This is a genomic window from Kutzneria sp. NPDC052558 (assembly GCF_044547355.1).
Taxonomy (GTDB): domain Bacteria; phylum Actinomycetota; class Actinomycetes; order Mycobacteriales; family Pseudonocardiaceae; genus Kutzneria.
The window spans coordinates 170,345-283,181 of record NZ_JBIUAG010000004.1; the positions used below are offsets into that span (position 1 = coordinate 170,345).

At 70.3% G+C, this 112,837-nt stretch carries 101 protein-coding genes and 1 pseudogene (2 of these 102 cut by a window edge); 43 read left to right on the forward strand and 59 right to left on the reverse strand.

The genetic code is table 11. The annotated features are described in order from the left end of the window. The 4 genes from ACIG5F_RS09645 to ACIG5F_RS09660 all read left to right on the forward strand — a co-directional run. Nucleotides 1-1,562, forward strand: the 3' portion of a protein-coding gene (locus tag ACIG5F_RS09645) for a polymorphic toxin-type HINT domain-containing protein (protein ID WP_396517045.1). The gene continues 199 nt to the left of window position 1, outside the view; 1,562 of the gene's 1,761 nt are visible here — the last part of the coding sequence; its start codon lies off the left edge, out of view; the stop codon is at nucleotides 1,560-1,562. A 72-nt stretch (nucleotides 1,563-1,634) separates the two neighbouring features. Beyond that, nucleotides 1,635-2,165: a hypothetical protein gene (locus ACIG5F_RS09650; RefSeq protein ID WP_396517046.1), complete on the forward strand. Its 531-nt coding sequence runs from the start codon at nucleotides 1,635-1,637 to the stop codon at nucleotides 2,163-2,165. 187 nt (nucleotides 2,166-2,352) lie between these two features. Then, complete coding sequence (locus tag ACIG5F_RS09655; RefSeq protein WP_396517047.1) at nucleotides 2,353-3,747, forward strand: tetratricopeptide repeat protein; 1,395 nt, start codon at nucleotides 2,353-2,355, stop codon at nucleotides 3,745-3,747. Further along, the gene (locus ACIG5F_RS09660; protein ID WP_396517048.1) at nucleotides 3,748-4,755 is read left to right on the forward strand and encodes a tetratricopeptide repeat protein; all 1,008 of its coding nucleotides are present in this window, start codon (nucleotides 3,748-3,750) and stop codon (nucleotides 4,753-4,755) included. It begins immediately after the preceding gene. Here the strand turns inward: ACIG5F_RS09660 and ACIG5F_RS09665 are convergent. From ACIG5F_RS09665 to hpnC, 8 genes are read right to left on the reverse strand one after another with little or no spacing between them, the layout of a single operon-like run. After that, nucleotides 4,721-5,386, reverse strand: coding sequence for an NAD(P)-dependent oxidoreductase (locus ACIG5F_RS09665; protein ID WP_396517049.1), 666 nt, complete (start codon nucleotides 5,384-5,386; stop codon nucleotides 4,721-4,723). The genes ACIG5F_RS09660 and ACIG5F_RS09665 overlap by 35 nt on opposite strands. 2 nt (nucleotides 5,387-5,388) lie before the next feature. Beyond that, nucleotides 5,389-6,399, reverse strand: a complete 1,011-nt coding sequence (hpnH, locus tag ACIG5F_RS09670) for an adenosyl-hopene transferase HpnH (protein WP_396517050.1) — start codon at nucleotides 6,397-6,399, stop codon at nucleotides 5,389-5,391. Beyond that, nucleotides 6,396-6,932, reverse strand: a complete 537-nt coding sequence (locus ACIG5F_RS09675) for a hypothetical protein (protein ID WP_396517051.1) — start codon at nucleotides 6,930-6,932, stop codon at nucleotides 6,396-6,398. The genes hpnH and ACIG5F_RS09675 overlap by 4 nt, the downstream gene beginning before the upstream one ends. Further along, nucleotides 6,925-8,763: a squalene--hopene cyclase gene (gene shc, locus ACIG5F_RS09680; RefSeq protein WP_396517052.1), complete on the reverse strand. Its 1,839-nt coding sequence runs from the start codon at nucleotides 8,761-8,763 to the stop codon at nucleotides 6,925-6,927. Before shc ends, ACIG5F_RS09675 begins: the two co-directional genes overlap by 8 nt. Next, nucleotides 8,760-9,767: a polyprenyl synthetase family protein gene (locus ACIG5F_RS09685; RefSeq protein ID WP_396517053.1), complete on the reverse strand. Its 1,008-nt coding sequence runs from the start codon at nucleotides 9,765-9,767 to the stop codon at nucleotides 8,760-8,762. The genes shc and ACIG5F_RS09685 overlap by 4 nt, the downstream gene beginning before the upstream one ends. Further along, nucleotides 9,764-11,089, reverse strand: a complete 1,326-nt coding sequence (hpnE, locus tag ACIG5F_RS09690) for a hydroxysqualene dehydroxylase HpnE (protein ID WP_396517054.1) — start codon at nucleotides 11,087-11,089, stop codon at nucleotides 9,764-9,766. The genes ACIG5F_RS09685 and hpnE overlap by 4 nt, the downstream gene beginning before the upstream one ends. Further along, nucleotides 11,086-11,943, reverse strand: a complete 858-nt coding sequence (hpnD, locus tag ACIG5F_RS09695) for a presqualene diphosphate synthase HpnD (RefSeq protein WP_396517352.1) — start codon at nucleotides 11,941-11,943, stop codon at nucleotides 11,086-11,088. The genes hpnE and hpnD overlap by 4 nt, the downstream gene beginning before the upstream one ends. A gap of 11 nt (nucleotides 11,944-11,954) precedes the next feature. After that, nucleotides 11,955-12,842 (reverse strand): squalene synthase HpnC, encoded by an 888-nt coding sequence (hpnC, locus tag ACIG5F_RS09700; protein WP_396517055.1) that lies wholly within the window; start codon nucleotides 12,840-12,842, stop codon nucleotides 11,955-11,957. A gap of 313 nt (nucleotides 12,843-13,155) precedes the next feature. Here hpnC and ACIG5F_RS09705 point away from each other — a divergent pair, with 313 nt between their 5' ends. Continuing rightward, nucleotides 13,156-14,265: a serine hydrolase domain-containing protein gene (locus ACIG5F_RS09705; RefSeq protein WP_396517056.1), complete on the forward strand. Its 1,110-nt coding sequence runs from the start codon at nucleotides 13,156-13,158 to the stop codon at nucleotides 14,263-14,265. Between the two features lie 34 nt (nucleotides 14,266-14,299). Then, nucleotides 14,300-15,511, forward strand: coding sequence for an MFS transporter (locus tag ACIG5F_RS09710; RefSeq protein WP_396517057.1), 1,212 nt, complete (start codon nucleotides 14,300-14,302; stop codon nucleotides 15,509-15,511). Nucleotides 15,512-15,668: 157 nt separating this feature from the next. On the opposite strand, the gene ACIG5F_RS09715 is transcribed toward ACIG5F_RS09710, so the two are convergent. Continuing rightward, the gene (locus ACIG5F_RS09715; RefSeq protein WP_396517058.1) at nucleotides 15,669-16,106 is read right to left on the reverse strand and encodes an NUDIX hydrolase; all 438 of its coding nucleotides are present in this window, start codon (nucleotides 16,104-16,106) and stop codon (nucleotides 15,669-15,671) included. A gap of 74 nt (nucleotides 16,107-16,180) precedes the next feature. Here ACIG5F_RS09715 and ACIG5F_RS09720 point away from each other — a divergent pair, with 74 nt between their 5' ends. Then, on the forward strand, nucleotides 16,181-16,963 hold the full coding sequence (locus tag ACIG5F_RS09720) for a GntR family transcriptional regulator (RefSeq protein ID WP_396517059.1): 783 nt from the start codon (nucleotides 16,181-16,183) through the stop codon (nucleotides 16,961-16,963). 107 nt (nucleotides 16,964-17,070) lie between these two features. Here ACIG5F_RS09720 and pcp read toward each other — a convergent pair whose 3' ends face one another. The 3 genes from pcp to ACIG5F_RS09735 are packed head-to-tail and all read right to left on the reverse strand — an operon-like array spanning nucleotide 17,071 to nucleotide 19,356. Continuing rightward, nucleotides 17,071-17,703, reverse strand: coding sequence for a pyroglutamyl-peptidase I (pcp, locus tag ACIG5F_RS09725; RefSeq protein WP_396517060.1), 633 nt, complete (start codon nucleotides 17,701-17,703; stop codon nucleotides 17,071-17,073). A gap of 4 nt (nucleotides 17,704-17,707) precedes the next feature. Next, nucleotides 17,708-18,673, reverse strand: a complete 966-nt coding sequence (locus ACIG5F_RS09730) for a DUF979 domain-containing protein (RefSeq protein WP_396517061.1) — start codon at nucleotides 18,671-18,673, stop codon at nucleotides 17,708-17,710. Then, nucleotides 18,670-19,356: a DUF969 domain-containing protein gene (locus ACIG5F_RS09735; protein ID WP_396517062.1), complete on the reverse strand. Its 687-nt coding sequence runs from the start codon at nucleotides 19,354-19,356 to the stop codon at nucleotides 18,670-18,672. Before ACIG5F_RS09735 ends, ACIG5F_RS09730 begins: the two co-directional genes overlap by 4 nt. Nucleotides 19,357-19,719: 363 nt before the next feature. Between ACIG5F_RS09735 and ACIG5F_RS09740 the strand changes: the two genes are divergently transcribed. Beyond that, on the forward strand, nucleotides 19,720-20,532 hold the full coding sequence (locus ACIG5F_RS09740) for a serine protease (protein ID WP_396517064.1): 813 nt from the start codon (nucleotides 19,720-19,722) through the stop codon (nucleotides 20,530-20,532). A gap of 56 nt (nucleotides 20,533-20,588) precedes the next feature. Here the strand turns inward: ACIG5F_RS09740 and ACIG5F_RS09745 are convergent, their stop codons facing one another. Next, complete coding sequence (locus tag ACIG5F_RS09745; RefSeq protein WP_396517065.1) at nucleotides 20,589-21,575, reverse strand: LacI family DNA-binding transcriptional regulator; 987 nt, start codon at nucleotides 21,573-21,575, stop codon at nucleotides 20,589-20,591. 44 nt (nucleotides 21,576-21,619) lie between these two features. Next, nucleotides 21,620-23,350 (reverse strand): L-arabinonate dehydratase, encoded by a 1,731-nt coding sequence (gene araD, locus ACIG5F_RS09750; protein ID WP_396517354.1) that lies wholly within the window; start codon nucleotides 23,348-23,350, stop codon nucleotides 21,620-21,622. Between the two features lie 278 nt (nucleotides 23,351-23,628). On the opposite strand from araD, the gene ACIG5F_RS09755 reads away from it, so the two are divergent. Further along, nucleotides 23,629-25,734, forward strand: coding sequence for a diguanylate cyclase (locus tag ACIG5F_RS09755; protein WP_396517066.1), 2,106 nt, complete (start codon nucleotides 23,629-23,631; stop codon nucleotides 25,732-25,734). A gap of 3 nt (nucleotides 25,735-25,737) precedes the next feature. On the opposite strand, the gene ACIG5F_RS09760 is transcribed toward ACIG5F_RS09755, so the two are convergent. The 15 genes from ACIG5F_RS09760 to ACIG5F_RS09830 all read right to left on the reverse strand — a co-directional run bounded on the left by ACIG5F_RS09760 (nucleotide 25,738) and on the right by ACIG5F_RS09830 (nucleotide 38,699). Then, a complete protein-coding gene (locus ACIG5F_RS09760; RefSeq protein WP_396517067.1) occupies nucleotides 25,738-26,145 on the reverse strand; it encodes a hypothetical protein in 408 nt (135 codons plus the stop codon). Next, complete coding sequence (locus tag ACIG5F_RS09765; protein WP_396517068.1) at nucleotides 26,145-27,242, reverse strand: hypothetical protein; 1,098 nt, start codon at nucleotides 27,240-27,242, stop codon at nucleotides 26,145-26,147. Before ACIG5F_RS09765 ends, ACIG5F_RS09760 begins: the two co-directional genes overlap by 1 nt. Further along, nucleotides 27,239-28,240 (reverse strand): hypothetical protein, encoded by a 1,002-nt coding sequence (locus ACIG5F_RS09770; protein WP_396517069.1) that lies wholly within the window; start codon nucleotides 28,238-28,240, stop codon nucleotides 27,239-27,241. Before ACIG5F_RS09770 ends, ACIG5F_RS09765 begins: the two co-directional genes overlap by 4 nt. Nucleotides 28,241-28,256: 16 nt before the next feature. Next, the gene (locus ACIG5F_RS09775) at nucleotides 28,257-29,114 is read right to left on the reverse strand and encodes a phage distal tail protein (protein ID WP_396517070.1); all 858 of its coding nucleotides are present in this window, start codon (nucleotides 29,112-29,114) and stop codon (nucleotides 28,257-28,259) included. Beyond that, entirely contained in the window at nucleotides 29,111-30,628 is a 1,518-nt protein-coding gene (locus ACIG5F_RS09780) for a hypothetical protein (protein ID WP_396517071.1), read from the reverse strand. The genes ACIG5F_RS09775 and ACIG5F_RS09780 overlap by 4 nt, the downstream gene beginning before the upstream one ends. Nucleotides 30,629-30,647: 19 nt before the next feature. Further along, the gene (locus ACIG5F_RS09785; RefSeq protein WP_396517072.1) at nucleotides 30,648-30,959 is read right to left on the reverse strand and encodes a hypothetical protein; all 312 of its coding nucleotides are present in this window, start codon (nucleotides 30,957-30,959) and stop codon (nucleotides 30,648-30,650) included. A 47-nt stretch (nucleotides 30,960-31,006) separates the two neighbouring features. Beyond that, nucleotides 31,007-31,312: a hypothetical protein gene (locus ACIG5F_RS09790; RefSeq protein ID WP_396517073.1), complete on the reverse strand. Its 306-nt coding sequence runs from the start codon at nucleotides 31,310-31,312 to the stop codon at nucleotides 31,007-31,009. A gap of 17 nt (nucleotides 31,313-31,329) precedes the next feature. Further along, nucleotides 31,330-31,884 (reverse strand): phage tail protein, encoded by a 555-nt coding sequence (locus tag ACIG5F_RS09795; protein WP_396517074.1) that lies wholly within the window; start codon nucleotides 31,882-31,884, stop codon nucleotides 31,330-31,332. Nucleotides 31,885-31,905: 21 nt separating this feature from the next. Next, complete coding sequence (locus tag ACIG5F_RS09800) at nucleotides 31,906-32,328, reverse strand: hypothetical protein (protein WP_396517075.1); 423 nt, start codon at nucleotides 32,326-32,328, stop codon at nucleotides 31,906-31,908. A 43-nt stretch (nucleotides 32,329-32,371) separates the two neighbouring features. After that, a complete protein-coding gene (locus tag ACIG5F_RS09805) occupies nucleotides 32,372-33,358 on the reverse strand; it encodes an ArsR/SmtB family transcription factor (protein ID WP_396517076.1) in 987 nt (328 codons plus the stop codon). 42 nt (nucleotides 33,359-33,400) lie between these two features. After that, on the reverse strand, nucleotides 33,401-34,885 hold the full coding sequence (locus ACIG5F_RS09810; RefSeq protein ID WP_396517077.1) for an AMP-binding protein: 1,485 nt from the start codon (nucleotides 34,883-34,885) through the stop codon (nucleotides 33,401-33,403). 26 nt (nucleotides 34,886-34,911) lie between these two features. Further along, nucleotides 34,912-35,568, reverse strand: coding sequence for a transcriptional regulator (locus ACIG5F_RS09815; protein ID WP_396517078.1), 657 nt, complete (start codon nucleotides 35,566-35,568; stop codon nucleotides 34,912-34,914). A 16-nt stretch (nucleotides 35,569-35,584) separates the two neighbouring features. Further along, complete coding sequence (locus ACIG5F_RS09820) at nucleotides 35,585-36,964, reverse strand: cytosine permease (protein WP_396517079.1); 1,380 nt, start codon at nucleotides 36,962-36,964, stop codon at nucleotides 35,585-35,587. A gap of 155 nt (nucleotides 36,965-37,119) precedes the next feature. Next, nucleotides 37,120-38,130 (reverse strand): helix-turn-helix domain-containing protein, encoded by a 1,011-nt coding sequence (locus ACIG5F_RS09825; RefSeq protein WP_396517080.1) that lies wholly within the window; start codon nucleotides 38,128-38,130, stop codon nucleotides 37,120-37,122. After that, on the reverse strand, nucleotides 38,127-38,699 hold the full coding sequence (locus ACIG5F_RS09830) for a TetR/AcrR family transcriptional regulator (RefSeq protein WP_396517081.1): 573 nt from the start codon (nucleotides 38,697-38,699) through the stop codon (nucleotides 38,127-38,129). The genes ACIG5F_RS09825 and ACIG5F_RS09830 overlap by 4 nt, the downstream gene beginning before the upstream one ends. An 83-nt stretch (nucleotides 38,700-38,782) precedes the next feature. Here ACIG5F_RS09830 and ACIG5F_RS09835 point away from each other — a divergent pair, with 83 nt between their 5' ends. The 10 genes from ACIG5F_RS09835 to ACIG5F_RS09880 all read left to right on the forward strand — a co-directional run bounded on the left by ACIG5F_RS09835 (nucleotide 38,783) and on the right by ACIG5F_RS09880 (nucleotide 49,143). Further along, nucleotides 38,783-39,640 (forward strand): NAD-dependent epimerase/dehydratase family protein, encoded by an 858-nt coding sequence (locus tag ACIG5F_RS09835; protein WP_396517082.1) that lies wholly within the window; start codon nucleotides 38,783-38,785, stop codon nucleotides 39,638-39,640. An 82-nt stretch (nucleotides 39,641-39,722) separates the two neighbouring features. Continuing rightward, nucleotides 39,723-40,655 (forward strand): alpha/beta hydrolase, encoded by a 933-nt coding sequence (locus ACIG5F_RS09840; protein ID WP_396517083.1) that lies wholly within the window; start codon nucleotides 39,723-39,725, stop codon nucleotides 40,653-40,655. Between the two features lie 256 nt (nucleotides 40,656-40,911). Further along, the gene (locus tag ACIG5F_RS09845) at nucleotides 40,912-42,360 is read left to right on the forward strand and encodes a purine-cytosine permease family protein (RefSeq protein WP_396517084.1); all 1,449 of its coding nucleotides are present in this window, start codon (nucleotides 40,912-40,914) and stop codon (nucleotides 42,358-42,360) included. Beyond that, on the forward strand, nucleotides 42,357-42,890 hold the full coding sequence (locus tag ACIG5F_RS09850; protein WP_396517085.1) for a cysteine hydrolase family protein: 534 nt from the start codon (nucleotides 42,357-42,359) through the stop codon (nucleotides 42,888-42,890). The genes ACIG5F_RS09845 and ACIG5F_RS09850 overlap by 4 nt, the downstream gene beginning before the upstream one ends. After that, on the forward strand, nucleotides 42,878-43,579 hold the full coding sequence (locus ACIG5F_RS09855) for a GntR family transcriptional regulator (RefSeq protein WP_396517086.1): 702 nt from the start codon (nucleotides 42,878-42,880) through the stop codon (nucleotides 43,577-43,579). The genes ACIG5F_RS09850 and ACIG5F_RS09855 overlap by 13 nt, the downstream gene beginning before the upstream one ends. 50 nt (nucleotides 43,580-43,629) lie before the next feature. Continuing rightward, nucleotides 43,630-44,559 (forward strand): ADP-ribosylglycohydrolase family protein, encoded by a 930-nt coding sequence (locus tag ACIG5F_RS09860; RefSeq protein WP_396517355.1) that lies wholly within the window; start codon nucleotides 43,630-43,632, stop codon nucleotides 44,557-44,559. A gap of 73 nt (nucleotides 44,560-44,632) precedes the next feature. Further along, nucleotides 44,633-45,535 carry a PfkB family carbohydrate kinase gene (locus tag ACIG5F_RS09865; protein WP_396517087.1) on the forward strand — a complete coding sequence of 301 codons (903 nt, stop codon included), beginning with the start codon at nucleotides 44,633-44,635 and terminating at the stop codon, nucleotides 45,533-45,535. A 12-nt stretch (nucleotides 45,536-45,547) separates the two neighbouring features. Next, the gene (locus tag ACIG5F_RS09870) at nucleotides 45,548-47,011 is read left to right on the forward strand and encodes a CoA transferase (protein ID WP_396517088.1); all 1,464 of its coding nucleotides are present in this window, start codon (nucleotides 45,548-45,550) and stop codon (nucleotides 47,009-47,011) included. 74 nt (nucleotides 47,012-47,085) lie between these two features. Next, nucleotides 47,086-48,402 (forward strand): aldehyde dehydrogenase family protein, encoded by a 1,317-nt coding sequence (locus ACIG5F_RS09875; protein ID WP_396517089.1) that lies wholly within the window; start codon nucleotides 47,086-47,088, stop codon nucleotides 48,400-48,402. 33 nt (nucleotides 48,403-48,435) lie between these two features. Beyond that, nucleotides 48,436-49,143 (forward strand): class I SAM-dependent methyltransferase, encoded by a 708-nt coding sequence (locus ACIG5F_RS09880; RefSeq protein WP_396517090.1) that lies wholly within the window; start codon nucleotides 48,436-48,438, stop codon nucleotides 49,141-49,143. On the opposite strand, the gene ACIG5F_RS09885 is transcribed toward ACIG5F_RS09880, so the two are convergent. Next, nucleotides 49,117-50,016: an SDR family NAD(P)-dependent oxidoreductase gene (locus tag ACIG5F_RS09885; protein ID WP_396517091.1), complete on the reverse strand. Its 900-nt coding sequence runs from the start codon at nucleotides 50,014-50,016 to the stop codon at nucleotides 49,117-49,119. The two genes, ACIG5F_RS09880 and ACIG5F_RS09885, sit on opposite strands and share 27 nt — an antisense overlap. 611 nt (nucleotides 50,017-50,627) lie before the next feature. On the opposite strand from ACIG5F_RS09885, the gene ACIG5F_RS09890 reads away from it, so the two are divergent. Then, nucleotides 50,628-52,784, forward strand: coding sequence for an NACHT domain-containing protein (locus tag ACIG5F_RS09890; protein WP_396517092.1), 2,157 nt, complete (start codon nucleotides 50,628-50,630; stop codon nucleotides 52,782-52,784). 129 nt (nucleotides 52,785-52,913) lie between these two features. On the opposite strand, the pseudogene ACIG5F_RS09895 reads toward ACIG5F_RS09890, so the two are convergent. From ACIG5F_RS09895 to ACIG5F_RS09930, 8 genes and pseudogenes are all read right to left on the reverse strand, one after another. Further along, a pseudogene (locus tag ACIG5F_RS09895) lies at nucleotides 52,914-53,242 on the reverse strand (hypothetical protein); the annotation flags it as partial. A 186-nt stretch (nucleotides 53,243-53,428) separates the two neighbouring features. Then, nucleotides 53,429-54,415, reverse strand: a complete 987-nt coding sequence (gene meaB, locus ACIG5F_RS09900; RefSeq protein ID WP_396517093.1) for a methylmalonyl Co-A mutase-associated GTPase MeaB — start codon at nucleotides 54,413-54,415, stop codon at nucleotides 53,429-53,431. Then, the gene (gene scpA / locus ACIG5F_RS09905) at nucleotides 54,405-56,591 is read right to left on the reverse strand and encodes a methylmalonyl-CoA mutase (protein WP_396517094.1); all 2,187 of its coding nucleotides are present in this window, start codon (nucleotides 56,589-56,591) and stop codon (nucleotides 54,405-54,407) included. Before scpA ends, meaB begins: the two co-directional genes overlap by 11 nt. Next, nucleotides 56,588-58,411 (reverse strand): methylmalonyl-CoA mutase family protein, encoded by a 1,824-nt coding sequence (locus tag ACIG5F_RS09910; RefSeq protein WP_396517095.1) that lies wholly within the window; start codon nucleotides 58,409-58,411, stop codon nucleotides 56,588-56,590. The genes scpA and ACIG5F_RS09910 overlap by 4 nt, the downstream gene beginning before the upstream one ends. Before the next feature lie 198 nt (nucleotides 58,412-58,609). Next, nucleotides 58,610-60,196, reverse strand: a complete 1,587-nt coding sequence (locus ACIG5F_RS09915; RefSeq protein WP_396517096.1) for a glycoside hydrolase family 13 protein — start codon at nucleotides 60,194-60,196, stop codon at nucleotides 58,610-58,612. A gap of 9 nt (nucleotides 60,197-60,205) precedes the next feature. Further along, on the reverse strand, nucleotides 60,206-61,075 hold the full coding sequence (locus ACIG5F_RS09920; RefSeq protein WP_396517097.1) for a carbohydrate ABC transporter permease: 870 nt from the start codon (nucleotides 61,073-61,075) through the stop codon (nucleotides 60,206-60,208). Then, nucleotides 61,075-61,998, reverse strand: a complete 924-nt coding sequence (locus tag ACIG5F_RS09925; RefSeq protein WP_396517098.1) for a carbohydrate ABC transporter permease — start codon at nucleotides 61,996-61,998, stop codon at nucleotides 61,075-61,077. Before ACIG5F_RS09925 ends, ACIG5F_RS09920 begins: the two co-directional genes overlap by 1 nt. After that, nucleotides 61,995-63,359 (reverse strand): ABC transporter substrate-binding protein, encoded by a 1,365-nt coding sequence (locus ACIG5F_RS09930; protein ID WP_396517099.1) that lies wholly within the window; start codon nucleotides 63,357-63,359, stop codon nucleotides 61,995-61,997. Before ACIG5F_RS09930 ends, ACIG5F_RS09925 begins: the two co-directional genes overlap by 4 nt. Nucleotides 63,360-63,540: 181 nt before the next feature. Here ACIG5F_RS09930 and ACIG5F_RS09935 point away from each other — a divergent pair, with 181 nt between their 5' ends. Continuing rightward, nucleotides 63,541-64,548, forward strand: a complete 1,008-nt coding sequence (locus ACIG5F_RS09935) for a LacI family DNA-binding transcriptional regulator (protein ID WP_396517100.1) — start codon at nucleotides 63,541-63,543, stop codon at nucleotides 64,546-64,548. A gap of 124 nt (nucleotides 64,549-64,672) precedes the next feature. On the opposite strand, the gene ACIG5F_RS09940 is transcribed toward ACIG5F_RS09935, so the two are convergent. Both ACIG5F_RS09940 and ACIG5F_RS09945 read right to left on the reverse strand, forming a co-directional pair. Next, nucleotides 64,673-65,113 carry a cupin domain-containing protein gene (locus ACIG5F_RS09940; protein WP_396517101.1) on the reverse strand — a complete coding sequence of 147 codons (441 nt, stop codon included), beginning with the start codon at nucleotides 65,111-65,113 and terminating at the stop codon, nucleotides 64,673-64,675. After that, nucleotides 65,107-65,826 carry an SDR family NAD(P)-dependent oxidoreductase gene (locus ACIG5F_RS09945; RefSeq protein WP_396517102.1) on the reverse strand — a complete coding sequence of 240 codons (720 nt, stop codon included), beginning with the start codon at nucleotides 65,824-65,826 and terminating at the stop codon, nucleotides 65,107-65,109. Before ACIG5F_RS09945 ends, ACIG5F_RS09940 begins: the two co-directional genes overlap by 7 nt. A 24-nt stretch (nucleotides 65,827-65,850) precedes the next feature. Between ACIG5F_RS09945 and ACIG5F_RS09950 the strand changes: the two genes are divergently transcribed. From ACIG5F_RS09950 to ACIG5F_RS09960, 3 genes are all read left to right on the forward strand, one after another. After that, complete coding sequence (locus tag ACIG5F_RS09950; RefSeq protein ID WP_396517103.1) at nucleotides 65,851-67,269, forward strand: SDR family NAD(P)-dependent oxidoreductase; 1,419 nt, start codon at nucleotides 65,851-65,853, stop codon at nucleotides 67,267-67,269. Nucleotides 67,270-67,351: 82 nt separating this feature from the next. Continuing rightward, a complete protein-coding gene (locus ACIG5F_RS09955; RefSeq protein ID WP_396517104.1) occupies nucleotides 67,352-68,530 on the forward strand; it encodes a glycosyltransferase in 1,179 nt (392 codons plus the stop codon). A 28-nt stretch (nucleotides 68,531-68,558) separates the two neighbouring features. Beyond that, entirely contained in the window at nucleotides 68,559-69,032 is a 474-nt protein-coding gene (locus tag ACIG5F_RS09960; RefSeq protein ID WP_396517105.1) for a hypothetical protein, read from the forward strand. On the opposite strand, the gene ACIG5F_RS09965 is transcribed toward ACIG5F_RS09960, so the two are convergent. The 3 genes from ACIG5F_RS09965 to ACIG5F_RS09975 all read right to left on the reverse strand — a co-directional run bounded on the left by ACIG5F_RS09965 (nucleotide 69,029) and on the right by ACIG5F_RS09975 (nucleotide 71,470). Next, nucleotides 69,029-69,652: a uridine kinase gene (locus ACIG5F_RS09965; protein ID WP_396517357.1), complete on the reverse strand. Its 624-nt coding sequence runs from the start codon at nucleotides 69,650-69,652 to the stop codon at nucleotides 69,029-69,031. The two genes, ACIG5F_RS09960 and ACIG5F_RS09965, sit on opposite strands and share 4 nt — an antisense overlap. A 94-nt stretch (nucleotides 69,653-69,746) precedes the next feature. Beyond that, on the reverse strand, nucleotides 69,747-70,403 hold the full coding sequence (locus tag ACIG5F_RS09970; protein WP_396517106.1) for a mechanosensitive ion channel domain-containing protein: 657 nt from the start codon (nucleotides 70,401-70,403) through the stop codon (nucleotides 69,747-69,749). Between the two features lie 38 nt (nucleotides 70,404-70,441). After that, nucleotides 70,442-71,470 (reverse strand): Gfo/Idh/MocA family oxidoreductase, encoded by a 1,029-nt coding sequence (locus tag ACIG5F_RS09975; RefSeq protein ID WP_396517107.1) that lies wholly within the window; start codon nucleotides 71,468-71,470, stop codon nucleotides 70,442-70,444. A 29-nt stretch (nucleotides 71,471-71,499) separates the two neighbouring features. On the opposite strand from ACIG5F_RS09975, the gene ACIG5F_RS09980 reads away from it, so the two are divergent. Then, nucleotides 71,500-72,621, forward strand: a complete 1,122-nt coding sequence (locus ACIG5F_RS09980; protein ID WP_396517108.1) for an ROK family protein — start codon at nucleotides 71,500-71,502, stop codon at nucleotides 72,619-72,621. On the opposite strand, the gene ACIG5F_RS09985 is transcribed toward ACIG5F_RS09980, so the two are convergent. Then, nucleotides 72,518-73,435: a protein-L-isoaspartate O-methyltransferase gene (locus ACIG5F_RS09985; RefSeq protein ID WP_396517109.1), complete on the reverse strand. Its 918-nt coding sequence runs from the start codon at nucleotides 73,433-73,435 to the stop codon at nucleotides 72,518-72,520. The genes ACIG5F_RS09980 and ACIG5F_RS09985 overlap by 104 nt on opposite strands. A 153-nt stretch (nucleotides 73,436-73,588) precedes the next feature. After that, nucleotides 73,589-74,206, reverse strand: coding sequence for a TetR/AcrR family transcriptional regulator (locus tag ACIG5F_RS09990; RefSeq protein ID WP_396517110.1), 618 nt, complete (start codon nucleotides 74,204-74,206; stop codon nucleotides 73,589-73,591). Between the two features lie 79 nt (nucleotides 74,207-74,285). Between ACIG5F_RS09990 and ACIG5F_RS09995 the strand changes: the two genes are divergently transcribed. Next, nucleotides 74,286-75,641: an NAD(P)/FAD-dependent oxidoreductase gene (locus ACIG5F_RS09995; protein ID WP_396517111.1), complete on the forward strand. Its 1,356-nt coding sequence runs from the start codon at nucleotides 74,286-74,288 to the stop codon at nucleotides 75,639-75,641. A 241-nt stretch (nucleotides 75,642-75,882) separates the two neighbouring features. After that, a complete protein-coding gene (locus tag ACIG5F_RS10000) occupies nucleotides 75,883-77,319 on the forward strand; it encodes a DHA2 family efflux MFS transporter permease subunit (RefSeq protein WP_396517112.1) in 1,437 nt (478 codons plus the stop codon). Here the strand turns inward: ACIG5F_RS10000 and ACIG5F_RS10005 are convergent. Next, nucleotides 77,309-80,236, reverse strand: coding sequence for a phosphodiester glycosidase family protein (locus ACIG5F_RS10005; protein ID WP_396517113.1), 2,928 nt, complete (start codon nucleotides 80,234-80,236; stop codon nucleotides 77,309-77,311). The genes ACIG5F_RS10000 and ACIG5F_RS10005 overlap by 11 nt on opposite strands. Nucleotides 80,237-80,403: 167 nt before the next feature. On the opposite strand from ACIG5F_RS10005, the gene ACIG5F_RS10010 reads away from it, so the two are divergent. Beyond that, complete coding sequence (locus ACIG5F_RS10010; RefSeq protein WP_396517114.1) at nucleotides 80,404-81,075, forward strand: hypothetical protein; 672 nt, start codon at nucleotides 80,404-80,406, stop codon at nucleotides 81,073-81,075. Between the two features lie 136 nt (nucleotides 81,076-81,211). Then, nucleotides 81,212-82,378 carry a nitrate/nitrite transporter gene (locus ACIG5F_RS10015; protein ID WP_396517115.1) on the forward strand — a complete coding sequence of 389 codons (1,167 nt, stop codon included), beginning with the start codon at nucleotides 81,212-81,214 and terminating at the stop codon, nucleotides 82,376-82,378. On the opposite strand, the gene idi is transcribed toward ACIG5F_RS10015, so the two are convergent. Then, nucleotides 82,368-82,940: an isopentenyl-diphosphate Delta-isomerase gene (gene idi / locus ACIG5F_RS10020; protein ID WP_396517116.1), complete on the reverse strand. Its 573-nt coding sequence runs from the start codon at nucleotides 82,938-82,940 to the stop codon at nucleotides 82,368-82,370. The genes ACIG5F_RS10015 and idi overlap by 11 nt on opposite strands. A gap of 43 nt (nucleotides 82,941-82,983) precedes the next feature. On the opposite strand from idi, the gene ACIG5F_RS10025 reads away from it, so the two are divergent. Continuing rightward, nucleotides 82,984-83,214, forward strand: a complete 231-nt coding sequence (locus tag ACIG5F_RS10025; protein WP_396517117.1) for an RNA-binding S4 domain-containing protein — start codon at nucleotides 82,984-82,986, stop codon at nucleotides 83,212-83,214. A 72-nt stretch (nucleotides 83,215-83,286) separates the two neighbouring features. On the opposite strand, the gene ACIG5F_RS10030 is transcribed toward ACIG5F_RS10025, so the two are convergent. Continuing rightward, nucleotides 83,287-83,433, reverse strand: a complete 147-nt coding sequence (locus ACIG5F_RS10030) for a hypothetical protein (protein WP_396517118.1) — start codon at nucleotides 83,431-83,433, stop codon at nucleotides 83,287-83,289. Nucleotides 83,434-83,555: 122 nt separating this feature from the next. Here ACIG5F_RS10030 and ACIG5F_RS10035 point away from each other — a divergent pair, with 122 nt between their 5' ends. The 4 genes from ACIG5F_RS10035 to ACIG5F_RS10050 are packed head-to-tail and all read left to right on the forward strand — an operon-like array spanning nucleotide 83,556 to nucleotide 87,539. Beyond that, nucleotides 83,556-83,945 (forward strand): hypothetical protein, encoded by a 390-nt coding sequence (locus tag ACIG5F_RS10035; RefSeq protein WP_396517119.1) that lies wholly within the window; start codon nucleotides 83,556-83,558, stop codon nucleotides 83,943-83,945. 34 nt (nucleotides 83,946-83,979) lie between these two features. Beyond that, nucleotides 83,980-85,182 carry an acetyl-CoA acetyltransferase gene (locus ACIG5F_RS10040; RefSeq protein WP_396517120.1) on the forward strand — a complete coding sequence of 401 codons (1,203 nt, stop codon included), beginning with the start codon at nucleotides 83,980-83,982 and terminating at the stop codon, nucleotides 85,180-85,182. After that, a complete protein-coding gene (locus ACIG5F_RS10045; RefSeq protein WP_396517121.1) occupies nucleotides 85,172-86,674 on the forward strand; it encodes a carotenoid oxygenase family protein in 1,503 nt (500 codons plus the stop codon). The genes ACIG5F_RS10040 and ACIG5F_RS10045 overlap by 11 nt, the downstream gene beginning before the upstream one ends. Beyond that, the gene (locus ACIG5F_RS10050) at nucleotides 86,667-87,539 is read left to right on the forward strand and encodes a winged helix-turn-helix transcriptional regulator (protein ID WP_396517122.1); all 873 of its coding nucleotides are present in this window, start codon (nucleotides 86,667-86,669) and stop codon (nucleotides 87,537-87,539) included. The genes ACIG5F_RS10045 and ACIG5F_RS10050 overlap by 8 nt, the downstream gene beginning before the upstream one ends. On the opposite strand, the gene ACIG5F_RS10055 is transcribed toward ACIG5F_RS10050, so the two are convergent. Next, on the reverse strand, nucleotides 87,529-88,254 hold the full coding sequence (locus ACIG5F_RS10055; RefSeq protein WP_396517123.1) for an SDR family oxidoreductase: 726 nt from the start codon (nucleotides 88,252-88,254) through the stop codon (nucleotides 87,529-87,531). The genes ACIG5F_RS10050 and ACIG5F_RS10055 overlap by 11 nt on opposite strands. Nucleotides 88,255-88,459: 205 nt before the next feature. On the opposite strand from ACIG5F_RS10055, the gene ACIG5F_RS10060 reads away from it, so the two are divergent. Beyond that, nucleotides 88,460-90,457, forward strand: coding sequence for a tetratricopeptide repeat protein (locus ACIG5F_RS10060; protein WP_396517124.1), 1,998 nt, complete (start codon nucleotides 88,460-88,462; stop codon nucleotides 90,455-90,457). Nucleotides 90,458-90,677: 220 nt separating this feature from the next. On the opposite strand, the gene ACIG5F_RS10065 is transcribed toward ACIG5F_RS10060, so the two are convergent. Continuing rightward, the gene (locus ACIG5F_RS10065; RefSeq protein WP_396517125.1) at nucleotides 90,678-91,763 is read right to left on the reverse strand and encodes a hypothetical protein; all 1,086 of its coding nucleotides are present in this window, start codon (nucleotides 91,761-91,763) and stop codon (nucleotides 90,678-90,680) included. Between the two features lie 407 nt (nucleotides 91,764-92,170). On the opposite strand from ACIG5F_RS10065, the gene ACIG5F_RS10070 reads away from it, so the two are divergent. Together ACIG5F_RS10070 and ACIG5F_RS10075 are read left to right on the forward strand one after the other, a co-directional pair. Then, nucleotides 92,171-95,077: a tetratricopeptide repeat protein gene (locus ACIG5F_RS10070; RefSeq protein ID WP_396517126.1), complete on the forward strand. Its 2,907-nt coding sequence runs from the start codon at nucleotides 92,171-92,173 to the stop codon at nucleotides 95,075-95,077. A gap of 126 nt (nucleotides 95,078-95,203) precedes the next feature. Then, nucleotides 95,204-95,536: a hypothetical protein gene (locus ACIG5F_RS10075; RefSeq protein WP_396517127.1), complete on the forward strand. Its 333-nt coding sequence runs from the start codon at nucleotides 95,204-95,206 to the stop codon at nucleotides 95,534-95,536. A gap of 42 nt (nucleotides 95,537-95,578) precedes the next feature. Here ACIG5F_RS10075 and ACIG5F_RS10080 read toward each other — a convergent pair whose 3' ends face one another. From ACIG5F_RS10080 to ACIG5F_RS10090, 3 genes are read right to left on the reverse strand one after another with little or no spacing between them, the layout of a single operon-like run. Beyond that, nucleotides 95,579-96,613: a class I SAM-dependent methyltransferase gene (locus ACIG5F_RS10080; RefSeq protein ID WP_396517128.1), complete on the reverse strand. Its 1,035-nt coding sequence runs from the start codon at nucleotides 96,611-96,613 to the stop codon at nucleotides 95,579-95,581. Between the two features lie 14 nt (nucleotides 96,614-96,627). After that, the gene (locus ACIG5F_RS10085) at nucleotides 96,628-97,128 is read right to left on the reverse strand and encodes a hypothetical protein (RefSeq protein ID WP_396517129.1); all 501 of its coding nucleotides are present in this window, start codon (nucleotides 97,126-97,128) and stop codon (nucleotides 96,628-96,630) included. A 25-nt stretch (nucleotides 97,129-97,153) separates the two neighbouring features. Next, nucleotides 97,154-98,074: a sigma-70 family RNA polymerase sigma factor gene (locus tag ACIG5F_RS10090; protein ID WP_396517359.1), complete on the reverse strand. Its 921-nt coding sequence runs from the start codon at nucleotides 98,072-98,074 to the stop codon at nucleotides 97,154-97,156. 87 nt (nucleotides 98,075-98,161) lie between these two features. Here ACIG5F_RS10090 and ACIG5F_RS10095 point away from each other — a divergent pair, with 87 nt between their 5' ends. From ACIG5F_RS10095 to ACIG5F_RS10105, 3 genes are all read left to right on the forward strand, one after another. Continuing rightward, complete coding sequence (locus tag ACIG5F_RS10095; protein ID WP_396517130.1) at nucleotides 98,162-98,461, forward strand: antibiotic biosynthesis monooxygenase; 300 nt, start codon at nucleotides 98,162-98,164, stop codon at nucleotides 98,459-98,461. Between the two features lie 123 nt (nucleotides 98,462-98,584). Next, the gene (locus ACIG5F_RS10100; protein ID WP_396517131.1) at nucleotides 98,585-99,058 is read left to right on the forward strand and encodes a MarR family winged helix-turn-helix transcriptional regulator; all 474 of its coding nucleotides are present in this window, start codon (nucleotides 98,585-98,587) and stop codon (nucleotides 99,056-99,058) included. A 23-nt stretch (nucleotides 99,059-99,081) separates the two neighbouring features. Then, nucleotides 99,082-99,699, forward strand: coding sequence for an NADPH-dependent FMN reductase (locus tag ACIG5F_RS10105; RefSeq protein ID WP_396517132.1), 618 nt, complete (start codon nucleotides 99,082-99,084; stop codon nucleotides 99,697-99,699). Here the strand turns inward: ACIG5F_RS10105 and ACIG5F_RS10110 are convergent. From ACIG5F_RS10110 to ACIG5F_RS10125, 4 genes are read right to left on the reverse strand one after another with little or no spacing between them, the layout of a single operon-like run. Next, entirely contained in the window at nucleotides 99,655-100,587 is a 933-nt protein-coding gene (locus ACIG5F_RS10110; RefSeq protein WP_396517133.1) for a TAXI family TRAP transporter solute-binding subunit, read from the reverse strand. The two genes, ACIG5F_RS10105 and ACIG5F_RS10110, sit on opposite strands and share 45 nt — an antisense overlap. Further along, entirely contained in the window at nucleotides 100,584-101,933 is a 1,350-nt protein-coding gene (locus tag ACIG5F_RS10115) for a sensor histidine kinase (protein ID WP_396517134.1), read from the reverse strand. Before ACIG5F_RS10115 ends, ACIG5F_RS10110 begins: the two co-directional genes overlap by 4 nt. Before the next feature lies 1 nt (nucleotide 101,934). Then, a complete protein-coding gene (locus ACIG5F_RS10120; protein ID WP_396517135.1) occupies nucleotides 101,935-102,594 on the reverse strand; it encodes a response regulator transcription factor in 660 nt (219 codons plus the stop codon). A 9-nt stretch (nucleotides 102,595-102,603) separates the two neighbouring features. Next, nucleotides 102,604-103,908 carry an MFS transporter gene (locus ACIG5F_RS10125; protein ID WP_396517136.1) on the reverse strand — a complete coding sequence of 435 codons (1,305 nt, stop codon included), beginning with the start codon at nucleotides 103,906-103,908 and terminating at the stop codon, nucleotides 102,604-102,606. 127 nt (nucleotides 103,909-104,035) lie between these two features. Here ACIG5F_RS10125 and ACIG5F_RS10130 point away from each other — a divergent pair, with 127 nt between their 5' ends. Then, nucleotides 104,036-105,112 carry a hypothetical protein gene (locus ACIG5F_RS10130; RefSeq protein ID WP_396517137.1) on the forward strand — a complete coding sequence of 359 codons (1,077 nt, stop codon included), beginning with the start codon at nucleotides 104,036-104,038 and terminating at the stop codon, nucleotides 105,110-105,112. Nucleotides 105,113-105,190: 78 nt separating this feature from the next. Here ACIG5F_RS10130 and car read toward each other — a convergent pair whose 3' ends face one another. Together car and ACIG5F_RS10140 are read right to left on the reverse strand one after the other, a co-directional pair. Beyond that, nucleotides 105,191-108,610 carry a carboxylic acid reductase gene (gene car / locus ACIG5F_RS10135; protein ID WP_396517138.1) on the reverse strand — a complete coding sequence of 1,140 codons (3,420 nt, stop codon included), beginning with the start codon at nucleotides 108,608-108,610 and terminating at the stop codon, nucleotides 105,191-105,193. Between the two features lie 110 nt (nucleotides 108,611-108,720). Then, nucleotides 108,721-111,447 carry an FAD-binding and (Fe-S)-binding domain-containing protein gene (locus ACIG5F_RS10140; protein WP_396517140.1) on the reverse strand — a complete coding sequence of 909 codons (2,727 nt, stop codon included), beginning with the start codon at nucleotides 111,445-111,447 and terminating at the stop codon, nucleotides 108,721-108,723. A 73-nt stretch (nucleotides 111,448-111,520) separates the two neighbouring features. Here ACIG5F_RS10140 and fabG point away from each other — a divergent pair, with 73 nt between their 5' ends. Beyond that, entirely contained in the window at nucleotides 111,521-112,225 is a 705-nt protein-coding gene (gene fabG / locus ACIG5F_RS10145; RefSeq protein WP_396517141.1) for a 3-oxoacyl-[acyl-carrier-protein] reductase, read from the forward strand. Nucleotides 112,226-112,255: 30 nt separating this feature from the next. Continuing rightward, nucleotides 112,256-112,837, forward strand: partial view of an enoyl-ACP reductase FabI gene (gene fabI, locus ACIG5F_RS10150; RefSeq protein WP_396517142.1) — the 5' portion only. 186 nt of this gene lie beyond the right edge of the window; 582 of the gene's 768 nt are visible here — the first part of the coding sequence; the start codon lies at nucleotides 112,256-112,258; the stop codon falls past the right edge of the window.

The window sequence follows — 112,837 nt, forward strand, 5'->3', positions numbered from 1 at the left end:
GTCGCTTCACCCAGGCCGATCCTGTTGTGGACACCGGTGATCCGCAGCAGATGAACGGCTATTCCTACGCCAGCGGGTCGCCCATCAGCTCCTCTGATCCATCGGGCATGTTGCTGAACTGCCCCAACGCCACGCTGCACTCCAATTGCGGCACGAACGGCCCTGGTGTGCCCGGGCACGGCAACGAGCCGTATCCGCCTCCTGCGTCGCCCACCCAGGGCCAGGGTGGCGGTGCCAGCACCGCTCCCGCTCCGGCTCCGCCTGCTCGGTCCAGTTGCAGTTGGTGGCAGGTCTTCTGTCAGATCGAACAGCATGAGACGGCCTTCATCGCTGCGGTGACTGTGGTCGCTGTCGCTCTGACCATCACCTGTGCGATCCTCACGTTCGGCACGTGTCTGGTTCCTGTCGCTGCCGCGGCTGCTGAGGGGGCGGTGTGGGGCGCCAGCGGCATGGTCATCTCGGCCGCCATCGCCGCCGGCGCCGAGACCATCGGCGCCTTGGCCGTCGCCGGTGCCGCCGGTGTCGCCGCTTCTGAGATAGCCGAGACAACCGCCGGCGAATCCAGTTCCGTCGACGGCATAACCGCAGAAACCAGTACCACCGCCGGTCGTGGTTCTCCCGCCGTCAAGCCCCCGGCAGGCGAAACCGTCCGTGATGTCGACGCAGAGTCCGCCCCCGCTTCCGGTTCTTCGCGGTCGGTGAGCTGTAACAGTTTCGCCGCCGGCACTGCGGTCCTGATGGCCGATGGCTCGTCAAAGCCGATCCAGGACGTCCATGTCGGGGACCAGATCACCAACAAGGACCCCGACACGGGCCAGGTCCAGACCCACGCCGTCGTGGCCACGCACATCACCGACGACGACCACGACTTCGTCGATCTCACCGTTCAGACTTCGTTGGGCACCAGCACAATCACAGTCACCGCGCACCACCTGTTCTGGGATGCAACCACGCATTCATGGACAGAAGCGGATAACTTGAAACCTGAAGACCGGCTAGATGCCCCAGATGGTGAGCGCGTCGCAGTCGCGGGGGTGCGTTCGTTCGCAGGTTCGATGCGTACGTACAATCTGACCGTCGATGAGGTTCATACATATTTTGCGCTCAAGGGGGAAGCTGGGGTTCTGGTTCACAACTGTGGCACCGAGCCGCTTGAAAACAATGCCCCTATGTTTAAGCAGAAACTTGAAGTGCAGTCGGCAAAGGATCGGGGTGTTTCGCCTGCGACATTGCCGGATGGCGCCGGGCGCGCGGCGCTTGAAGAAGGGGTTGGAGGTGCTAGTGATTTCAAGTGGGCGGTCACTATGGATGGCGAACTGAAGGTGATGCCCGCGCACGCGGACGGAAATGGATGGCCTAGTATTGAGCTGGCTCATACCGTGCTGGCTGGTGTTGGAAATCGCGTCCGCGCGGCTGGGTCTGGAGAGCTTGTTGATGGTTTTCCGGTAATTTTAACTAGGCAGACCGGTCACTTCTTGGCGAGCGAGGCACACATGGATATTGCTGCGGATGCGTTCGGTCGAGCCGGCATTGACTTTATGGTTATGCCGTGGAGTCCGTAGAGAGGGATGGCGATGTCAAGCTCCGGTCCAATCTCGATCAGCGATGCCGTGGGAGTCGATTCCGTGGCCGGGATGAGCTCGCTTCTCGATCGAAGCGATATTTCAGATCTTCCCGCTGATGGTTGGATGGTTATGGTGGCTACCTGTAATGCAGGTATGATTGGAGCCGAATCTGGCGAGTTTGACGCGGATGAGTGGGCTGATCTTCTCGTTCGCGTGCTCGATAAGGCCGAGGCTGTTTGCGGTCTTACTCAAGGTGATGTTTTGTGGCGGAGAATGATGGCATGTGCGGCTGCGCTGAACTACTTCGGTGTTCGTGAAGGTAGCCCTGCTCGAGATCCGGAGAAGGCATTTCTGTGGCTGTTGTCTGAACTTGAGGGGTCGCGAGAGGGGTTTATGCGTAAATGTGAAGATTTGCTGCTAGTACGACTTGACCCCTCTTCTGTGGAGGAAATTTACTATGCAGCGAAGTGGCGTTCGAGTGTTGTGAGTGCCCTGAAGTCTCTGTGTGACATTGCGCGATATATGGGTGATTCTGCACTGAAGAGTGATGCGCTTGAATGGTGTGCAATGGCAACCAAAATTCCTGCATTGGAAGGTTGATGAAATGTGTTATTGGTGACCGTGATCCACCGGCTTGGGAATAAGTTGACGGGTTAGGTGTCTGGGAAGTTGTTGTATGTGTGGGAGGTGGAGGGGAATTTGGGGTTTGTGTCGTGATTGGGGCAACCCTGTGCGGTGGGCGGCGGGATAGACTGGCGGGACCTGGTTGTAGGGGAGGGCCCGAGTGGTGGACACGCCGTTGATCCGGAGTCTGCGTGCGGCGGTAGCGGCGGTGCCGGGGGATGTGACGTTGAGGCTGCACCTGGCGGAGCAGCTGCTGGTGGTGGGGGATGCGGAAGGGGCGGCTGAGCAGGCGGCGACGGCGTTGCAGCATGAGCCGGGGTCTCAGGCGGCCAGGGACGTGTTGGGGAGGGCGTTGGGGACGCCGGGGGAGCCGGTGGCGCGGGGGGAGGCGCAAGGGCAGGCCCAGCCGGTAGGAGCCGAACCAGCGGAAGTCCGTTCGGAGGAGATCAAGCCGGCGGAAGCCTTGTCGGTGGGAATCGAGCCGGTGGAAACCCGGGCGGACGAAGCTGAACCGATGGAGGCCCAGCGGTGGTCCGAATCCGGGGCGGAGCAAGAGACCCAGCGGCAAGAGGACCGGCAGCGGGAATCCGGAGCGGAGGAGCCGCCGGCCGAGCCCGAGGGGGAGCGGCTGGAGCCGGTGGCGGTGTTTGACTGGGCCGCTGCGGAGGAGGATCTGGGGTTCCTCGATGTCGAGGAGGGTCGGATCACGTTGAAGGACGTGGGCGGCCTGAAGGCGGTGAAGGAGCGGCTGGAGGCGGCCTTCCTGGCGCCGATGAGGAATCCGGAGTTGCGGCGGCTGTATGGGAAGAGTCTGCGGGGTGGGCTGATGCTGTACGGGCCGCCGGGGTGTGGGAAGACGTTCGTGGCCAGGGCGGTGGCGGGGGAGCTGGGGGCGAAGTTCATCTCGGTGACGTTGTCGGATGTGCTGAACATGTACATCGGGCAGTCGGAGCGGAACCTGCACGAGATGTTCGAGACGGCCAGGAGGAACGCGCCCTGTGTGTTGTTCCTGGACGAGATCGACGCGTTGGGGCAGAAGAGGAGCCAGCTGAGGTCCTCGGCGATGCGGGGCACGGTGAACCAGCTGCTGGTGGAGCTGGACGACGTGAAGGACAGCAACGACGGGGTCTTCGTGCTGGCGGCGACGAATCACCCCTGGGACGTGGACTCGGCGTTGAAGCGGCCGGGGAGGTTCGACCGCACGCTGCTGGTGCTGCCGCCGGATCAGGAGGCGAGGCAGGCGATCCTGGCCTACCACCTGAAGGACCGGCCCGCGCAGGGAGTGGACGTGGGCAAGCTGGCGAAGCGCACGGACGGCTATTCGGGGGCGGATCTGGCCCACGCGTGTGAGGCGGCGGCGGAGAAGGCGCTGCTGGACTCGGTCCGCCAGGGCCAGACCCGGATGATCGGCCAGCAGGACCTGGAGGCGGCGCTGAAGGAGATCCGGCCTTCGACGGTGCCCTGGTTCGCGGCGGCGCGGAACGTGGCGATGTTCGCGAACGAGGGCGGGGCGTACGACGAGCTGCTCGCCTACCTGAAGAAGCACCGGCTGGCCTGAATGGACAACATCGCCCGGGCCCGCACGCTGATCGACCTGGGCCGTCACGAGCAGGCCAAGGCGGAGCTGGCCAAGGCCCTGGCGGACGACCCGGGGTCGACGGAGGCATGGTGCCTGCTGGCCCAGTGTGAGCAGAAAGTGGGCGACATCGCGGCCATGCGGTACGCGGCGGGCCAGGCGCTGGCGTCCAATCCGGACAGTGAATGGGCGCACCGGCTGCAATCGCTGGCGCTGCACAAGCTCGGCCGCCACATGGACGCAGTCGACACGGCGAGGGAGGCGGTCCGGCTGGCCCCGCACCAGTGGCAGCAGTACGTGGTCCTGGTGACGGCGATGATCCCGAGGCTGGACCTGTACCGGGCCGAGGCGGTCGAGGCGGCGGACCGGGCGGTGGAACTGGCCCCGCAGCACGCGGAAACGCACCTGACCCGTGGCGTTCTGGCCGGGGCACAGGGCAATCTCCCCGACGCCGAGCGGAACTACCGGGAGGCCCTGAAACTCGACCCGGAGAACGCCGCCGCCCGCAACAACCTGGCGACGATCCAGTTACGTGGCAACGATCTGGAGGCCGCCACTGCCGGCTTCGCCGCGGCGCTGGCCGAGAACCCACGGCTCCAGGTGGCCCGCGACAACATCGACCTGGTCTGCCGGCGCGTGCTGCGCGGCGCGCGGCTGGCGGCCCAGACGGTCTTCGTCGGCGCCGCCTTCGTCACCCTCAGCTCCGAGGGCGGCCCCGCGTTCCCCGCCACCGTGGCGGCCCTACTGGTGGTCTTCTGGCTCGTCATGGTCCTGCGCCTGGTCCGCCGCCTGGCCAAACCGGTCCGCGCCCACCTGCGCAGCGAACTCCGCCACGATCGCCGCTATATCCCCATCATGCTGTCCATCGCCGTCTACATCGGAGCGTCGCTGGCGGCCGCCTGGATGCCGGTCCAGCTGGTGACCAGCGGCATCCTGGCGACCGTCGTCTACATGATCAGCGATCGGATGAAGCGCCCGAAGGCGGCGTGAGGCCGGCCACGCCGAGGCAGGCGAAGGGAAACGCGGCCTGTTCGGCCTCGTCCAGCACGGCGACGGCGAAGTCGGGGAGGGTGACGCGGCTGTCGGCGGGCCTGCCGTCGAGGCGGTCCAGGCCGAGTCGGTAGGAGCCGCCGCGCCCGCCGGGCCAGATGCCGCCGGGCGGCGGGCAGAGGTAGGTCCAGCGGACGTCGGACACGGAGCGGAGATAGGTCAGGGCGTCACGCTGCCCGGCGATCTCGGGGCGGGCGTGCTCGGGAATGCGGGGCTCGTCGGCGAATTGGGCGCCGGATTCCTGAAGCAGGGCGCCGAATCCGCCGACCACGAGCAGACGGCCCGACCCGGTCGACCGAAGGGCCTCGACGAGTGAGCAGGCGGCCCGCGCGTAGTAGCCGGCGTCGTCCAGGGTGGCGGCGTGGCCGATGGCGCTGACGACGACATCGGAGTCGGCGACGGCGGCGGCGATGTCCTTGGGGCTGAAGACATCGCCGCGAACGACGGGGGTCCCCCGGTCGAAGGTCGACGGGTCCCGCACCACGGCGGTGACCGCGTGACCCCGACCGAGGGCCTCCTCGACCACGCCCGCGCCGATGCGCCCGGACGCGCCGATGACCGCTAAGCGCACGGTCAGCGGCCGACGGCGGCGCGCAGGGACTGCTTGAGGGAGCCGAGGGTGGCGAGCACGGCGGTGGGCTCGTAGCCGCAGTGGGCCATGCAGTTGGCGCAGCGCGGGTCCTTGCCCCGGCCGTAGGCGTCCCAGTCGGTCTCGTCGATGAGCTCCCGGTAGGTCTTGGCGTAGCCGTCGGACATCAGGTAGCACGGCTTCTGCCAGCCCAGCAGGGAATAGGACGGAATGCCCCACGCGGTGCAGGAGAAGTCGACCTTGCCCTCCAGGAAGTCCAGGAACAGCGGGGAGTGGTTGAGGCGCCAGCGCTTGCGCCGGCCGTCGGCGAAGGCCTTGCGGAACAGTTCCCGGGTCTCCTGCACGCCGAGGAAGTGCTCCTGGTCGGGCGCCTTCTCGTAGGCGTACGCCGGCGAGATCATCATCTCGCTGACCTTGAGGTCGTCGTTGAGGTAGTCGAGCACCTCGATGACGGTCTGGGGTGTGTCGGTGTTGAAGAACGTGGTGTTGGTGGTGACGCGGAAGCCCCGCTTCTTGAGCTCGCGCACGGCCTCCACTGCCTCGTCGAACACGCCGTCCTTGGCCACCGACAGGTCGTGCCGCTCCTTGAGCCCGTCGATGTGCACGGCGAAGGCGAAGTATTTGGAGGGCTTGAAGTCGAACTTGTCGATGCGCTTGCGCAGCAGCACGGCGTTGGTGCACAGGAACACGTACTTCTTGCGCCGGACCAGCTCGTTGACGATCTCGTCGATCTGCGGGTGCATCAGGGGCTCACCGCCGGCGATGGAGACCATCGGGGCGCCGCACTCCTCGATGGCGTTGACGGCCCGTTCGACCGGCATGCGCTGGCGCAGCAGGTCGTGCGGCTGCTGGATCTTGCCGCAGCCCGCGCACTTGAGGTTGCAGGCGAACAGCGGCTCCAGCTCCACGATGAGCGGGAACTTCTCGCGCCGGCGCAGCTTCTGCCCGAGCAGGTAGCCGGCGATCCGCAGGCTTTGGTGCAACGGCATGTTCACTGGTGGACCTCTTTCGCGTTCGACTCCGCCCAGTGCCGCAGCACCGGGCCGATAGCGGCGAGGCGGCGCAGCGCCGCGATGCCGCCGCCGAGGGTCGCCGGACCCAGCAAAGGCCGGGACGGCGTGTCGACGATCGCCCGCACCACGGCGTGCGGTCGGTCGCCGGCGAGGGCGAGCAGGGCGGCGGACTCCATGTCCACGGCCAGCGCCCCGGTACGGGTGGCCAGCTCCGCGCGTTCGGCGGGGCCGACGAGGTGGTCGCTGTCGGCGATCGCACCGTGGTGCACGACAAAACCGTTGCCACGCAAGGACAACGCCAGGTCCTGGTCGTCCACGACGAGATCGCCGGGATGCAACCCGTCGACGAGGGCCCCGGCCACGCCGGCGACGACCAGCGCGGCGCCGGCCGGCAGCGCGAGCCGGGACGGGCGCCGAACGCCCATCCCGACCGCGGTGACCGGCACGCCCGGCAGCCCGCGCCGCAGCGCGAACCGCTCGATCCGCAGCGCGGTGGCGACGACCAGGTCAGCCATCGAGATACCGGCCCAGCGCGGTCAACGGGAAAACCAGCCGGTACAGGTGGTAGTTGATGTAGAAGTCGCCGGGGAAGCCGGTGCCGGTGAACTGCGGCTCGTCCCAGGTGCCGTCGTCCCGCTGGGTGGCGACGAGCCACCGCACGCCCCGATCGGTCGTGGCCCCGCGCTCGCCGGCGGCCAGCAGGGCCAGCAGCGCCCACGCGGTCTGCGACGCGGTCGAGTCGCCCCGGCCGACCCACGATTTGTCCCGATAGGACCGAAGGTCCTCGCCCCAGCCGCCGTCGGCGTTCTGGTGCCGCTCCAACCACTTCACCGCGCGACGGATCGCCGGATGCACGGTCGGCAGCCCGGCGGCGATCAGCGCCGGCACCACGGCCCCGGTGCCGTAGATGTGGTTCGCGCCCCACCGGCCGAACCACGAGCCGTCGGCCTCCTGGTTGTCCAGCAACCACTTGACGCCCCGCTGCGCCGGCTGCATGCCGGCCAGCCCCTCGTGGGCCAGCATCTCCACGACATGCGCGGTGACGTCGGCCGACGGCGGGTCGATCACCGCACCGAAGTCGCAGAACGGCAGTTTCTCGGGCAGCCGCCGGGTGTTGTCGGCGTCGAACGCGCCCCAGCCGCCGTCCCGGGACTGCATGCCGATGGTCCACTCCACCGCCCGCTGCACCGCGGGCTCGTCGGCCGGCAGCATTCGCCGCAGCGCCAACACGATCTCGGCGGTGTCGTCGACATCGGGGTAGTTGTCGTTCTCGAACTCGAACGCCCACCCGCCCGGCGGCAGCGACGGCCGCCGCACGGCCCAGTCGCCGCGCACGGTGACTTCCTCGTCCAGCAGCCAGTTCCCGGCGCCCTTGAGCACGGGGTCGTCCGGCGGCACACCGGCGTCCAGCAGCGCGGTGGCGGCCAATGCCGTGTCCCACACCGGAGACTGGCACGCCTCCAGCCGGCGGGTCCCGTTCTCCTTGATGGTGAAGGAATCCAGGCCGTCGAAGGCCTTCTTGAGCACGGGATGGTCCAGCGGATAGCCCTGCAGGTGCAGGGCCAGGATGGAGTACACCCACGGCGGTTGGATCCCGCCCCACCCGCCGTCGGCCTCCTGCCGGGCCAGGATCCATTTCAGCGCCTTGCGAATGGAGTAGGCCCGCAGCGGTTTCACCGGCAGCTTGGCGTGCAGGTGCAGGACCTTGTCCAGCCGCTGGAAAAAACCGGCCCAGCTCAGCGGCGGCGCGAACGGCTCGGCCGGCTTTCCGGTCCGCAGCTCGGAAACGCTGATCCCCAGCGGCCGCACCGGCCGCATCGAGCCGACGATGGTCAGCGGCACCACGGTCTGCCGCGCCCAGCAGCCCCAGTCGTAGATGTTGAGCGGGAACCACTTGGGCAGCAGGATCATCTCCGGCGGCAGCACCGGCAGCCGGTCCCAGGACCACTCGCCGAACAGGGCCAGCCAGATCCGGGTGAACACCCTGGTCTTCTCGATGCCGCCGTGGTCCAGCACCCACTGCCGGGCCCGGACCATGTGGTCGGCGTCGGCCGGATCGCCGGCCAGCTTCAACGCGGTGTACGCCTCGACGGTGGTGGACAGCTCGCCGGGGCCGCCGTAGAAGGTGGCCCAGGTACCGTCTTCCCTTTGCTGGGAACGGATCCACGCCGCGGTCTCGGCGGTGCCGACCGGCTCCCGGATGCCGAGGAACTGCCGCATCAGCAGGTCCTCGGCGTCCATGGTGACGTTGGTTTCCAGCTCGCCCTTCCACCAGCCGTCGCTGTCCTGCAACGACACCAGGTGGTCGATGGCTTTCTGCTTGGCTAGAACGACATCCGAGCTCACCGATCGCGCTCCGTCACGAAGTGCGTTATCTGCCACAGAGCCTCCCGAACATCCTCAGGCGCGCCCACGGCGTCCAGACACTCGCCGGCGGCGGCCACCTGCCGGTCGGCCTCGGCCTCGGCCCAGGCCAGGCCGCCGGCCTGCTCGATGAGCCGGGCGAACTCGGGCAGTTCCCCGTCGTCGGGCACACCCTCGACGAGGTACCGCGCCGCGAGCTCGTCACCGGCCGCGGTGCCGGACGTCAGCGCGGCGACGACCGGCAGGGACTTCTTGCGCACCTTGAGATCCGCGAGCACCGCCTTGCCGGTCACCTCCGGCGCGCCGCAGATCCCGAGCAGGTCGTCCACCAGCTGGAAGGCCAGCCCGAGGTGCATGCCGAAGCGCGCCAACAGGTCCACCCGCTCGGGCGAGGCGCCGGCCAGGATGGCCCCGATGGACGCGGCGCAGCGCATCAGCGCGCTGGTCTTGCCGTTGGCCATGTCGACGCACTCGTGCAGGGTCACGTCGCGACGGCGCTCGAACTCCAGGTCCTTGCTCTGCCCGGCGATCAGGTCCTGCACGGCCAGCGTGACGGCGTCGGTGGCGGCCGGCGACGCGGCCGGCTGGAGCACCTCGACGGCCAGCGTGAGCAGGGCGTCGCCGGCCAGGATCGCCGCCGGCACGCCGAACAGCTTCCACGCCGTCGGCCGGTGCCGCCGCTCGACGTCGCCGTCCATGACATCGTCGTGCAGCAAGGAGAAGTCGTGCACGAACTGCACCGCGACCGCGCCGGGCACGCCCTGCTCGACGGTGCCGCCGGCCGCCTGGGCGGACAGCAGCGCCAGCGCGGGGCGCAGCGCCTTGCCGCCGCCCTGGGAGGTCGGGTTGCCGGCGGCGTCGATCCAGCCCAGGTGGTAGCTCACCACGTTGCGGATGGACGGGTTGAGGGTGTCGACCGCGCGCCGCATCGCCGGCTGGACGAGATCGGCCGCGGTGGTGACCGGGCGGGGCAGCGTGGCGGTCACCTCGCCACCTCGCTCACGGTGGCGGAAAGCTGCTCCGACAACAACATTGCCGCGTTCTGTCCGCTGCGCACGGCGCCCTCCATGGTGTCTGGCCACCCCGTCGCGGTCCACGCGCCCGCCAGCACCAGACCGGGCGTGCCGGTCCGTTGCGCCGCGCGGCGTCGACCACTGCCCGGCTGCTGCCGGAAGGTGGCCGCCCGCTCCTTGGTGACGAAAAAATCGGTGGGTACCTGCCCGGCGGACCCGGGCAGCACCCGGGCGATCTCCGGCAGGAACAGCTCCCGCAACCGCGGCACGGGCAGGTCGATCCACTCGCTCGCCGCCGACACCGACACGGCCAGGTACTGGCCCCGCGTCAGCCCCGACACCGAGGTCCGGTCGAACGCCCACTGCACCGGCGAGCCGACCACCGCGAAGAACGGCAGCTCGGTCACGCGCCGCGGGAAGATCACGTGCACGTTGAAGATGGGGGAGTGGCCGAGCTCGTCGGTGACGATGTCGGGCGCCAGCTTCGCGGCGGCGTCGGCCGGGGTGGCCACCACCACGGCGTCGGCGGCCAGGGTGTCCTCGCCGGTGACGACCTCGAAACCGTTGTCACGGCGGCGAATCTCCTTGACCGCGGCGTGCAGGCGGACCTGGGCGCCGCGGGCCCGCAGATAGGCAAGGGCCGGCTCGCCGTGCAGCTCGGACAGCGGCACGGCCGGCACGCCGATGTCGCAGTTCTCGTTGCGGTCGAGCAGCCCGGTCCGGAACACCTTGGCCGCCAAGGCCAGCGAGGCCTCGTCGGCGTCGCAGTTCAGCGCGGCCACGGTGATCAGGTTCCACAGCGCGGCGATGGTGGCGGCGTTCTGTCCGTGCGCGCGCAACCAGTCGCCCAGGCTCTGCTCGTCCAGCCGGGGATCGTCGGGGTCGAGCCTGCGCAGCGCCGGCACCGCCCGCGCGGCCCGGACCCGGTCCGCGAGCGAGAGCAGCTTGTACGTGGCCAGCGAGCCGAACAGGTGCAGGGGCGCCGGCAATGCCGTGCGGGACAGGGAACCCAGCGTGCCGTCGGCCCCCTGCACCGGGATGCGCATCCGCGGCTGCATCTCGATGTGGTGAGCAACACCCAGTTTGCGCAGGAAATCCAGGTAAGCGGTGTAGCAGCGCAGCAGCACGTGCTGCCCGTTGTCGACGACGAGATCGCCGCGGGAGAAGGAGAACGTGACGCCGCCGAGCCGGGCTCGGGCCTCGACCAGGGTGAGGTCCAGGCCGCGGTCGGCCAGTTCGCAGGCGGCGGTGAGGCCGGCCAGGCCGCCGCCCACGACGACCACCTGCGCGGTCATGGCCGCGACCCGGCCAGCGATCGCGCGGCCACCAGGACTTTCTCCCAGTCGGGCAACGAGGTCCGGGAACTGCGCACCAGCCACGGCCGGGTCATCATGCGGGCCAGCAGCCGGTGGTAGATGCCGGCCATGGCGGCGCAGCAGGCCCGGCTGCGGCCGTCCAGCCGGGGCAGCAGCCGCAGCCCGACGCCGTACCACTCCTCGGCCCGCGCGCCCTGGTACTCCAGCAGCGCGGTCAGCGCGTCCTCGTCGTCGGCCAGGTTGCCGTCCGCGTCGAGGTCGAGCGTGCAGCCGAAGCGGCGCAGATCCTCGGCCGGCAGGTAGATCCGGCCGTTGCGGCGGTCCTCCAGCACGTCCCGCAGGATGTTGGTCAGTTGCAGGGCGACGCCGAGCGCGTCGGCCAGCTGGGCGTCGCGGGCCTGGTCGGGGCTGCCGAACACGGCCAGCGACAACCGTCCGATCGAGCCGGCCACGCAACGGCAGTAGTGCCGAAGGTCCTCGAAGTTCTCGTACGTCGTGCCGAGCACGTCGGCCCGGCAGCCGTCGATCAGCTCGTCGAAGGCGCCCAGCGGCAGGCCGAACCGCAGCGTGGCGTCGTTGAGGGCGACGGCGACCGGATCGTCCTTGCGGTCGGCGAGGCTGTGCAGCCTCTCACGAACCTCGTCCAGGCCGGTCAGGCGCTGTTCGGCCGGGGCGTCGCCGTCGCCGATGTCGTCCACGATGCGGGCGAAGGCGTAGACGGCCGACAGCGCGCGGCGCTTGAGCGGGGGCAACAGCCTGATGCCGTAAGAGAAATTCTTGGCCTGCTCGCCGGTGACGCGCTCGCAGTGGTCGTAGGCGGCCTCGATCGTCAGCGGTAGTCCGGTCACCGGCCACCGCCGAGCGATCGCGCGAGTTCGGCGATCGTGCGGGATTTACGTGGTCGTGGTGTGGTTGTCAGCACGTCGAAACGCGCGTTGACGATGGCCGCGGCGGTGGCCCGCCCGCCGGCGACGTAGCCGGCGACGGCCAGCCGGGCCAGTCCGCGCAGCGTGCCGACGATGGCGGCGCCCTGGTCCAGCAGCCGCAGGGTGCGCTGGGTCTCGAACGCGATCAGCGCCCGCACCTCCCGATTCGCCTTGCTGGCGGCCAGATCCTGTTCCTTGACGCCGAACCGCTCAAGGTCCTCGGCTGGCAGGTAGATCCGCCCGTCGCCGAGGTCCTCGGCCACATCCTGGAGGTGCTCCAGCACCTGGAGGGCCGAGCACACCTGGTCGGACAGGGCCGCGCGTTCCGGTGACATCGCGTCGAACACGTGCAACACCAGGTGTCCGACCGGATTGGCGGACAGCTCGCAGTAGCCCAGCAGGTCGTCGAACGTGCGGTACCGCTTGACTTCCTGGTCGCGGCGGTTGGCCTGCACCAAACGGTCGAAAGGGGTGCGCGGGATGCCGCACTCGTGCACGGTGACGGTCAGCTCCGCCCATAGTCGGTCGGTGGCCACATAGCCGGCGTAGATCCGGTCGATGTCGCGTTCGACCTTGTCCAGCAGGGCGTTGCGGTCGCCGGGGGCCTCGTCGCCGATGTCGTCGACCAGGCGGGCGAAGGCGTAGACCGACAGCAGCCGGCGCCGGATCCGCGGTGGCAGCAGCATGCTGGCGACGGTGAAGTTCTCGCTGCCGGCCCGTCGGTGCAGCGCCGCGACGTCGGCGGCCGGGGTGGGTAGCGGGGGCAGGGGTGTAGTCCAACTCGGCCGGGCAGGCGTGTCGACCACGGGGTCCTCCGGTGGTGCTTGCGGAGTAGCAGTGTCGAGCGCCGGTCGTGGTGCGCCGATCCCGGTGCCCCGGTGGGCCCGCCGACGGCCGGTGTCCCCATACGGTGATCCACTGGGGAGATCTTCGCAACCTGAATCAACACCATGAGACCTTTTCGGGCCATCGCCGGGCCCGGGGCGGATCGGCGGTTGAGATCCGACCAACCGGTCGGTATGTTCTTGCGTCGGCAACAGCCGTATCCGATCGAACGAGGATGTGGTTGACGTGGCGGCCTTCGGCGTCGATGGCACCTGCGACCCGGCATTCGCTCCCGTGCGAGACGTTCTGGCAGCTCAGCTGGCCGACGGCCGGCAGCTCGGCGCGGCCGTCGCGGTGCGCGTGGGTGATCGGGAAGTCGTCGACGTGTGGGGTGGCCACGCCGATCCCGATCGAGCCAGACCATGGTCGGGCGACACCATCGTCAACGTCTGGTCCACCACCAAAGGCGTGGTGGCGCTGGCGTTCCACATGCTGGTCGACCGCGGCCGACTCGACCTCGACGCGCCCGTCCGTAAGTACTGGCCGGAGTTCACGAACGACGCGGTGCTGGTCCGACACCTCGTCTCACACCGTGCCGGGCTGGCCGCGTTCCGTGAGCCGACCACGGCCGAGGAGCTGGCCGACTGGAACTTGATGATCACTCGGCTGGCGGACACCCAGCCGTGGTGGCCGCCCGGAACCGCGTCCGGCTACCACGCGCTCACCTACGGTTTCCTTGTCGGCGAACTGATCCATCGGGTCACCGGGTCGTCGGTGGGGGAATTCCTGGACCGTGAGGCGGCCGGCCCGACCGGGGCCGACTTCCGGATCGGACTGTCCCCGGCGGACAACCACCGCGTCGCCACCCTCGTGCAGCCGCCGCCCCCGGACCCCGCGGCCTTCCACGCGATGTTCGCGCAGCTCAATCCGGTTGCGTTGGCCGTGCTGACAAATCCGGTAGTGGGGCCCGACCAGGGCAACGCCGGCTACTGGCGGGCCGCGCAGATTCCCGCGGCCAACGGGCACGCCACGGCCCGCGCGGTCGCCACGCTGTACGGGGCGTTCGCCGGGGGCGGTGTCGCCGGCGGACAACGGCTGCTCGGGGCGGCGCAGGCGGAACGAGCCCGGGAAGGTCAAGGGGCGTGCGTCGATCTGGTCATCGGCGACGCCGGACTGGGTGGGCGTGCCTCGGAACTGGGGCTGGGCCTGTGGCTTTCCGGCAAGGACGGGCACTACGGGCCCAATCCGCGGGCCGTGGGGCACGACGGCTTCGGCGGCTCGTTCGGGCTGGCCGATCCCGAGGCCGGCCTGGCCGTCGGGCACGTGATGAACCTGATGGGCAACGTGATCGCCGACGACCCGCGCAAGATGGAGCTCATCGAGGCCGTCTACTCCTGCCTGTAGAAAAATCGCTCGACCGGCCTGACATGCTCGTTTGGTGTTCGCTGAGCTGTTGCGTCACCGCGATTTCCGGTGGCTGACGCTCGGGCGGGGGATCAGCTTCGTCGGCAACGCCATGGCGCCGGTCGCGCTGGCCTTCGCCGTCCTGGACCTGACCGGGTCGGTTTCCGACCTCGGTCTGGTGGTGGCCGCCCGCTCCCTGGCCAACGTGGCGCTGCTGCTGGCCGGCGGCGTGCTGGCCGACCGGCTGCCGCGGGCGCTGGTGTTGCAGGGTTCCAGCCTGGGCGCGGGAATATCCCAGGCGCTGGTGGCGCTGCTCGTGCTGACTGGAACGGCTTCGGTGCCGCTGCTGGCCGTGCTCGGCGTGGTCAACGGCGCGCTGTCGGCCGCGTTCCTGCCGGCGTCCAGCGCGCTGACACCGCAGACGGTGCCGGCAACTTTGTTGCGCACGGCCAACGCCGCGTCCCGGATGACGCGGAGCCTGGCGATGATCGCCGGCGGCTCGGTGGCCGGCGTGCTCGTCGCCGCGGTCGGGCCGGGCTGGGGCATCGCCGCCGACGCGCTGGGTTTTCTGCTGGCAGCGCTGTGTTTCATGCGCGTGCGTGTGCCCGATCCGGTCCGCGAGCCGTCGCACATGATGGCGGATCTGCGTGAGGGCTGGGTCGAGTTCACCGGTCGGACCTGGCTGTGGGTCGTCGTCGTGCAGTTCCTGTTCGTCAACGCCGTCAACGTGGGCGGGCTACAGGTGCTCGGGCCCGCGATCGCCGACCAGACGTTCGGCCGTACCGGCTGGGGTTTGGCGCTGGCCGCCGAGACCGTGGGGGCGCTGATCGGCGGTTTCGTCGCCGCCCGCTGGCAACCGCGGCATGCGCTGGGCGTCGGCGTCGCGCTGGTCGTCCTGGACGCCGGGCCCCTGGTCGGGCTGGCGGTCGCGCCCACCTTGGTGGTCATGGTGGTGACGTTGGCGTTGACCGGCTTCACCATGGAACAAGCCGGTATCGCGTGGGACATCTCGTTGCAACAACACATTCCGGCCGACCGGCTGGCCCGCGTCTACGCCTACGACGCCGTCGGCTCCTTCGTCGCCATCCCGCTGGGGCAGGTGGTCGCCGGCCCCGTCGCCGCCGCCATCGGCGCCCAGTCGACCCTCATCGCCGCCGCCCTCATCACCCTCCTGGCCACCGCCGCCGCCCTCTCCTTCCGCTCCGTCCGCACCCTCCGCTCCGAAACCCCCGTGAGTCATGCCTAGCCACCGAGCGCGACTCGCCGGGGTCGCCGTTCTGGCGCGGACCGTTCGCATTGGACAGTCTCGCTCCACGGGTTCAGCGGCTGTCGGCGACCGCGCGGCGCGGGCCCATGAGCCGCAACCGCGACCAGCTGCCAGAGGTTCTCTCGGAGGTCTCGTCTCAGGCTCGGTCTTCGCTGACGAGCGCGACGCCGTCGTGGGCCCGTGTCCGCGTTGTGTCGTCGAAGGCGTCCGTGACTCGTACGGCGTAGGCCGGTGCCATCACTTCCCGGACTTCGTCGACCGACATCCACCGGACTTCCCGCGCTTCGTCGGTGGTGGTGGTGTTGCCCGCTTCAGGTGTGCACCGGAAGACGAGCGCGACGATCCCGCGCGTGAGGTTCTTGTAGACACCGGTCAGTCGTTCGACACGGACCGACAACCCGGTCTCTTCGTGGACCTCGCGTCGTACGCCGTGCTCGAAGGTCTCGTCGAGTTCGAGCACCCCGCCCGGCGGTTCCCACCGGTTGTTGTCGCGGCGACGGATGACGAGGACCTTGCCTTCCTCATTGACGACGATCCCGGCGACGCTCACGGAATGGCGCGGTGTCTCGGTCATGCCTGCGCTTTCACTGATCCTCGGGCTGTGCGACACTAGCCCTACTCGTCTGGTCGTCTAAAGGAGTGTGGCATGTGCTGGGGCTCGGAACGGTAGACAGGTCGGATGGTCGGCCACCGTACCGTCAGATTGCCGGGCTCCTGCGCGAACAGATCGCACTCGGACGTCTCGCTCCCGGCGAGAAGTTGCCGTCGGAGGCGGAGCTCATCGCTCACTTCGGCGTTGCGCGGATGACCGTCCGGCAGGCCGTTCAAGAACTGCGTGGCGAGGGCTTGGTCGTCGCCGAACACGGCAAGGGTGTCTTTGTTCGTTCGGCCCCTCCGGTGCGCCGGTTGGCCTCGGATCGGTTCGCCCGCCGACACAGGGAGCAAGGGAAGTCGGCCTTCCTGGCCGAGGCGGAAGCATCTGGGCACACCGCGAGCGTGGATCAGATTCGTGTCACCAACGAGCCGGCCTCCGCTGAGATCGCGCGCCGGTTGCGTCTGTCCGATGACGACAGCAACGTAGTTGTGCGGTACCGGCGCTACTTGGCTGACGGACGACCGGTCGAGATCGCGACGTCCTACATTCCGGCGGCCATCGCGGCGGGCACCGGCATCGCGGAGGTCAACACCGGCCCGGGTGGGATCTATGCGCGGATCGAAGACGCCGGCCACCGGTTGGCGCACTTCACCGAGGAGATCTCGGCTCGGATGCCGACCCCCGACGAGCGTAGAGCATTGGAGATCGGCGCTGGAGTCCCGGTGATGACCTTGCTGCGTACGGCGTACGACACGAATGAGGTGCCGGTCGAGTTCTGTGACACGGTGAAGGTCGCGCACGCCTACCTGCTGGAGTACGACGTCCTCGCTCGGTAGCACGTACTTCTGCGTCCGCGAACACCTCGGACCTTGTGGACAAGGTCGGCGCTCGGGCCGCGGGCATGGCCGATCCGGCGAGCCCGGATCGGGAGTGACGCCCGACGTCAGTGCAGGGCGCCGCCGGTGACGTGGAGGTCGACGGAGGTCTCGACGCAGGCGCGGGTGAAGGCGGCGAGGCCGGCGGCGATGGCGGGCAAGGGGAGGGCGGGGCGGTCAGGGACGGCCATCTCGGTGCTGTACGGCACGTGCACGAAGCCGCCGCGCAGGGAGGGGCGTTCGGTGGCGATGAGGTGCATGAGGCCGTAGAACACGTGGTTGCAGACGAAGGTGCCGGCGGAGTGGGAGACGGCGGCGGGGAGGCCGGCGGCCTGCAGGGCGGTGACGCCGGCTTTGACGGGGAGGCGGGTGAAGTAGGCGGCGGGGCCGCCGTCGACGATGGGCTCGTCGACGGGGGACCGGCCGTTGTTGTCGGGGATGCGGGCGTCGTCGAGGTTGATGGCCACGCGCTCGGGGGTGATGGCCTCGTTGCCGCCGGCGAGGCCGACGGCGATCACGAGGTCGGGGTCGTGGAGCTCGACGGCCTGCCGTAAGACGGTGACGGAGGCGCCGAAGGCACACGGGAGCAGCTGCTTGACCAGGTCGACACCGGGCACGTCGACCAGCTGGACGGCATCCCACGAGGGGTTGGTGGCGTCCCCGGCGAACGGTTCGAACCCGGTCAGCAGCACTGTGGTCATGGCGTCAGAATCCCATCAGGTACATGATCGCGATGTTGCACACCAGCAGCGGCGCGGCGGTGGGCAGCTGGGCCTTGATCGGACCGTAGCGGTCCTTCATCTCCAGCAGCACCGCCGGCACGATGTTGAAGTTCGCCGCCATCGGTGTGCACAGCGTGCCACAGAAGCCGGCCAGCATGCCCACGGCGAACACGATGGCCGGGTTGCCGTGGAACTGCTGGACCAGCACGGGCCAGCCGACGGCGGCGGTCATCACGGGGAAGGCGGCGAAGGCGTTGCCCATGATGATCGTGAACAGCGCCATGCCCACGCAGTAGAGGATCACGGCGATCAGCAGCGAGCCCTTGGGCAGGATCGCGGACACGACGGAGCCCACGGCGGCGCCGACGCCGGCGTTGGCGAACAGCAGACCCAGCACCGCCAGCATCTGCGGCAGCACGGCGGCCCAGCCGATCGCCTGAAGCAGCCGGCTGCCCTCGGCGAGGGGAACGCCGGCCCGCAGGCCGCCGGCCGGGCGCAACAGCACCAGACCAACGGCGACGGCCAGCAGCGCGCCGACGCCGAGGCCGGTCAGCGTCGCGGTTCCGGTGGCCAGCAACGGCTTCCCGTTCACGGTGATCGAGGCGATCATCGTGGCGAAGATCAGCGCCACCAGCGGGATCATCAACGCCGGCACGAACAGCTTGCCGCGCAACATGCTCGCGGCGGTGATGCGGTCGGCCTGGCCGGTGGTGGCGATGGTCGTCCGGCCCAGGGCCCCGAAACCGGCAAGGCCGGCGATCACCAGCACGGCCAGCCCGAGCGGCCACGCCGGCGCGGTCTTGTCGACCACGAACGTGGAGTAGCAGAAGGAAAGTCCCAGCAGCGCCCAGAACGCCGCCCCGCCGTACTGCGCCTGGCGGTAGCTGAAGCTCGCGCCGACCACGAAGAACAGGCCGCACACCCAGTACAGCCACTCGGCGTCGATCATGCCGCCACCTCCTGCTCGATGGCGGTGCGGGCCAGGGTCCGGTCCAGCCACAGCAGCCGCGCGCCGTGGATCAGGTACGCGCAGACGGCGGTGGGGATGGCCCAGATCGCGATCTGGAGGGCGTCCAGCTTCAGGTGGTATGTGCTGTCCACGAAGCTGGTGATCAGCAGGATGGAGCCGATGGCCAGGAAGATGTCCTCACCGAAGAACAGGCCGACCGTGTCGGCGCTGGCCGAGTAGGCCTTGACCCGCTCGATCTGCCGGTCGGACAGCTCGCCGTGCCTGCGGATGGCCGCGGCCAGCGCCATCGGGGCGATCAGCGGCCGGACAGTCTGGGCCGGGCCGCACATGTCCTTGAGGCCCAGGGCCGCAGTGCCCTGGCGGATCAGCAGGTACGCGGCGAGCAGCCGGCCCGTGGTCAGGGCGCGCAGCTTGCCGATCAGGCGGGACGCCTGCTGGAGCAGGCCGTACCGTTCGAGCAGGCCGATCGCCGGCAGGGTGATCACGTAGATGGTGACCGAGCGGTTCGAGGCGAAGCCGGCGCCGAAGGTGTCCAGGATGGCGACCGGGTTCAGGCCGCCGAGCAGGGCCGTGACGATGCCGGAGACGGTGACGACCAGCATCGGGTTCAGCCGCAGCGCGAAGCCGATCACCACCAGGGCGACGCCGATGAGGACGACCATGTGACCTCCTTCACGGGATGGGGGTGCCTGGAAGGGTAGGTCTTGTTGAACAATCCTACAAGATGGCACTACGGAGGGTAGTTGGCGGCGGCAGGGCAGAGCGCCGGATGGCGGAGGTGGGGCGACAGCCGGACGCCGGCGGTGCGGGCGGACGTCGGAGGTGCGGGCCGGTCGGCCGGCAAATCGGCCGCACGTGAGTGGCTTACTTGCGTTCTGAAGCCACCTGAGCCACTCGCGTAGCTCGCTCGGGTGGGTGAAACGTCCGACTTTCGGCGGGTAGCGGGCCGCGTGGCGAGCGGGTCAACTGGTCCGACACTGTTACACCGTGTCACCTGACCCGGAGCCACGGAAGGATTCCCTGCCATGCGTAAGAGCGTCCTCGGCACCCTGCTCGGCGCACTGCTCGCGACAACCGCACTGACGGCCCCGGCGGCGACCGCCGCCCCCGCGGCGATCGACTTCTCCGGAACCGTGGCCCTGAACAACTGCTCGGGCTCCCTGGTGAAGCTGGGCAGCGCGCCGACATCGGGCCCGGCCCTCGTGCTCACCAACGGCCACTGCTACGAGGGCGGTTTCCTGAGCCCGGGCCAGGTCCTGGTGAACAAGGCCTCGACCCGGACCTTCACCCTGCTGAGCCCGACGGGCGCCAACAAGGCGACGCTGCGGGCCACCAAGGTCGCCTACGCGACGATGACCGACACGGACATCACCCTGTACCAGCTCAACACCACCTACGACGCGATCAGGACCAGCTACGGCATCAGCCCGCTGGAGATCTCCACCGTGCACCCGACCCAGGGCACGGCGATCAAGGTCGTCTCCGGCTACTGGAAGCGGATCTATAGCTGCGACATCGACGGCTTCGTCTACCGCCTCAAGGAAGGCGACTGGACCTGGAAGGACTCGATCCGCTACACGTCCACCTGCAACACCATCGGCGGCACCTCGGGCTCGCCGATCGAGGACCCCAGCGGCAAGCTGATCGGCATCAACAACACGGGCAACGAGAGCGGCGAGCGCTGCACCGTCGACAATCCGTGTGAGGTGGACGAGAACGGCAACGTCACCGTCCACGAGGGAACCAACTACGGCGAGGAGACCTACCTGCTGGCCGGCTGTTTGACCGGCAGCGCGGTGGACCTGACCAAGGCCGGGTGTGCCCTGCCCAAGCCGTAAAGCCTTAGACAGCAACGAGAAGGGGGCCGCCGGCGCGGCCCCTTTCTCGTGCGCGATCAGGCCGGCGGCGCGGTGGTGGCGCGCACGATGAGCTGGGTGTCCAGCTCGTCCTGGCGCACCTCGGCGTCCCGGTTGGCCAGCCGGTCCAGCAGCAGGTCGACCGCGAGCCGCCCGGCCGGCACGACCGGCATGGCCACGGTGGTCAGCGGCGGCTGGCACAGGGCGCCGAACATGAGGTCGTCGAACCCGGTCAGCGACACGTCGTCGGGCACCCGCACGCCGCGGTCCCGCAGCCGCGCCAGCACACCCAGCGCCATGATGTCGTTGTACGCCACGATGGCGGTGACGTTCTCGGCGATGGCCAGATCGGCCGCCTGCAAGCCGCCCTCGTAGCGCGGCGGGAACGGGCCCATGTCGACCAGGTCGACGTCGTGGCGCTGCACGGCGATGCGCAGACCCCGGCGACGCTCCTTGTTGGACCACGAGGTGCGAGGCCCGTTCAGGTAGGCGATCCGGTGATGTCCCAGCGCCACCAGGTGGTCGATCACCTGCCGCATGCCGGAGCCGGAGTTCATCAGCGCCGCCGGCACGCCCCGCATGCGCCGGTTGAGCAGCACCAGGGTGGTGGCGTCGGCCAGCTCCCGCACCTGCTGCTCGTCGATGCCGGGCGAGCACAGGATGACGCCGTCGACCTGCTTGGCCATGGCCCGCACCAGCTGCTCCTCGGCCGCCGGGTCCTCGTCGCTGTCGGCGACGAACACCGCGTGGCTGGCCATCCGGGCCTGGTTCTGCACGCCCTTGAGCACCCCGGTGAAGAACGGGTTGTTCAGGTCGGGCACCACGATGCCGATGTTGCCGGTCTTGCCGGTGATCAGGCCGCGGGCGGCCAGGTTGGGCTGGTAGCCCAGATCGGCGGCGACGGCCAGCACCCGTTCCCTGGTCGTGGCGCGGACCAGGTCGGGCGAGGTCAGCGCGCGCGACACCGTGGCGACCGACACCTGGGCCTGCCGCGCCACGTCGCGGATGGTCACCGCCACCGACATCCACCTGCCTTCCTGGAGCAACCGAACTGTACGGGATCTTCGAGTCAGGTCGCGTCAGGTTCGGGCGTGCGACCCGGCTCGGCGAGGAAGTCGAAGTCGCAGCCCTGGTCGGCCTGCGTGATGTGCCGGCTGAACAGGGCCCCGTAGCCGCGGGTGTATCGGGGCTGCGGCGGCGTCCAGGCCGCCCGGCGGCGGGCCAGTTCGGTCTCCTCGACATGCATGTGCAAAAGCCGTTTCGACACGTCCAAGGTGACCATGTCACCGTTGTGGAGCAATGCCAGCGGGCCGCCCGCGTGCGACTCCGGTGCAACATGCAATACGCAAGTGCCATAACTGGTGCCGCTCATTCGCGCGTCGGAAATCCGCACCAGATCACGGATCCCCTCGCGCAGCAGCTTTTTCGGGATGGGCAGCATTCCGTGCTCGGGCATGCCCGGCCCGCCCAGTGGACCGGCCCCGCGCAGCACCAGCACCGAGTCGGCGGTGACCGGCAGGTCCTCGTCGTCGATGCGGCGCTGGAGATCGGCGTAGCCGTCGAAGACGACGGCGGGACCGGTGTGGCACAACAGTTCCGGCCGTGCGGCGATCGGCTTGATGACTGCTCCGTCCGGCGCCAGGTTGCCGCGCAGCACGGCCAGCCCGCCGTCGGCGGCCAGGGGATTGTCCAGCGTCCGGATGACCTCGTCGTTGAAGACTTCCGCCCCGGCAAGGGTTTCGCCGAAAGTCTTGCCGGACGCGGTCGGACGGTCCAGGTGCAGTCGGTCGCGCAGCCGGCTCAGCAGCCCGCGCAGCCCGCCGGCGTAGTAGAAGTCCTCCATCAGGAACCGGCCGCTGGGCCGCAGGTCGGCCAGCACCGGCACGTCCCGCGAGGCCCGGTCGAAGTCGTCGGCGGTGATCTTCACCCCGCTGCGGTTGGCCATCGCGACCAGGTGGATGACCGCGTTGGTGGAGCCGCCCAACGCCAGCACGGTGGTGATCGCGTCCCGGTAGGCGCGCTCGTCCAGCAGCAGGGACGGCCGCAGGTCCTCCCGGACCATCTCGACGATCCGCAGGCCCGACGCGGCGGCCATCCGCTCGTGCCCGGAGTCGACGGCCGGGATCGACGCCGCGCCCGGCAGGGTCATGCCCAGCACCTCGGCCACCGAGGTCATCGTGGACGCGGTGCCCATGGTCATGCAGTGGCCGGGGGAGCGGGCCAGGCCCTCCTCCAACTCGCTCCACTGCCGGTCGTCGACCAGGCCGGCGCGCCGGTCGTCCCAGTACTTCCACATGTCGCTGCCGCTGCCCAGCACCTCGCCGCGCCAGTTGCCGCGCAGCATCGGCCCGGCCGGCACGAAGATCGCCGGCAGGTCCATGCTGGTCGCGCCCATCAGCAGGCCGGGGGTGGTCTTGTCGCAGCCGCCCATCAGCACCGCGCCGTCGACCGGGTAGGACCGCAGGATCTCCTCGGTCTCCATGGACAGCAGGTTCCGGTACAGCATCGCGGTCGGCTTCTGGAACGTCTCGCCGCCCATCGAGCCGGCCGGCAGCTCGACCGGGTAGCCCCCGGCCTGCCAGACGCCGCGCTTGACCGCGTCGGCCCGTTCCCGCAGGTGGCTGTGGCAGGGGTTGAGCTCGGTCCACGTGTTGACGATGGCGATGACCGGTTTGCCCAGGTGCTCGGGCCCGCCGATGCCCAGCTGGCGGGTCCGGGTGCGGTGGCTGAACGTCCGCAGGCCCTCGCCCGCGTACCACCGTTGACTGCGCAACATCGGCTGGCTCCTCCGCTCGCTCAGGGGCTGGACACCGCCATTGAAAACGTTTACTGTGTGTTTCAGCAACCCAGGGTACGCCCCAGGGAGCAGCACAGACCCCGGTGTGGGTTGACATGCGCGGCGGCTTCGTCAACCCACACCGGCCCTCACCTTTCCAACGTGAGAAATCGGCGATGCTCTTTCGGCTCCGGTCTTTGGCACGGTCGTACCGTCGTTATCCCCTATCCTGAGACGCACGCGATCGGGATAGGGGACGGTGAACTGATCCGTCGACCAATTCCGGATGAGAGGGTGCTTGCATGGGCGCGAGGGGTCCGCGTACCGACAACGACCGGTTGTGGATCGGCTATCTGTCGGCCGGCGCCCTGGTGATGCTGGCCTACTACCTCGTGCCGCCGGTGGGGGCCGGCGTCGGCGTCAGAATCCTGCTGTACTGCCTGGACAGCGCCTCGGCCGCGGTGATGGTGATCATCGGCGTGCTGCGGCACCGCCCTCGGCCCCGGCTGCCGTGGTTCATGCTGGCCCTGAGCCAGGTCGTCTACGCCGCCGCCGACACCAGCTTCTACGTCGCCCACTACGCCTTCGGCAACCTCGACTACCCCGGCGTCGCCGACCCGCTCTACGTGGCCCACTACCCGCTGGTCGTGGCCGGCCTGCTGATGCTGATCCGCCGCCGCACCCCCGGCCGCGACCTGCCCGGCATCCTCGACGCCGCGGTGATCGGCGTCGGCGCGGCCATGCTGTCCTGGCTGTTCCTGATCGCCCCCAACGCCCGGCTGGACGCGCCGATCGTGGTCAAGGCCTTCTCCCTGGCCTACCCGGTGCTGGACCTGCTGATGCTGACCGTGGCGTTGCGACTGATCCTCGGCGGCGGCCGCCGGCCGGCCTCGTTCTACCTGCTGACGTTCAACATGCTGGCCTTCGTCGCCGCCGACACGATGTACGTGTCGCAGCAGCTGTCCGGCACCTACGTCACCGGCAACTTCCTGGACGCCATCTGGCTGGCCGGCAACCTCGGGCTGGGCGCGGCCGCGCTGCATCCGACGATGGCTCGGCTCACCGATCCCTCGCCGGTGCGCGACGCCAGCATCGGCCCGGCCCGCATCACCGCCCTGTGCGGGGCCGCGCTGATCGCCCCGGTGACCCTGTTCATCCAGGCCAACCGCGGCGACTTCCGGGACATCCCGGTGATCGCGCTGGCCTGCGCGGCGCTGTTCGGGCTGACCATCGCGCGGCTGGCCGGGCTGGTGTCCGACCAGCGGCGGCTGGCCATCACCGACGCGCTGACCGGCCTGCACACCCGGCGCTTCTTCGAGGCCCAGCTGCCCATCGAGGTGGCGAGGGCCCGGCGCGGCGGCGGCTCGCTGGCCGTGTTCATCGTGGACGTGGACCACTTCAAGTCGATCAACGACCGCTACGGGCACCCGGCCGGCGACCAGGCCCTGATCGAGATCGCCGCCCGGCTGCGCGGCGCCGCCCGGGGTGGGGACGTGCTGGCCCGCTACGGCGGCGAGGAGTTCGCGCTGCTGGTGCCCGAGGCCAGCCTGACCGAGCTCCAGACCATCGCCGAACGGCTGCGGGTGCGGGTGGCCAGCAGCCCCGTCGCCATCTCCGAGGACACCTGGATCGCCGTCACCGTGTCGGTCGGGGCCGCGTGCTTCCCGTTGCACGGCGACAGTCCCAACGAGCTGGTCGCCACCGCCGACCGGGCCCTGTACGTGGCCAAGGCCCGCGGGCGGGACCGGGTCGTCGTCGGCGAGGCCTCGGCCACCAGCACCGCCGTGGCCACCGACCACACCGCGATGATCGACTACCTCAGCCACGTCGCCGACGAGGTCGACGCCCTGCTGGCCGCGCACGACCACAGCCTGGCCATCAGCCGCTGGGCGCTGACCTTGGTCACCGCGCTCGGGCAGGACGAGGCCATGGCCCGCAACGCCGAGCTGGCCGGGCGGCTGCACGACATCGGCAAGATCGTCATCCCGGAGGCGGTGCTGACCAAGCCCACCGCCCTGACCGAGGACGAGTGGCGGCTGGTCCGCCAGCACCCCGAGTACGGCTACCGCCTGGCCCGCATGGTGCCCGGCTTCGGCGTCGTCGCCGACATCATCCGCCAGCACCACGAGCGCTACGACGGCACCGGCTACCCGTCCCGCTTGGTGGGCAACGGCATCCGGGTCGAGGCCCGTGTGCTGGCCATCTGCGACTCCTGGGCCGCCATGCTCGTCGACCGCCCGTACCAGCCGGCCCTCAGCGTCGACGCCGCCGCCGAGCAGCTGCGCCAGGGCCGCGGCACCCAGTTCGACCCGGACGTCGTCGACCTGTTCCTCGACCTGCTGCGCCGGGGCGAGGTCGGCGACCTCAAGAAGCCCACCGAGCTGTCCCCCGAGCACCCGGCCCGCTGACGGTCACGCCAGGGTCGCGAAGACTTGGACCGTGCCGCGGCCCTGGATGCGGACCCAGCCTTCGGTCACGGCGATTGTGTGCTCCCCGGCGGTGAACTCCGCGTCGGGCCGGCCGTCGACCTGGACCCGCACATCGCCCGAGCCGTCGGCCCACAGTCGGACGGCGGTGGCCGTGGCGGGGACGGCAGCGGCGGCGAGGTCGGTCCAGTCCGAGGCGTCGACCAGCTGCCACCAGTCCACCGGCCGGGCCGGGACGAACTGCGCGGCAGCGACAGTGAAGGCAGCGTTCGTGGCGTGGGGCGCAGCGGGGGCGGCATTCGTGGCGGCGTGCCGGGCCTCCAGCAGGCGCAGGCGGCGTTGCAGCTCGCGGAGCGAGGTGTCCAGGGTGTCCCGGTGGTTGACCTTGGCCATCACTGCTCCTGCTCGAACGAGGAGACCGTCAGCTGGACCTCTTCCTGGCCCTCGTCGCCGGGCGTGACGGCCAGGCTGAGGATGCGCATCGTGACGTCGAGCTGCTGGCCGGGGAAGAACAGGTCGTCGACGACCATGCGGGCGTCGTCGCCGACCTCGTACAGGCCGACCTGCGGATAGGCGTCGGCCCGCACGGTGAGCTCGGGCAACGCGACGGGCCGGCCCTGCGCGGCGAGGGTGCCGGCGGCCCAGTCGGCCAGCAGCCCCGGGTCGGCGGTGTCGATCTGGCTGGTGGTCAGCTCCAGCAGCGGCCAGCCGGCGGGATCGGCGGCGGCGAGCCCGAGGGCCTGGCCGCCGGAGCCCTGGGTGAACGCCCGGTTGCCCATGACCGACGCGTCCTGCGGCCAGCTGAAGTCGATCATGTTGGCCCCGAACTCCCACACGAACGGCCCGCCGGCCTGGCCCAGCCGGGGAAAGCCGGCCCGCAGCTCCCGCAGCGGCCGGCCGTCGTCGCCGTAGCGGACGTCGACCACGAAGTCGAAGCCGCCGGCCGCGGTGGCCAGGTCCTTGAGCGCGTCGGCCACGACCTTGAGGTCGCCCGGCGCGTAGGCGAGGCTGCGGGTGACGCCGGAGGAGTCCGGGCCGGTGAAACCGATGCCGAGGTCGCCGCCGGGATGGCTCTGGGCCGTGCCGACCAGATCGCGGGCGATGGCCAGCTGGTCCACATCGGTGTAGGTGACCGGCGGCGTCGATGACGGGTCCGCGGCCAGCGGCGTGCCCAGCACGAACCGGTGCTCGAAGTACGACAGGAAGTCGGCGGCCCCGATCTCCAGCGAGCCGGTGGCCACCGCGTAGGTCGTGGTCCAGATGATGCCGCCCCACAACAGGACTCCGTCCCGGTCCACGTACAGGCAGCTGCGGCCGGGCGTGGTGAGCACCCGCGGATCGCGGATGCTCACGTTCGGGTCGGTGACCTGGAGGCTGCCGCGGAACGTGCCGGTGTCGTTGAGCTTCTTGTCGAAGCTGACCCCGGTCAGCGGCAGCTCGTCCAGGATCAGCCCGGTCCTGGTGTCGGCGATCAGGTACGTGTAGGTCACGTGTTGATCCACGACGTCTCGACGCTGATCCACTCGCCGGCCTTGAGGCCGCCGCTCTGGAAGGACTGGAGGTGCAGCGTGAAGTTGGTGACCGAGACCTGGATCGAGCCGCTGGCGCTAGCCGGGGCCGACCACACCCGGGCGTGCGGCGGCTTGCAGTCGACGGCCATCTCGCCGATGGCCACCGGCGGGTCGGGGTGGTTGGGCGGCACCGCGTTCGACGTCCACACCATGCCGCGCAGGTGGGTGGTGTCGCCGATCCGGCGGACCTGCGGCGGCTGGAGGTCGGTCTGGTCGGATGGGAAGAACCAGCCGGGACGCAAGGTGAGCGGCTTCCATCCGGTGTCGATCGTGTTGACCGCGGTCCGCCAGGTCGCGCCGTCGAACAGCTCCAGGTTGTTGGTGTCCAAACGATGCACGTACATGCCCTGGTACGGCGCGACCGGCCGCTGCTCCGGCTTGAACACCGGCAGCACCCCGCCCAGGGCGCTGGTGAGCGTCCGCCTGTCGGTGACGGTGGGCGTGCCGCCGCCGGTGGGCGGCACCCGGACCTGCGCCAGCTCCAGGTAGCTCGGGTTCTTCACGGCTGGCGGCAGCGGCGGGTTGGCGGGTTGGCCGGTCACCACGTGCACGACAAAACCGTTGGGGGCGCTGGGATCGATCTCGGCGACCACCCGGTCGACGCGGTTCTGTTGGCCGTCCGCCGCGGCCAGCGGGAGCTGCTGCGCCGAGCCGAGGGTGGCCAGGAACGCGCCGCCGCCGCCGGGGGTCAGGTCCGGGATCACGGCCTGGAACGGGTTCACCGACACCGCGACCGGATTGCTGCCGGCGACCACGGCGACCTGGCCCGGAAAGCCCGGTGTGGGGCGGATGCCGGCCAGCGAGCTCAGCGGCGTCGCCGATGCCGAGCCGTCCGGCGCCGCCAGCAGGCCGGTGGCCAGTCGGGCCGCGGTCGCGTCGATCCCGTTCACCCAGCCCGGGTGGAATTCGCCTGTCATCTCCAACTCCCGTTGCTCAGATCCAGGTGTCTCGCCAGTAGGCGATCAGCGTGGCGGTGGCGGCGCCGTCGGCGGCCTCGAAGGCGACCGAGGTGGACCCGGGCGGCAGCGTGAACCACGACGAGCCCGGCTCCAATGTGGACCGTCGGGACGCGTCGCCGAGCAGCACGGTGCGCGCCGTGGTGTCCACGTACAGCGTCTCCGCGCCCAGCGTCAGCGAGAACGACAGCCGCTGCCCGGTGTTCTGGTTGACGATCGCCGGCTGCGCGCACGGCCCCTGGATGGTCCAGATCGGCTGGGCCGGGGCGGTGCCCTGGTTGGCCAGCAGCAGCGCGCCGCCGACCGGGGCGCCGAAGTCCAGCGGGAACGTCCACGGGAACGTCTCGCCGGCCGAAGGCCGCGGCAAGCCGCAGTTGGCTTGGTAGGCAACGGATCCGTAGCGCATCGGATCGGGCGCGGTCAGCTGGAGCGACCACTCGAAGGTGGTGCGGGTGCGGTCGGCCATCTTGGCGTGGTTGGACAGCCGGGCCCGCACCTGCCGGTCGAACAGCCGCTCCCGCACCTGGAACGTGCCGAGCACGGTGGCGTCGGCGAACACCGCCGCGAGCCGGTTCTTGGCCAGCTCCTTGGCTTCCCAGCTGGGGGCGATGGCCAGCCCCTCCAACGTGATCACGCGCGGCGACCGGTAGCCGGGGGAGTCGAACGCCCCGTCGGCGCGGGCCTTGTCGACCAGGCCCAGCCGCATGTCCGGGCTGTCGTTCCAGCCCTGCTCCTTGGTGACCCACCACTCGACGCCGTCCGGGTCGACGGTGTTGCCGGCCCACACGTCCGCGGCGTAGACGGGCAGCTGCAACGCGGTGAAGTCTGCTGTCATCGCTTCCCTGCCCATGCGACCTCGCGGGCGGCGATCCGACCGATCTCGTACTCGGACTGCCCCTGCTGCGGATAGACGTTCACCGACACGCCGCCCGCGGTGGCGGCCGCCGCGGCCGCGGCGCCGGTCGCGGACAGCCGGTTTCCCAAGCCGGTCAACGAGGACCGGGCCATCTCGGCCATGCCGGCGATGGCCGAGACCGGCTTCGGCGCCGGCACCAGCTTGGTCATCGCGGCGTTGACCAGCCCGGTGCTGCCCTCGATGCCCTGGGCCAGACCCTCGCCGATGTTCTGGCCGTAGCCGGCCATCAGCTTGGACGGCGACGAGATGCCCAGGATGCTCTTGATGGGCCCGGGAATGTGGTCGAGGATGAAGTTCTTGATGGTGTCCAGCAGATGGCTGGCCATGTTCTTGACGCCGTTGATCAAGCCCATGATCAGGTCCTTGCCGGTGTTGAACAGCAGGCTGCCGAAGTCGGCCAGCGCGCCGAGGATCCGGCCGGGCAGCCCGGCCACCCAGCTGATCACCGAACCGATCGCGTCGCTGACCGCGGTCACCGCGCGGCCGAAGGCGTCCTTGACGATGGTGAACACCTGGCCGATGCCGTGAATGATGGCGATGACCGTGTTGACCGCGGTGGTGATGATCGTCTTGATGGTGTTCCACACCGTGCTCACCACGGCCTGGACCGCGTTGAACGTGGTGGAGATGACGGTGTGGATGAACTCCACCGCGCCGCGCACGACGCCGACGATCGCCGGCCACACCTTCTGGATCAGCGCCTGGATGAACGCGCTGACGCCGGCGATGATGGCCTGGATGGCCGGCCACACCACGCCGATCACCTTGCTGATCACCGTCATCGCGGTCTGGAACACCTTCTCGATGATCGGCCAGGCGGTGGTGATCACCTTCTCCACGATGCCCATCACCGTCGAGACGATCTTGCCGATCAGCTGGAACGCCTTCTCGAACGCGGCTCTGAGCGTGGCGTTGTGCTGGATCAGGTTGATCAACAGCGGCAGGAACTTCTGCACGATCTGCAGGACGAATCCGATCGGGTTGGACCGGAACGCGACGTTCACGCCCTCCTGCGCGGTCTTCCAGGCCTTGGTGACCTCGCCGATCGCCCCGAACGTCTTGGGCAGCGCGACCAGCTCCTTGCTCATGCTGACCACGTTCTTGGCCGAGTCCAGCGCGTTCCTGCCGATGGCCAGCAGCTGCGGCCCGGCCTGGCCGGCCTGCCGCACGAAGGCGCCGATGTCGCCCGGCAGCGACTTCACGGTGCTCACCAGCACACGGGCGTTCGCGTCCACCGACTGCGCCGCCGTCGCGGCGCTGCGCAACCCGTCGCCCAGAGCCTTGACCTGCGTGCCGACCAGTTGCGCGAAGCTGCCCTGGATGTCCTTGGCCACCTGCGACATGGCCGCCTGGACCTGACCCTGGACGTTCTGGACCATGGCCCGGACGGCGGCCTCGTACTGGGCGGCGGACTCCGTCCCCGCACCGCTCATGCCCACCCCCTCATGCTGTTCACAGGCCACCGAAGAAGGCGGCGATCTCCTCCGGCGTGGAGCCGCGCTCGGGCTCCGGCTCCTCGATCCCCGGCCGTGGCAGCGGCGTCGGCGGATCGGGCCGGTCGCCGTCGTTGTTGGCGCACACGAACAGCCAGTTGGCCACGGCCAGCTGGTCGACGACCGTGGCCAGCAGGTGGTCGGTCAGTCCCCAGCCGGCCTGCTCGCCGTGCAGCGCGCGAACCAGGTTGCTGTCGGCGGGCAGGTGCTGGACGAGCACCCGCAGCCGGCGCGCCGACAGCGTGCCCCGGTAGTGGTCGAGCAGGTCCACGCCGTAGTGGCGGAGCAGGTCCGCCTCGACGGCCTCGGCGTGCTCGGTCAGGAGCGCGTCGAGGCCGACTCTTCCCCCAGCGCCATCCCGGTTTCCTGGCCGTACGCCTCCAGCAGCGCCTGGATGTCCTGCACGGACGTGTGGTGCGTGGCGAACCGTTCGAACTGCTCGGGGCCGAGCATGGCCGCCAGCAGACCGTCCAGATCGGACGGGTCCAGCGCGGCCAGATCCCGCACGGTGGCCCGGGACAGCTCGGTGGGCAGCGAGAAGGTCTCGCCGTCCAGCTCGAACTCCCAGCGCTCGCCGGTGGCCTCCAGCCGCTGCGCCCGCGCCGCGTTGACGTTGTAGCCCATGGGTTTTCTCGCTCTCCTCAGGAACCGGCGGTCGCGGTGAGGGTGTTCATCGTCCAGGTGGCCAGGCCGTTGTTCGCGCCCAGCAGGGCCACAAAGGTGACGCCGAGCTTGATCGGGGCGGTGCGCGTGATCGAGGTGTCGTCGGTCTCGGTGACCGCGCCGCGCGGCACCACGATCCGCTGCACGACCTGCGGACCGTCGTTGAACTCGATGCCCAGCGCCCGCTCGTCGGTGTGGGCCAGGCCGGAGATGGTGTAGCCGGTCTTCGGGTCCAGCGTGCCGCCACCGAAGAAGAACGGCAGCGTGTCGGCGTTGACCTGCAACAGCGTGAACTTCAGGGACAGGTCCCGCTGGGCGTGCACCAGCCGCACCGGGGCGACCGCCTGCCAGGTCTCCACCGGGTCCATCTTGTCCTTCTTCACCACCTTGACCCCGTCCTGGGTGGTGAAGCCCAGGTCCTGCCAGCCGGCCCAGCCCGCGGTGAAGTCGGCCGGCGGGGCGGTGCCCACCGGCGCCACGTACACGTGGCCGACGCCGGCGACCCGGATCTCCCCGGTGTTCTGTCCTGCCATGGGATTCCCCTCCGAAAAAGATCAGGCGGTCTTTGGTCCGATGTGGACGGTCACCCGGAACCGGGTCATGTAGCGGGGCGCGTTGTCGTGCTTGGCGTCGGAGAACCACTGTGGCCCGTAGTCCTCGCTGATCCAGCTGACGCCCTGCACGCCGCGGACCAGCGTCGGCATCAGGCCACGGGCGGTTCCGGCCAGGTTCAGCGCGTCCGTCTTGGTCGGCCCGTAGGTGTCGAGCCGGATCAGCGCCTGGTCGACCTGCTGGTCCTCGTCGTAGGCGCCGCCGACCCGCTGCACGTACACCGCGGCCGACCGGTTGTCCCAGTTGGCCGGCAGGTCCGGGCCGACGTGCACGCCGGCCAGTGCCGGCTGGGCCGCGAGAAAGGTCGCGACCAGCGTCTCCACATTGGGAAAACTCAGTTGGCCACCGGTGAAAGCGCCCGTCACGTGCGTCCCCCTCATGCCCCGATGGCACGAGTCTGGCACCGGGTCAGCGGCGGCCGCCCGTCGTTTCGGGCACCGCCGAAAGATCCAGGTCGCCGCGGTGGAGCAGGGACCGGCCCAGCGGTGTCAGCCGGTGCACCGCGGACCGGCCGAGCCGGCGGGTGGACAGCAGTCCGGCGCCCCGTAGCACGGCCACGTGCTCGCTGGCCGATGCGGCGGAAATGACCGCCCGACAAGCCAGTTCGCCGGTGGTGCAGCCGTCGCCGACGATCGTCAGCACGGTGGCTCTGGTGCGGCCGATGAGGTCGGACAGCGGCCGCGTCGGGGCGGCCCCGGTCCACTCGTCGCCGTGCTCGACGGGATAGACCAGCACCGGCGGCAACTTTGGGTCCGCCAGCGTGATCGGCCGCCGCCAGCAGAACGCCGACGGCGTCAGCAGCAGGCCGCGGCCGTTCAGGTGAACGTCGCGGGAGACCGGGTAGTCGACGGTGAGGACCCGGTTTTCCCAGTCGCAGTCGGGAAGTCCGCCCAGCAGCGCATCCATGCCGCCGGCCAGCATGGCCCGGCCGCGCATCGCGCGGTCGGTGTCCACCGCGGCCAGCACCTGCGGCCACACCGGCTTCAGTGCGACCCGGTGGTACTCCCGCAGCAGGTCCACGAGCCGCTTGCGGTCGTTCGCCAGCAGTTCGGCCACCAGCTTGGGCACGGTTCGCTTGCCCGCCAGGCCGGACAGCTCCGTCCGCAGACGCTCGGCCGGCGTGCGCACGATCATGTCGAGCGCCTCGTCGAGATCGCCGGTCGGTGTGAGGAAATCGGGGGAGTAGCCGCGCGCCGGCGTCAGCGTGAACAGCTCCCGCAGCCACATGGCGTCGGTCAGCGTGCGCACGGCCGCCGCCCGCCATGACCGGAAGACGGCCCCGCCGGCCTTGGACTGCAACAGGTGCAGGCTGAGCAGCAGCTCCCAGGCGGCCGCCGGCCCCGCGGCCACCCGGGTGCTGAGCAGATCTTCGGCAGTGAAGTGAAAGCGCAGCATGTGGTCCCCCCGACTCGGATGTCGAGGGGGCCGCTGGGCGTGTTACCGCATCTGCTCGCGGAGCAGCTTCTTGTCGGGCTTGCCGACGTCGGTCAGCGGGATCGCGTCCAGCACGGTGATGCCGGCCGGCGCGTACTGCCGGCCCATGTGCTCGGCGACGTGGGCCTGGACCGCGGCCAGGTCCAGTGGGGAGCGCAGGACCAGGGCGGCGTGGACCTGTTCGACGCCGTCGGTGTCGCGCACGCCGAACACGGCGGCCTCGGCGACGGCCGGATGGGTCAGCAGCACGGCCTCGACCTCGGCCGGGTAGACGTGCCCGCCGACGACGATGATCATGTCCTTGATCCGGTCCTGGATGTGCAGGTAGCCGTCGGCGTCGAGGAAGCCGACGTCGCCGGTGTGCACCCAGCCGTCCCGCCAGACCTGGGCGGTCAGCTCCGGGTTGTTGAGGTAGCCGCGGGACTCGCCGGTCGACTTCTTGACGATCTCGCCACTCTGGCCGGCGGGCACGTCCCGGCCGTCGGCGTCGACGAAGCGGAGCTCGACGCCGGGAGTGAGCCGGCCGGCGGTGCCGAGCAGCTCGGGGCGCCGGTGGTCCTCGGGCATCAGCGCGCTGATGCCGCCGGCCTCGGTCTGCCCGTAGACCTGCATCAGCACCGGGCCGAAGGCCTCGACCGCCTCGGCCAGCCGAGCCGGTGACGCCGCCGCGCCGCCGTACATGACCATGCGCAGGCTGGACGTGTCCCGGGGCCGGCGCCGCTGCTGCTCGGTCAGCCGGTAGAGCAGTGCCGGCAGCAGCCACATGGCGTTCACCCGGTGCCGCTCGATGGCGTCGAGGACCTCGGCCGGCTCGAACCCGGTCCGCACGATCACGCTGCCGCCGCCGGTCAGCACGCCGTCGACGAACATGCCGGCCATGTGGGCCAGGGTGCTGGCCACCAGGAGCACGCTGGGCGTGCGTGGCCGCCGCGGATCGGACAGCTGCGCGAGGTGCGCCCCGAAGGTCATCGTGATGCCCTTGGGATGCCCCGTGGTGCCGCCGGTGTGCCGCACGCACCAGATCTCGTCCTCGCGCACCGGCTCGGGGGCGATCGGCGTGCTCGGCGCGTCGGCCACCAGCGCGAGCAGGTCGTCGAACGACAGCACTTCCTTGATCAGGGCCCGTTCGGCGATGAATGCCGCCTGCGCGGCGTGCTCCGGATCGGCGACCAGGACGTCGGTCTCGACGTCGGCGGCGATCACGGCCAGCGTCTCGGCGGCCATGCCCTCGTACAGCGACACGATGCGGGCCCCGAGCAGGTTCGCGGCGTAGCGGGTGGTCTGCACCTCGGCCCGGTTGCCGGACAGCAGCGCCACGGTGGAGCCGTGGCGCACGCCCCGAGCCCGCAGGACATGGGCGGTGCGGTGGATCAGATCGGTCACGGCGGCGGCGGTCAGCGTGCTGCCGTCGGGTTGGTGGAACACGACCCGATCCGGATCGGCGCCGATGCCGTCCAGGACGGCCTCGATGTAGTTGCCGGTGCTCATGGTTGCTCCGTCCCCCATACGGTCGATCAGGCCAGTTCGGCCAGGGTGTTCCAGAACATCAGCTCGTAGCTCTGGATCAGGCGGCCGTACTCGAAGGCGGCCTTGGTGCCGTGGCCGGCGTCCAGGCCGGCCTGCACGGCGGCGATGGCCGGCTCGTCGCCGTCGGGGGCGGGCGCGGCGAAGAAGTCGAAGAAGGAGCAGCCGTCGTCGTCGAAGCCGTAGTGCTCGCGCAGGCCGGTGGCCACGGCCGAGCAGTAGTTGCCCCAGGCCGCGAAGTTGGCCACCACGGCCAGGGTCACGTCGGTGGGCTCGCCGTTCAGGGCCAGCCAGGCCAGATAGGACGGATAGGCCTGGCAGCCGGCCAGCGGCCGGTAGTCGTCGATGTCCTGCCGGGAGAGGCCGGCGGCCTTGGCGAACTTGCCCAGGTTGTCCAGCGCCTGGCCCTCGCCGGCGGCCAGGCCGGAGAAGAAGGCCCCGGCGGCCGGGTCGGCGCAGCGGGAGGCCAGCACCAGGAAGCTGCGCCAGTCGCTGACGATGATCCGGTGCTGCTCGGCGGCCAGCGCGGCCAGGGCCTTGCGGTCGGCGGCGCCGGCGGCGATCAGCGGCACCAGCCGGTTCTCGTGTTCGCCCGGGGCGAGGTCCTTGCGGGCGGTCTCCAGCAGTTCGCGGGCCGAAGCGGTCATCGCTGCGTGTGTCCCCTCAGTGGTCGGCTCTCGTCAGCCGCCGGCTGAAGCCCAGCACGGCCGCGGCGTTCGGCTTCCCGGCGACAGCGGCGGCCAGTGCAGCGTAGATCAACCCGGCCAGCAGCCACGTCTCGACCGGCACGATGCCGGCCTCGGGCGCGGAGTCCTGGCCCGGCAGCAGGCCGAGGCCCCACGCGCCGAAGGCCACCGCCAGCACCACCGCGACCAGCCCTGGCCAGTTGGCCAGGGCCGACTCCCGCCAGGTCGGGACCTCGTCGACCCGGCGCCTGCGCAGCCAGAACTGGTCCACGCACATCACCACCGTGGTGCTGGGCAGCGCGATCGAGGACCAGCTGGCGACCTGGTAGAAGCCGTCCTGCACGTCCGGGAACTGCCAGGTGAACACCGCGGCGATCACGGCCATCAGCAGGCAGGTGCGCCAGCGCTTCCAGCCCGGGACCGTGCCGAGCAGGTTCTGCCCGCCGTTGATCATCTCGTAGTAGTTGCCGTCGTTGATCGCCACGATCAGCACCAGCGCCACCAGCCCGCCCAGCCACAGCAGCCCGAACAGCGAGTACTCGACGGTGTAGTGGAAGGCCGGCCCGAAGTCGTACTGGCCGGCCCCGGACAGCTGGGCCATCATCCAGCCGCCGGCCACGAACAGCACCAGGCCCACGGCGAAGGCCACGCCGAAGGCCGGCGCCGGCCACAGGAACTTCGGCTTGCCGTAGCGCCAGGTGTCGGGCTCGTTGCCCCACATCACCGAGCCGATGGCCACCCCGACCCCGGTCAGGAAGGGCAGTTCCGAGGTCGCCTTGGGCGTGGCGGCCAGCGCGTCGGCCGGCATCGTGCCCAGGCCCTTGATCACCAGGTACAGCACCCAGATGATCATCAGCGGCGCCGCGACCCAGCGGGCGAAGGCGGCGATTCCCTTGAAGCCGAACAGGTTGTTGGCGATGCCGAGCACCGCCAGCAGCACGCTGATCACCGCGATGTGGCCCCAGCCGTACAGGCCGTCAAACAGGGTGGCCAGCAGGTTGAAGGCGAACGCGGTCCAGCCGGCGGCCACCCCGATCAGCAGCAGGCTGACCAGCACCGAGCCGATCTTGCCGAGGATGGAGCGGGTCAGCAGGGCATGGGTCTGGCCGGTGGTGGAGCCCAGGTAGGCGGCCGGCAGGGCGTAGAGGAAGTAGGCCACCGCGCCGATCGCGCCGGCGGCGATCGCCTGCGCCAGCGAGTAGCCGGCGTCGTGGTACTGGAAACCCAGGAACAGGTAGGTGAAGCCGGCCGCCAGGGTCACCCACAGGGCGACGAAGTGGTAGCGGGAGCGGCGTTCGGCCTCCGGCACTATCCCGGCCGCGCCCGTCGAGTAGTCGTGATCAACAGTGTCAGCCACCAGCGCGCCCTCTCCCAGTGCCCACAGTGCTGGGAAAGCTACTACACGCAGCGTGAACGCAGACCCGTCGGCAGGCCCAAGCGGCTTAACCCGAAGAGCCCAAAGTTGATCACGTGGTGGAGCCGATCGTCCCTTGTGTACCCCCGAACCGGTGATCAGGAGTCACGGAGCCGCCGCAATCCCAGGGCGAGCGTCAGCCGGAACCGGCCGGACGGCGAGCTCACGTCGAAGCCCAGCGCCGCCCCGGCCCGGGCCAGCCGGCCGGCCATCGAGCTGTGGTGCCGGTGGATCAGGGTCGCGGCCTTGCGCACCGAGTCGGTGACGACCACCGCCGTCAGCACGTCCAGGGTCTCCCGGCCGCCGGGCTCCTCGGCCAGCCGGTCCAGCGCCCGCACGTCGTCGATCTCGTCGATCTCCTCGGGCCGGATCCGCGACGCCAGCGGGCCGAGCGCCCCCAACTGGTCCCAGGTGACGGCGTCGACCACGCCGGGAGTGGTGAGTCGGACGGCGGTCCGCGCCGCCTGCCACGACTGCTGGGCGCGCATCGCCGGCACCGCGGGGCCGATGCCGATCGTGTGTCCGTCCGGGACGATCGCCTCGGCCGGGGCCAGCACCGCGTGCCGGTCGCCGATCGCCGCCTGCGGGCCCGGCGGCTCGGGCAGCGGACCGTCCTTGACCGCCAGCACACGGATCGGCGTGAGCGGGGAGAAACCCAGCAGGTGCAAGGCCCTCGACCGCTCGGCGTCGCCGGCCGAGGCGCTGACCGCCAGCTCCACCAGCGCCGGATCGTCCAAACCGGACAGTCGGGCCCTGGTCTCGCCCAGCAGCACCGCCGCCGCGATCGCGAACCGCTCCAGCACGATCTCGTCCAGCGGCAGCGGCTGCCCGGCCCGCTCCAGCCACACCCGGCCGCCGCCCTCCAGCTGCCGGCTCGCCGCCGGCGGCGGGGCCTCGGCCAGCGACCGGCCGTCCTCGTCGGCGCGCAGCCACACCCCGGTCTCCGGCACACTCAGCCCGACCGGGCACTCGGCCAGCTCGGCCGTGCTGGCCACCAGCCGTTCCAGGCCGGCGTGCTGGGCCACCAGGGTGTCGAAGAAGCTGATCACCCGCACCGCGCTGGCCGCGTCGGCGTCGAGCGCGGACAGCCGTAGCAACAGGCCTTTCATGTCAACGAGATTAGCGCGGTGCGCAGTTCGTCCAGGCTCTGTCGGGCCAGTTCCGGGAACGTCGACCCGGCGGTCGCGTCGACCCAGCGGGCGTAGGCGGCGTCGAAGGCGCGGACGCCGAGTTCGGCGGCGAGGCCGGCGGTCGGCTCGGGGACGCCGCGTTCGCGCAGCGCCGCGGCCATGGCGGCGGCCAGGCCGGCGTGCTTGAACGCGGCCCGCTCCCGCAGCTCGGCGGTGCTGGCCACGACGGTGAGCAGCCGGGGGCCGAACTCGCGTTGGAAGGGGCGGAAGCTGGCCGTGGCGGCGTCGAGGGCGGCGGCGACGGCCTCCAGCGGCGTGGCCTCGGCCGGGGCGGCGGCGATGCCGTCGGCCAGCAGCTGGGCGTGCGTCTCCTGGCCGGCGAACAGGACTTCCCGCTTGTCGGGGAAGTGCCGGAAGAAGGTCGTCTTGGTCAGCCCGGCGCGCTCGGCGATCTGGGCCACCGCGGTGTTGTCGTAGCCCTGCTCGGCGAACAGGTCGAGGGCAGCCCGCACCAGCCGCTCCCGCGCGTTCGGTTCCCATCGAGCCATGGGCCCAGCCTAGTGATGTGACTTGGTAACGTCACTTCTGCTACGGTGACGGTACCAAGTCACATCACTGAGGAGATCCCGTCATGCGTGTTCTTGTCACGGGCGCGAGCGGCCACATCGGCTCGGCGGTCCTGCCCGAACTCCGCCGGGCCGGCCACGACGCCGTCGGCCTGGCCCGGTCCGAGACCTCGGCCGAGGCCGTCCGGGCGCTGGGGGCGGAGGCGCTGCGCGGCGACCTCGGGGACCTGGACGGCCTGCGCCGCGCCGCCGCCGGCGTGGACGCCGTCATCCACCTGGCGTTCGACCACTCCGACATCGCCCCGACGGCGTTCGTCGAGGCCACCAACGCCGATCACGCCGTGGTGCGGGCCTTCGGCGACGCACTGGCCGGCACCGGCAAGACCTTCATCGGCGTCGGCGTCGCCCCCACCGGCGACCCGGAGCGCGACGCGGCGATCACCGCCAACCCGCGCTCGGCCGTCGCCAGCACGGTCGTCGGCCTCACCCAGCGAGACGTGCGGTCCATCCTGGTCGCGGTCCCGCCGGTCACGCACAGCGCCAAGGACCGGCACGGCTTCCTGCCCCGGCTGATCGAGATCGCCCGCCGCACCGGCGTCTCCGGCTACGTCGGCGACGGCGCCAACCGCTGGCCCGCCGCCCACACCCTCGACGTCGGCCGCCTGTTCGCGCTGGCCCTGGACAAGGCCCCGGCCGGGGCGCAGCTGATCGCCGCCGCTGAAGAGGGTATTGCCGTGCGGGAGATCGCCGAGGCCATCGGAAGGCGGCTGGGGATCGCCGCCGAGAGCGTGCCGGTCGAGCACTTCCGGGAGTTCCCGTTCATCCAGATGGACATCGCCATGCCCAACGCCGAGACGCGGGCCCTGCTCGGCTGGGATCCGGTCCACCCCGGGCTGATCGCCGACCTCGCCACCTACCTCTGACAGCCAGTTGGCGGGCTCGGACACCGATCCGGCGACAGTTGTCGGGTGGGGAAGTCCCGCCGGCGCGGGCAGTCTTGGTGTCATGACATACGCCATCGATCCCGAACTGCTCCCCTGGCTGAGCATGCTGCCCGAGGGCGTGGACTTCACCGACGTGCAGGCCCTGCGCGAGCGGATGACGTCGATGCGCGACCAGATGCCGGTGTACGAGCCGGAAAACCCGGTCACCGTCGAGGAGAAGCTGATCCCCGGCCCGGCCGGCGCGCCCGAGGTCCGGGTGCGCGTCTACACGCCGACCTCCGTCCCGGCCCCGCGGCCCGCCTTCGTCTCCATTCACGGCGGCGGCTTCGCCATCGGCAACCTCGACCAGGACGCCGGCGGCAGCCTGGAGATCGCCGACAAGATCGGGGCCGTCGTGGTCTCCGTCGACTACCGGCTGGCCCCCGAGACCCCGTACCCCGGTCCGCTGGAGGACTGCTACGCCGCGCTGGAGTGGACCGCCGCCAAGGCGTCCGAGCTCGGCGTCGACCCCGAGCGCATCGGCATCGGCGGCGACAGCGCCGGCGGCGGCCTCACCGCCGGGCTCGCGCTGCTGGCCCGCGACCGCGGCGGCCCCGCGGTCAAGTTCCAGTACCTCGGCATTCCCGAGCTCGACGACCGACTCGAGACGCCGTCCATGGTCCAGTTCGTGGACACCCCGCTGTGGCACCGGCCCAACGCCATCCTCAGCTGGAAGTACTACCTGGGCGGCCAGCCGGCCGACCAGTACGCCGCGTCGGCCCGCGCCGAGGACCTGACCGGCCTGCCGCCGGCCTACGTCTCCGTGTGCGAGTTCGACCCGCTGCGCGACGAGGGCCTGCTCTACGCCCACCGTCTCATCCAGGCCGGCGTGCCCACCGAGCTGCACCACTTCCCCGGCACCTTCCACGGCTCCACCATGATCCGTGCCGCCGGGATCAGCCAGCGCATGGCCGCCGAGCGCATCGAGGCCATCCGCCGCGGCCTCACCGCCTGACGGCCCGCGCCCCCTGGACCCCGCTGTCCAGGGGGCTCCCTTCCCCGGCGACACGCCAGGCGCGCCCGCAGCAGACGCCGCTTGGAAGGGGGCTTTCCTACACTCGGAGTGTAGGAAAGCCCCCTTCCAAGCGGCGGAACCGGTTTCGGAGGCGGGGGGCGGGGGTGGGGGCGGGGGGCTGGTTGCTGGGGGGTGGGAGGGGGCGTATGGTCCGCGTCACTGGACAGGTCTGGACAGGATCAAGGAGTCACCCGAAATGCCCGGTGCGGACTCGGCTGCCCTCCAGGTGGAGGCCAACGGCATCAACGTGATCGGCGACGACCAGCGCAAGGGGACGCCGAGACAGCTGTTCTGGCCCTGGTTCGCGGCCAACGTCTCGGTGTTGGGCCTGAGCTACGGCTCGTTCACGCTGGCCTTCGGCATCTCGTTCTGGCAGGCGGCGATCGCCGCCGCCATCGGCATCGTGTTCTCCTTCCTGCTCTGCGGCTTCGTCGCGGTGGCCGGCAAGCGCGGCTCGGCCCCGACGATGATCCTGAGCCGGGCGGCCTTCGGGGTGCGCGGCAACTGGCTGGCCACGGCGATCTCCTGGGTGCTCACGGTCGGCTGGGAGACGGTGCTGACGGTGCTGGCCACCCTGGCCACGGCCACGGTGTTCACCCAGCTCGGCTGGGGCGGCGGCCCGGTGGTCAAGATCGTGGCGCTCGCGGTGGTGCTGCTGCTGACGGTCGGCGGCGGCGTGATGGGCTTCGACCTGATCATGCGCATGCAGACGGTGATCACCATCGTCACGGCGGTGCTCACGGTGGTGTTCATCGCCTTTGTCATCCCGCACATCGACTGGGCCAAGGTCTCGGCCATCCCCGGCGGCTCGGCGGCCAGCGTGGTCGGCGCGCTGGTGTTCCTGATGACCGGCTTCGGCCTGGGCTGGGTCAACGCGGCGGCGGACTACTCCCGCTACCTGCCGCGCACCGCCTCCAGCCGAGCGGTGATCGGCTGGACCACGTTCGGCTCGGCGCTGGCCCCGGTGGTGCTGCTGATCGCCGGCCTGCTGCTGGCCGGCTCCTCGCCCGACCTGAACAAGGCCGTCGCCGAGGACCCGGTGGGCGCGCTGGCCAGCATCCTGCCCACCTGGTACCTGGTGCCGTTCGTGATCGTGGCGGTGCTGGGCCTGGTCGGCGGCTGCGTGCTGAACATCTACTCCTCGGGCCTGGCCCTGCTGGCCGCCGGCCTGAAGACCCCGCGCTTCGCGGCGGCGCTGATCGACGGCGTGGTCATCGTGCTCGGCACGATCTACGTGGCCTTCTTCGCCGACAACTTCCTCGGCCCGTTCCAGGGCTTCCTGATCACCCTCGGCACGCCCATCGCCGCCTGGTGCGGCGTGATGCTGGCCGACATCGCCGGCCGCCGCGGCGGCTACTCCGAGGCCGACCTGTACGACCCGAAGGGCCGCTACGGCAGCGTGAACTGGGTGGCCGTGAGCCTGGTCCTGGTGTCCACCGTGGTCGGTTGGGGCCTGGTCACCAACACCTACGCCAGCTGGTTGTCCTGGCAGGGATACCTGCTCGACCCGATCGGCCTCGGCGGCCGGGAGGGCGCGTGGGCCGACGCCAACCTGGGCGTGCTGGCGGCGCTGGTGATCGGGTTCGCCGGCACCTGGCTCACCCAGCGGTCGCGGGTGCGCTCCCAGGAGCTGGTGGCGGCATGAAGGCCCATCTCGCGGTGATCGACATGCAGAACGTGTTCGCCGACCCGGCCAGCGACTGGTTCACGCCCGGCTTCGCCGACATCCTGGCCCCGGTGGGCAAGCTGGTGGCCGCCTTCCGGGACGTCACGTTCACGCGATTCGTGGCGCCGGCCAAGCCGTTAGGCGCGTGGCGGCTGTACTACCGGCGCTGGCCGTTCGCGCTGAAGCCCCCGCAGTCCCAGCTCTACCAACTGGTCGACGGGTTCGAGGGGTCCACAGTGGACGAGACCACCTTCGGCAAGTGGGGCCCCAAGCTGGCCAAGCGGGTCGGCCGGTCCGACGTGCTGGTGCTGGCCGGGGTGGCGACCGACTGCTGCGTGCTGTCCACGGCGCTGGCGGCGGCCGACGCGGGCCAGGTGACCTGGATCGTGGCCGACGCCTGCGCCGGCATGACCGACGAGGCCCACGAGCGCGCGCTGGACATCGCCCGCGGCTTCAGCCCGCACATCGAGGTCAAGACCATGGACGAGGTGCTGTCGTGCTGCGCCTGAAGTACGAGCAGATCGCCGACGAACTGGCCAGGGAGATCCGCCGCGGCCGGCTGCCGCGCGGCGCCCGGCTGCCCGGCGAGCACGTGCTGGCCAGCCGGTTCGCGGTCAGCCGCAACACGATCCGGCAGGCGCTGGCCGAGCTGGGCAGCCGCGGCCTGATCGCCACCCACTCCGGCAAGGGCTCCTTCGTCACCTTCGACGACCGCCCGCTGGACGACCGCATCGGCTGGACCCGCGCCCTGGCCCAGCAGGGCGTGCACACCAGGGTCGAGGTCATCCGGCTGGAGCGGGTGACCGACGGGGAGATGGCCGAGCGCTTCGGCGTCGAGCCCGAGTTCGTCGCGATCGACCGGGTCCGCTCCATTGTGGACGGACCGGCGATCTCCTTCGAGTGCACCAGGGTCGAGGCCGTCGGCCGGATGGCCGCGCTGCCAGAGTCCGGTTTGGACGGATCGCTCTACGACGTGTTGCGGGCCGAGGGGCTGCTGCCGGAACAGGGGGAGGAGTGGGTCGAGTTGGGGCGGATCAGCGAGCTGGAGGCGGCCGTGCTCGGACGCGCGCCGGGGGAGCGTTTCCTGCGCGCCCGACGATTGTGCCGGGACCGCGATGGCCGCTTCGTGGAGCACACGGAGAGCCTGCTCGATCCCGACCGGTTCCGGCTGCACCTGAAGTTCGGCGGGGCCGAGTGAGCCGCGCCCTGGCCGCGTTCACCGGCCTGGCCATCGGCGACGCCCTGGGCATGCCCACCCAGTCCATGCCGCGCGAGGCCATCCAGGCCCGCTACGGCGTGCTCACCGGCTTCGAGCCCGGCCCGGCCGACCAGCCGATCGCGCCGGGCATGGCCGCCGGCTCGATCACCGACGACACCGAGCAGGCGGTGCTGCTGGCCCGGCTGCTGGTCGCCGGCCACGGCCGGGTCGACCCGCACCAGTTGGCGGCGGATCTGCTGGCGTGGGAAGAGGACATGCGCCGACGGGGTTCGCTGGACCTGCTCGGTCCGTCCACCAAGGCCGCCGTCAGCGCGGTGGCGGCCGGCGAGAGCCTGGAGCGGGCCGGCCGGTTCGGCACCACCAACGGCGCCGCGATGCGCATCACCCCGGTCGGCATCGCGTGCCCGGCGGACGACCTCAAGTCCCTTGTGGACAGTGTCGTCGAGGCGAGCTGGGTCACCCACAACACCGGCGTCGCCCTGGCCGGGGCGGCCGCGGTGGCGGCGGCGGTGAGCGCCGGCATCGCCGGGGCGAACATCCGCGAGGCGACCAAGGTCGCGGCCGAGGCGGCCCGGCTGGCCGCCGGCCGGGGCAACTGGATCGCTGCCGGCGACGTCGGCACGCGGCTGGCCTGGGCCAGCGAGCTCGTCGAGGGCATGGCCCCGGGCGAGGCCGCCGACACCATCTACCGTCTGGTCGGCACCAGCGTGGCCACCCAGGAGTCGGTGCCGGCGACTTTCGCCGTGCTGGCCGTGCATCCCGACGATCCGTGGCAGGCCTGCCTGCTCGCCGCATCGCTCGGCGGCGACTGCGACACTATCGGCGCGATGGCCGGGGCGATCGCCGGCGCCTGCCACGGCGACGACGCTTTTCCGGACGAGGCGGTGCGCACCATCCACGCGGTCAACGACCTGCCGCTGGCCGAGCTGACCGAGGACCTGGTGGCATTGCGTCCATGAGCGAGCTTGCGAGCGAATCGTTCAACGCAGCGCGTCCGCGAACGCGGACACCGAGCGCTAGCGAGGTGCGGCAGTGAGTCGCTTGGTGCATGTCGGACAGGTGATCGTCGACATCGTCATGTACGTGCCGCATCTGCCCGAGCGGGGCGGCGACGTGCTGGCCTCGGCCGGCGGCACCGAGGTGGGCGGCGGGTTCAACGTGCTCACCTCGGCTGTCCGGCAGGGCCTGTCCTCGGCCTACGGCGGCATGCACGGCGTGGGCCCGTTCGGCGACCTGGCCCGCAAACGCTTGGCGCAGGAGCGGATCGACGTGCTCCAGCCGCTGTTGTCCACAATGGACACTGGCGTCACGGTGGCCCTGGTCGACGCCGAGGGAGAGCGCACGTTCGCCACCACCTTCGGCGCGGAGGGCCAACTGCGGCCCGACGACCTGCGCCGGATCCGGCTGTTCGCGGACGACTTCGTCTATGTCTCCGGCTACGGCCTGGCGCTGCCGGTGAACGGCCCGGCGGTCAGCTCCTGGCTGTCCACAGTGGACTCGGGCGTCACCGTCGTGCTCGACCCCGGGCCGCTGGCGGCCGAGATCCCCGACGACGTGCTGAAACCCGTGCTGGACCGGGCCGACTGGATCAGCTGCAACGAGCGCGAGGCCACCCTGCTGACCGGTTCGGACGATCCGGTCGAAGCGGCCCAATCGCTGCGCCGCCGCAACGCCATGGTGCGCATCGGGGCCGACGGCTGCGTGATCGCGACGGCCGACGGCGTGGCCACGGTTCCCGGTTTCCCGGCCCGGGTCGTGGACACCAACGGGGCCGGCGACGCGCACGCCGGGGCGTTCATCGCCGCCCTGGCCGCCGGGCTGTCCCCGCTGGCGGCGGCGCGGCGGGCCAACGCGGCGGCAGCGATCTCCGTCACCCGACGGGGCCCGGCCACTGGCCCTACCATCGACGAGGTAACGACGCTGCTGCGCGACTAGGAGCCTGGGGATATGTCGCTGTCTGAGAAGGTGGCCGCCGCGGTCGCGAACCCGCTGACCACCGACGCGTTCGACCCGCACGCCGAGCTGGCCGGGCTGCTGGCCGGCATCGGGATGAGCCCGGCCGACACCGGCGGCGACATCACCTTCGTCGGCGCCGACCCGGTGGTGCCCAGCACGCTGCGGCTGGGCGGCGCGGCCGGCATCGCCCTGGTCGCCAAGTCGGCCGCGATGGCCAAGCTGTGGCGGCTGCGCGGCGGCGAGGGCCAGGACATCTCCGTGGACCTGCGGGTGACGCCGCACCGGCTGTGCCCGTTCTACGACCGCAAGTGGGAGACGCTCAACGGCCACATCCCGATCTCGGCCGCCAACCCCACCAACGCCTTCGCCTTCGGCTTCTACCGCACCGCCGACGACCGCTGGGTGATGCCGCTCAACCCGTACCCGAAGATCAAGGTGGCCGCCCAGAAGCTGCTGGACGTGCCGGACGACCCGGAGCGGGTGGCCCAGGCGGTGTCCAAGTGGGACGCGCGCGAGCTGGAGGCCGCGGCCGTCGAGGCCGGCGTCGTGCTGCCGATGCTGCGCTCGACCGAGGAGTTCCTGGCCGAGCACACCGGCATCGAGGACCTGCCGCTGATCGAGATCACCAAGATCGCCGACTCCGACCCGGAGCCGCTGCCCGGCGGCGTGGAGCTGCCGCTGTCGGGCATCCGCGCGCTGGGCATGGGCCACGTCATCGCCGGGGCCGGGGCCGGCCGGGCGCTCGCCCTGCACGGCGCGGACGTGCTGAACCTGTGGCGCACCAACGAGTTGGAGCACGACGTCACCTACATCACCGCCAATGTCGGGGCCCGGTCGGCCACCATCGACCCGCGCACCGACGCTGAGGTGATCACTGGTCTTCTGCGCGGCGCGGACGTGTTCTACGCCAACCGGCGGCCCGGCTACCTGGAGCAGATCGGCGTCTCGGCCGAGCAGGCGGCGGCCGTCCGGCCGGGCATCGTGCACGTCACCGCGTCGCTGAACGGCCAGCACGGGCCGTGGGCCGGCCGGGTCGGCTTCGACCAGACCGCCGGCAGCCTGGTCGGCATGATGAACCTGGAGGGCGACGCCACTGGCCCCAAGCTGCCGCCGATTCTTGTTGTGAACGACTACATCGTCTCCTGGCTGATGGCCGCGGGGGCGGCCGAGGCGCTGGCCCGCCGGGCCGTCGATGGCGGCAGCTACCGGGTCCACGTGTCCCTGACCAGGGCCGCTCTGTGGATCTTGAGCATGGGCGTGTTCGACCAGGGCTACGCCGCCGAGATCGCCGGATCCGTTGAGGAGCACCGGTATCTGGACCCGGAGACGTTCACTGTGGACACCCCGCTGGGCCGGTACCAGGGCGTCACCGAGCAGGTCCGGATGTCGCTGACCCCCGGCCGCTACGCGGTGCCGCTCGTGCCCCGCGGCTCGTCCCGCCCGGAGTGGCTCTGACCGAACAGGTGAGTTCCATCGAATCCCGGGGCAGGGGCATGTTCGGCGGTCGGGTTCCGAGCTAGGCTCGCGCCATGACCGATGTCCTCTCGGAGATCCCGGCTGTCGTCGACCGGCTGCGCGCCGCGTTCCGGACCGGGCGCACCAAGCCGTTGTCGTGGCGGCGCGAGCAGCTCGGCGCGCTGCGGGCCATGCTGACCGAGCAGGAGGACGCGTTCGCCGACGCGCTGTGGGCCGACCTGCACAAGAACGGCGACGAGGCCCGCCGCACCGAGATCGACTTCATCCGCCGCGAGATCGACCACACGCTGGAGAACCTGGAGGCGTGGACCGCGCCCGAGTCCGCCGAGCTGCCGGCCAATTTGCGGCCCGGGCACGGCGCCGTGGTGCGGGAGCCGCTCGGCCTCGTGCTGATCATCGGGCCGTGGAACTACCCGCTGCACCTAGCCCTGGCTCCGCTGGTCGGCACCCTGGCCGCCGGCAACGCCGCCGTGGTCAAGCCGAGCGAGCTGGCCCCCGCCACCACCGCCGCGATCGCCCGCTTCGTCCCGCAGTACCTGGACCCCGAGGGCGTCGCCGTGGTGGAGGGCGCGATCCCTGAGACCACCGCGCTGCTGGAGCAGCAGTTCGACCACATCTTCTACACCGGCAACGGCATCGTCGGCCGGATCGTGATGACCGCCGCGGCCAAGCACCTCACTCCCGTCACCCTCGAACTGGGCGGCAAGAGCCCGGTGATCGTCGACTCCGACGTCGACCCCGCCGTCGTCGCCGAACGCCTCGTGCGCACCAAGTTCCTCAACGCCGGGCAGACCTGCGTCGCCCCCGACTTCGTGCTGGCCGTCGGCGACATCGGCGGCAAGCTCGAGTCCGCCCTGGCCGAGGCCGTGCGGGCCCGCTTCGGCGACCAGCCCGCCGACAGCCCGGTCTACGGCCGCATCGTCAACGAGCGCCACTTCGACCGCCTCAGCGGCCTGCTGCCCAGCGGCCGCGTCGTCGTCGGCGGGCAGACCGACCGCGACAGCAAGTACATCGCCCCCACCGTGCTGGCCGACGTCGCCCCCGACTCGCCGGTCATGGGCGAGGAGATCTTCGGGCCCATCCTGCCGATCATCTCGGTGCCCGACGTCGACGCCGCCATCGCCTTCATCACCGGCCGCGACAAGCCGCTGGCCCTCTACGCCTTCACCGAGTCCGAGGCCGTCCGCGAGCGCATCCTCACCGAGACCTCCTCCGGCGCGGTCGGCTTCGGCCTTCCCGTGCTGCACATCTCGGTGCCCACGCTGCCGTTCGGCGGCGTCGGCGAGAGCGGCATGGGCCGCTACCACGGCAAGTACTCCATCGACACCTTCAGCAACCTCAAGGCCGTGCTGGACCAGCCCTTGTCCTGATATTCGCTTGTGGGGTCCGGCAGCCTCGGGTCCGTGCCCGAGGCTGCCGAGCTCTACAACGCCATGAACCCGTGGACCGGTCATTCTTCCGACCGGTTCTACCTCGATCTCGTGCTGGCTTCCCCGTCGGTGCTCGACGTCGGCTGCGGCACCGGCACCCTGCTTTCCCGGGCTCGCTCCGCCGGCCACCGGGGCCGGCTTGTCGGCGTCGATCCGGACCCCGACATGCTTTCCCAGGCCAAGGCTTTCTCCGACGTCGACTGGCTTCTCGGTGACATGTCCACCGTGTCCCTGTCCGGCTTCGATCTCGCCGTCATGACCGGTCATGCCTTCCAGTGCCTGCTCACCGACGACGCCGTCCTGTCCACCCTGTGCGGCGTGTTTGACGCCCTCCGCCCCGGCGGCCGCTTCGTCTTCGAGACCCGCAATCCCCTTGCCCGCGAATGGGAACGCTGGCGCTGCGCCGCCTTTTCCTTCCCGTGGCAGGGCGACTCCGTCCAGGTCTCCTACGACGTGCAGCCCATCTCCGGCGACGTCGTGGACGTCGTCGAGCACATCGTCGCCCCCACCTGGCGCCGCGCCGACCCCGGCCGACTCCGCTTCGTCTCGCCCGACCACCTCCGCGCCTTGATCACCCGTTCCGGCCTGATTGTCCAGGCCCAGCACGGCGATTGGGACCGTGCGCCGCTGTCGGCCACCAGCCCGGAGATCATCTCAGTGCTGCACAAGCCCGACCGATAGCTGCCAGAGCCGGGCCGCGTGTTCCGGGTCTCGGGCGTAGTCCGCGATGCCCCGCCTCACCCCGGGCCGGTGCGGGCCGGCTTCGGCGCAGTCCTCGAAGTACGTGCCCGTCACCCCTTCCACCAGCGGCGAGCCGGCCAGCAACACCGAGGTCGCCGCCCCTTGCTCGATCGTCTTCCACGACACGTCGGTGCTCTTCGCGTCGAACGAGCTCGGGCTGTTGCCGATGTCCCCGATGTGCCGCCCCAGGTTGGTGCTGGTGATCCTTCCCGGGTTGAGCGCGTTGACCGCGATTCCCGGCCACCGCCGGGCCGCCTCCACCGCGAACAGGATGTTGGCCGTCTTCGACTGCGAGTAGGCCTGCCAGGGGTCGTAGGGCCGCCGCTCGAAGTTCGGGTCGTCCCAGATCACGTCCCCGTTGATGTGGCCGACCGAACTCACCGCCACCACCCTCGCCCCGTCGCCCATCCGGTCCCGCAGTCCCGTGGCCAGGGCGAAGTGGCCCAGGTGGTTGGTGGCGAACTGGAGTTCCCAGCCCTCTTTCGTCCGCCCCAGCGGGGTGGCCATCACACCGGCGTTGAGGACCAGGATGTGCAGCGGGCCCCGCCAGGCCGTGACGAAGGCCCGGACCGAGGCCTGGTCGGCCAGGTCCAGGGCGGCGGCGGTGGCCCCGATCTCGGCCGCGACCGGCTCGGCGGCGGCCAGGTCGCGGACCCCGATGACGACCTCGGCGCCGGCCCCCGCCAGCACCCGGGCCGTCTCGCGGCCGATGCCGGACGCGCCGCCGGTGACGACGGCCCGCTTCCCGGTGAGATCGACGCCGGCCAGAACCTCGGCGGCCGTGCTGGACGCGCCGAACGGTGTGGTGATCATGCTTGTCGCCCCTGAGCGGAATCAGTTCCGGTTACCCTCTCGAAGGTAACCGGAACTGGTTCCGCTTGCAAGGGGATGCCCTGCCCGCCATGTGGACACGGACCGCGGGTTCTCGACCTGGAACCGGCGCGTCAAGCCGAGGCGTGTCGGTGCGGTCGGCGGCGACAGGCCCGATCTCTAGCTTTCTACCTGCCGTTGGCGGCCCTGTCTCATTCCTGCATTTCTCGCCGATAGGGTGGCTTGCTGGTGATGGGCGGATAACTACTCTGGGGCAGTGTAAAAGGGTAGCAACAACACGCTCATGCAAGGATTCGGGTGTGCATGTGGCTGGATCTCTCGCTCTGGTCGGGTCGATGTTCAACTCAATACCCGCACTTCCGAACCTGGGCACAGCCTGTAATGTACCTGCTCGTCAGGTATTGGAAAAAGAAGCCTGATGGGCGATACTTGGAGTGTCAACGTCATACTGCGGGGCGTGATCGGTGCCTACCGGCGACGAGGGGGAGTCTTGGGGCGGACGCTGGCAACGAGTGCACAGGCGCACTGGATGGTCGACGTCTGGCTGGTAGCTGGCTTCGAACGTCGGTACTGATCGGTGACGGAGGCCTGCCGTGAAGTGGTGGTACCTGGCTGGTGTTGCCCTGGTCGTAGCGGAAGTGGCAAACGATGCGGGGGTGATGGAAACGTCATGGTTGTGGATTGCGGCTATCGGATTGGCGCTGAGCGTCGGTGTCGTTGAGCTGCTCCGTAGGCGAGCTCGTGAGAGAGAAGGTCATGGGTACTCGACTCGCAATGCGATGCGAGGCGTTGTGCGCGGGGCGGTGGTTCAGGCTGGAAAAATTGATGGCCCAGTGACGTTGATTGCTCATTCGAGTGTGCCGTCTGAGGATTCACTATCCGAGGTTGTTGATATTCTGGCGCAAGCGGTCGGTGCTCGGTGGCGCAGAGAGGAGGAGCAGCGTCAGGTGCAGGACCCTTTTCCATTGCCGGTTCGATGGCATTTGGCTCCTGAAACGCTGACGGATCACTGGGCGAACATTGGTCGTGCTCCAGCCGGTGTCGATGTGGAGCCGCTTCACCTTACGGGCTTTCTGGACGAGGTTGTGGACGTCTACCGGCGTATACCGTCCGGTCGTTTGGTGGTGCTTGGGCGGGCAGGCTCCGGGAAGACGATCTTGGCCTTGCGGTTTGTTTTGGATCTGCTGGATGCCCGCGTCGGAAGTGATCCGGTGCCGGTGATCTTCAGTATTGGTGGGTGGAATCCGACCACTACATCACTACGTGACTGGTTGATCGATCGTTTGAAGCGCGACTATCCTGGTCTTGTCTCGGTTGGGCCGGACGGATCAGAATTGGCCGCTACGCTGGTTGAGTCCGGCCGTATCCTGCCGGTTCTCGACGGATTCGACGAGGTTGCCGCAGGGTTGCACCGTGCTGCGCTGAGGGCTCTCAACGCAACCGTCTTGCCACTGCTGATCACCAGTCGTCGTGATGAATATGTCGAGGCCGTTGCGGGTGCGGATGTGCTGACCTCGGCTGCGGCTATCGAGCTGGCTGATCTCGATCTGGTCGACCTGGCCAACTACTTGCCGCGGACCACTCGCAAGGTCGCGCCGAGCGGTGTCGGCGGATCGACCATCTGGGACCCGGTCCTGGCTAAGCTTCGGGACAATCCGCGTGATAGTGCAAGTATTAATCTTGCTGCCGTCCTGCGAACCCCGTTGATGGTGACGCTGGCGCGTACGATCTATAGCGATACTGTCGAAAATGATCCTATGACCCTGCTTGATGTTGAGAGTTTCGACAGTCCCGAAGCGATCGAGGGTCATCTTCTTGATATGTTTGTCCCTACAGTCTACGACTATCAGATTCATGTTCGGTTGAGCCAGTCGAGTGGATCTCGGAGTATGCGTTGGCAGCCCGAGCGTGCCGAGCACTGGCTTGGCTATCTGGCTCATTGTCTGGAGAGGCTCGGCACGCGGGACCTTGCCTGGTGGCAGCTGCGGGACACTTTTTCGAGGTTTATGCGACTATTCGTGTTTGCGCTTGTGAGTGTCGCCGTAATCATGGCCGGAATTCTCGGAGGCATTATTCTGGGGTTCAGGTTCGAGCCCTCCGTCGTCACTGCGGTAATTGTCTCTGGCGTGCTTGCCGTAGAACTGCTGGGCGCGTTTCCCGCAGTGGGTCCCGAGCCGTCTAGTCTGCGGCTGAAAATACTCGGAACCAGCAGGAAGACGCGTCCTCAGTTTGTCTTCGGGTTGCTTAGTGGAGTGATAAGCGGGATTCTCTTTGGTGTTATGATCTGGATTGGCTTCGGGCCCAATAACGGACTGATCGGCGGGTCAACTTTTGGTTTCGCCGTCTGGTTTGTCACCGGATTGGTGATGCCGCTCGATATAAAAACGGCAGTCAGTCCGGTTGACTTGCTGGAAATAAATCGAACCTCGACGGTATTCGTGCTTTTGGTGATCGGACTTGTGAGCGGAATTGCTGGTGGGCTCGTGGTTGGGCTGATGATTGGTCTGGGGTTCGGGCTTCTCACGCCATGGGGGCAGTGGCTCGCGTTTTCCCGCTTTTGGTCGCCATTAATGGGTCGCCTGCCGTGGTCGTCGATTGCTTTCTTGGAGAATGCCTATAAACGGGGCGTGTTGCGCCGGAGTGGGGCTGTCTATCAGTTTCGTCACGCTCGACTTCAAGGGCGGCTTGCTGCTGCTTATCGAGAACGCCGCCGACGTTCTCTTGCTGACCGCTGCCGTTTGAATGGCTGAGCACGCCCAATGCTGCGGCGGCACTCAGGTGAGTGGTTGGCCTCGTTGGCGGTAATAACTGAGTCTGGCCTTGTGCTGCCGCTGGCGGCGCCAGGCTGACCAAGACTAGACGTGCGCGGGATCGGGCACCTATCGGTGCACCAGGCTGATCAACAACCGGAGAATCTCCGGTAACGTGTTACTGATCATGTCTGAGCCATCGGCCGGTTCCCCTTTTGTGGCAACGGCTCTGGCCAAGGCCAGCCAAGCCAGCGTCAGATGGACAAGGTGATGCGGCATACCACGCCCGCCAGGACCGGACCTGGTAGTGACCCGTGCCCCGCCTCGTTCTTGGCCTGTGGGAATCACTCCTCGACATGCCAACGGGCTCCGGCGACCCAGGCCAGGTCCATCGCCGTCGACCGGCGTGGCCCGTGGCAGGCGTAGTAGGACACGCCCCGCCGGTGTGTACGGCCAGGTCCACTCGTTCTTACGTTTCAGACTCGCGACCAGGCCGGACACGTACTCCCGCACCCGGGCGCGGGGTTCGGATCAGGTGAACCGGTCAGCTATCCGCTCATGCACCCGGTCCAACTCCGCCACAACGAGATCAACCGCCTCGTTGCTAATGATCCACTACGCATCAACCAAGTGCCGTTGCAGCACTAGGCCTGCCCACGGAAAGCCTGGAGGATCCGCTCGGCGGCCAGCGTCGCGGTCAGCTCCCCGTCCCGGACCCGCCGCTCCAGGTCGGGCGCCAGGGCCCGCACCGCCGGATCCCCGTGCAGCGAGGCCAGCAGCTGGTCGTGGACCATGGACCAGGTCCAGTCGACCTGCTGCTGCCGGCGGCGGCGAGTCAGCTCACCCGAGGACTCCAGCCCGGTCCGGTGCGCCCGGACCGTCTCCCAGACGACGTCGAGCCCGCCGCCGGTGAGACCGCTGCACGTCAACACCTTCGGCGCCGCGGCGGGCCCGCGCAGCAGGCGCATCGCGCCGGTCAACTCCCGGGCGGCCTTGCGGGCGTCGGCCTCGTGGGGGCCGTCGGCCTTGTTGACGGCGACGACGTCGGCGAGCTCCAGCACGCCCTTCTTGATGCCCTGGAGCTGATCTCCGGTGCGGGCCAGGGCCAGCAGGAGGAAGCAGTCGACCATGTTGGCGACGGCGATCTCGGACTGGCCGACGCCGACGGTCTCCACCAGCACGACGTCGTAGCCGGCGGCTTCGACCAGGACGATGGACTCGCGGGTGGCCCGGGCCACCCCGCCCAGGGTCCCCGACGTCGGCGACGGGCGGACGAAGGCCCGGTCGTCGACGGACAGCCTGGCCATGCGGGTCTTGTCGCCGAGGATGCTGCCGCCGGTCTTGCTGGACGACGGGTCCACGGCCAGCACGGCGACCCGGTGGCCGGCCTCGGTGAGCTGGGTGCCGAGGCCTTCGATGAACGTGGACTTGCCGGCCCCGGGCACCCCGGTGATGCCGACCCGGTGCGCGCCGCCGGCATGGGGCAGCAGCTCCACCAGCAGCTGCTGCGCCAGCTCCCGGTGCGCGGGCTTGGTCGACTCCACCAGGGTGATGGCCCGGGCCAGCGTGGTGCGCGAGCCGTCGAGCACGCCCTTGGCGTACTCCTTGACGTCGATGGGCTTACGAGCCATCGGCGGCGTGGTCCAACTGCTCGGCCAGCCGGTCCAGCAGGCCCATGGCGGCATCGGCGATCACGGTGCCGGGCGGGAAGATCGCGACCGCGCCGGCCTCGTGCAGCTCGGCGAAGTCGGCCGGCGGGATGACGCCGCCGACCACGATCATGATGTCCTCCCGGTCCAGGGCGTCCAGCTCCTGCCGCAGCGCCGGCACGAGGGTCAGGTGACCCGCGGCCAGCGAGGAGACGCCGACGATGTGCACGTCGGCCTCCACGGCCTGCCGCGCCACCTCCGCCGGCGTCTGGAACAGGGGACCCACGTCGACGTCGAAGCCGAGGTCGGCGAAGGCGGTGGCGATCACCTTCTGCCCCCGGTCGTGCCCGTCCTGGCCCATCTTGGCCACCAGGATGCGCGGCCGCCGGCCCTCCTCGGACTCGAACTCGGCGACCCGCGCCAGCACCTCGGACACGTTGCCGCCGGTCCCGGCCTCGTCGCGGTACACGCCGGAGATGGTACGGATCTGCCCGGCGTGCCGCCCGTACACCTTCTCCAGCGCGTCGGAGATCTCGCCGACGGTGGCCTTGGCCCTGGCGGCGTTCACGGCCAGCTCCAACAGGTTGCCGTCGCCGCCGGCGGCCCGGGTGAGCGCGGCCAGCGCGTCCTGTGTGGACTGCTCGTCCCGCTCCTCGCGCAGCCGGCGCAGCTTCTCGATCTGCTGGGCCCGCACGCCCTGGTTGTCGACCTTGAGGACCTCGATCTGCTCCTCGGCGTCCAGCCGGTACTTGTTGACGCCGATCACCGGCTGCCGGCCGGAGTCGATGCGGGCCTGGGTGCGGGCCGCCGCCTCCTCCACGCGCAGCTTGGGAATGCCGGCGTCGATGGCCTTGGCCATGCCGCCGGCCTGCTCGACCTCGGCGATGTGGGCCCAGGCCTGCCGGGCCAGGTCGTAGGTCAGCCGCTCCACGTAGGCGCTGCCGCCCCACGGGTCGATCACCCGCGTGGTGCCGGATTCCTGTTGCAGCACAAGCTGGGTGTTGCGGGCGATGCGGGCCGAGAAGTCGGTGGGCAGGGCCAGCGCCTCGTCCAACGCGTTGGTGTGCAAGGACTGCGTGTGCCCCTGGGTCGCGCCCATGGCCTCGACGCAGGTGCGGGCCACGTTGTTGTAGACGTCCTGCGCGGTCAGCGACCAGCCGGAGGTCTGCGAGTGCGTGCGCAGCGACAGGGACTTGGGGCTGGCCGGGTTGAAGCCCTTGACCAGCTTGGCCCACAGCAGCCGGGCCGCCCGCAGCTTGGCCACTTCCATGAAGAAGTTCATGCCGATGGCCCAGAAGAACGACAGCCGCGGCGCGAACGTGTCGATGTCCAGCCCCGCGCCGACGCCGGCCCGCAGGTACTCCACGCCGTCGGCCAGGGTGTAGGCCAGCTCCAGGTCGGCGGTCGCGCCGGCCTCCTGGATGTGGTAGCCGGAGATGGAGATCGAGTTGTACTTGGGCATCCGCTGCGAGGTGAACGCGAAGATGTCGGAGATGATCCGCATCGACGGCTGCGGCGGGTAGATGTAGGTGTTGCGGACCATGAACTCCTTGAGGATGTCGTTCTGGATGGTCCCGGCCAGCTGCTCGGGCGCCACCCCCTGCTCCTCGGCGGCCACGATGTACAGCGCCAGCACCGGAAGCACCGCGCCGTTCATGGTCATCGACACGCTCATGCGGTCCAGCGGGATGCCGTCGAACAGCTGCCGCATGTCGTAGATCGAGTCGATGGCCACGCCGGCCATGCCCACGTCGCCGGCCACCCGGGGGTGGTCGCTGTCGTAGCCGCGGTGGGTGGCCAGGTCGAACGCCACCGACAGGCCCTTCTGGCCGGCGGCCAGGTTGCGCCGGTAGAAGGCGTTGGACTCCTCGGCGGTGGAGAAGCCGGCGTACTGCCGGATGGTCCACGGCTGGTTGACGTACATCGTCGGGTACGGCCCGCGCAGGAACGGCGCGACGCCCGGATAGGTGTTGAGGAAGTCCAGGCCCGCAAGGTCTTCGGCGGTGTAGAGCGGCTTGACGCCGATGCCCTCGGGGGACTCCCACACCAGCGCGTCGGTGTCCTTGCCGGTGGCCTCGTGCAGCGCCTTGCGCCAGTCGTCGGCGCCGCCCGCGGCCTCCGGCTCGCCGAGCGGCACGTCGGCGAAGTTCGGGATCATTTCGTCCCCTCCAGCTCACGATAAGTCGTGTGCAGCACCGAAAGCGCGTCACAGCCGACGAAGATGAACGCGTCCGCGCCGGTGTCGGCCCACTTCTTGGCGCTGCCGGCCAGGAACACGTGCTTCGCGCCGGCCTTGCGCAGCGCGGCGACCGCGTCGGCGGCCTGGTCGGCGTACAGCTTGTCGGACGAGCACACGCAGGCGACGCCGCCGGGGAAGTCCTCGACGGAGCCGACGGGCGTCTCGAAACCGCCGGCGTTGAACAGGTTCGCCGCGAACGTCGACCGTCCGGTGTGGACGGCGACCGGGCCGATCGTGGCCAGGTAGACCGACGGCCGGGCGCCGGTCTGGGCCAGCTGCGCGTCCGAGCGGTCCCGCAGCTCCTCAAACGCCTGCGCGTAGCGGACCCGCGGCAGGCCGCCGGTCGCGACCGGCGGCAACGGCCTGCGCCGCACCGGCTTCTCGGCCAGGTTGGGGAACTCCGACACGCCGGTCAGGGCGTCCTTGCGGTGCGCGATGTTCTCCGAGCGCTGCCGCCAGGTCTGCTCAAGTCGTTCCCGCACAAGGGGAAACGCCTCGACGACGCCGCCGGCCCGCTCGATCTCCTGGAACCAGGCCCAACCGGCCCTGGCCAGCTCGTCGGTCAGCCGCTCCACGTACCACGAGCCGCCGGCCGGGTCGATGACCTGCCCCAGGTGCGACTCCTCCAGCAGCAGCGCCTGGGTGTTGCGGGCGATACGCCGGGAGAACGGGTCCGGCAGGCCGATCGCGGCGTCGAAGGACTGCACGGTCACCGCGTCGGCGCCGCCGGCGCCGGCGGCGAAGCAGGCCAGGGTGGTGCGCAGCATGTTCACCCACGGGTCCCGCTGCGTCAGCATCGCCGAGGACGTCACGGCGTGCTGCCGTTGGGCAGCGGGCGAGCCGCTGACCTGCGTGACCCGGGTCCACAGCCGGCGCGCGGCGCGCAGCTTGGCGATGGTCATGAACTGGTCGGCCGTTGCGGCGTAACGGAATTCCATCAGCTGGGCGGCGGTGGCGGCGTCAAGGCCGGCGGCGGTCAGGGCCCGCAGGTAGGTCACGCCGGCGGCGATGGAGCAGCCCAACTCCTCGGCGTCGCTGCCGCCCGCGTCGTGATACGGCAGGGCGTCGACGACGATCGCCTGCAACTTGGGGTGGGTGCGCACCGTGCGCACCGCCAGCTCGGCGGCCGCGTCCAGATCGGGGGCCGCGCCGGTGCGGGCGTGCACGCCGAGCGGGTCGATGCCGAGGTTGCCGATCGCGGCGCTCGGCTGCACGTCCAGCACCTCGAAATACGCATCGGCGGCGGCCGCGAACTGCGCGCCCGCGTCCAGCACGACACCGGCCAGGTCCAGGTACACGCCGTTGAGGGCGTCGCCGAGCTGGTCTATGGGGATCCCGCCGTCGCCCAGCGCCAGCCACACCGAGCCGGCCCCGCACTCCAGGTCGGCCAGCACCTCGCGGTTGGTCAGCGAGGCGTCCGGGTCGGCGTGCCGCTGCCGGACGTCCCAGCCGCCGGCCGCCGAGCCCTGCGGGCTGCCGCCGCGCACGTACGGGGCGATGCCCGGGAATCCGGCGGCCGGGGCCTCGTCCTCGGCGGTGTACAGCGGGCTGATGGTGATTCCGTCATAGGTGGTGGTGGCGAGCAGGTCCTCCGGGGAGTCGTGGTGCTGGCCCTCGGCCAGCACCCCCGACTTGCGCAGCACTGCCTCCACCGACCGGCGCCACTGCGCGCGGTCCACCTGTGGGAACTCGCCGGCGAGCGGCAGTTCCGCCGGTCCGGTTTTGGACGGCGTCGTCATGCGAACTGATGGTAGGGGACCGGCCTAAACCCCAGCTTGTGAACTGAGTCGCTCTAGTGATTCAACTGGTTCGGTCAAGAACCCCGGCGAGTCCCGCTCTCGGACACACCGAATGTAGGTTTCCGGCAGAAATCGCACCGGGTCCAGGTTCTGCCTCAAACCTGCATTCGGTGTGCCGCTGAGCGGGATTCGCGGGGGTCAGCGGGCGAGCCAGACGGCGGTGTCGGAGGGGAGGCGGTTGTCGGCCAGGGGGCCGCTGGCCAGCAGGATCTCGGTGTGCTCTGGCAGGTCGACGGTCGTCCCGGACAGGTTGACCACGCAGGTGAAGCGGTCGTCCCGGGCATAGGCCAGCACACCGTCCGCCGACGGCAGCCAGGTCAGCGGCCCGTCGCCCAGCGAAGGCAGCTCACGGCGCAGCCGCAGTGCCTTCTGGTACAGCCGCAGCATCGAGTTGTCGTCCGCCGATTCGGCGGCCACCGTGTACTGCGCCCAGTCGCCCGGCTGCGGCAGCCAGGTGTCGTCACCGCCGAAGTCGTACGGCGCCGAGTCGCCGCCCCAGGGCAGCGGCACGCGGCAGCCGTCCCGGCCCGGGTCGGCCCCGTTGGTGCGGCTGAACACCGGGTCCTGCCGGGCCTCGTCGGGCAGATCCTCCACCTCGGGCAGCCCCAGCTCCTCGCCCTGGTAGACGTACACGCCGCCGGGCAGCGACAGGCTCAGCAGCGCGGCCGCGCGGGCCCGTCTGGTCCCCAGCTCCAGGTCGGTCGGCGCGCCCTGCTGCCGGTCGGCGAAGCTGAAGGAGGTGTCGGCCCGGCCGTAGCGGGTGACGTGCCGGGTGGTGTCGTGGTTGGACAGCACCCACGTCGCCGGCGCGCCGACCAGGGCGTGCGCCTCCAGCGTCGCGTCGATCACCTCCCGCAGCTTGGCCGCCTCCAGCGGGCAGGACAGGAAGTCGAAGTTGAACGCCGAGTGCAGCTCGTCGGGACGCAGGTAGCGGGCGAACCGCTCCTGGTCGGGCAGCCACATCTCGCCGACGAACACCCGCTGGTCCGGGTAGGAGTCGGCGATGCGCCGCCATTCCCGGTAGATCTCGTGCACACCGTCCATGTCCGAGAACGGCAACTGGCCCTCGGTGCGCCCGTGGACGTTCGGCAGCGCCGGATCCTTGACCAGGCCGTCGGCCACGTCGATGCGGAAGCCGTCCACCCCGCGGTCGAACCAGAACCGCAGCACCTCGCGGAACTCCTGGCGCACCACCGGGTTGTCCCAGTTCAGGTCGGGCTGCTCGGGGGCGTAGAGATGCAGGTACCACTCGCCGTCGGGCACCCGGCTCCAGGCCGAGCCGCCGAACCGGGACTGCCAGTCGTTGGGCGGCTCGGGGCTGGCCGGGCGGAACCAGAACAGCTCCCGCTGCGGCGAGCCCGGGCCGGCCGCCACCGCCTCCTTGAACCACCGGTGCTGGTCGGAGCAGTGGTTGGGCACGATGTCGATGATCACCTTCAGGCCCAGGTTGTGGGCCTCCTCGATGAACTTCTCGGCCTCGGCCAGCGTGCCGAACGACGGCTCGATGTCCCGGTAGTCCGACACGTCGTAGCCGGAGTCGGCGTTCGGCGACGGGTACCACGGGCACAGCCAGATCGCGTCGACCCCCAGGCCGGCGATGTGCGGCAGGTGCTGGCGCAGCCCGGTCAGGTCGCCGGTGCCGTCGCCGTTGCCGTCGGCGAAGCTGCGGACATACACCTGGTAGATGGACGCACCACGCCACCACGCCGATCCACTGTCGCTCACATTTTCTCCTCAGCCCTTGACGCTGCCCGCGGTGAGGCCAGCAAGGATGTTCCGTTGGAAGATCAGGAAGAGCACGATCGTCGGCACGCTGGCCAGCACCAGGCCGGCCAGGATCAGGTTGATCGGGGTGTCCGGCGCGAACCGTTGCAGGGCCACGGACAGCGTCTGCGCCTGCGGGTCGGAGAACACCAGCAGCGGCCAGATGAAGTCCTTCCACGCGGTGACGATGGACAGGATCGAGACCACGCCCAGCACCGGCCGGGACAGCGGCAGCACCACCCGCACCATGGTCTTGATCGGCCCCGCGCCGTCCAAGGTGGACGCCTCGATCAGCTCGCCCGGGATCTGGTCGAAGAACCGTTTGAGCAGATAGATGTTGAACGCGTTGGCCGCGCCCGGCAGCCAGATGGCCAGCGGGTTGTTGACCAGGTTCACGCCCAGCAGCGGCACGTCGGTGATGGTCAGGTAGGTCGGCACCAGCACCGCCGAGGTGGGCAGCATCAGCGTGGCCAGCATCAGGCCCAGCACCACGTTGCCCAGCTTGGGCTTGAGCTTGGACAGCGCGTAGGCCGCCGGCACGTCCACCGCCAGCTGCACCAGCCACGCCCCGATCACCACGATGATCGTGTTGAGGAAGAAGTGGGCCAAGCTCATGAAGTCCCAGGCCTCGGCGTAGGTGCCGAAGTCAGGGCTCTTGGGCAGGATCGTCGGCGGCACCGTGGCCAACTCGGTGGCGGACTTCAACGCCCCCAGCACCAGCCACAGCAGCGGGAACACGAAGGCGGCCGTGAACGCGACGGCGACGATGGTGAAAACCGTCCAGTAGATGGCTTTCCCGCGCGGGCTGCGCAGCTGGGACGGCGACACGAGGGTGCGCATCAGTCGGCCCTCCTGGTCAGCCGGACGTAGAACAGGCCGAAGACGCCGAGCACCACGAACAGCAGCAGACTCATCGCGCTGGCCGTGCCGAAGTCGTTGTACTGGAAGGCGTACTTGTAGAGCAGCAGCAACACGGTGACCGTGGAGTCGCCCGGGCCGCCGCCGGTCATGATGTACGGCTCGGTGAACACCTGCATGGTGGCCACGATCTGCAACAGCAGCATCACCAGCAGGGCGAACCGGGTCTGCGGGATGGTGACGTGCCACAGCCGCCGCCACAGGCTGGCGCCGTCCAGTTCCGCCGCCTCGTACAGGTCGCCGGGAATCGTCTGCAATGCCGCCAGGTAGATCAGCGTCGCCGAGCCCATGTTGGCCCAGGTCGAGACCAGCACCAGCGACAGCATCGCGGTGGTGGGGGAGTCCAGCCAGCTCAGGCCGGGCAGCCCCACCGCGTGCAGCGCGGTGTTGAACAGGCCGGGGCCCGGGTCGTAGAACCACTTCCACAGCAGCGCCACCACCACCGGCGGCAGCATCACGGGAAGGTAGACCACCAGACGGAAGTAGGCCTTGCCGTGCCGCAACTCGTTGAGCAGCACCGCCACCGCGAAGGGGATCGCGAAGCCGAACACCAGGGCCAGCCCGGTGAACAGCAGCGTGTTCAGCCAGGCTTCCCAGAACTGCGGGTCGGCGAACAGCCGCTGGAAGTTCTCCAGGCCCACCCAGGTCGGCGCGGTGATGAAGTTGACCTGCTGGAAGCTGAGCAGGACGCCGCGCACGATGGGGTACCAGGAGAAGCCGGCGAACACCAGCAGGGCCGCGCACAGCAGGCCGTACGCGGTGATGTTCTCCCGCAGGCGGCGCCGGAGCCGGCCCGCCGGCCGCACCCCTAGCGCGGCCGACGGCAACCGGACGGCGGTGCTCACTTCACCGTCGCGAGCACGGAGTTCACCTTCTGGCTCGCATCGGAGAGCAACTGGTCGAAGTTGGCGTCCTTGTTGGTCAGCACCGTGGACATGACGGTGTCGAGGATCGCGTAGACCTGCTGGGCGTTGGGCGGCTCCAGGCTGCCCTTGAGCTTCTGCGCGCCGTCCAGGTAGGGCTTGTAGTTGCTGACCGGCACGGTCGCGAACTTCTCCTTGGCCGCGGTCTGCTGGTCACGCACGGTCCCGGTCCACAGGTCCGGCACCGGCGGCACCGGCAGGCCGACCGGCTGGCCCTGCTCCTTGTAGGTGTTGAGCACCTCGGAGTTGACCCGCTCGGGGTTGAGGTACTTCCACTGGATCCAGGTCAGGCCGGCCTTGATCTGGGCCGCGGAGGCCTTGGGGTTGATCATGTACCCCTCGCCGCCGATCAGCGTGCCCGAGCCCGGCATCGAGCCGAGGCCGTAGTCGCTGTAGTTGCCCTTGAACTGGTTGACCAGGGTGGGGATGTTGTCCGGCGCGGCCAGGTACATGCCGAGCTGGCCGGCGCCCATCATGCGCTGCACGTCCTCGATCTGGAGCAGCTGCTTGCTGCCCATCGAGTTGTCGGTCCAGCGCATGTCGTGCAGGGTCTGCAGGGCCGCCTTGCCCTTGTCGTTGTTGAAGTCGGCCTTCCAGGTGTTGCCGTCCTTCTTGGCGATGTCGCCGCCCTCGGCGTACATCCAGGCGGTGAAGTGCCAGCCGCCCTGGTTGTTGGCCGAGTAGTCGGCGAAGCCGACGGTGTTGTTGCCGAGGTCGGCGATCTTCTTGGCGTCGGCGCGGACCTCGTCCCAGGTGGTGGGCGGCTTGTCCGGGTCGAGGCCGGCCTTGGTGAACAGGGCCCGGTTGTAGAGCAGGCCCATCGAGTAGTTGGCCGTGGGCAGGCCGTAGACGTGGCCCTGCGCGTCCTTGAACACGTCCAGCAGCGCGGGCTGGATGTCGTTGACGTGCGGGACGTCCTTGACGTAGTCGGTGATGTCGGCGGCCTGGTGGCGCGCGATCAGGTTCGCCGGATCGGTGAAGTAGACGTAGAAGACGTCCTCGAGCTGGCCGCCGGCCAGCTTGGCGGAGAACGTCTTGGGGTCCATGAAGCCCTCGTGGGCGGTGACCTTGATGTCCGGGTGGGCCTTCTCGAAGGCGGCCACGTCGGCGTCGAAGATCTTGCGGTCGAACGGCTGGGTCTGCGGCGGCTGGCCGTCGATGGTGATTGTCACCGGCCCGCCGGCCTGCTGGTCGGCCCCGCCGCTGCAGGCGGCGGTCAGGCCCACGACCAGGCCGGTGGCCAGCGCCAACGCGGTGGTGGTGCGGAATCTGTCGGTACTCATCAGGCGGTCTCCCCTGACGCTTGGAGTGTGGCGCACACCATAGATCTTCTGGACACATGCCCGCAATATGTTGACACGAAATTGCAAGATCGTGACGTGATCGCCCTTCGTTCCGTAGTCGGCCGTCGACTCACCGCAAGTGAGTGCAAGCTGCTTGCGCCACCTGTCGTATAGTTGCGGCATGACAAGACGCCTTGCCGAGGTCGCGCAGAAGGTCGGAGTCAGCGAGGCGACGGTCAGCCGCGTGCTCAACGGCAAGCCCGGGGTCTCCGAGGCCACTCGGGCCGCCGTGCTCACCGCGCTGGACGTGCTCGGCTACGAACGGCCAACCCAGCTGCGCGGCGAACGGGCCCGGCTGGTCGGTCTTGTGCTGCCCGAGTTGCAGAACCCGATCTTCCCGGCGTTCGCCGACGTGGTCGGGAACGCCCTGGCCCAGCAGGGTTTCACCCCCGTGCTGTGCACCCGCACGGCCGGCGGCGTCTCCGAGGCCGAATACGTGGAGCTGCTGTTGCAGCAGCACGTGTCCGGGGTGGTGTTCGCCGGCGGCCAGTTCGCCCAGGCCGACGCCTCGCACGAGCACTACCTGCGGCTGACCAACCGGAAGCTGCCGGCCGTGCTGGTCAACGCGGCCGTCGAGGACCTGGCCTTCCCGGTCGTCGCCTGCGACGACGCGGTGGCCGCCGAGCAGGGGCTGGGGCACCTGCTCTCGCTCGGGCACACCCGGGTCGGCATGGTGCTGGGGCCGCCCGACCACATGCCCTCACGCCGCAAGCAGGCGGCGTTTCTCGCGCATGCCGCCCGCGCCGGCGTGGAAATCCCCGACGACGCCATCCAGCACACCATGTTCTCCCTGGAGGGCGGCCACGCCGCCGCCACCAAGCTGCTCAACCAGGACATCACCGGCATCGTCTGCGCCAGCGACCCGCAGGCCCTCGGCGCCATCCGCGCCGTCCGCCGCCGGGGCCTCACCGTGCCCGGCGACGTCTCCGTGGTCGGCTACGACGACTCGGCGTTCATGAACTGCATCGACCCGCCCCTGACCACCGTGCGCCAGCCCATCGAGGCCATGGGCCGCGCCGCGGTGGAGCTGCTGGTCAACCAGATCGAGGGCGCCGCGGTGTCCACCGAGGAGCTCCTGTTCGAACCGGAGCTCGTGGTCCGCGGCTCAACGGCCCCCGCCCGCCCCTAGCCACCCGGCCTTCGTCAGGAAGGGCCCCTTACTGACGTTGAACGCCAGGATCGGTCCCTTGATCTTGCCGGCGATGTCAGGAAGGGGCCCTTCCTGACGTTCAACGAGAGGATTGGTCCCTTGATCATGGGGGCGTGAGGCGGCGGATGTCGGGGGCTGCGGTGGGGTAGGCGGCGGGCAGCGACGCGTCGGCGAAGGTCACGCAGTCGTCGGTGTAGGGCGGGGCCATGAAGGTGCCGAGCAGGCTCCACTCGCCCAGCGTCTCCGTGGCCTGCCAGACGCCGGCGGGCACCGCGACCTGGGGCCGCTGACCGGCGGCGAGGTCGATGCCGAGCATCGGTCGCGTCACGGAGCCGTCGGGGTGCAGCAGCAGCATGCGGGCCGGTGAGCCGGCGTGGAAGCTGTAGATCTCGGGGTGCGCCAAGCGGTGCAGGGCCGAGAACTCGGGCGCCCGCAGCAGGTAGTAGATGGCGGTGCCGTTGGCGTCGCGCCAGGTCTGGGCCCAGTGTCCGCCCTCGACCGGCAGCGGCTGGAGGCCGAGGGCCTCGATGATGTGGTCTACCACGACGGCCGCACCGACATGCCGCCGTCGACGGTCAGGTTCTGGCCGGTGATCCAGCGCGACAGGTCGGACGCGAGGAACACACAGGCGTCGCCGACGTCCTCGGGGGTGCCGAGCCGGCCGAGCGGGGCGTTGGCGGTCCAGCTCGCGACGCCCTCGGGCCACGCCTGTTCGAGGCCGGGGCGGGAGATCAGGCCGGGGGAGACGGCGTTGACGCGGATGCCCTGCGGCCCGTACTCGAGCGCGGCGGCCTTGGTGTGCATGAGCAGCGCGGCCTTGGCCGAGGCGTAGTGGGCGTGGCCGACGGCCGGCGTCGTGCCCTCGATCGAGCCGATGTTGATGATCGAACCGCCGCCGCCCATGACGTTTGCGGCCGCTTTCGTGACGAGAAAGGCCGTGTCGAGGGTTCCGGCGAACACGTCCCGCCAGTCGGCCAGGGTCAGCCGCGAAAGCGGCCGCACCGGTTGCACACCGGCGTTGTTGACCACGATGTCCAGGCGGCCGAGCCGGTCCGTCGCCTCGGCGACCAGACGGTCCACTTCGGCCGGCTCCCGCAGATCCGCTTGCCCGGCAAGGAGATCGGGCTCCGACGGTGGTCGCGAGCGGTAGTGGGACAGCACCCGCGCGCCGTGGGCGGCCAGCCGGGCGGCGATGCCGGCCCCGATCCCGCCGGTGGCGCCGGTCACCAGAGCCGTCTTGCCGTGCAAACTCGTCACCGGCTCAAGGTTAGAGTGCCGGTCATGTCCGAGATCGACCCCGTTGAGCTGGAGACGTGCCTGAAGGTGCTGGCCGAGGTGACCAAGCTGCCGGCCGGGCACCCGACGGCGATCCGGGTGCGCCGGGCCTCCTCCCAGATCGCCAAGGAAGCCCGGCGCGAGCGGCGCAGCCAGGCCCGCAAGGCGGTGACGGCCGCCGACCGCGAGGTGACCGCGCAGACCGCGACCGGCTCCCCGGTGCGGATCGACGACGAGACGCAGGGCATCCCGCTGGTGTCGACCGCCGTCGGCGCGTCCGCCGGCACCCTGCTGCGGCCCCGCTCCTGCTACGTCTGCAAGAACCGGTTCATCGAGGTCGACGCCTTCTACCACCAGCTGTGCCCGGACTGCGCCGCCTTCAACCGGGCCAAGCGGGACGCCAGCACCGACCTGACCGGCCGCACCGCGCTGCTCACCGGCGGCCGGGCCAAGATCGGCATGTACATCGCGCTGCGGCTGCTGCGCGACGGCGCGCACACCACCATCACCACCCGGTTCCCCAGCGACGCCGTGCGCCGGTTCGCCGCCATGCCCGACAGCGCCGACTGGCTGCACCGTCTCCGCGTCATCGGCGTCGACCTGCGGGACCCGGCGCAGGTCGTGGCCCTGGCCGACACCGTCGCGGCGGCCGGCCCGCTGGACATCCTGATCAACAACGCCGCGCAGACCGTGCGCCGCTCGGCCGGCTCGTACTCGCTGCTGGTGGCGGCCGAGTCCGATCCGCTGCCGGCCGGTCCGCTGCCGGAGATGCTCACCCTCGGCAGCGCCCACGACCAGCACCCGCTGGCCCTGGCCGGCACCGAACTCACCTCGCTGGCCGCCGACATGACCTCGCAGGCGCTGACCGCCGGCTCCGCCTCGCTCGCCCGCTACGTCGCCGGCACCGCCGTCGACGCCGGCGGCCTCCAGCCCGACCTGGCGTCGGTCAACAGCTGGACCCAGACGGTGGACCAGGTGGACCCCGTCGAACTGCTCGAGGTTCAGCTCTGCAACCAGACCGCGCCCTTCATCCTGGTCAGCCGCCTGCGCCCGGCCATGGCCGCCGCGTCGGCCCGGCGCAAGTACGTCGTCAACGTCTCGGCCATGGAGGGCCAGTTCGGCCGCGGTTACAAAGGTGCGGGCCACCCCCACACCAACATGTCCAAGGCCGCGCTGAACATGCTCACCCGCACGAGTGCCGGCGAGATGCTCCAGGACGGCATTCTCATGACCGCGGTCGACACCGGGTGGATCACCGACGAGCGTCCGCACCCGACCAAGCTCCGCCTGGCCGACGAGGGCTTCCACGCCCCGCTCGACCTGGTCGACGGGGCCGCCCGCGTCTACGACCCGATCGTGCGCGGCGAGGCCGGCGAGGACCTGTACGGCTGCTTCCTCAAGGACTACGCCCCGTCCCCGTGGTGACCGGTTCGGCCTTCGACGTGAATTAACGCGGCGTTTTCTCCGCGCGAGGACCGCGTAACACTGGGTGTCACACCATGTGCGCATGGCCGGAGACATCAGGGTGCTGTCCCTCTACGAGGGCTTCTTCAGCGGTGGCGCGCGCATTCTGCACAGCGACGTCCTGGCCGGCCTGCACGGCCAGGGCCAGCGGCATCGCGTGCTGAGCATCCACGGGCAGGCGCTGCGGGAACAGACGCTGCAACCCATGCGGAACGACGCCAGCTACCGCAAGCTGGTCGCCGCGGGTCTGCCGGTGACGGCGCTGCGGGCCGGCCACAGCGGGCCGGCGGAGTTCGACGCGGCCGAGCTGGCCGCGTACGAACGGACACTGTCCGATGTGGACGTCGTGCTCACGCTGAAGGAACAGCCGCTGCGCCTGGTCAACCAGGGCGGGTTCGGCGGCAAGCCGGTGATCGCCTGCCTGCACCGGTCCGACCCCGAGAACCAGGGGCCGGCGCTGGACGAGCTGCGCACCGCCGTGGACACCGGGGCCATCGCCGCCCTGGTGTGCTGCGCCGAGTCCACCCGTGACGCCTACCGGGCCGTCGGCATCCCCGGTGAGCTGCTCGAAGTGATCCCCAACGGCGTCGACTCCCGCCGCTTCCGCCCCGACCGCTGGGCCCGGGCCCGGGTGCGCCGCGCACTGGGCATCGCCTCCGACGCCCCGGTGATTGCCTTCGCCGCCCGCTACGACCAGATGAAGAACGTGCCGCTTTTCCTCGCCTCCGCCGCCGCTTTCCTTGCCGCGCAACCGAACGCCCACGTCATCATGTGCGGCGCCGGCATGACCGCGGACAACCTGTGCCTCACCGCGGACCTGGCGCAGGTCGGCCTGGGGTCGTCTTCGCGGGTGCACTGCCTTGGCGTGCGCGACGATCCCCAGACCCTCTACGCCGCCGCCGACGTCGTCTCCCTGACCTCGGCGTTCGGCGAGGCCGCCCCGCTCTGCCTGATCGAGGGCATGATGTGCGGCGCCGTCCCGGTCGCCACCGACGTCGGCGACTGCGCCGCCATCGTCGCCGGCCGGGGCCTGATCACCGAGCCCGACCCCGACGCCATCGCCGCCGCCTGGCACCAGGCCCTCGCCCGCCGCAACCACCTGCGCCCCGCACTCCGCGCCACCCGCGTCGAGTTCGGCCGCCGCCGCATGATCGACTCGTACGGCCGCCTCATCCGCCGCGTCAGCGCCCGCCCCCGCATCCCTCTCGGCGCCGCCGCCTGAGCCTCCGCGAGTGGCACCCTGTCCCACTGTGACGACATGGCTGGCCAGTGTGATTGCTGTCGCGGGGACCTTGCTCGGGTCCATCAGCACCTACGTGTTCCAGCGCGCGGGCGCCGCTCGCGCCGAGCGGTTCACCCGTGACCAGCGACTGCGGGAGGAGCGGATAGCGGCCTACAGCGCGTACGCCGCGGCGATCACCGACCTGCGCCGCGGTGTGATCACGCTCTGGTTCACTCGCCGCCGGCACGCCGACGGCGCCGATCCCGAGGTCTGGTCCGCCCGCGCCGAGGCTGACCGCCTCGGCGCGGCCGCCGCCCATGCCCGGTTCCGCGTCCGCCTCCTGGCCGGCGATGACGCTCTCGTCGCCCTGGCGATCGCCGCCGCCGAACCGATCGGCGACATCGCCGCCGCGGCCGACCGCACCGAACTGACCGGCCACGAGGAGCGGAGCGAGCAGGCCCTCGGGGCGTTCATCACCGCCGCGGGCGACCAGATCCGCTAGCGGTCGATGATCGCCGGGTGGTTGGGGTCGTCGACCTTGACGACGATGTCGGCGACGGCGGTGGGCTCGACCTCGGCGCGGTAGCGGTCGAAGGCGGGGAGGGTCCAGTGCTCGTCGGCGGGGGTCCGGCGGCGGAGTGCGGCCGGTGACAGGTCCAGGTGGACGGTGAGGTCGAAGGGGAGCCAGCGGCCGAGGAGCAGGGAGCCTTCCACCACAACGACTCCGGTGGGGGGAACGTCCACATAGGAGGATCGGCTGGCCCGGTCGGCGGCGGCGTTCCAGAGGGATGGCAGGACGGAGCCGGTGCCGTCGGGGGCGGCGGGGTCGAGGACTTCGCGGGCGAGGCCGTTGAGGTCGAGCCAGTCGTCGAAGTAGGAGTCGGGGTCGGTGCGGCCGTGCTCGAAGCGTAGGGAGGCGGGCCGCAGGAAGTCGTTGGCGGACACGCGAAGCACGGAGCGGCCACGCAGCCGCAAGGGATCGACGATGGCGTCGGCGAGCTCGGCGGGGCGGCCGGCGGGGGCGGCGTCGATGAGGACCCGAAGGCGCGCAGGACCCAGGCCGACGATACGGTCCGCCAGCTCGGAGACGAGCACGTCGAACGAGACCGGCCGAACCTTCATGAGGGCCTTTCGGATCTGACGCACCTGAGTGGCTCATTTGCGGAATCGGGGTCACCTGAGTGGCTCAGGTGGCTCTGGGGCGCAAATGAGCCACTCACGTGCCGAGGGGTTTGGCGGCGGGGTCGGGGGCGACGGCGGGCGCGGGGGAGGGGTCGGTGGCGGGGCGGGGGCCGACGGCGGCGGCGAGGACGGCGCTGTTGGGCAGGCGGATGACGCCGTCGTCGGTCTCCAGCACGACGTAGACCAGCCCCATCTCGATGACCATGCCGAGGTGCGGCCCGCCAAGGGCCCCGGAGTGCACGACGATCTGGTCGCCGATGGTGAACGGCCGGGACACCAGCAGGACGAGGCCGGCGAAGAGGTTGCCGAGGGACTGCTGGCAGGCGATGCCGACGACGACGCCGGTGAGGGCGCCGCCGACGAGCAGCTGGCCGAGGCCGACGTTGAGCATGCCCAGCGCGGTGACCACGGCGACCTGGTAGCCGACAAGGGAGATCCCCAGCCGGATGATGCCGGCGTGGCTGATCCCGATGTGCGACTGGGTGTGCCGCACGACGACGTTGCCCAGGTTGCGGATGGCCACCACCATCACGCCGAAGAAGGCGAACGCCCCGGCGACGGACACCGCCTTCTCCCACAGCATGGCGTTGGCGGCGAGATTGCCGAACATCTCGACGGCGATGACGATGAGAGCCGCCAGCGTCCCGGCGCCGATGGTGCGCTTGGTGTCGGGAAACAACCGCCGTGCCATGTGCTCTCCTGCCGCCGAACGAGTCAGCCGACAGACTCTCACGCCACCGAGCGGGCCTGCTCGATGACCTCCAGCACGGCGATGGCCTCCTCGGGCGTGACCGGCACGTGCCCCTCGCCGCGCACGGCGTCCCGCATCCGGGCGTAGAACTCGGGATACGCGCCGGGAACGGAGGTCACGGTGCGCAGGGCGCCGTCGACGCCGAGCCGGCCGGACAGCTCGGCGGGCTCGACGCCCCAGTCGGGGCCGCCGGGACGGGCGCCCTCGCGCAGGGCGTCCTCCTGCCCGTCCAGCCCGTGCTTGGTGAACCCGGCCTTGTCGCCGAGCACCCGCATCCGCGGCCCGAGCTGAGCGGTCAGCGCCCCCATCCACAGGTGCGAGCGGACGCCGTTCTTGTGGGTCAGCGCGACGAAGGAGTCGTCGTCGACCTGCACGCCGGCGCGGCGGCGGTCCAGTTCGGCGTACACCGAGCGGACCGGCCCGAACAGCTGGAGGGCCTGGTCGATCAGGTGCGAGCCCAGGTCGTAGAGGGCGCCGCCGGCCTCGGCCGGGTCGCCGAGCTCGCGCCAGCCGGACTTGGGGGTGGGCCGCCAGCGCTCGAACCGGGACTCGAAGCGGTGCACGGCGCCGAGCTCGCCGGCGTCGATGAGCTGCCGCACGGTGAGGAAGTCGTTGTCCCACCGGCGATTGTGGAACACGGCCAGCGGCAGGCCCAGCTCGGCGGCCCGGGCGGCGAGCTTGCGGGCCTCCTCGGCGGTCGGCGCGAACGGCTTGTCCACGACCACGGGGAAGCCGGCGTCCAGGGCCGCGGTGGCCAGCGGCACGTGGGTCCGGTTGGGGGTGGCGACGACCACCAGGTCCAGCTCCTCGCTCCAGAGCTGGTCGGCGTGGTCGATCACGAGGGCGCCGGGATGGTCGGCGGCGACCTGGGCCTGGCGTTCGGGGTTGGCCGTCACGACGGCGGACAGCCGCAGGCCGGGGGTGGCCGCGATCAGCGGGGCGTGGAACACGGCGCCCGCGATGCCGTAGCCGAGCAGCCCCACCCGCAGATCGGTGCTTGCGTGCATGGCCCGAGTTAATCAACACTGTTGCGTAAATGCAAAGAAAAGCTGGAGCGAATCTCGGCGCGTTGCGTGATCACAACGCCTCGGTGATGCTCGACCTGATCCGACGCCGCGACGGCGTCAGCCGCGTCGACCTGGCGGTCTCCACCGGCCTGACCACGCAGGCGGTGTCCAAGATAGTGACCAGGCTCATCGACGCCGGGCTGGTCGCCGAGTCGGGCCAGGCGGCCCAAACGGTCGGTCGGCCGACCACGTTGCTGCGCCTGGTGCCGCCGGCCCGGCACGCCATCGGCGTCCATCTCGACCGCGACGAGCTACGGCTGGTGCTGGTCGACCTGGCCGGCCGGGTGGTCGCGGCCGAGCACCGGCCCGGGCTGGTCGGCTCGATCGCCGAGCTGGCCGCGCCGATCCGCGCGCTGGCGTCCACAGTGGACCCGGCGACGCTGGCCGGCGTCGGCGTGGGCTGCCCGGGCCCGGTCGATCACCGCACCGGCGTGCTGCACCACGCGAATCGCTTGCCCGGCTGGGAAAACTCCGCGCTGGGTCCGATGTTGACGGCCGAACTGGACCTGCCGGTGATCGTCGACAAGGACACCAACGCGGCCGTCCTGGCCGAACTGTGGACGACCGACGTGCCGCGGGACACCGCGATGATCTACGTCGGCACCGGCATCGGCGCGGGACTGGTGCTGGACGGCAAGATCCACCGCGGCGGCCGCACCAACGCCGGCGAGTTCGGGCACATGGTCATGAGCCTGGACGGCCCGCCCTGCGTGTGCGGACGGCACGGATGCCTGGAGGCGCTGTGCGGTCCCGTGGCGGTGGTGGCGCGGGCGCTGGGCGAGCCGGCGCCGGAATCCCTGGTGCTGACCCGGTTCGCGCAGCTCGACCACGCCGAGACCGCCTGGGCCGGCGACATTCTCGGCGTGGCCGTGATGGACCTGGTGAACCTGCTCGACCTGGACCACGTAGTACTGGCCGGACGGGCGGCGCCGCCCTATGTGGACGGCGTGCGCCGGGCCCTCGCTGGAACGGAGGTCGAGGTGAGGCTCAGCGGCTGGGGGCCGCAGCTGGTCGCGGTCGGGGCGGCGACGTCACCGCTGGCCGCGTCGCTGACGGCCACCGACGGGCCGCTCGCGGCTCGACGGGGCTGACGCGCGTGGTGGCCCCCGGCGACAGCTGCCACCGGTGCGGCAGCCACAGTGGATGGCTGACCAGCTGGTCGAGCTGGAAACCGCACTGCCACTGGGTGAACTCCGGCCGGTCCAGCGTCTTGTCCCACTGGGTCGCCTGGGCCAGCAGCAGGTTCACCACGGCCAGCGCGGTGTTGCTGTCGCCGACGGCCACAATGGAGCCGTCGGTCTGGATCCAGGCGGTGCCGTGCGCCGGCTCGTGCTTGGCCAGCAGGCCCATCGACGGGTCGAAGTCCGGGTCGTCCAGCTCGGCCCGGGTGATGCGGGCGTCGCGGGCGGCGAGGAAGAACCAGAGGTCCTGGTAGTTGTCCTCGGTCAGGGACAGGTGACCGCCGGGGACCCGGTAGGTGGCCGGGCCGCGCAGCACGCGGTGCGGGTCGTGGAACAGGGCGTCCGGGCGCAGCAGGCCGGTGGCGGGCGGGAAGTCGCCCCACAGCACCGGACGGGCGTGCGGGCCGGCGGCGCGCTTGGTGACGGCGAGCACCGGGTGCATGCCGCCGTGGGCCACCGGGGCGTAGATGACGCCGCCCGGGGCCAGCTGATCCAACCAGTGCGGCGAGATGCCGGCCACCCCCGCCGTGACCACGATGCGGTCGTACGGGGCGCCCAGGGGGTCGCCCAGGTAAGCGGCGTCGCCGGAGACGGTGGTGACCTCGTCCGGATCGAGCAGACGATCACCAACCGCGACCTGCAATACTCGCTGACCAGCACGGATATCCACCGCGGCGAGGAACTCGTCGGTGGCCGGGCAAGCAGTGTTCTGCTGTTTGATCATGTGAGGCGTACCCCCGAGTGGGTTTCCACTCAAACAGTGTGCCAGACGGGCCAATACCCGCGAACCGGCTGACAGCAGCCGCGGGCCGCTGCACATCTTACGCCCTACCTGGGGATGTTTCTCCACAGAGGGTAGTCGAAGTCATAGTCTCGATCAGGTGGTCGAGATGAGCTTGCTGAGCACGGTGTGAAACGCCTCGCTGGCCTGAACGGCGCTGGTGCCCCCGTGCAGGATGCGCGTGAGAGTGCCCGCGCGCAGGGCCAGCAGGAAGGTCGCGAGCTGTTTGGGCGGCACCGCGGCCAGGGTCGAGTCCGACGGTAGGACTTTCGCCAGAAGTTCACCGAACGCCGAGGACGCCTCGTCGTCGTGTTGATCCAAACGGGTGACGAGGGCCGGGTTGCGCACCGCGTGGATGCGGAACTCCAGGATCACCGTGCTCAGCGCGCTGTCCTGCTCGTTGAGCTCCAGCAGCTCCCTGGCCAGGGTGTCCGGGGTCACCTCGCTGGCCGCCAGCGCCGCCAGCCGCTCCCGGCGCTGGGTGGCGTACTGGTCGAACACCTCCACCACCAGCTCGTCCTTGCTGCTGTAGTTGGAGTAGAACGCGCCGCGGGTGTAGCCGGCGCGGGTGCAGATCTCGTCGATCGAGGACGCGTGGTAGCCACGCTCCGCAAGGACCTCGACCGCCGCGCGGAGTAGTCGAGCCTTCGTGTGCACCCGTTTGCGTGGCGCCGTATCCGGTGCGTGGCTGACGTCACTGTCAGAAAGGCCCATGGCTGACACGATACAGCTCTACACTCAGTGCGTCGGTGCACTCAGTGCATTGGTGTATCCAACCCGGAGGGGATTGGCCGTGGCCAGTAGGAATCAGCCCACGCGGATCGTCGTGCTCGGTGGAGGCTACGTCGGCCTCTACACCGCGCTGCGCTTGCAGAAGAAGCTGCGTTCCAACGAGGCGTCCGTGACGGTGATCGACCCGCAGCCGCACATGACGTACCAGCCGTTCCTCCCGGAGGCGGCCGCCGGCTCCATCGAGCCGCGCCACGTCACCGTGCCGCTGCGCCGCACCCTGGACCGCTGCCACGTGCGCACCGCCCGCGTCACCGCCGTCGACCCCGACCGCAAGGTCGTCACCGTCCGGACCGACAGCGGCGCCACCGACGAGATCGAGTACGACACCCTGGTCGTGGCCCTGGGCGCGGTCACCCGCCTGCTGCCCATCCCGGGCCTGGCCGAGCACGGCATCGGCCTCAAGACCATCGGCGAGGCCGTCTACCTGCGCAACCACGTGCTGTCGCGGCTCGACCTGGCCGCCAGCACCAGCGATGCCGCCACCCGCCGCAAGCTGCTCACCTTCACCGTCATCGGCGGCGGCTTCGCCGGCGTGGAGGCCCTGGGCGAGCTGGAGGACATGGCCCGCTCGGCGCTGAAGTACTACACGACCATCGAGCCCAACGACATGCGCTGGGTGCTGGTCGAGGCCGCGCCGCGCATCCTGCCCGAGGTCCGCGAGAGCCTGGGCGAGTACACCGTGGACAAGCTGCGGGCCCGCGGCATCGAGGTGTACCTCAAGACCTTCGCGCAGAGCGTGACCAACGGCCACGTGCAGCTGTCCGACGGCACCGAGTACGACAGCGACACGATCATCTGGACCGCCGGCGTCACCGCCAACCCGGTCCTGGCCGAGGCCGGCCTGCCGCTCGACCAGCGCAAGCGCGTGATCGCCAACGCCGCCATGCAGGTGCAGGGCCACGAGGGCGTGATCTGGGCGGCCGGCGACTGCGCCGCCGTGCCGGACCTGTCCAAGCGCGACACCGACCCCGAGGCCACCTGCCCGCCCAACGCCCAGCACGCGGTGCGCCAGGCCAAGGTGCTGGCCGACAACATCCTGGCTTCCTTGCGGGACAAGAAGGTCGTCGACTACTTCCACAAGAACGTCGGCGCCGTGGCCAGCCTGGGCCTGCACAAGGGCGTGGCCGACGTCTACAACACCAAGGGCAAGGGCTGGACCGCCTGGGCCGCGCACCGCGCGTACCACGTGGCCAAGATGCCGACCTTCAACCGCAAGGTCCGCATCCTGTTCGGCTGGATCGGCAGCGGCCTGCTCGGCCGCGAGGTCGTGTCCATGGTGCACGTGGCCGAGCCCCGCGCCCTGGACGCCGGCCAGATCTCCAACATGGTCAGCCGCCAGGACTTCGCCCAGAAGTAGTCCCGCTTTTTGTGTCATGAAGGGCCCCATCCTGACGTTCAACGTCAGGATGGGGCCCTTCATGACGTTTAAGCGGGCGCGCTGCGTGAGGGCACGTTAACACTGTGTACTACCGGAATATTCGGGCGGCGCAAGGCGTCTGACGTGACATGATGGTGGCCTCACGCCTTTTTGTTGTGACCGCTGCCGGCGTCCGCCGCTGCCATCGAGAGCGGACGCCGCCGACGGGGGGACCCCACCAATGACACACACCATGCCGTCCGCGCGCGCCGCCGAGAGCCGAGCGCCGGCCGCGCCATGGCTGCTGATCGGCATTCTCGTGCTGTCGGCGTTCGTGATGATCCTCAACGAGACCATCCTCAGCGTCGCGCTGCGGGACCTCACCATCGACCTCGACATCAGCACCACCACGGTGCAGTGGCTGACCAGCGGCTTCCTGCTGACCATGGCGGTGGTCATCCCGACCACCGGCTTCATGCTGGAGCGGCTGACCCCGCGCCAGGTGTTCCTGGCCTCGCTGACCGCGTTCAGCCTGGGCACGCTGCTGTGCGCGGTGGCCACCGGCTTCCCGATGCTGTTGGCCGGCCGGATCGTGCAGGCCTGCGGCACAGCGGTGATGCTGCCGCTGCTGATGACCACGGTGATGCGGCTGGTGCCGGTGGAGCGCCGCGGCGCGACCATGGGCACCATCACCATCGTGATCGCGGTGGCCCCGGCCATCGGCCCGACGATCGGCGGCGCGGTGCTGTCCTCACTGGGTTGGCGCTGGATGTTCGGCGTCGTGCTGCCGCTGTCGGTGGCGGCGCTGATCGTCGGCGCGATCCTGCTGCGCCTGGACAGCGAGACCCGGTCGGTGCCGCTGGACGTGCCCTCGGTGATCCTGTCGGCGCTGGGCTTCGGCGGCGTGCTGTTCGGCCTGTCCGGCAGCGGTGACCCGGCCAGCCAGCCGGTGCCGCCGTGGGCGTCGGTCGCGGTCGGCGCGATCTCGCTGGTGCTGTTCGTGTGGCGGCAGCTGCGGTTGCAGCGCGAGGACCGGGCGCTGCTGGACCTGCGGCCGTTCGCGCACCGCAAGTTCACCGTCTCCGTGGTGCTGACCAGCGTGCTGTTCATGTGCCTGATCGGCGCGGCGACGATCATGCTGCCGCTGTACCTGCAGTCGGTGCTGCACCAGAGCACGTTCGTCACCGGGCTCGCGGTGCTGCCCGGCGGCCTGGTGCTGGGCCTGCTCGGCCGGCCGGTGGGCGCGCTGTTCGACAAGGTCGGCGCGCGGCCGCTGGTGATCCCGGGCGCGATCGCGATGGCGGCCGCGCTGGGGCTGTTCGCCACGCTGGGCCCGGCATCGCCGCTGGCGGAGGTGATCGGCATCCACGTGCTGCTGATGGCCGGCCTTGGCCTGATGATGACGCCGCTGTTCACCGACGGGCTCAACGACCTGCCCGAGCAGCTGTACTCGCACGGCAGCGCGATCATGTCCTCGTTGCAGCAGGTCATGGGCGCGCTGGGCACGACCCTGTTCGTCACGGTCGCGACGGTGGCCTCGGTCAGCGCGACCGCCGGGCCGGACATCGACGGCCTGCGGGCGGCGTTCCTCGTCGCCGGCGGCCTGGGTGTCGTCGGCGTGATCGTCTCGCTGTTCGTGCGCAAGCGCGAAGCGGTCGAGGAACCGGTCACAGCCTGACGCTCCGGCTGGCGTCGTTGGCCGTGATGGTCAACGACGCCGGGCCGGGCCGGCATCGCTTGTAGGCGCCGGTGCCGGGGTCGAAGGCCAGCACGTCATCCCGGCGGCACGTCGTGTCCCCGACGCGAACGCCGCGACCGCCGCTCCAGATCACGCTCATCGGGTAGCGCAGCGGCAGTCCCGCGGTGCTGGTGGCGGTGATCGTGTCCGGGCCCACTGTGATCGAGATCCCGTCCAGCACCGGCCGGAACTCCACCTGCGCCGTCACGGTCGTCCAGCCGGTGGTGGCCGGCGGCACATGGATCCACGGCACGCCCTCGTCCCGTTCCACCCGGGTCGGTCCGGTGGCGTCGATCACCTGGGCGTTGTGCGGCAACCATTCGTCCACCATTCGCCGTTCGTTCGGATCGGTCAGCCCGTACGTGATCACCACCACCCGGCCGGTCAGCTGGCCCCGCAGATCGGCGAGCTGTCCGTAGTCCGAGGTGCGCAACGCGCCGGTGGCCGAGTTCAGCAGCACATAGCGGACGCCGTCACGCACGAAAGTCCGGTGATCCGACCCGAACGTGCTCGTCCACTCGGGTCCCCAGCCCGGGCCGGGGGAGTAGTAGACCGGGAACCGGCCCCGCACGGCCGCGTCGACCTTGGCCTTGTCGGCCGGGACGATGCCGTCGACCACCAGGAACTCCGGGTGCGAGGCGACCACCTCGGCCAGCGCCCGGTCGGTCACACCCGACAGCACGGCCACGCCACCGTCCGAAGTGGACTGTTCCCGGACGAGCGGGTCGATGACCGGGGGATCGGGTGGCACGGTGACCGGCAGCGCCGCCCCGGCGGTGAGATCGTCGAAGTCCAGCTGGCCGCTGTAGCGGGCCCTGGTGGCCTCGATCGCCTCCACCCCGCGCACGACGATCGGGTACTTCACCGTGGTCGGCACGGTGAAACTCGTTCGCTGCCAACCGTTCCAGGTCACGTGGTCGCCGTAGACCGAGCTGTTCTGGCCGGTGGCGTCGGTGATCAGCGCGGCCAGCCACTCGCCCTGGCCGTCGCCGTTGACCGACACGTCCAGCCGCCGGACCGCCCCGGTGGTGGCGATCGGCGTCGGCGCGGCGGCCACCGCGGTCCGGGTGTCGATCGACTGCGTGAAGTCGAAGTTCAGCCGCAACGCGTTGCCGGTCTGGCCCGGAGCTGCCGACAGGGAGCCGGATCCGCGGGCGGAGCTGAACTTCCAGCCGGTCACGTCGTCGAAACCGGTCACCGGCTGCGGGGTGAGGCCGATGCTCACGCCGAACCGCGTCGCCCGGTCGCCGACGTGCACGGTGACGATCCCCGTGCCTTGGGCCGCCTTCGGCGTCAGGGCCAGGTTTCCGTCCGGGTCGGGGGCGATGTCGACCAGCGAGCGGTCGTAGTCCAGCTTGACGTCGACGGGATCGATGGCCGCGGAGTCGCCGATCGCGTCGTAGCCGGTGACCTGCACGAGACCGGTCTGCCCGGCCAGCAGCGACACCGTGCCGGGCGTGGCGGTGATCCGGGACAGCTTGGGTAGCACCTGGATCGTGCCGCTGCGCACGACGTCCCGTGAGGTCACGGCGACGGTTCGGGCGCCGGGCTGACCGCCGGTGACCAGGCCGTCGCGGTCGGCCCCGATCCAGTGCGGTGTGCCGAGATCGGCCGGCCCGTACTGCTCGTCGTAGCCGGTGGCCTTGAGCTGCCGGTGCAAACCCGTGAAGACTTTGTCGCCGGTGTCCAGGTCGATGCCGGTCAGCCGGCCGCTGCCGGGCGCGGCGAACAGGCCGATGCCGTTGCCCACCTCGCGTTCCACGCCGTCCGACGGCACGTTGCGCTGCCACACGTTCGGTGTGCCGGGGTCGCGGCTGACCAGGCTGCTGGAGCCGCCGCCGTCGATGACCACCGCGTTGTAGGCCCCGCGCTGCTGCATGATCACCGCCAGCTGCTGCTCGGTGACGCCCCGGCTGGCGGTGGAGCGGCCGTCGATGACGACCAGCTGCATCGTCGTGCCGTCCCGGGAGAAGCCGACCGCCGTCTCCGGATTGAGCGCCGTGTCGTCGAGGGTCTGCACCTTGCCGTCGCGGACAAGGACGTCTCGGATGCCCAGCAGGGCCTGCCAGTCGTCGGCCGGCTCGGTCCGTGGCGCGTACGTCACCGCGACCGGATCGCCGATGTGGGCCGCCGCAAGCAGATCCGCGTCGGTTCCGGTGCCGGCCAGCACGAAGCCGTCGGCCGGGATCGGCCCCGAGCCGGAACCGGTGGCGTGCGCCGTCACGACACCGTTCACCACGGTCAGCTCGTGAACCTTGGTCACGTTGTAGAACGCCCGGGATGCGCTGCCCCACGCCGGCGTGAACACCGCGAGACCAGTGGGCGGGGCCTGTTCCTGGTTCAGGCCGTCCAGTGGGAACTTGCCGGCCGGCAGGGTGACACTGCCGTCCAGGAAGGCGTTGACGATCTTGCCAAGGCGGTTGGTGTCCACGCCGACCGAGGGCCGCCACGGCTGCGGATCCGTCCACGGGCCCTTGATGATCTGCCCGTTCGACACTTCGATGCCGCGCGGCGCGCCGGTGTTGTTGATGTCGAAGAAGTCGCCGTTCACGCCGGCGAAGGCGTGCTGGCGGGTGGCCATGTCGGTGACCGTCCGAACCTGGCCGACCACCGGCGGCGTCAGCAGGCCGACCGTCAGCCGTGGATCGCTCAGGTCCGCGGTGAGGACGTCGCCGCGAAGCCAGCCGTTGGGATCGACGCGGCTGAAGGTGGACAGCGTCGTGCCGGGGCCGATCGGCTTGGACGTGCTGTCGACCTGCACCGGTGGCGGAGGGGTTTCCGCGATGGCGGACACCGGAGTCGTCAGCGTCGCGACGACCAGTAACGAGGTGAGCGCGGACAGCTGGGTCAGCCTCATGGGGTTGATAATTTGCCCACAGGGTAGTCTTAGTGCAAGTTACTCACCGATTCGGCCCAGCGTGGCGTCACGCTCCGCGAACGGCGGCTAGAATCGCGACAGGGCCGGGCGCTGCCATTTGTCCAGCCCGAACTTGGTTTTCACGAGCTTGTAAGGATGGCTGTCGTATGCCCCCGACTCCCGCCTCCGTCGTCGAGCAGTGGCAGAGCCTGCCGAGGACGGTGTTGCAGGACAAGGTCCGCCAGGTGGTCAAGCGCCGGGACGCGGATGCCAAGCAGATCTGGGCCCACGTGCGCGCCAATTCGGTGCTCGCCGCCCAGGTCCGCGGCGCGCTGTCCGCGTTGCGCGCCGAGGTCCGGGGCGCCCGTGACGAGGTCATGTGGACGATGTGGATCGACCAGGCCCGGGCCGTGCTCGACGCCTCCGCCGACAAGCCCGCGCCCAAGGCCGCCGCGGAGAAGTCGCCCACGGAGAAGTCGGCGGCTGGGAAGTCGGCGGCGGAGAAGTCGGCGGTGGAAAAGCCCGCTGTGGAGAAGCCGGTTGTGGAGACGGCTGCCGTCGAGCAGGCGGCCGCGGAGAAGACCGTCGCCGCGAAGAAGCCCGCCGAGGCGAAGGCGACCCCGACTCCGGAGAAGCCGGTCGCCGAGGCCCCTGTCGTCGAGGCCCCGGCCGCAGAGGCCCCTGTCGCCGAGAAGAAGCCGGCCCCGACCAGTCCCGCCTTCACCGCCAAGAAGCCGGAAACCGAGCCGGCCCAGCAGCTGACCTACACGCCGCCGGCCGACAAGCCCCGCACCGCCCCCGCCGTCGCCCCGGTGATGTTCCAGGCCCCCGGCACCTGACCCACCCCCACACCTGGCCAAGATTCAACGCTCCGATCCTCTCGCCAGGCACTGCGCCAGGGCCTTCCCGGTGGAAGGGGCCGTCACTCGGGTGGCCGATCGTGGCGGCGGCGTGTGGCCCACTAGCCTCCTCCGAATGGGGCATCGGTGGCAGTTGGGGCTGGTGGCCCTGGTCCAGGTCCTGGTGTTGGCGTTGTGGTTCTCCGCCTCGGCGGTCGCCCCGGCCCTGCGCACGGAGTTCGCGCTGTCGGGGGCCCAGGCGGGTTGGCTGACGGCGACCGTGCAGATCGGCTTCGCGCTGGGCGCGGTCGGCTCGGCCCTGGCCAACCTGGCCGATCGGATCCGCCCGAACGTGCTGATCACGCTCAGCGCCCTGTTCGGGGTGGCGGCGACAACCGCCCTGGCGCTGCTGGCCCACGACGCCGGCACGGTGCTGGCCCTGCGGCTGCTGACCGGCGTGAGCATGGCCGGCGTCTACCCGCCGGGTATGAAGATCGTCGTGTCGTGGTTCCCGAACGCCCGCGGCTCGGCGCTGGGGCTGCTGGTCGGGGCGCTGGCGGTCGGCTCGGCGGCGCCGCAGCTGATCAACGGCCTGACCACGCTGCCGTGGCGTGGAGTCCTGCTGGCGGCCAGCGGACTGGCCCTGGTCGGCGCGGCCGTTTCCCTGCTGCTGGTGCGACCGGGCCCGGCGATGAGGCCGGCTCGGGTTCCCGATCCCCGTTACGTGCTGCGGATGTTCCGCGATCCCCGGCAGCGGCTGGTCAACCTCGGCTACTTCGGCCACATGTGGGAGCTGTACGCCCTGTGGTCGTGGCTGCCGGCCTATCTCGCCGCCAGCAACGCGGTGCACGGCCGCCTCGGCATCGGCGTGGCGGCGTTTGTCGTCGCCGGACTCTACGGGCTGGTCGGCTGCCTCGTCGCCGGCCAGTGGGCCGACCGCCGTGGCCGTGCCCACGTGGCCATGGTCGCGATGCTGCTCAGCGCCGGCTGTGGCCTGGCCTCGGTGCTGGTGTTCGACAATCCCGTGCTGTTCCTGGTGGTGCTGGCGGCGTGGGGCGCGACGGCCGTCGCCGATTCGGCCCAGTTCTCGGCGGCGCTGACCGAGGTCGCCGACCAGGAGTACGTCGGCACGGCCCTGACCGCCCAGACCGCCATCGGCTTCCTGGTCAGCGTGCTCACCATCCAGGCCCTGCCGGCGCTGGCCGACCTGGTCGGCTGGCGGTTGGCCGTGCCGCTGCTGGCCGTCGGCCCGCTGCTCGGGGCGGCGGCGATGGCCAGGCTGCGGACGCCGGTCAGGGCGTAGCGGCCGGCGGCAGCTGGTCCGGGTCGCCGAGCGGCCAGTCGGCCGGGTGTTCGCCCAGCTCACGCAGCTGCTCCAGCTGGAGCCGGCACCACGTGGACAGCCGAGGGTCGTCGATCATGCCCAGCAGCTCCGGCCACGACACCCAGCGGGCGTCCTCGACCTCGGCCGGGTCCCGGGCCACCTCGCCGTAGGCCCGCGCCCGGAACACCGGGCACATCTCGTTCTCGACGACGCCGTCCTGCTCGGCCACGTACCGGAACCGGGGCAGGATCAGCTCCACCTGGGCCACGTCCAGGCCCAACTCGTCCTTGGCCCGCCGGCGCACGGCGTCGGCCATCGACTCGCCCTCGGCCGGATGGCCGCAGCAGCTGTTGGTCCACACGCCCGGGAAGGTGGCCTTCGACAGGGCACGCCGAGTGAGCAGAACCTGGCCGTCGTCGTTCACCAGATACGAGGAGAACGCCAGGTGCAGCGGGGTCTCGGCGTGGTGGACCGTCGCCTTGGCCGTCGTGCCGACGTTGTAACCGTCCTCGTCCAGGAGGACCACATGCTCCTGTGCCACGTCCCGAGCCTAGCCCGGCCGGCCGGTGCGCGATCATGTCGGCATGAGCACGTCACCCATCCGGACCGTGGAGATCGCCGACGACTCGATCCGGCTCGGCCAGTTCCTCAAGCTCGCCGACCTCGCCGAGGACGGCACGCACGCCCGTGAGCTGCTGGAGGACGGGGTGGTGACGGTGAACGGCCGCGCCGAGAACCGGCGCGGCCGTCAGTTGGTCGACGGCGACGTGGTCGCCGTGGACGGCCGGCGAGCCCGGCTCGCCGCCCGCTCCTGACCTCACCGAACTTGCTTGGAAGGGGGCTTTCCTTCACTCGGAGTGGAGGAAAGCCCCCTTCCAAGCGTCTTGTTACTCGTCGTCCTCGCCTGGGCGGGCGTGGTCGGCCTTGCCGGGCGTGGGATCCCGGTCCAAATCGATCAGCGGATGCCGCTCGGCCCCCTCGGCCGCGGCGTGCCGCCCACTCTGCTGCGGGTCGTACTCCCCATGCTTTGTCACCCGTACAGCCTACGGATGTGTGCTGCGCGTGTGTCAGGAACCCGTCAAAGCCCAGGTCGACCGCATCATGACGGTGTCAACGGACGGCGCGGACCGGCTCCGCGTGGACTGCACTGGAGGCTATGGACAAGCACCTGCTGGCCGGCGGGTTCGGCTTCCCGCTCGGCTTCCTCGCCGCGATCACGGTCGCCCTGGGCTCGGCCGCGGTCGGCGCGTTCGCCCACCCGGTCGCCGTGCTGGTGGCGCTGACGGTGGTCACCTTCGCCGTGTCGCTGGCCACGACGCTGCCGGCCGCCCTCGGCACGGCCTTCGTCAGCTGGGGCACCTACACCGGCTTCGTCCTGGACAGTCTCGGCGAGCTCCAGCTCAACGGCCGCTCCGCGCTGGCGGCCGTGGTGTTGGTGCTCGCCGCCCTCGTGGCGGTGGCCGCCGTGGCCCTGCGCCGCTGGTGGCACACGCCCCGCGGCGCCTCGGTCTCGGTCATCCGGTTCGCGCCACCGGTTCGGGGGTAACCCCGGTCACTCTGTTAGTTGTAGCATCGGCGGCATGGTGTGGGTGCTCGGCGGCTACCAGACCGACTTCGCGCTGAACTGGCCGCGGGCCGGGCTCGAGGTGTCCGACCTGGTCGCGGAGGTGGTCCGGGAGACCCTGGTGGACGCCCGGATGGACCCGGCGCGCATCGGCGTGATCCACGTCGGCAACGCCTTCGGCCAGCTGTTCACCGGGCAGGGGCAGCTCGGCGGCATGCCGGCGACCGTGGACGAGCGGCTGTGGGGCGTGCCGGCCACCCGGCACGAGGCCGCCTGCGCCTCCGGCGGCGTGGCCATCCTGGCCGCGATGGCCGACCTGGAGTCCGGGCGCTACGACTGCGCGCTTGTGCTCGGCGTCGAGCTGGAGAAGACCGTGCCCGGCGACCTGAGCGCGCAGTACCTCGGCGCGGCGGCGTGGGTCGGGCACGAGGGGCAGCAGGCCAAGTACATGTGGCCGCACATGTTCAGCCTGCTCACCGAGGAGTACGACCGCCGCTACGGCATCGACGACGCCCACCTCAACGCCATCGCCGAGCTGAACTTCCGCAACGCCCGGGCCAACCCGAAGGCCCAGACCCGGGCCTGGGAGTTCGGGCCGTCGAGCTTCACCGGCGACGACACCGCCAACCCGCGCGTCGAGGGCCGCGTGCGCCGCCAGCAGTGCAGCCAGGTCACCGACGGCGGCGCCGGCGTGGTGCTGGTCTCCGACCGCCACCCGCGGGCCGGTTCGCCGGGCACGGCCCGGATCGAGGGCTGGGGGCACCGGACCGTGGGCCTGCCGCTGCGGGCCAAGCTGGATCGCAGCCGGAACGAGCCGTATGTGCTGCCGCACGTCCGGCAGGCGATTCTCGACGCCTTTGGCCGGGCCGGCGTCGATTCCGTGGACGGAATCGAGACCCACGACTGCTTCGCCATGTCGGAATACGCGGCGATCGACCATTTCGGCCTGACCGGGCCGGGGGAGAGCTGGAAGGCCGTCGAGAACGGGGAGCTGGAGCGCGGCGGGCGCGTTCCGGTCAACGCGAGCGGCGGCCTGATCGGCGGCGGGCACCCGGTCGGCGCGACCGGCGTGCGGATGCTGCTGGACGCCAGCCTCCAGGTGACCGGCCGGGCCGGCGAATGCCAGATCGAGGGCGCGCGCCGGGTCGGCACGCTCAACATCGGCGGCAGCACGACGACAACAGTGACTTTTGTGGTGGGGAGCCGGGATGGACGTTGAGATCGTCGGACGGGTGCTGTCGACGCTGCCGGCGGACGACGACCATCCCTACCGGATCGGGCCGTGGCGGCCGCAGCACACCGAGTGGCGGGCCGAGGACCTGGAGGTCGTCGGCGAGCTGCCGACCGATCTGGACGGCCTGTACCTGCGCAACACCGAGAACCCGGTGCATCCGGCGATCGAGCGCTACCACCCGTTCGACGGCGACGCCATGATCCACATGGTCGGCTTTCGCGACGGCAAGGCCTTCTACCGCAACCGTTTCGTCCGCACCGACGGCTTCCTGGCCGAGGCCGAGGCGGGCGAGCCGCTGTGGGCCGGCATCGCCGAGCGGGCCAGTCAGTCCACACGGGACGGTTGGGGCGCGCGGGGCCGGATGAAGGACTCGTCCAGCACGGACATCGTGGTGCACAACGGAGTCGCGCTGAGCAGCTTCTACCAATGTGGAGATCTGTACCGGCTCGACCCGTTGTCGCTGGAGACTCTCGGCAAGTCCCCGTGGACGCCCGAGTGCGGGGTTTCGGCCCACACCAAGGTGGACGACCACACCGGCGAGCTGCTGTTCTTCAACTACAGCACTTCCGAGCCCTATCTGCACTACGGCGTGGTGGACGCCAACGACTCCCTGGTGCACTACGTCGACGTGCCGCTGCCCGGGCCGCGCCTGCCGCACGACATGGCGTTCACCGAGAACTACGCGATTGTCAACGACTGCCCCATGTTCTGGGACGCCGGCCTGATGGCGAAGGGCGTGCACGTGCCGCGCTTCCACCGGGACATGCCGCTGCGGCTGGGAGTTCTGCCCCGGCGCGGCGGCAGCGACGAGGTGTTGTGGTTCGATGCCGAGCCCACGTACGTGCTGCACTGGGTCAACGCGTACGAGGAGGGCGACGAGATCGTCCTCGACGGCTTCTTCCAGCACGACCCGATGCCCGCCGACAACGGTCAACCCGGCTCTGTGCAGTATCAACACTCGACCCTGCAAGCAGGTCTTCGGGGAATCTTCCGCTTCCTGGCCCTGGATCGGCTGCAGACCCGCCTGCACCGCTGGCGGCTCAACCTGGCCACCGGGCAGTGCAAGGAGGAGCAGCTCACCGACTCGATCACCGAGTTCGGCATGATCAACTCCGGGGTCGGCGGCCGGCCCTACCGCTACGCCTACGCCGCCACCGGCAAGCCCGGCTGGTTCCTGTTCGACGGCCTGGTCAAGCACGACCTCGTGACCGGCGGCGAGGAGCGCTACTCCTTCGGCGACGGCGTCTACGGCAGCGAGACCGCTGTCGCCCCCCGCGTCGGCTCCACCGGGGAGGACGACGGCTACCTCGTCACCCTCACCACCGACATGGTCAACGACCGCTCCGAGTGCCTGGTCTTCGACGCTCAGCGGGTGTCCGACGGCCCCGTCGCCCGGGTTCGGTTGCCGGAACGGGTTTCCAGCGGCACCCACTCCACCTGGGCCCCCGGTTCGTCGTTGCCAGGCTGGCGTGCTTGAGGCCACCGAGCTCCCGGCCGGCCAGGGTAACGCCATCGGCGTTACCCTGGGGCTGCTCGGCGACGAGTGGTCCCTGCTCATCCTGCGGGAGGCGCTGCTCGGCGCGAGCCGGTTCGTGGACTGGCGGGCCCGGCTGCCCATCTCCAACGCGGTGCTCACCGCCCGCCTGAACCGGCTCACCGAGGCCGGCCTTTTCGTGCGCGGCAACGGTTATCGGCTCACCGAGCGCGGCGCGGACGTGTGGGCGATCCTGCTCAGCATCTGGGCCTGGGAGGACCGCTGGGTGTCCAGCCACGTGGAGCGCCTGCCCGGCCGCGTGCATCGCTTGTGCGGCAAGCCTTTCGACCCCGTGCTGGTCTGTTCCGCCTGCGACACGCCGGTGTTGGCGAACGACCGCTCGCTGGAGGGCGGCTTCGGCCCCAGCGGCTCGTGGGAACGATGCGTGCCGGCCGCGGCCACCCGGCGGCGATCCGCCGGGGCCGAAGCCGGCTTCTTCCCCGAAACCAACGCCCTCATCGGCAATCGCTGGTCGGCCGCCCTGGTCGGCGCGGCCTTCCAGGGCGTGCACCGGTTCAGTGACTTCCAGCGGTGCCTCAACTCCTCGCCCACCATGGTCGCCGACCGGCTGCGGACACTGCACACCCTCGGCGTGCTCACCGACGACTACCGGCTCACCGCCAAGGGCGTGGCCTTCTTCCCGGTCGTGATGTGCCTGGTCGGCTGGGCCCAGCGCTGGTACCGGGCCGCCGACGGGCCGGCACTGGTGTACCGCCACGCGCCCTGCGGGGCCGACTTCGTGGCCGCGCTGGACTGCTCCTCGTGCGGGGATCGGTTGGCACGCAAGGATGTTTTGCCTACCAGTTGACCGGGCCGTTCTCGTCGAAGAAGCCGCCGGTCGGGCCGTCCGAGGCCAGCACGGCCAGCTCGATGGCGATCTTCGCGCCCTGGGCCGGCGTGCGCACGCCCCGGTTCCCGTTCAGATCGGTGGCGACATAGCCCGGTGTGCAGGCGTTCACCTTGATCTGGGTGTCGGCCAGCTCCCGCGCGTAGTGCACGGTGATTGCGTTCAGTGCCGATTTCGAGCTGGCGTAAGCCATGTGCAGGCCCAGCGGGCTGTCCGGCGCGGCCAGGTGGGAGACCGACCCCAGCCGGCTCGACACGTTCACGACGCGGGCCGCGTCGGACTTGCGCAGCAGCGGCAGCATGGCGTTGGTCATCGCCACCACGCCGAACACGTTGGTCTCGTAGACCCGGCGCATGTCGTCCAGCACCGTCATGCTCGGCGGTGTCTGGAGGTCGTCGGCGATCGCCGCGTTGTTCACCAGCACGTCCAGGCAGCCGAAGTCGGCCGCCACCCGCTCCGCGGCCGCGTCGACCGACGCCTCCTCGGTCACGTCCAGCTGTAGGAACCGCACGTCCAGGCCGTCGTCGGCCAGCTCCGCCACCGTCTGCGCCCCGCGGCGCAGGTCCCGGGCCGACGCCAGCACCGTGAACCCCAGCTGCCCCAGCCCGCGGGCGATTTCCCGACCGATTCCCTTGTTGGCGCCCGTCACCAGCGCCAGTCGCCCGTTCCTCGTCATGGATCTCATCCCATCACCTGGAGTGCGCTCCAGCGCAAGCCCGTTTCACCGGCGGGCACCATGCGGGTGAGCCGAGGTTCCCAGACCGTCCCCCATCGGCTGTACTGGAGAATCCGACTCGGGGACGGGGAACCTCATGCGGGATGCCGGCCACAGCAACGCTTTCACCGGCTCGGCTCACGGAAGTGTCGTCCAGGCTCGTGATGTGCGGCAAATAGTGCAGGTGTTCGACGCCGGCCCCGCGCCGGTGGCGCCGGCCCAGCTGCCGCCCGCGCCGCGCCGTTTCACCAGCCGGCAGCGGGAACTCGAACAGTTGGGCCGTTCTCGGCCCGGTGGGCCGCCGGTTGTCGTGCTGCACGGGGTCGGCGGCGTCGGCAAGACCGCGCTCGCCCTGCGCTGGCTGCACGACGTCGCCGGGGATTTCCCGGACGGGAGCCTGTTCGTCGACCTCCAGGCCTTCTCCGCCGACGACCCGGTCAGCCCGTCGGACGCCCTGGAGTGGTTCCTGGTCGCGCTCGGGACCCGGCCCGACCGTGTGCCCGTGGAACTCGCCGCCCGAACCGGTTTGTACCGTTCACTCGTGGCGAGCCGGTCCCTCGTCGTGCTCATCGACAACGCCCTGTCCGCCGCCCAGGTGCGGCCGCTGCTGCCCGGCGGATCCAGCCTCGCCGTCGTCACCAGCCGGCTGCGGCTGGCCGGGCTCGGGCTGGACGGGGCGCGGTTCGTCGAGGTCGGCCCGCTGGACGTGGACGCCTCCGTCGAGCTGCTGGCCAAGGTCGTCGACGACGATCGCCCCGCCGCCGATCCCCGTGCCACCCGGGAACTGGCCCGGCTGTGCGGCGGCCTGCCGATCGCGCTGTCCCTGGTCGGCGCCCGCCTGTCCACCCGTCCTCGCCGACCGCTGGCCCGGGAGGCGTCGACCCTGCGGGAACAGCGCCTCGCCGCCCTGACCCTGGAGGGGGAGCCTTCCGTGCGGATCCTGTTCGACCTGTCGTACCAGGAACTTCCCGCCGCCGCGGCCCGGCTCTACCGGCTCTGTTCCGTGCACCCCGCCGGCGACTTCGACATCTCCGCCGCCGCTGCCTGCGCCGGCCTGCCGGCGGGGAAGACCGAGGCGTTGCTGGACAACCTCATCGACGCCAACCTCCTGCGCGAGGTCGACGACCGCACCTTCGCCTACCACGACCTGCTTCGCCTGCATGCCCGGGACCAGCTCACCGACCCCGAACGCACCGATGCCCTGCGCCGCCTCGCCGAGTGGTACCTGGACGCCCTCGTCTCGGCCGACCTCGCCCTGCACCCCTTCCGCCGCCGCACCGGACCGCGCTACTCCCGTCCACTTTCCTTGTTCCGCAACGACATCGAGGCCCTCGCCTGGCTCACCGCCCACCGCGCCACCCTCCGCGCCGTCTTCTCCGCCGCCGTCGCCAATGCCTGGGACGACCTCGTCTGGCAGTACAGCGAGGCCTTCTGGGGAATCTTCCTGCACACCAGGAACTACCAGTCCGTCATCGACGTCTTCGGCGAGGGCGTGCTTGCCGCCCAACGCCTGGCCGACTCTCTCGCCGAGGCCAGACTTCGCTCGCAGCTCGGGTACGCGCACGCCAAGCTCGGCGACCACCATGCCGCGATCGAGCAGAACACAGAAGCCTTGCGCCTGGCCGAGATCCTGTCCGACCAGCGCACCATCGCCACCGCGTATTCGGCACTCGGCCGGAGCGCTCGCAGCCTCGGCCGGTTTGCCGAGGCCATCGACCACTTCGCGCGGGCTCGGGACATCCAGCAGTCCGTCGGCGAACTCCGCGGCGTCGCCCTGTGTCGTCGCCGAATCGGGCAGGTCCTCGCCACCCTCGGCCGCCACGACGAGGCCGTCCTCGAATTCCGTGCCGCTGCCGCCATTTTCGAGTCCCTGCCCGACCGCACCCAGCACTCCCGCACCTTGATGTTCCTCGGCCTCGCCGCCCTCGACTCCAGCGATCCCCGGTCCGCCTCCGCTCCCCTGACTCAGGCCCTCACCCTCATGCGGGAGCTGGGTTCCGCCTACTACCAGGCCGAAATCCTCACCGCGCTCGGCGACCTCTTCGTCCGCACCGACGACCTCCCCTCCGCGCGCCGGTCCTACTCCGAAGCCATCACCCTCTACGACCAGGTCGGCGACCCCAAAGCCGCCGAAGTCCGCTCAAAGCTCACCAGCGCCCGATAAGCCGCTCTCGTCGCTACCAGCCAGCCGCCCCCTGCCATCGGCACTGCGACCACACAACACCCTGGCAACCGCTCGAACGTCCGCTCCGCCACGCCCAACGGTTGCGCCGAGGGCTCTCGGTGAACCACCACATCGGCAACCTCGCGCCAGCGTTCGTCATCCGCCCATGCCACCACAAGATCCATGCCGGCTGTCGTCACGAGACCGACTTCGGCGCCGTTCACGGCAGGGGCACCGGGTTCGCCGGCAGGGCACGGGCCGGCTCGGGCAGGCCGAGTAGTCCGTACATTGTGGACCGCAGGATCGCCGCCGCCTGTCCCGGCCGGGCGCTGATCGCCGCCGCCAGCTCGCCGTCCGGTCCCCGGTGTGTCGCCATAGCCTTGGCCAGCTGCGGCCACAGCTCTCGGTCGTGATCCAGCCGAGGTGCGTTGTGCACCAACACATCCCCGAGGCTTCCCGGCCACAGCGCCGGCGGATCCGTCGCGATGATCGTCGGCGTGCCGCTCGCCGCCGCGTACATCGTGCACGAGCCGTGGTCGCCGACCACGAGATCGCCGGCGATCACCGCCGCCTGCCAGCCCCGTTCCGGCGGAATCACCATCAGCCCGGCGCGGATGCTGTCCCCGAGCCACCCCAGCACCGTGCCACGCCCGTGCGCCGCCGCGATGGTCGGGTGCAACACCGCCGCCACCCGGCACCCCATGGCCGAAAGCCGTTGGTACAGCTCAAGATGCTGCCCGAACAGGGACTGCGTGCCCCAGGTCGAGCTGATCGTCACCAGGCACTCGTCCGCCCCCACCCCCAGCGCCCGGCGATAGTCGGCCCGGAACCGCCGGCTCGCCACCAGCCGATCCAGGCAGATGTCGCCAGCCACCACCGCCGTGGGCACCGCCTCCGGGCACCTGTCCCGCAGCACCGCCACCTCGCTGTCGTGGCCCACCATCACCGCCGACGGGATCACCCTTCCCCGGTACGTCAACACCTCCCGGTCCAGCCCCGTCGTCCCCCTCGTCGCCCCGCCCGCCTTGCGGCTCAACCGCCTCGACATCACGCTGCCCGCCCCGTGCGGCAACACCATCACCTTGCCGTGCACGTGCTCGATCTCCCGATGGCTCGCCGTCAGCACCAGGTCGTACTCGTGGCCCCTCGCCTGCGCCCAGGGCAGCACCAGCCCGCCCAGGCCGTGCACGTACTCGTCCAGCCCGTGCCACCGCTCCGCCCCCACCGGGACCGTGTAGATCAGCTGTATCCGATGGTCCGCCTCCAGCAGCGGCACCACCTCTTCCAGCCTCGTCCCCGCCGTCATCGTCGGCACCATCACCAGCACCGACCGACACCCCGCCCTCGTCACCCGAGCCCCCGCCCCCAACCCGATCGGCGCCCGCGTCCCCGTCTCCATCGCCTTTCTCCCCTCGTCGCTTCCCGTGAACCGAGCGTGGGCGACGGCGTTGTCAGATCGCCGGCAGAAATGTCAGGTCGACGAAACCCGCAGCTCGCGGGCCGGGACTGGCCGACTTGTTCGGGTGATTCGGGGTGAATCCGACGGCCGCGGCGATGATCGAGAACGGATGTGCTGTCAGATCGCTGTCACGGATCTGACCGGTGCACGTGCAGCGGCGGGAAGTAGAATTGAGACCGTTATCGAGTCGCAACTGGATAACCGTTCCCGGTCGGGGCACACTCGAAATGACTCGGCGCAGGGGGTGCGCAAAAGTGGACGTCGTTCTCGGCATTCTGGGTGGCACCGCGCTCCGTGTCGGCGGTCGGCTGAGCACCGACTGGGGCCGGCCGAAAGAGCACGCCGTGCTCGCGGCGCTGGCGACACAGCCAGGTAGGAGCGTGTCAGTCGAAACGCTGAGCGACTGGGTCTGGGGCGGCGACGAGGCCCCCAGCAATCCGACCTCCGCGTTGCACACGCACACGAGTCGAATTCGAGTCCCTTTAAATAGGGAGTTGCCGCGGGTCGAACTGGCAAGCGAACATCATGCCTACAGGTTGGTCATCGATCACTCGCAGATCGACTACTTCGCGTTCGGTGAGACGATGACGCGTGCCCGCCGGGTCGGCGCGGCCGGCGACCACGACCAGGCCTGCGCCCTGGCCCGGCAGGCGCTCGCGCTGTGGCGCGGCACGCCGCTGCTGGAGCTGGACAGCGACCGCGCCCGCAACTGGCGGCGCAGCGTGATCGAGAACGAGTGGATCCCGGCCAACATCGACCTGATCACCTCGCTTGTCGACGTCGGCGACCCCGCCGAGGCACTGCGCCTGCTCAACGAGTTGGACCGCGACCACGGCGACAACCTGCTGGCCGCCAAACAACGGCTGCGCGCCCTCTACGCGCAGTGGCGGATCGATCCGGCGACGTCGTTCTTCCTCGACTTCCGCAAACGCATGCGGGACAACGGCGACGAGGAGTCCGCGGCCGAGATCCTCCGCTTCCACGAGCAGCTCACCGCCGGGCAGGCCCTTGCCGCGCCGCGGCGGGTGCGTCCCGACCAGCTGCCCGACCCGGTGCCCGACTTCACCGGACGCCAGGACCTGGTGGCCCAGTTGGATGCCGCGTTCTCGGCCTCGGCCAAGGTTGTCGTGCTCGGCGGTCCCGGTGGCGTGGGCAAGACGGCGCTGGCCGTGTACTGGGCGCGGCGGCGCCGGATCCCCGACGGCACGATGCGTGTGGACCTCAACGGCTTCGGCCGCGGCCCCCGGATCGGCGCGCCCGAGATCATCGAGACGTTCCTCGTCTCGCTCGGCGTCGCGGTCGAACGGATACCCACCGCGCCGGCTCGGGCGGCGGAGCTACGGGAGCGGATGGCCGACCGTCGCATGGTGGTGCTGCTCGACAACGCCAGTGAGTCGGCTGAGATCCAGGCCGTCCTGCCGCTGCTCGGAGCCGCCTTCGTGATCGTGACCAGCCGAAACCGGCTGGTCGGCCTGGCCGTCTCGCACGGCGCGAAGTCGATCACGGTGCCGCCGCTCACCCGCGAGCAGGGCCTGGCGCTGCTGCTGAGCCGGATGGGCCGGCCGGCCGCGGACATCGACGCCGCGGTGCGGCTGGCCGCCCGGTGCGAGGGATTCCCGCTGGCGATCACCCTTGTCGGGGAACACGTCGGGCGGTCCCCGGGGGTCGCGCTGACCGCCTTCGCCGAGCGGTTGGACGGCCCGCGTCTGCTGCGGCTCGGCGACCGCGAGACCAGCATGGCCAAGGTCTTCGAGCTGTCCTATCTGGCGTTGAAGCCCGGTGCGCAGCGGCTGTTCCGGCTGTTGGGGCTGCACGTCGGCCTGGATCTCAGCGTCGCCGCGGCCACCGCGCTGGCTGGCATGGACGTCGAGGCCGAACTAGAGGACCTGGTCGGCGCGCACCTGCTCGACCGGCGCGGCGAACTGGACCGCTTCGCCTTCCACGACCTGATCAGGGGATTCGCCGCGGAGTTGGCCGACGCCGCCGACTTCGCCACCGAGCGGGTGGCGGCCGAGACGCGACTGCAGAGTTTCTACTTCCATTCGGCCAACGCCGCCGATCAGGCGGTCTTCGCGTATGACGCCGGCGTGCCGCCGCTGGCCCTGGAGCCGGGCGTCACGCCGCTGGCGTTCGACAGCGCGGACGAGGCGCGGCGGTGGTACGAGATCGAGCAGGGCAACCTCCTCGCGGTCGTCCGGCTGGCCCTGCGCCGGGACCAGTTCGACTACTGGCGGACGCCGCAGGTTGTCGCCCCGGCGTTCTGCCGATTTGGTTTCCTTGACGCCGCGAGACGAACATGGGAACTGTCGCTCGTGCTGTCCGTGCACGCCGGTGACTACGCCGAAGGCGCGTCGGCCAACAATTTCGCGGCCTTTCTCATGCATATCGGAGATAGTGACGGCGCTCGCCCGTGGTTGGAGAGGGCGAGGCGAATCGCCGGAAACCTCGACGATGACAGCAGTATAGCGGCCGCGGAACACCTGCTGGGGCGGCTTGAATTCGCGCGGAAAAGGTACCTCGATGCGGTTCCCTTTTTTGAGCGGGCGCTGGAGGCTGCGCGTCGAGCGGACGATGTCAATCTGATCGCCGCGACGATGTGTCGACTGGGTGCTACCTTTAGGGCGTGTGGGCGATATGAGATAGCGACCAAGTTCCTGTACCAATCACTGCATCTGCGTGAGGAGAACGCGGATATTTCCGGTCAGGGTGCGTGTCTGATGGAAATCGGCACGCTGCTGGCCGAGCGCGGCGAGTTCGTGAGCGCGCTTGGCCTTTGCGAGCGAGCCGTCGCCCTGGTCGAGCAGATCCAGGATCTCGCCGGCGCGCGCGAGGCCCGCATCCGGCTGGTTCAGCTTCACCTCGACCGCGGCGGCCACGGCGGCGATGCCGTCGCGCACGCGCTGCGGGCGATCGAACTCGCGCGCCAGACCTGGCACCTCGAGGACGAGGCTCGGGCGCTGGACCTGCTTGGACAGGTTCAGCACCGTGCGGGCGACCGCGATGCCGCGGAGTCGGCCTGGCGCTCGGCGCTGCGCATCCACCTCGACCGCGGGGACCCTCAGGCTCAGGTCGTGCGGGCCCGTCTCGACGAGCTCGCTCACCCAGCCGCAGTGCCGGAGCGGCGGTCCGACAGCCCTCGCGTGGTTCGACGTAACGCGTAGAAGGCCGATCTGGTTCAAAATTCTACGACCTTGCTGGTGATGGTCCTAGTGCGTGTCGAATGTCCGCAGATTCACCCGGTCGGGTAGTACGCTGCACGATATCGCCGACGGCTGCACGTGCACAACGTGCTGACCAGCACCTTCATCCTCGACCGAAAACGTGACTCGGGGTTGTACTACGATTGGGTGTCACGCTATCGTCCCGCTCTGCTTGTCGACATGAAACCCCGGACATGCGATAGCGAAAGGCGCACCACGTTGATCGAAGGCCTACTGACCGGCGCCGCCATGATGGTGGCCGTGGCGAATCCAGAACCGGCCGCTGAGCCGGTTGTCGCCCCTCAACACCAGGCGGCTGCGGCCGGGACCTGGAAATTCGCCGTGATCCAGCCAGATTGCTGGCGGGTCGGGTACGGCATGCAGATGGATCCGGTCAATTCCGGAACCGTGGAGAGCTGATTTGCCGGCCGCCGCGGGAACGGGGACCCGCGGCGGTCGGTTTCAGTTCGACAGGAGGTAGAACTGCCACTTGTCGGACTCGAGGGGGAGGGTCTCGACGGTGCCGAAGCCGGCTTGCCGGGCGTAGCGGTGGAGGGTGGCGGGGCGCATGACGGTGCCGGTGGCGGCGGAGTCGGGGGAGCCCATGGCGTACGGCAGGCAGGAGATGACGCTCCAGCCGTAGAGGTACTGCTCGCGCGGGGAGGCGGGGGTGGTGGGGGAGGGGTCGGTGCGGGCGTCGAGGACGAGCACGAAGCCGTTGTCGGCCAAGGACTGGCGGGCAGCGCTGAGCACGGCGACGGGGTGGGACATGTCGTGCAGGGCCTCGATGATGGTGACGACGTCGTACGGGCCGTCGAGGCCGGTGGCGGCGTCGGCGGCGGAGTAGCGGACGCGGTCGTCCACACCGGACTCGGCGGCATTGGCGGTGGCGGCGGAGATGGCCTCGGGGTCGAGGTCGAGACCGTGCACGGTGATCTCGGGGTAGGCCAGGGCCATGCCGATGCTGGACCAGCCGAGGCCGCAGGCGACGTCGGCGACGCGGGCGCCGGCGGACAGTCGCTTGTGGACGGAGGGAATGGACGGCAGCCACTCCTGGCCCAGCAGGCCGAGGAAGGCGGCGCGGTTGGAGGGCTGGCGACCCTCGGGCTCCCACGGCATGGGGGCGGGCGCACTGCCGGTGCGGAAGGCGTCGGCGACGTCGCTGAGCGCCCGGGCGGCGCGGACGAGTTGGATGCTCATGGTGGTCCCGAACAGCAGACTCGACGGGTCGGCGAGCACGGGGACGTGGCCGGCGGGCAGGAGATAACGGCCGGGCGCGACGACCTCGACGAGGCCGACGGCGGCCTGGTGGTCCAGCCACTCGCGGGCGTACCGCTCGGCCGTCTCGGTGCGTGCGGCCAGTTCCGCGGAAGTGAGGGGGCCGTCGGAGGCGAGCGTGCGGTAGTAGCCGAGACGTTCCCCGAGGTAGATCGTGTACAGCTCCAGGGTGCCCACGGCGTTCTGGAAGATCCTGGCGGACAGCTCGGTCGGCTCCATGCCGTCCACCCTGGTCAGCCCAGGGCCTTCACCGCAACCTTGAGCACGATGACCAGCGCCCCGACCAGCGCGCTGGTCAGGCCGATGCCGACGCTGGCCCGCCCGGAGTGCCCGCTGCGGCCGGCCGCCAGCAGTCCCCAGCCGAACATGAGCGCCACCGCCGTGCCCAGGGAGATCCACACGGCGGTGTCGATCGGCACGCCCGCCGCGGCCAGGAGCAACAGCATCACCAGCGGCAGCAAGGCGTTCTCGACGATGCTGAACTCCTCGGCCAGCGAGTGCCGCAGCCCCCGCAGCCACGACGCCGAGCCGCCGGCGATGCCCTCGCCGAGGAAGTGCGCGTACGAGAAGGCGATCCAGTACACGAGCAGCGTCGCCGGCACCGCCACCGCGGCGGTCGCCAACGACTGCACCGTCGCGATCAGCGCCGCGCAGATGGCCGTGCCGTGCACCGCCCCCGCCGCGTTGTGCGACGGCTCGACCACGTGCGCCAGAACCTTCAACCACCGGGGCATGCCCGCAACCTAACACCCTGAAGCTTCAGTGCGGATCGAAGACAAACCTCTCGAACAGGGCCGGGTCGTGGAAGGCGGTGATTCGGGTGATGGCGGAGCCCTGGAGGTCGAGGAGGGTGATGCCGTGGGGGCGGCCGTCGAGGAAGGTGCCGAAGGCGGGGGCGGAGTTGGCGCGGGTGGGGTGCAGGCGCCAGGAGCCGGAGCGGATGACGCGGGAGAGGAAGGTGGTGACGGCGGGGCGGCCGGCGAACCAGGTGAGGTGGGGCGGCATCTCCAGGGTGACGTCGGCGGCGAGCAGGCGGGTGAGCAGGGCGGGGTCGGCGTTCTCGAAGGCGGCGGCGAACTGGTCGAGGGTGGCGCGCTGGGCGGCGGAGGAGGGTTCGGAGGTGTTGTCCTCGGCCGGTGAGACGGAGGCGAGCTGGGTGCGGGCGCGTTGCAGCAGGCTGTTGACGGCGGCGACGGAGACGTCGAGCAGGTCGGCGACCTCGGCGGCGGGCCAGGCGAGGACGTCACGCAGGATCAGCACGGCCCGTTGCCGCGCGGAGAGGTGCTGCATGGCGGCGACGAGGGCCAGCCGGACACTGCCCCGGGAGGCGACGACGGAGGCGGGGTCGGTGACCAGGGCGTCGGGAATGGGTTGCAGCCACGGCACTTCGGGGCTGCGCACGAGGGCGGTGTCGGGATCGAAGGTGGCGGCGCCGAGACCGGACGGCAGCGGCCGGCGGCCACGGCGTTCGAGGGCGGTCAGGCAGACGTTGGTGGCGATCCGGTAGAGCCAGGTGCGCAGCGACGCCCGCCCGGGGTCGAAGGTCTCGCGGGACCGCCACGCCCGCAGCATGGTCTCCTGTACGAGGTCCTCGGCGTCGACCACGGAGCCGGTCATCCGGTAGCAGTGGGCGAGCAGCTCGCGGCGGTGCGTGTCCAGGTCGATCGTCACGACGTACATACTCGCCGCCGCCCCGGAAATCATCGCGATGAGTCGAGGCCGGCCGCCGGGTAGGTACTGGCGCACACCCACCATCGGGAGGAACCAGTGAGCAGGACAGTGATGGTCCGTTACCGCACCCGGCCGGAGGCCGCCGAGGAGAACCAGCGCCTGGTCGAGGCGGTGTTCCGGGAGCTCAACGCGGACGACCCGGGCGGCCTGCGCTACGCCACGTTCCGGCTGGACGACGGCGTCACCTTCGTGCACGTCGCGAGGTTCGAGGGCGAGGACAACCCGTTGCAGCGCTCGGCCGCGTTCAAGGAGTTCCAGCAGGACGTCGGCGCTCGCATGGAGAGCGGGCCGGAGCGTTCGGACGACGTCACGTTGGTCGGCGAGTACGGCTTCTAGGCGGTCCGCACGTCGTCGAGCGGCGCGGACCGGGGGGTCGCGCCGCTCGACCACGGCCTCCTTGTGGTTTGTGCCACGTACTAAGTAGTTGGTGGAACGTACTAAATGGGTTAGGCTGCCGGCATGGCGACATCAGGGCAGCGGCGCACGCCGGATCTCGGGGTCACGGACAGTCTCGTTCAGCTTTCGTTCCTCGTGCAGGGCGTGCTCGCCCGGATCGCCGCCGAACACGATCTGTCCCTGCAACAGGTGCGGCTGCTCGGCGTGCTGCGAGATCGGGAACTGGGCATGGCGGCCCTGGCCGACGTGCTGGAGCTGGACAAGTCCAGTGCGACCGGTCTGATCGCCCGGGCCGAGCGTCGAGGACTGGTTCAGCGCGCGGCCGTGCCCGAAGACCGGCGCGCGGTGCGGGTCCGGCTGACCGACGAGGCCCGGCGCCTGGTCGCGGTGTGCGCGGCCGAGGTGGACCGGGAGATGGCCCGGCTGGTGCAGGGACTCACCGAGACCAATCGGGGCCGGCTGTCCCGGCTGGCCAGTCAAGTCGTCCACCACGAGGCTGAGCGACAGGGGATTGACCTGTCCGTCGCCGACATCTGACGCGAAACCCTTGGAGTGCGAGCATGTCTGACATCGTTGACGGCCGGATCGCGGTCGTGGTGGGAAGCACGCGGCCGGGCCGCATCTGCCCGGGCATCGCCGGCTGGATCCGGGACCGGTTGCAGAGCGGCAGCCCGTTGTCCTACGAACTGCTGGACCTGGCGGAGATCGATCTGCCCATGCTGGACGAGCCGCTCATGGCCGCGCTGGGCCGGTACGAGCACGAGCACACCAAGAGCTGGAGCCGAGCCGTGCGCTCCTACCAGGGATTCGTGTTCGTGTTCCCGCAGTACAACTGGGGCTATCCCGCCGTGCTGAAGAACGCGCTGGACTTCCTCTACGACGAGTGGCGGGACAAGCCCGCGGCCGTCGCCAGCTACGGCACCCGCGGCGGGAACCGGGCCGTCGCTCAACTGAGCAGCGTGTTGCAGGGCCTGCACATGCGCACCGTGGACCAGCAGCTCGAACTGGTCGTCACCGAAGCCGATGTCGATGAGGACTGGCAGCTCAAGGACGTCGACGCCACCCTGCGGCCGTACCGTGATCAGGTCCGGGCCGTCGACGCGCAACTGGTCGGCGCCATCGGCGCTCAACCCTCAGCCGTGCAGACGTCGGTAGGCCTGGGCGGCGCCGGGGTGTAGCGGGATGTCGGAGGTGCCGATGAGGGTCCGGATGTCGAGGAACTGGGTGCCGAGGGCCTCCTGCGGCACGAGCTGGTCGGCCCGCGTGACCAGGACTTCGGCCACGGCCGCGGCGACATCGTCGGGCAGGGTGGCCAAGCCGACGAGGAGGTTGGCCACGCCGATGGTCGGCACCTGGTGCACGAAGCGGTAGCCGCCGGAGGGCACCGGGAGCTGCTCGTAGAGCATGCCGTAGCTGGCGCGCAGGGTGGGGAGCACGCCTTCCAGGGGCAGAAGCCGGATGCCGATGGAGGAATCGAGTTTGGCCAGGGCGGGCGTGGGGACGCCGCCGGACCAGAGCAGGGCGTCGATGGCGCCGGCGGCGAGGGCGGAAACGGCGTCGGCCAAGGGAAGATGCCGCACGACGGGCGTGATGCCGGCGGCGGCGAGGATGCGGTCGCCGGTGAGGGCGGCGCCGGAGCCGGAAGCGCCGAGGGACACGGTGCGACCGTCCAAATCGGACACCGACTGGGCCGGGGAGTCGTTGCGGACGACCAGTTGCAGGTAGTTCTCGTACACGCGGCCGATGGCCCGCAGGTCGATCGGCGTGCCGAACGGCGCGAGGCCGGAACTGGCCGAGCGGGCGGTGTCGGCCAGGACCAGGGCGAGGTCGGCCTTGCCGGTGCGCAGCAGGTCGATGTTGGCCACGCTGGCCAGGGTTTCCACGGCGGTGCACCGCAACCACGGCTGGGCGACGTTGATCTGGGCGGCCAGCAGCCGGCCGAAGGCGAGGTAGAAGCCGCCGGACTCGCCGGCGGCGATGGTCAGCGAGCGCGACGGGCCGGTACTCGTGCAGGCGGCGGCGAGGGTGCCGGCGAGGGTCGCGGTGAGGAAGGCGCGCCGCTTCATGACGGCAGCTCGATGATCACGGCCAGCCCGGAGTGTTCGCCGGCCTGCAAGGAGAATCGCCCGCCGCGAGCGGTGATCAGGCGTTCGGCGATGGGCAGGCCGAGGCCGCTGCCCCGGGGGTGCCCTGCGCGGGGTGAGCGCCAGAACCTGGTGGTGGCCAAGGCGAGTTCCGTGGCGCTGAGACCGGGGCCGTTGTCCACCACGGTGATCGCGGCGGTGGTGCACGAGACAGTGACCTCGCAGCCGCCGTACTTGATGGCGTTGTCGAGCACGACGTCGAGGACCTGGCTGAGGTCGTGCTCGGGGCAGCGGACCTCCAGGGAGGCGTCGATGTCGCCGTATCGCAGGGAAACGTCGGCGTCGGCGGCGGCGACGGACCAGAAGTCGATGCGGTCCAGGACAACCGCGCCGGCGAGGCAGGTGTCGGGGTCGGGGGAGGCGGCCAGCCGGGTGGCGGTGTGCTCGGCGTGGGCCATGGCCAGCAGACCGTCCAAAAGGGACTCCAGCCGCTCCACCTCGGCGACGGCCGAGTGGTAGGACGCCTGACCGTCGGGCACGACCCGAGGAGCCAGCGAGTCGACGCGCAACCGCAAGGCGGCCAAGGGATTGCGGAGCTGGTGGGAGGCGTCGCTGATCAACCGGCGCTGCTGCTCGGCGGCCGAGCTGACGGCGTCGGACATGCGGTTGAACGACGACGCCAGCTCCCGCAGCTCACGGGGACCGTCCCGGCCCCGGAGATGGGCCAGCTGCCCGGCGGCGACGGCCCCGAGACCACGGGAAAGCTCGGCCAGGGGCCGCAGCACCCAGCGGGCCAGCACGAGCGTGAGCAGCACACAGCCGACGAGGGCGGCGAACGCCCCGGCGAGGATGACGGCCCAGCCGCCGGCGACGTCGGAGGCGGCGGCCCGCACCGAGGCCCGCATGACCACGGCCCCGATGACCCGGGAGCCGATGCCGATGGGCCGGGCCAGCAGAACGTCCGAAGTGGACCACGGCAGCACGTCGTCCAGACCGGGCGCGGGCTGGTTGCGCAACGCGGAGTCGATCACCGGGGCGATGTCGGGGTTGTTCACGCCGAGTCCACCGGTGGCGACGATGGGTTGCCGCTGCGCGTTCACCACGATCACCGGCTCCCCGTAGAGCGATGTGAACCGGGTGACCTCGCTGACCAGCTGCTCCTCGTCGTCCTGCTGGGTCAGCCCGGCGAACCGGTCGAGATCGGCGGTGCGGCTGATGGACAGCTGCTGGGTGCGTTCGCGCGCCGTCACCATCAGTAGCGGCAACGCGAACGCGGCCACGGCCGTGACCGAGAAGACCAGCAGCACCACCAGCAGTCGGGTCCGCACCTCAGCCGCCGAGCCGGTAGCCGAAGTTGCGGATCGTGATCAGCAGCCCCGGCCGGCGCAGCTTGGCCCGCAGCTGCGCCACATGCACGTCGAGCGAGCGGGAGATGGCCAGGTAGGCGTCGCCCCACACCTCGTCCATCAGCTGCTGCCGGCTGACCGCGGCCCCGTGCCGCACGGCCAGCGCGGCGAGCACGTCGAACTCCTTGGAGGTCAACGGGATCAGCTCGCCGCCGGCGAAGACCTGGCGGGCGTGCAGGTCGACCCGCACGTCGCCGAGCTCGACCACGGTCGGCGGCGGCGTGGTCCGCGCCGCCGCCCGCCGGGACACCGCCTCCATCCGGGCCAGCAACTCGGCCAGCCGGACCGGTTTGACCAGGTAGTCGTCGGCGCCGAGGCGCAGGCCGCGGACCACGGACCGCTCGTCGCCGTGCGCGGTCAGCACCAGCACCGGCAGGTCGGTGACCCGCCGCAGCTTGCGCAGCACGTCGAGGCCGTGCATGTCGGGCAGGCCCAGGTCGAGCAGCACCAGGTCGGCCCGGTGGTGCCCGGTCAGCGCGTCCGCGCCGCGTTCGACCCGGGTCGGGCTGTGGCCGGCCGTGGCCAGCGCCTCGACCAGGGCCTTGCCGACGCCTTCGTCGTCCTCGACCAGTAACACGCGCACGCCTGTCACCTAATCATCCAGAGCCGATTCCTTGGTGGTTTCGCGCATTGTCGCGTACACGACCAACGACACCAGCACGCAGCCGGCGACGTAGTAGAAGAACACCGACTCGTGCCCGGCCTGCTTGAGCCACAGCGCGATGTACTCGGCGGTGCCGCCGAAGATCGCCACGGTCAGCGCGTACGGCAGGCCGACGCCCATGGCCCGCACGTTGGTGGGGAACAGCTCGGCCTTCACGATGGCGTTGATCGAGGTGTAGCCGGTGACGATGACCAGCGAGCCGAGCATGATCAGGAACGCCAGCGCCGGGGTGCGGGCGCCGGCCAGCAGGCTCAGCAGCGGCACCGTGAGCAGGGTGCCGGCGATGCCGAAGAACAGCAGCAGCGGCCGCCGCCCGACCCGGTCCGACAGCGCGCCGGCCAGCGGCTGGATCACCACGAAGGCCAGCAGGGCCAGGAAGTTCACCCAGGTCACGGCGTTGATGTCGATCTTGCTGGTGTTGACCATGAACTTCTGCAGGTAGGTCGTGTAGGTGTAGAACGCGACCGTGCCGCCCAGCGTCAGCCCGCACACCAGCAGGCATTCCCTGGGGTGCTGCAACAACACCCGCAGGCTGCCGCGTTCGTTCGCGGGCAGGCCCGAGGCCGCCTGGTTCACGAACGCCTGCGACTCGTCCATGGTGGCCCGCAGCCACATCACGACCAGCGCGCCCAGCGCCCCGATGACAAAGGCGATCCGCCAGCCCCAGGACGCCATCTCGGCCGAGGACAGCGTGTTCTGGAGGATGATCTGCACGCCCAGCGCCACCAGTTGGCCGGCGGTCAGCGTCACGTACTGGAAGCTGGAGTAGAAGCCCCGCTTGCCCGGGGTGGCCACTTCGGACAGGTACGTGGCGGAGGTGGCGTACTCGCCGCCGACCGAGATCCCCTGGGCCAGCCGGGCCGCCACCAGCAGCAGCGGCGCGGCCACGCCGATCGAGTCGTAGCCGGGGGTCAGGGCGATGACCAGCGAACCGGCCGCCATCATCGCCACCGACAACGTCAGCGCGGCCCGGCGGCCGTAGCGATCGGCGTAGCGGCCCATCAGCCAGCCGCCGATCGGCCGCATCAGGAAGCCGACCGCGAACACGCCCGCGGTGTTGAGCAGCTGGGCGGTGGTGTCGCCGGCCGGGAAGAAGACCTTGGCGAAGTACAGGCTGAACGCGGTGTAGGCGTACCAGTCGTACCACTCGATGAGGTTGCCGATGGACCCGCGCAGCACGTTGCCGATCACCCGGCGACCCGGCCGCACGTCCGCGTTGACGTTGACAGTCATGGCGCTCAATGTCAGGTCCGGGCCGGTCGGCGACAAGGACAACGGCCAACGCTTTACATCCGCTTAGGGTTTCGACCTACGCGATCGCGTGATGTGGGCCGCCCGGGGCCGGGCCACCCTGGCCGTCATGACCGACGACCAGCTGATCGTGGAGCTGCCCCCGCGGTACTGCCCGGTGCCGGTGGCCACCCATCCCGACGCCGACCTGCTGGAGAGCCGCGGCGCCGACTGGCTGTCCCGCTACGGCCTGGGCGGCCCGCGGCTGTGGGCCAACGACTGCGCCGGCTTCTACGGCCGGATCATGCCGGCGGCGGCGACCGAGCGGTTGCAGATGGCCGTCGACTGGTGCTTCCTGATGTTCGCCTTCGACGACATCAACTGCGACGAGGTCGCGCCCAGCACCGCCGGCCGGCAGTTCGTCGACATCGCCACGCGGGTGGTGCGGGCGCTGGAGGTGCCCGACGCCCGCCTCGACGGCGACGTGTTCCTCGAGCCCGTGCGGGATCTGGCCCGGCGGGCGCACAAGTTCGGCACGCCGACCCAGGTGCGGCGGCTGGTGGAGGGGCATCGGGCCTGGTACCTGGGCGTGCTGTGGGAGCTGCGGTGCAAGCTCGCCGACGTCACGCCGAGCCTGAACGACTACGCCCACCTGCGCCAGCACACCGCCGGCGGGCTGGCCACCACCAGCTGGATCGAGATCGTCGACGGCGCGGAGATCCCGGCCGCCGAACTGGACTCGCCGGCCGTGCGCGCGCTGTCGGAGCTGGCGTTCACCATCGCCGCCTTCGACGACGACCTTTTCTCGTACGGCAAGGAGACCTGGTTCGCGCGGCGGGAGACGACGCCGTCGGACTGCAAGCTGAACCTGATCGACATCATGGCCCGGGAGCCGGGAGTCGAGAACGCCCTGGCCGAGTCGGTGGAGCTGGTCAACCGGATGACCTACCGGTTCGTCCAGCTGCGGGATGCCGTGCTGCCGTCGGCCAGCGAGCCGCTGCGCCACTACCTGGACTGCCTGTCCCGGCTGCTGCGCGGCAACCTGGAGTGGGGCCTGCAAGCCCAGCGCTACCGCAACCCGGACGGTCGCTCGCCCGACGCCGTGCACACCGTGGGCTCGTGGACCTCCCGGCCGCCGGCCGACGCCGAGGCGCCGCCGGCGATCCCGTCAGCAACCTGGTGGTGGGACCCGGAGCTCACGGTGTGATTCCGCGCTAGGAAGGGGGCTTTCCTCCACTCGGAGTGGAGGAAAGCCCCCTTCCTACACTCAGATGAGGCCCTGTGCTCAGATGAGGGTGAGGTGGCGGAGGTCGGCGACGTATTTGTGGATGAGGTCGGCGGTGATGTGGGGGATGTCCTTGTCGGGGCCGATCTCGGCGGCGCGGACGGCGGCGTGGAAGCGGTCGACCGGGACGCCGGCGCCGTTGACGGCCTCGGCCGGGGCGGCGAAGGGCTGGAGCAGGTGCAGGACGGAGTTGCGGCGCTGCTTCTCGGGCAGGGCGCGGATGCTCCGGGAGAACCGCTCGAACCACGTGGCGTAGTCGTCGACACGGGTGATGGTCACGCCGGCGGCGATCAGCCAGTCCACGACCACGTCCAGGGAGACACCGTCGGCGTGCGGGTTGAGCACGTTGAACGTGCGATACCCCGGGTGGGTGTCCGACCCGATGGCGGTGATGGCCTCGGCGGTGAAGTCGGCCGGCAGGCCGTCGTAGTGCGCGGGGCCGGAATCGGGGCGGTAGAAGGACTTCGGCGCGATGCCGGTGGCGATGAGGCTGAGCAGCAGGCGGGTGAACACGTCCGGCACGTTGACCTGGCCCCGGTAGCGGCTGTGCGCGAGGATCAGGTCGGAGCGGAACACCGACACCGGCAGCCCGCACAGGTCGTTGGCCTCCCGCAGCAGCACCTCGCCGGCCCACTTGCTGGTGGCGTATCCATTGGCGTAGCTGTCGTTCAGCTCGCGGACCGGGCTGGTGACGCGGATGTCGGCGTCCTCGTCGGCGATGGTGGCGCTGCCGTCGATCACCGCGACCGTCGACAGGTAGGTGATCGGCTTGAGCTTCCTGGTCAGGGCGAGGCGGATCAGCTCGGCGGTGCCGACGACGTTGGGGCCGAACAGCTGGTCGTAGGGGAGAACGTGGTTGACCAGCGCCGCCGGGTGGCTGATCAGGTCGACGGTGTCGGCCAGGCGCTGCCAGGTCTCGGCGTCCAGGCCCAGGTCGGGGTCGCCGATGTCGCCGTGCAGGACCTCCAGGTGTTCGGCGGCGAGTTCACGGTAGTGGCGCAGCAGTTCGGGATCGCCGCTGTCGAACACCTCGTCCAGGCGGGCCCGCGCGGCTTCGGCGTCGCGGCCGCGGATGACGCAGATCAGCTTGCCGCCCACGGGGGCCAGCCGTTCCAGCCACTCCAGGCACAGGAATCGGCCGAGGTAGCCGTTGGCCCCGGTCAACAGCACCGTCCTGATTGGACCTTCCGGCAACGGCAGTGAGGCGGCGGTGGCCAGCGTCGCGGCGTCGATGAACTTGGCCAGCTTGAGATCGGCCGCCAGCGCCTCGCCGGTGGGGTGCACCGAGGCGAAGGTGGGGCGAGCGGTCTCCGATTCCACCGCCGACGCGACGGTTTCGGCCAGTCGCCGCAGGGTGCTGGTGGGGCTGATGACCACACCCACCGGCACGTCGACGTCGAAGATCTCCTTGAGCAGGTTGGCGAACGTCAGCGCGGACAGGGAATCCCCGCCCAGGTCGGTGAAGTGGGTGTCCGGCCGAGGCGGTTCGGCCGACCGCCCGAGCACGGCCTGGGCGGCCCGCAGCACGGCGTCGAGCACCGGCTGGTCGCGGCCGGCCGCCCGAAGTGCTTGCAGCTCACTGGTTTCCCGCTCGGCGAGCTCGGTGTAGAGCTGCTCCAGCCGGTCGACGTAGCGTTCACGCAGCCGGGGGCGCAGCAGCTTGCGGGCGTCGGAGAGCAGTCCGTTGGCGGTGCTGAACGGCTCGGTCTCGATCAGGAAGTCACGCGGGACCTCGTAGGAGTTGAGGCCGGCTTCCCGGGCGATCTCCAGCAGCGACTTGGCGATCGCCGGCTTGTCGGCGTTGTCCGCGGGCACCACCACGGCCAGCAGGTAGGCGCGCTCGCTGCTGCCGTAGACGTAGATCTGCCGCACCAGCGGGCTGGCGGCGAACAACGCCTCCACTGTGGACACCGCGACGAACTCGCCCTGGGCCAGTTTGAGCACGTTCTTGCGCCGGTCCACGTACACGAGGTGGTTCGGCGCGGTCTCGGCCATGATGTCGCCGGTGCGGTAGTAGCCGTCGGCGTCGAAGACCTCCGCCGTGACCTCGGGCCGCTTGTAGTAGCCCGGGATGATGCTCGCGGTCTTGAGCAGCAGCTCGCCGCGCGGATGCGGGGTGTCGGTGCTGAAGTAGCCCAGTTCCGGCACGTCGTCGAGCTTGTAGTCGAGCACCGGCGGCCGCATGAGCTCGCCGTCGATCATGATCGGGCCGGCCTCGGTGGAGCCGAACCCGTCCACCATGGACAGTTGCAGCCGCTCGGCCAGCCAGTCGTTGACCTCGTCGGACAGCGGCGCGGAGCCCGAGCCGGCGTACAGGACCCGGCCGCCGACCAGCGGCGTGGCCGGGTCCTCGCCCTGGTGGCGTTGGTAGAGCGTGTCGCAGATGCGGGGCACCAGCACCAGCTCGGTCGGCCGGGCCAGCTCGAAGTCCTCGAACAGGGTCGAAAGGTCGCTGTGGGCCGGGAAGTGGCAGATGCCGCCCCGCGCCAGCGGCCGGGCCTGGAGGACCCGGCCCAGCACGTGGCTCATCGGCAGATAGCTGACGGCGATGCAGGGCAGGCTGAAGTCGGTCGGCAGCCAGCCGCGCCAGATGTCGGAGACCAGCCGGGCCGGATACTCGGCGCCCTTGGGGGTTCCGGTGCTGCCGGAGGTGTAGATCAACAGCGCGAGCTCGTCGGATTCCCACTCGTGGTAGGGAACCGGCGGCAGTGCCCGGCCTCGATCGGCCACTGTGGACAGTGTGTCGATGACGACGGGCCGGCCGGCCAGGCGCTGCTGGGCCGCTTCGACCTTCTCGCGCTCGTCGTCCACCTCGGGGTGGTAGTCGAACACGATGATCCGCCGCAGCGAAGCGCTTTCCGCGGTGGCGTCGACGGCGACGTCCAGGAACTCGACCCCGGCCGCGATGACCAGCGGCTCGATCTCGGCGATGATCGGCTTGAGGTGGGCCGCGGTGGCGCTGTTCTGCAACGGCACGGTCACCGCGCCGGTGTGCACGCAGGCCAGGTCCATCGCCGTGTAGTCACCGCTGGCGAAGCCGATGGTGGCGACGACGTCGCCGGGGCGCAGCGGGTGTTCGTCGTGTTGCCGCAGTTCGGCGGCGATCGCGGCCACACGCTCCCGGACCTGCGCGTAGGTGACGGTGTCGAAGCGCGGCAGGAGTTGCCGGGTGGTGCGGCCGGTCGCGGGGTCGACCACGAGCTCCGTGGCCCGCTCGGCCAGCGCGGGCCGGTCCGCGTACCCCGTGAACACCAGGTCGAGCTGGCGGCCCAGCGACACGTCCGGCGCGAGCAGCCCCTCGGTGACCGTGTCGTCCGGCCGGGCGTCACGGAACTGCTGGTCGGTGGCATAGAGCCGGGCGGCGCGGCTGCGCACCCGCTCGTCGAGGATCGGGCGCGCGACGTAGGAAGTGGTGAACATGACTGGCCTTCCCCAGTGGACGCAGGTGGTCCACCTGCTAAGTCCTATTATTGGACTCAGCTCGGGCGGGCGTCAACCCGACGTGACGAGATCGGCTCGGTCCGACCCGCCTACCTGATCATCCCAGCCAGCAGGGTCGCCAGATGCACGGGTTCCTTGCCGCTGAGCTGGCGGATCTGGGTGCGGCAGCTGAAGCCGTCGGCGAGGACAGGGGAGTCGGTGGCGCGGATGGCGGGCAGCAGGGCGTGGTCGGCGACGGCGACCGACACGTCGTAGTGGCCGGCCTCGAAGCCGAAGTTGCCGGCCAGTCCGCAGCAGCCGACGTCGAGAACGGTGGCGTCGATGCCGGCGCTGTCGAACACGGCACGGTCGGCCTCCAGGCCGAGTTCGGCGTAGTGATGGCAGTGCGGTTGCATGACCGCGGTCATGTCCCCCAAGGGCTTCATCACCGGGGCGACCTGCTCGGCGAAGGTGCGCACGCGGCCGGCCAAGCGGCCGACGGCGGGGTCGTCGGTCAGCTCAAGGGCGTCGTTGCGCAGAAAAGCAGTGCAACTCGGCTCCAGACCCACCACCGGCGCGGTGGCGCCGTCCAGAATCCGGGCGGTGCGGGTCAAAACCCGCCTGGCGGCGCCGAGTTGGCCGGTGGACATCCAGGTCAGTCCACAACAGACACGCTTGGGCGGCAGGGAAACCTGGAAGCCCAGATGTTCGAGCACGGTCACGGCGTCGATGCCGACCTGGGGGTCGAAGTGGTCGGTGAAGGTGTCGGGAAACACCACAACCGGTTCTCCGGCAACGGATTCGTGGCCCTTGAACCAGGACCGGAAGGACCGGCCGTGCACCAACGGCATCCGGCGGCGAGGATCGATGCCGCCCAGTCGTTTGACCACGCTGACATCCCCGAGCATCCGGACCAGGCCCGGGGCCAGGGCGAGCCACAGCGGCAGGAAACCCATGGAGTAGTGGGACATGGGCCGCAGCCGGCCCCGATAGTGCTGATGCAGGAACTCGGCCTTGTAACTCGCCATGTCCACGTCGACCGGGCAGTCCCGCTTGCATCCCTTGCAGGACAGGCACAAGTCCAGGGCGTCGCGAACCTCCTCGGACTTCCAGCCGTCGCGGATCACCGATCCGTTGAGCATCTCGGACAGCAGCCGGGCCCGGCCGCGAGTGGAGTGCTTCTCCTCACGGGTGGCCCGATAGCTGGGGCACATCACGCCGCCGGAGGTGGTCAGGCACTTGCCGACGCCGACGCAGCGCCGGGTGGCGGCGGCGAGGGAGCCTTGATCGGCGTGCAGGGCAAGGGAAAGCTCAACGGGAATGCGCGCCCGGCCGGTCACCACACGGAGATCGGCGTCCAGCGGCAGCGGATCGACGATACGGCCGGGGTTCATCAGGCCCCGATGGTCGAAGATGGCCTTGAAACGGCCGAAGGCGGCCATGATCTCGGGGGAGTACATGCGTGGCAGCAGCTCCGAGCGGGCCTGCCCGTCGCCGTGTTCTCCGGACAGCGAACCGCCATGGGAGACAACGAGATCCGCGGCCTCCTCCAGGAACTTCCGATAGCCGGGGCCGGCCAGGTCGAAGTCGATGCGCACATGCAGGCAGCCGTCGCCGTAGTGCCCGTAGGTGGGCCCGCGCCGGCCGTGCCGGCCGAGCAGGGCGTCGAAATCCCGGAGGTACGCCCCGAGTCGCGCCGGCGGCACGGCGGCGTCCTCCCAGCCGGACCAGGCCTCGGCCCCGTCGGGCATCCGCGTGGCCAGACCGGCCCCGTCCTCCCGAATCCGCCACAGTTCCCGCATCCGCGCGGGATCCGAGACGACAACGGAGCCCGTCGCGCCGGGCATCGCCGCGACCACCGCGTCCGGATCGGCCGTCTCCACGAACAGCCAGCTCCGCCCCTCCGGCAACGCGCGAAGCCCCGGGGTGCCGGGCTTGCGCCGCCGAAGGATCGACACGATGTCCTCGTTGACGCCCTCGATCGCCAGCACGTCCAGCGACAGCAAGGCCACGACCTGGTCGGCGGCGGCGTAGGTGTCCTCGAAACCCAGCACCACCAACGAACGCCGCTGCGGCAGCGGCACCAGCTTCACGGTCGCGCCGAGCACGGTCACACACGTGCCCTCACTGCCGACCAGCGCCCGCCCCACGTGAAAACCGTTCTCCGGCAACAACTGGTCGAGGTTGTAGCCGGACACCCGGCGGGGAATGCGGGGGAATCCGGTCCGCACCGCCGCCATCACCTCGTCCCGCAAGGCCCGCAGCGATCCATGCACCGGCAGCACGTCGGAGGTGACCGGCCCGGCGTCGAAACGGGTCCCGTCCGGCAGCAGCACGTCCAGCGCCTCGACGTTGTCGACGGTCTTGCCCCACGCCACCGAGTGCGCCCCGCAGGCGTTGTTGCCGATCATCCCGCCGATCGTGCACCGGCTGTGCGTGGACGGATCGGGCGCGAAATGCAGGCCGTGCCGAGCCGCTATGCCGTTCACCACATCCGGCACCGCCCCCGGCTGCACCACCGCCGTGCGCGAAGCCGGGTCGACGTCCAACACCTGGTTCAGGTGCCGCGAGAAGTCCAGCACCAGCCCCTCGCCGCAGGAGTTGCCGGCGATGCTGGTGCCCGCGCCCCGGCTGGTGATCGCAACGCCCAGCTCGGCGGCCACCCCCACCGCCGCCACCGCGGCGTCCACGGTCCGGGGCCGCGCCACCGCCAGCGGCACATGGCGGTAGTTGGACGCGTCCGCCGCGTACATCGCCCGTGTCCCCGGATCGGCCAGGACCTCGCCGTCCACTTCGGCCCGCAGCCGCTCAACCAGCCTCGACGTCACCTCTATCACTTACCACCGATGCGGGCCGACCGGCCGGTAACAGATAGCCTCGCACGCGACACCCGCGAGACGAGGAGCATCAGTGGCACGGTCCGTACTGGTCACCGGCGGCAACCGCGGCATCGGCCTGGCCATCGCGCAGGCGTTCGCCGCCCAGGGCGACAAGGTCGCGATCACCCATCGCGGCTCGGCGGTGCCCGAGGGCCTGTTCGGGGTGAAGTGCGACGTCACCGACGCCGAGCAGGTCGACCTGGCGTTCACCGAGATCGAGGCCCACCAGGGGCCGGTGGAGGTGCTGGTCTCCAACGCCGGCATCACCGACGACACGCTGCTGATGCGCATGTCCGAGGAGCAGTTCTCCCGCGTCCTGGACGCCAACCTGACCGGCGCCTACCGGGTGACCAAGCGGGCCAACCGGGCCATGCTGCGGGCCCGCTGGGGCCGCATCATCTACATCTCCTCGGTGGTCGCCCTGACCGGCAGCGCCGGCCAGGTCAACTACGCGGCCAGCAAGGCCGGCCTGATCGGCGTGGCCCGCTCCATCGCCCGCGAGCTGGGCTCCCGCAACATCACCGCCAACGTGGTGGCCCCGGGCTTCATCGACACCGACATGACCGCCGACCTGCCGCAGGACGTCAAGGACAAGACGTTCGCGCAGATCCCGGCCGGCCGGTTCGGCGCGGCCGAGGAGATCGCCGCCGCCGTCACCTTCCTGGCCTCGGACGGGGCCGCCTACGTCAACGGCGCGGTGCTGCCGGTCGACGGCGGCCTCGGCATGGGCCACTGACAAACCGAGAACGGTAGGAGAGGAAAGCACGTGACCGGACTGCTCGACGGCAAGCGCCTGGTGATCACCGGGGTGATCACCGACGCCTCGCTCGGCTTCCACGTGGCCCGGGTGGCGCAGGAGCAGGGCGCCAAGGTGGTGTTGACCGGGTTCGGCCGGCTCAGCCTGGTCGAGCGGATCGCCAAGCGGCTGCCGCAGGAGGCGCCGGTGATCGAGCTCGACGTCACCGACCCGGCGCACCTGGAGGCGCTGCCGGCCAAGGTGCGCGAGCACATCGACGGCGTCGACGGCGTGCTGCACTCGATCGCCTACGGCCCGCCCTCCACCCTCGGCGCCGACTTCATGGAGGCCCCCTGGGAGGACGTGGCGACCGCGGTGCAGGTGTCCGCGTACTCGCTGAAGTCCCTGGTCAAGGCCCTGCTGCCGCTGATGACCGAGGGCAGCTCGGTGGTCGGCATGGACTTCGACGCCCGGGTGGCGTGGCCGGCGTACAACTGGATGGGCGTGTCCAAGGCGGCGCTGGAGTCGGTGACCCGCTACCTGGCGCGCGACCTGGGTCCGCGCAAGATCCGGGTGAACGTGGTCGCCGCCGGCCCGGTCCGCACCATGGCC

What these genes read in the sequence shown, in the direction of transcription:
- ACIG5F_RS09650 (WP_396517046.1), top strand. Translation starts at nt 1,635, where the DNA reads ATGAGCTCGCTTCTCGATCGAAGCGATATTTCAGATCTTCCCGCTGAT.
- ACIG5F_RS09660 (WP_396517048.1), top strand. Translation starts at nt 3,748, where the DNA reads ATGGACAACATCGCCCGGGCCCGCACGCTGATCGACCTGGGCCGTCAC.
- ACIG5F_RS09675 (WP_396517051.1), bottom strand. Translation starts at nt 6,932, where the DNA reads ATGGCTGACCTGGTCGTCGCCACCGCGCTGCGGATCGAGCGGTTCGCG.
- hpnE (WP_396517054.1), bottom strand. Translation starts at nt 11,089, where the DNA reads ATGACCGCGCAGGTGGTCGTCGTGGGCGGCGGCCTGGCCGGCCTCACC.
- ACIG5F_RS09715 (WP_396517058.1), bottom strand. Translation starts at nt 16,106, where the DNA reads ATGACCGAGACACCGCGCCATTCCGTGAGCGTCGCCGGGATCGTCGTC.
- pcp (WP_396517060.1), bottom strand. Translation starts at nt 17,703, where the DNA reads ATGACCACAGTGCTGCTGACCGGGTTCGAACCGTTCGCCGGGGACGCC.
- ACIG5F_RS09730 (WP_396517061.1), bottom strand. Translation starts at nt 18,673, where the DNA reads ATGATCGACGCCGAGTGGCTGTACTGGGTGTGCGGCCTGTTCTTCGTG.
- ACIG5F_RS09735 (WP_396517062.1), bottom strand. Translation starts at nt 19,356, where the DNA reads ATGGTCGTCCTCATCGGCGTCGCCCTGGTGGTGATCGGCTTCGCGCTG.
- ACIG5F_RS09740 (WP_396517064.1), top strand. Translation starts at nt 19,720, where the DNA reads ATGCGTAAGAGCGTCCTCGGCACCCTGCTCGGCGCACTGCTCGCGACA.
- ACIG5F_RS09745 (WP_396517065.1), bottom strand. Translation starts at nt 21,575, where the DNA reads ATGTCGGTGGCGGTGACCATCCGCGACGTGGCGCGGCAGGCCCAGGTG.
- ACIG5F_RS09755 (WP_396517066.1), top strand. Translation starts at nt 23,629, where the DNA reads ATGGGCGCGAGGGGTCCGCGTACCGACAACGACCGGTTGTGGATCGGC.
- ACIG5F_RS09760 (WP_396517067.1), bottom strand. Translation starts at nt 26,145, where the DNA reads ATGGCCAAGGTCAACCACCGGGACACCCTGGACACCTCGCTCCGCGAG.
- ACIG5F_RS09770 (WP_396517069.1), bottom strand. Translation starts at nt 28,240, where the DNA reads ATGACAGGCGAATTCCACCCGGGCTGGGTGAACGGGATCGACGCGACC.
- ACIG5F_RS09775 (WP_396517070.1), bottom strand. Translation starts at nt 29,114, where the DNA reads ATGACAGCAGACTTCACCGCGTTGCAGCTGCCCGTCTACGCCGCGGAC.
- ACIG5F_RS09780 (WP_396517071.1), bottom strand. Translation starts at nt 30,628, where the DNA reads ATGAGCGGTGCGGGGACGGAGTCCGCCGCCCAGTACGAGGCCGCCGTC.
- ACIG5F_RS09790 (WP_396517073.1), bottom strand. Translation starts at nt 31,312, where the DNA reads ATGGGCTACAACGTCAACGCGGCGCGGGCGCAGCGGCTGGAGGCCACC.
- ACIG5F_RS09795 (WP_396517074.1), bottom strand. Translation starts at nt 31,884, where the DNA reads ATGGCAGGACAGAACACCGGGGAGATCCGGGTCGCCGGCGTCGGCCAC.
- ACIG5F_RS09805 (WP_396517076.1), bottom strand. Translation starts at nt 33,358, where the DNA reads ATGCTGCGCTTTCACTTCACTGCCGAAGATCTGCTCAGCACCCGGGTG.
- ACIG5F_RS09810 (WP_396517077.1), bottom strand. Translation starts at nt 34,885, where the DNA reads ATGAGCACCGGCAACTACATCGAGGCCGTCCTGGACGGCATCGGCGCC.
- ACIG5F_RS09815 (WP_396517078.1), bottom strand. Translation starts at nt 35,568, where the DNA reads ATGACCGCTTCGGCCCGCGAACTGCTGGAGACCGCCCGCAAGGACCTC.
- ACIG5F_RS09825 (WP_396517080.1), bottom strand. Translation starts at nt 38,130, where the DNA reads ATGAAAGGCCTGTTGCTACGGCTGTCCGCGCTCGACGCCGACGCGGCC.
- ACIG5F_RS09830 (WP_396517081.1), bottom strand. Translation starts at nt 38,699, where the DNA reads ATGGCTCGATGGGAACCGAACGCGCGGGAGCGGCTGGTGCGGGCTGCC.
- ACIG5F_RS09835 (WP_396517082.1), top strand. Translation starts at nt 38,783, where the DNA reads ATGCGTGTTCTTGTCACGGGCGCGAGCGGCCACATCGGCTCGGCGGTC.
- ACIG5F_RS09840 (WP_396517083.1), top strand. Translation starts at nt 39,723, where the DNA reads ATGACATACGCCATCGATCCCGAACTGCTCCCCTGGCTGAGCATGCTG.
- ACIG5F_RS09845 (WP_396517084.1), top strand. Translation starts at nt 40,912, where the DNA reads ATGCCCGGTGCGGACTCGGCTGCCCTCCAGGTGGAGGCCAACGGCATC.
- ACIG5F_RS09850 (WP_396517085.1), top strand. Translation starts at nt 42,357, where the DNA reads ATGAAGGCCCATCTCGCGGTGATCGACATGCAGAACGTGTTCGCCGAC.
- ACIG5F_RS09860 (WP_396517355.1), top strand. Translation starts at nt 43,630, where the DNA reads ATGCCCACCCAGTCCATGCCGCGCGAGGCCATCCAGGCCCGCTACGGC.
- ACIG5F_RS09870 (WP_396517088.1), top strand. Translation starts at nt 45,548, where the DNA reads ATGTCGCTGTCTGAGAAGGTGGCCGCCGCGGTCGCGAACCCGCTGACC.
- ACIG5F_RS09875 (WP_396517089.1), top strand. Translation starts at nt 47,086, where the DNA reads ATGACCGATGTCCTCTCGGAGATCCCGGCTGTCGTCGACCGGCTGCGC.
- ACIG5F_RS09885 (WP_396517091.1), bottom strand. Translation starts at nt 50,016, where the DNA reads ATGATCACCACACCGTTCGGCGCGTCCAGCACGGCCGCCGAGGTTCTG.
- meaB (WP_396517093.1), bottom strand. Translation starts at nt 54,415, where the DNA reads ATGGCTCGTAAGCCCATCGACGTCAAGGAGTACGCCAAGGGCGTGCTC.
- scpA (WP_396517094.1), bottom strand. Translation starts at nt 56,591, where the DNA reads ATGATCCCGAACTTCGCCGACGTGCCGCTCGGCGAGCCGGAGGCCGCG.
- ACIG5F_RS09910 (WP_396517095.1), bottom strand. Translation starts at nt 58,411, where the DNA reads ATGACGACGCCGTCCAAAACCGGACCGGCGGAACTGCCGCTCGCCGGC.
- ACIG5F_RS09920 (WP_396517097.1), bottom strand. Translation starts at nt 61,075, where the DNA reads ATGCGCACCCTCGTGTCGCCGTCCCAGCTGCGCAGCCCGCGCGGGAAA.
- ACIG5F_RS09930 (WP_396517099.1), bottom strand. Translation starts at nt 63,359, where the DNA reads ATGAGTACCGACAGATTCCGCACCACCACCGCGTTGGCGCTGGCCACC.
- ACIG5F_RS09935 (WP_396517100.1), top strand. Translation starts at nt 63,541, where the DNA reads ATGACAAGACGCCTTGCCGAGGTCGCGCAGAAGGTCGGAGTCAGCGAG.
- ACIG5F_RS09950 (WP_396517103.1), top strand. Translation starts at nt 65,851, where the DNA reads ATGTCCGAGATCGACCCCGTTGAGCTGGAGACGTGCCTGAAGGTGCTG.
- ACIG5F_RS09955 (WP_396517104.1), top strand. Translation starts at nt 67,352, where the DNA reads ATGGCCGGAGACATCAGGGTGCTGTCCCTCTACGAGGGCTTCTTCAGC.
- ACIG5F_RS09965 (WP_396517357.1), bottom strand. Translation starts at nt 69,652, where the DNA reads ATGAAGGTTCGGCCGGTCTCGTTCGACGTGCTCGTCTCCGAGCTGGCG.
- ACIG5F_RS09970 (WP_396517106.1), bottom strand. Translation starts at nt 70,403, where the DNA reads ATGGCACGGCGGTTGTTTCCCGACACCAAGCGCACCATCGGCGCCGGG.
- ACIG5F_RS09975 (WP_396517107.1), bottom strand. Translation starts at nt 71,470, where the DNA reads ATGCACGCAAGCACCGATCTGCGGGTGGGGCTGCTCGGCTACGGCATC.
- ACIG5F_RS09980 (WP_396517108.1), top strand. Translation starts at nt 71,500, where the DNA reads ATGCAAAGAAAAGCTGGAGCGAATCTCGGCGCGTTGCGTGATCACAAC.
- ACIG5F_RS09985 (WP_396517109.1), bottom strand. Translation starts at nt 73,435, where the DNA reads ATGATCAAACAGCAGAACACTGCTTGCCCGGCCACCGACGAGTTCCTC.
- ACIG5F_RS09990 (WP_396517110.1), bottom strand. Translation starts at nt 74,206, where the DNA reads ATGGGCCTTTCTGACAGTGACGTCAGCCACGCACCGGATACGGCGCCA.
- ACIG5F_RS10000 (WP_396517112.1), top strand. Translation starts at nt 75,883, where the DNA reads ATGACACACACCATGCCGTCCGCGCGCGCCGCCGAGAGCCGAGCGCCG.
- ACIG5F_RS10005 (WP_396517113.1), bottom strand. Translation starts at nt 80,236, where the DNA reads ATGAGGCTGACCCAGCTGTCCGCGCTCACCTCGTTACTGGTCGTCGCG.
- ACIG5F_RS10010 (WP_396517114.1), top strand. Translation starts at nt 80,404, where the DNA reads ATGCCCCCGACTCCCGCCTCCGTCGTCGAGCAGTGGCAGAGCCTGCCG.
- ACIG5F_RS10015 (WP_396517115.1), top strand. Translation starts at nt 81,212, where the DNA reads ATGGGGCATCGGTGGCAGTTGGGGCTGGTGGCCCTGGTCCAGGTCCTG.
- ACIG5F_RS10025 (WP_396517117.1), top strand. Translation starts at nt 82,984, where the DNA reads ATGAGCACGTCACCCATCCGGACCGTGGAGATCGCCGACGACTCGATC.
- ACIG5F_RS10035 (WP_396517119.1), top strand. Translation starts at nt 83,556, where the DNA reads ATGGACAAGCACCTGCTGGCCGGCGGGTTCGGCTTCCCGCTCGGCTTC.
- ACIG5F_RS10040 (WP_396517120.1), top strand. Translation starts at nt 83,980, where the DNA reads ATGGTGTGGGTGCTCGGCGGCTACCAGACCGACTTCGCGCTGAACTGG.
- ACIG5F_RS10045 (WP_396517121.1), top strand. Translation starts at nt 85,172, where the DNA reads ATGGACGTTGAGATCGTCGGACGGGTGCTGTCGACGCTGCCGGCGGAC.
- ACIG5F_RS10055 (WP_396517123.1), bottom strand. Translation starts at nt 88,254, where the DNA reads ATGACGAGGAACGGGCGACTGGCGCTGGTGACGGGCGCCAACAAGGGA.
- ACIG5F_RS10065 (WP_396517125.1), bottom strand. Translation starts at nt 91,763, where the DNA reads ATGACGGCGGGGACGAGGCTGGAAGAGGTGGTGCCGCTGCTGGAGGCG.
- ACIG5F_RS10080 (WP_396517128.1), bottom strand. Translation starts at nt 96,613, where the DNA reads ATGGAGCCGACCGAGCTGTCCGCCAGGATCTTCCAGAACGCCGTGGGC.
- ACIG5F_RS10085 (WP_396517129.1), bottom strand. Translation starts at nt 97,128, where the DNA reads ATGCCCCGGTGGTTGAAGGTTCTGGCGCACGTGGTCGAGCCGTCGCAC.
- ACIG5F_RS10090 (WP_396517359.1), bottom strand. Translation starts at nt 98,074, where the DNA reads ATGTACGTCGTGACGATCGACCTGGACACGCACCGCCGCGAGCTGCTC.
- ACIG5F_RS10100 (WP_396517131.1), top strand. Translation starts at nt 98,585, where the DNA reads ATGGCGACATCAGGGCAGCGGCGCACGCCGGATCTCGGGGTCACGGAC.
- ACIG5F_RS10105 (WP_396517132.1), top strand. Translation starts at nt 99,082, where the DNA reads ATGTCTGACATCGTTGACGGCCGGATCGCGGTCGTGGTGGGAAGCACG.
- ACIG5F_RS10110 (WP_396517133.1), bottom strand. Translation starts at nt 100,587, where the DNA reads ATGAAGCGGCGCGCCTTCCTCACCGCGACCCTCGCCGGCACCCTCGCC.
- ACIG5F_RS10125 (WP_396517136.1), bottom strand. Translation starts at nt 103,908, where the DNA reads ATGACTGTCAACGTCAACGCGGACGTGCGGCCGGGTCGCCGGGTGATC.
- ACIG5F_RS10130 (WP_396517137.1), top strand. Translation starts at nt 104,036, where the DNA reads ATGACCGACGACCAGCTGATCGTGGAGCTGCCCCCGCGGTACTGCCCG.
- car (WP_396517138.1), bottom strand. Translation starts at nt 108,610, where the DNA reads ATGTTCACCACTTCCTACGTCGCGCGCCCGATCCTCGACGAGCGGGTG.